Source organism: Plantactinospora sp. GCM10030261, assembly GCF_042666615.1.
GTDB lineage: Bacteria > Actinomycetota > Actinomycetes > Mycobacteriales > Micromonosporaceae > KBS50.
In genome coordinates, this window is sequence record NZ_JBHTDD010000009.1 from 1 (window position 1) to 111,641 (window position 111,641).

At 71.5% G+C, this 111,641-nt stretch carries 109 protein-coding genes and 2 pseudogenes; 66 read left to right on the forward strand and 45 right to left on the reverse strand.

All coding sequences use genetic code 11. From position 1 onward, the window contains the following. Nucleotides 1–138 precede the first annotated feature (138 nt). Nucleotides 139–1,113 (reverse strand): Gfo/Idh/MocA family protein, encoded by a 975-nt coding sequence (locus tag ACFQUZ_RS12960; protein ID WP_377441627.1) that lies wholly within the window; start codon nt 1,111–1,113, stop codon nt 139–141. A gap of 60 nt (nt 1,114–1,173) precedes the next feature. Between ACFQUZ_RS12960 and ACFQUZ_RS12965 the strand changes: the two genes are divergently transcribed. From ACFQUZ_RS12965 to pstB, 6 genes are all read left to right on the forward strand, one after another. Further along, the gene (locus ACFQUZ_RS12965) at nt 1,174–2,001 is read left to right on the forward strand and encodes an NUDIX hydrolase (protein ID WP_377441629.1); all 828 of its coding nucleotides are present in this window, start codon (nt 1,174–1,176) and stop codon (nt 1,999–2,001) included. Between the two features lie 264 nt (nt 2,002–2,265). Continuing rightward, nucleotides 2,266–2,787, forward strand: a complete 522-nt coding sequence (locus ACFQUZ_RS12970) for a hypothetical protein (RefSeq protein WP_377441631.1) — start codon at nt 2,266–2,268, stop codon at nt 2,785–2,787. Between the two features lie 197 nt (nt 2,788–2,984). Beyond that, nucleotides 2,985–4,076 (forward strand): phosphate ABC transporter substrate-binding protein PstS, encoded by a 1,092-nt coding sequence (gene pstS / locus ACFQUZ_RS12975; RefSeq protein ID WP_377441633.1) that lies wholly within the window; start codon nt 2,985–2,987, stop codon nt 4,074–4,076. A 112-nt stretch (nt 4,077–4,188) separates the two neighbouring features. Further along, nucleotides 4,189–5,169: a phosphate ABC transporter permease subunit PstC gene (gene pstC, locus ACFQUZ_RS12980; protein ID WP_377441636.1), complete on the forward strand. Its 981-nt coding sequence runs from the start codon at nt 4,189–4,191 to the stop codon at nt 5,167–5,169. Next, complete coding sequence (pstA, locus tag ACFQUZ_RS12985) at nt 5,166–6,236, forward strand: phosphate ABC transporter permease PstA (protein WP_377441638.1); 1,071 nt, start codon at nt 5,166–5,168, stop codon at nt 6,234–6,236. The genes pstC and pstA overlap by 4 nt, the downstream gene beginning before the upstream one ends. A gap of 18 nt (nt 6,237–6,254) precedes the next feature. Further along, nucleotides 6,255–7,034 (forward strand): phosphate ABC transporter ATP-binding protein PstB, encoded by a 780-nt coding sequence (gene pstB / locus ACFQUZ_RS12990; protein ID WP_377441640.1) that lies wholly within the window; start codon nt 6,255–6,257, stop codon nt 7,032–7,034. Between the two features lie 87 nt (nt 7,035–7,121). Here pstB and mshD read toward each other — a convergent pair whose 3' ends face one another. The 3 genes and pseudogenes from mshD to ACFQUZ_RS13005 form a co-directional block, all read right to left on the reverse strand. Next, entirely contained in the window at nt 7,122–8,081 is a 960-nt protein-coding gene (gene mshD, locus ACFQUZ_RS12995) for a mycothiol synthase (RefSeq protein ID WP_377441993.1), read from the reverse strand. 57 nt (nt 8,082–8,138) lie between these two features. Continuing rightward, entirely contained in the window at nt 8,139–9,011 is an 873-nt protein-coding gene (locus ACFQUZ_RS13000) for a polysaccharide deacetylase family protein (protein ID WP_377441642.1), read from the reverse strand. A 276-nt stretch (nt 9,012–9,287) separates the two neighbouring features. Then, nucleotides 9,288–9,977: pseudogene (locus tag ACFQUZ_RS13005) on the reverse strand (winged-helix domain-containing protein); the annotation flags it as partial. A 495-nt stretch (nt 9,978–10,472) separates the two neighbouring features. Here ACFQUZ_RS13005 and ACFQUZ_RS13010 point away from each other — a divergent pair. From ACFQUZ_RS13010 to ACFQUZ_RS13030, 5 genes are all read left to right on the forward strand, one after another. Continuing rightward, nucleotides 10,473–11,447 carry a hypothetical protein gene (locus ACFQUZ_RS13010; RefSeq protein ID WP_377441644.1) on the forward strand — a complete coding sequence of 325 codons (975 nt, stop codon included), beginning with the start codon at nt 10,473–10,475 and terminating at the stop codon, nt 11,445–11,447. Between the two features lie 67 nt (nt 11,448–11,514). Then, complete coding sequence (locus tag ACFQUZ_RS13015) at nt 11,515–12,300, forward strand: DUF2993 domain-containing protein (protein WP_377441646.1); 786 nt, start codon at nt 11,515–11,517, stop codon at nt 12,298–12,300. A gap of 97 nt (nt 12,301–12,397) precedes the next feature. Next, the gene (locus ACFQUZ_RS13020; RefSeq protein ID WP_322791022.1) at nt 12,398–12,475 is read left to right on the forward strand and encodes an Ms5788A family Cys-rich leader peptide; all 78 of its coding nucleotides are present in this window, start codon (nt 12,398–12,400) and stop codon (nt 12,473–12,475) included. Between the two features lie 202 nt (nt 12,476–12,677). After that, on the forward strand, nt 12,678–13,526 hold the full coding sequence (locus ACFQUZ_RS13025; protein WP_377441648.1) for a sulfurtransferase: 849 nt from the start codon (nt 12,678–12,680) through the stop codon (nt 13,524–13,526). Between the two features lie 3 nt (nt 13,527–13,529). Next, nucleotides 13,530–13,850 (forward strand): DUF1416 domain-containing protein, encoded by a 321-nt coding sequence (locus ACFQUZ_RS13030; RefSeq protein ID WP_377441649.1) that lies wholly within the window; start codon nt 13,530–13,532, stop codon nt 13,848–13,850. Nucleotides 13,851–13,907: 57 nt separating this feature from the next. On the opposite strand, the gene ACFQUZ_RS13035 is transcribed toward ACFQUZ_RS13030, so the two are convergent. Beyond that, nucleotides 13,908–18,311 carry a S8 family serine peptidase gene (locus ACFQUZ_RS13035; RefSeq protein WP_377441651.1) on the reverse strand — a complete coding sequence of 1,468 codons (4,404 nt, stop codon included), beginning with the start codon at nt 18,309–18,311 and terminating at the stop codon, nt 13,908–13,910. A gap of 297 nt (nt 18,312–18,608) precedes the next feature. On the opposite strand from ACFQUZ_RS13035, the gene ACFQUZ_RS13040 reads away from it, so the two are divergent. Next, nucleotides 18,609–19,247: a winged helix-turn-helix domain-containing protein gene (locus tag ACFQUZ_RS13040; RefSeq protein WP_377441653.1), complete on the forward strand. Its 639-nt coding sequence runs from the start codon at nt 18,609–18,611 to the stop codon at nt 19,245–19,247. Between the two features lie 41 nt (nt 19,248–19,288). Next, nucleotides 19,289–20,164, forward strand: a complete 876-nt coding sequence (locus tag ACFQUZ_RS13045; protein ID WP_377441655.1) for a hypothetical protein — start codon at nt 19,289–19,291, stop codon at nt 20,162–20,164. A gap of 48 nt (nt 20,165–20,212) precedes the next feature. Here the strand turns inward: ACFQUZ_RS13045 and ACFQUZ_RS13050 are convergent, their stop codons facing one another. Then, nucleotides 20,213–20,575: a DsrE family protein gene (locus ACFQUZ_RS13050; protein ID WP_377441657.1), complete on the reverse strand. Its 363-nt coding sequence runs from the start codon at nt 20,573–20,575 to the stop codon at nt 20,213–20,215. Nucleotides 20,576–20,598: 23 nt separating this feature from the next. On the opposite strand from ACFQUZ_RS13050, the gene mtfM reads away from it, so the two are divergent. Both mtfM and ACFQUZ_RS13060 read left to right on the forward strand, forming a co-directional pair. Then, nucleotides 20,599–20,700, forward strand: a complete 102-nt coding sequence (gene mtfM, locus ACFQUZ_RS13055) for a small membrane protein MtfM (protein ID WP_377441659.1) — start codon at nt 20,599–20,601, stop codon at nt 20,698–20,700. Continuing rightward, nucleotides 20,701–21,303 carry an FABP family protein gene (locus ACFQUZ_RS13060; protein WP_377441661.1) on the forward strand — a complete coding sequence of 201 codons (603 nt, stop codon included), beginning with the start codon at nt 20,701–20,703 and terminating at the stop codon, nt 21,301–21,303. Between the two features lie 89 nt (nt 21,304–21,392). Here the strand turns inward: ACFQUZ_RS13060 and ACFQUZ_RS13065 are convergent, their stop codons facing one another. After that, nucleotides 21,393–22,232, reverse strand: a complete 840-nt coding sequence (locus tag ACFQUZ_RS13065) for an aminotransferase class IV (protein ID WP_377441663.1) — start codon at nt 22,230–22,232, stop codon at nt 21,393–21,395. A gap of 32 nt (nt 22,233–22,264) precedes the next feature. On the opposite strand from ACFQUZ_RS13065, the gene ACFQUZ_RS13070 reads away from it, so the two are divergent. The 11 genes from ACFQUZ_RS13070 (at nt 22,265) to ACFQUZ_RS13120 (ending at nt 31,148) form a co-directional block, all read left to right on the forward strand. Beyond that, complete coding sequence (locus tag ACFQUZ_RS13070; protein ID WP_377441665.1) at nt 22,265–22,696, forward strand: Fur family transcriptional regulator; 432 nt, start codon at nt 22,265–22,267, stop codon at nt 22,694–22,696. Further along, nucleotides 22,693–23,805: a YgfZ/GcvT domain-containing protein gene (locus ACFQUZ_RS13075; RefSeq protein WP_377441667.1), complete on the forward strand. Its 1,113-nt coding sequence runs from the start codon at nt 22,693–22,695 to the stop codon at nt 23,803–23,805. The genes ACFQUZ_RS13070 and ACFQUZ_RS13075 overlap by 4 nt, the downstream gene beginning before the upstream one ends. 21 nt (nt 23,806–23,826) lie before the next feature. Next, a complete protein-coding gene (locus tag ACFQUZ_RS13080) occupies nt 23,827–24,666 on the forward strand; it encodes a 3-keto-5-aminohexanoate cleavage protein (protein WP_377441669.1) in 840 nt (279 codons plus the stop codon). A 31-nt stretch (nt 24,667–24,697) separates the two neighbouring features. Further along, a complete protein-coding gene (locus ACFQUZ_RS13085) occupies nt 24,698–25,657 on the forward strand; it encodes an asparaginase (RefSeq protein WP_377441671.1) in 960 nt (319 codons plus the stop codon). A 62-nt stretch (nt 25,658–25,719) separates the two neighbouring features. Beyond that, a complete protein-coding gene (locus tag ACFQUZ_RS13090) occupies nt 25,720–26,409 on the forward strand; it encodes a helix-turn-helix domain-containing protein (protein ID WP_377441673.1) in 690 nt (229 codons plus the stop codon). Then, nucleotides 26,406–27,029: a hypothetical protein gene (locus tag ACFQUZ_RS13095; RefSeq protein WP_377441675.1), complete on the forward strand. Its 624-nt coding sequence runs from the start codon at nt 26,406–26,408 to the stop codon at nt 27,027–27,029. The genes ACFQUZ_RS13090 and ACFQUZ_RS13095 overlap by 4 nt, the downstream gene beginning before the upstream one ends. A 75-nt stretch (nt 27,030–27,104) precedes the next feature. Next, a complete protein-coding gene (locus ACFQUZ_RS13100; RefSeq protein ID WP_377441677.1) occupies nt 27,105–27,419 on the forward strand; it encodes a DUF2516 family protein in 315 nt (104 codons plus the stop codon). Next, nucleotides 27,416–28,303, forward strand: coding sequence for an alpha/beta fold hydrolase (locus ACFQUZ_RS13105; protein WP_377441679.1), 888 nt, complete (start codon nt 27,416–27,418; stop codon nt 28,301–28,303). Before ACFQUZ_RS13100 ends, ACFQUZ_RS13105 begins: the two co-directional genes overlap by 4 nt. 11 nt (nt 28,304–28,314) lie before the next feature. Beyond that, nucleotides 28,315–29,052, forward strand: a complete 738-nt coding sequence (locus ACFQUZ_RS13110; RefSeq protein ID WP_377441680.1) for an alanyl-tRNA editing protein — start codon at nt 28,315–28,317, stop codon at nt 29,050–29,052. Nucleotides 29,053–29,137: 85 nt separating this feature from the next. After that, the gene (locus ACFQUZ_RS13115; protein ID WP_377441682.1) at nt 29,138–29,749 is read left to right on the forward strand and encodes a SigE family RNA polymerase sigma factor; all 612 of its coding nucleotides are present in this window, start codon (nt 29,138–29,140) and stop codon (nt 29,747–29,749) included. After that, nucleotides 29,739–31,148 carry a hypothetical protein gene (locus tag ACFQUZ_RS13120; protein WP_377441684.1) on the forward strand — a complete coding sequence of 470 codons (1,410 nt, stop codon included), beginning with the start codon at nt 29,739–29,741 and terminating at the stop codon, nt 31,146–31,148. The genes ACFQUZ_RS13115 and ACFQUZ_RS13120 overlap by 11 nt, the downstream gene beginning before the upstream one ends. Nucleotides 31,149–31,228: 80 nt before the next feature. On the opposite strand, the gene ACFQUZ_RS13125 is transcribed toward ACFQUZ_RS13120, so the two are convergent. Together ACFQUZ_RS13125 and ACFQUZ_RS13130 are read right to left on the reverse strand one after the other, a co-directional pair. Continuing rightward, nucleotides 31,229–32,053 (reverse strand): hypothetical protein, encoded by an 825-nt coding sequence (locus ACFQUZ_RS13125; RefSeq protein WP_377441686.1) that lies wholly within the window; start codon nt 32,051–32,053, stop codon nt 31,229–31,231. A gap of 89 nt (nt 32,054–32,142) precedes the next feature. After that, nucleotides 32,143–33,033 carry a GNAT family N-acetyltransferase gene (locus ACFQUZ_RS13130; protein WP_377441689.1) on the reverse strand — a complete coding sequence of 297 codons (891 nt, stop codon included), beginning with the start codon at nt 33,031–33,033 and terminating at the stop codon, nt 32,143–32,145. A 219-nt stretch (nt 33,034–33,252) separates the two neighbouring features. Between ACFQUZ_RS13130 and ACFQUZ_RS13135 the strand changes: the two genes are divergently transcribed. Next, on the forward strand, nt 33,253–34,182 hold the full coding sequence (locus ACFQUZ_RS13135; RefSeq protein WP_377441691.1) for an SDR family oxidoreductase: 930 nt from the start codon (nt 33,253–33,255) through the stop codon (nt 34,180–34,182). Between the two features lie 34 nt (nt 34,183–34,216). Here the strand turns inward: ACFQUZ_RS13135 and ACFQUZ_RS13140 are convergent, their stop codons facing one another. The 5 genes from ACFQUZ_RS13140 to ACFQUZ_RS13160 all read right to left on the reverse strand — a co-directional run bounded on the left by ACFQUZ_RS13140 (nt 34,217) and on the right by ACFQUZ_RS13160 (nt 39,003). Beyond that, the gene (locus ACFQUZ_RS13140; protein ID WP_377441693.1) at nt 34,217–35,185 is read right to left on the reverse strand and encodes a helix-turn-helix transcriptional regulator; all 969 of its coding nucleotides are present in this window, start codon (nt 35,183–35,185) and stop codon (nt 34,217–34,219) included. A gap of 3 nt (nt 35,186–35,188) precedes the next feature. Next, nucleotides 35,189–35,830, reverse strand: coding sequence for a response regulator (locus tag ACFQUZ_RS13145; protein WP_377441695.1), 642 nt, complete (start codon nt 35,828–35,830; stop codon nt 35,189–35,191). 182 nt (nt 35,831–36,012) lie between these two features. Then, entirely contained in the window at nt 36,013–37,182 is a 1,170-nt protein-coding gene (locus ACFQUZ_RS13150) for a sensor histidine kinase (protein ID WP_377441697.1), read from the reverse strand. 165 nt (nt 37,183–37,347) lie between these two features. Then, the gene (locus tag ACFQUZ_RS13155) at nt 37,348–38,067 is read right to left on the reverse strand and encodes an ABC transporter permease (protein WP_377441699.1); all 720 of its coding nucleotides are present in this window, start codon (nt 38,065–38,067) and stop codon (nt 37,348–37,350) included. Between the two features lie 27 nt (nt 38,068–38,094). Beyond that, nucleotides 38,095–39,003, reverse strand: a complete 909-nt coding sequence (locus tag ACFQUZ_RS13160) for an ABC transporter ATP-binding protein (RefSeq protein ID WP_377441700.1) — start codon at nt 39,001–39,003, stop codon at nt 38,095–38,097. A gap of 189 nt (nt 39,004–39,192) precedes the next feature. Between ACFQUZ_RS13160 and ACFQUZ_RS13165 the strand changes: the two genes are divergently transcribed. Both ACFQUZ_RS13165 and ACFQUZ_RS13170 read left to right on the forward strand, forming a co-directional pair. Next, nucleotides 39,193–40,077, forward strand: coding sequence for an EI24 domain-containing protein (locus tag ACFQUZ_RS13165; protein ID WP_377441702.1), 885 nt, complete (start codon nt 39,193–39,195; stop codon nt 40,075–40,077). Between the two features lies 1 nt (nt 40,078). Continuing rightward, entirely contained in the window at nt 40,079–40,597 is a 519-nt protein-coding gene (locus ACFQUZ_RS13170) for an O-acetyl-ADP-ribose deacetylase (protein WP_377441704.1), read from the forward strand. Nucleotides 40,598–40,612: 15 nt separating this feature from the next. Here ACFQUZ_RS13170 and ACFQUZ_RS13175 read toward each other — a convergent pair whose 3' ends face one another. Next, nucleotides 40,613–41,374 carry a maleylpyruvate isomerase family mycothiol-dependent enzyme gene (locus tag ACFQUZ_RS13175; protein WP_377441706.1) on the reverse strand — a complete coding sequence of 254 codons (762 nt, stop codon included), beginning with the start codon at nt 41,372–41,374 and terminating at the stop codon, nt 40,613–40,615. A gap of 29 nt (nt 41,375–41,403) precedes the next feature. Here ACFQUZ_RS13175 and ACFQUZ_RS13180 point away from each other — a divergent pair, with 29 nt between their 5' ends. Then, nucleotides 41,404–42,537: a UDP-N-acetylmuramate dehydrogenase gene (locus ACFQUZ_RS13180; RefSeq protein WP_377441708.1), complete on the forward strand. Its 1,134-nt coding sequence runs from the start codon at nt 41,404–41,406 to the stop codon at nt 42,535–42,537. 55 nt (nt 42,538–42,592) lie between these two features. Here ACFQUZ_RS13180 and ACFQUZ_RS13185 read toward each other — a convergent pair whose 3' ends face one another. Next, the gene (locus tag ACFQUZ_RS13185; protein ID WP_377441710.1) at nt 42,593–43,360 is read right to left on the reverse strand and encodes a class I SAM-dependent methyltransferase; all 768 of its coding nucleotides are present in this window, start codon (nt 43,358–43,360) and stop codon (nt 42,593–42,595) included. 127 nt (nt 43,361–43,487) lie between these two features. Beyond that, on the reverse strand, nt 43,488–44,252 hold the full coding sequence (locus ACFQUZ_RS13190; protein ID WP_377441712.1) for an SDR family oxidoreductase: 765 nt from the start codon (nt 44,250–44,252) through the stop codon (nt 43,488–43,490). Nucleotides 44,253–44,345: 93 nt separating this feature from the next. On the opposite strand from ACFQUZ_RS13190, the gene mshA reads away from it, so the two are divergent. After that, nucleotides 44,346–45,788 carry a D-inositol-3-phosphate glycosyltransferase gene (gene mshA / locus ACFQUZ_RS13195; RefSeq protein WP_377441714.1) on the forward strand — a complete coding sequence of 481 codons (1,443 nt, stop codon included), beginning with the start codon at nt 44,346–44,348 and terminating at the stop codon, nt 45,786–45,788. A 75-nt stretch (nt 45,789–45,863) separates the two neighbouring features. Then, nucleotides 45,864–46,457, forward strand: a complete 594-nt coding sequence (locus ACFQUZ_RS13200; RefSeq protein WP_377441716.1) for a YbjN domain-containing protein — start codon at nt 45,864–45,866, stop codon at nt 46,455–46,457. 294 nt (nt 46,458–46,751) lie between these two features. Here ACFQUZ_RS13200 and ACFQUZ_RS13205 read toward each other — a convergent pair whose 3' ends face one another. Further along, nucleotides 46,752–47,459 (reverse strand): hypothetical protein, encoded by a 708-nt coding sequence (locus tag ACFQUZ_RS13205; protein WP_377441718.1) that lies wholly within the window; start codon nt 47,457–47,459, stop codon nt 46,752–46,754. Between the two features lie 16 nt (nt 47,460–47,475). On the opposite strand from ACFQUZ_RS13205, the gene ACFQUZ_RS13210 reads away from it, so the two are divergent. Next, on the forward strand, nt 47,476–47,826 hold the full coding sequence (locus ACFQUZ_RS13210; protein WP_377441720.1) for a hypothetical protein: 351 nt from the start codon (nt 47,476–47,478) through the stop codon (nt 47,824–47,826). Nucleotides 47,827–48,272: 446 nt separating this feature from the next. Here the strand turns inward: ACFQUZ_RS13210 and ACFQUZ_RS13215 are convergent, their stop codons facing one another. Beyond that, on the reverse strand, nt 48,273–49,670 hold the full coding sequence (locus ACFQUZ_RS13215) for an MDR family MFS transporter (RefSeq protein ID WP_377441722.1): 1,398 nt from the start codon (nt 49,668–49,670) through the stop codon (nt 48,273–48,275). A 174-nt stretch (nt 49,671–49,844) separates the two neighbouring features. On the opposite strand from ACFQUZ_RS13215, the gene ACFQUZ_RS13220 reads away from it, so the two are divergent. After that, nucleotides 49,845–50,648, forward strand: a complete 804-nt coding sequence (locus ACFQUZ_RS13220; protein WP_377441724.1) for a phosphoglyceromutase — start codon at nt 49,845–49,847, stop codon at nt 50,646–50,648. Between the two features lie 82 nt (nt 50,649–50,730). Here the strand turns inward: ACFQUZ_RS13220 and phoU are convergent, their stop codons facing one another. Continuing rightward, the gene (gene phoU, locus ACFQUZ_RS13225) at nt 50,731–51,378 is read right to left on the reverse strand and encodes a phosphate signaling complex protein PhoU (protein WP_377441726.1); all 648 of its coding nucleotides are present in this window, start codon (nt 51,376–51,378) and stop codon (nt 50,731–50,733) included. 414 nt (nt 51,379–51,792) lie between these two features. Here phoU and ACFQUZ_RS13230 point away from each other — a divergent pair, with 414 nt between their 5' ends. Together ACFQUZ_RS13230 and ACFQUZ_RS13235 are read left to right on the forward strand one after the other, a co-directional pair. Then, nucleotides 51,793–52,971: a sensor histidine kinase gene (locus ACFQUZ_RS13230; protein ID WP_377441996.1), complete on the forward strand. Its 1,179-nt coding sequence runs from the start codon at nt 51,793–51,795 to the stop codon at nt 52,969–52,971. A gap of 25 nt (nt 52,972–52,996) precedes the next feature. After that, nucleotides 52,997–53,680, forward strand: a complete 684-nt coding sequence (locus ACFQUZ_RS13235; protein WP_377441730.1) for a response regulator — start codon at nt 52,997–52,999, stop codon at nt 53,678–53,680. Nucleotides 53,681–53,693: 13 nt separating this feature from the next. On the opposite strand, the gene ACFQUZ_RS13240 is transcribed toward ACFQUZ_RS13235, so the two are convergent. Further along, nucleotides 53,694–54,506: a hypothetical protein gene (locus ACFQUZ_RS13240; RefSeq protein ID WP_377441998.1), complete on the reverse strand. Its 813-nt coding sequence runs from the start codon at nt 54,504–54,506 to the stop codon at nt 53,694–53,696. 142 nt (nt 54,507–54,648) lie between these two features. Here ACFQUZ_RS13240 and ACFQUZ_RS13245 point away from each other — a divergent pair, with 142 nt between their 5' ends. Further along, entirely contained in the window at nt 54,649–55,593 is a 945-nt protein-coding gene (locus ACFQUZ_RS13245; RefSeq protein ID WP_377441734.1) for a Ppx/GppA phosphatase family protein, read from the forward strand. Between the two features lie 80 nt (nt 55,594–55,673). After that, nucleotides 55,674–56,480 (forward strand): sugar phosphate isomerase/epimerase family protein, encoded by an 807-nt coding sequence (locus ACFQUZ_RS13250; RefSeq protein WP_377441736.1) that lies wholly within the window; start codon nt 55,674–55,676, stop codon nt 56,478–56,480. A 244-nt stretch (nt 56,481–56,724) separates the two neighbouring features. Here the strand turns inward: ACFQUZ_RS13250 and ACFQUZ_RS13255 are convergent, their stop codons facing one another. Continuing rightward, on the reverse strand, nt 56,725–57,282 hold the full coding sequence (locus ACFQUZ_RS13255) for a CGNR zinc finger domain-containing protein (protein ID WP_377441739.1): 558 nt from the start codon (nt 57,280–57,282) through the stop codon (nt 56,725–56,727). A gap of 163 nt (nt 57,283–57,445) precedes the next feature. On the opposite strand from ACFQUZ_RS13255, the gene ACFQUZ_RS13260 reads away from it, so the two are divergent. Further along, entirely contained in the window at nt 57,446–58,366 is a 921-nt protein-coding gene (locus ACFQUZ_RS13260) for a proline dehydrogenase family protein (protein WP_377441741.1), read from the forward strand. Nucleotides 58,367–58,511: 145 nt separating this feature from the next. On the opposite strand, the gene ACFQUZ_RS13265 is transcribed toward ACFQUZ_RS13260, so the two are convergent. Continuing rightward, on the reverse strand, nt 58,512–58,907 hold the full coding sequence (locus ACFQUZ_RS13265) for a VOC family protein (protein ID WP_377441743.1): 396 nt from the start codon (nt 58,905–58,907) through the stop codon (nt 58,512–58,514). 122 nt (nt 58,908–59,029) lie between these two features. Between ACFQUZ_RS13265 and ACFQUZ_RS13270 the strand changes: the two genes are divergently transcribed. The 8 genes from ACFQUZ_RS13270 (at nt 59,030) to ACFQUZ_RS13305 (ending at nt 66,841) form a co-directional block, all read left to right on the forward strand. Continuing rightward, nucleotides 59,030–60,442, forward strand: a complete 1,413-nt coding sequence (locus ACFQUZ_RS13270) for a hypothetical protein (protein WP_377441745.1) — start codon at nt 59,030–59,032, stop codon at nt 60,440–60,442. 33 nt (nt 60,443–60,475) lie between these two features. Further along, nucleotides 60,476–61,846 (forward strand): efflux RND transporter periplasmic adaptor subunit, encoded by a 1,371-nt coding sequence (locus tag ACFQUZ_RS13275; protein WP_377442000.1) that lies wholly within the window; start codon nt 60,476–60,478, stop codon nt 61,844–61,846. Continuing rightward, nucleotides 61,839–62,618, forward strand: a complete 780-nt coding sequence (locus tag ACFQUZ_RS13280; protein WP_377441747.1) for an ABC transporter ATP-binding protein — start codon at nt 61,839–61,841, stop codon at nt 62,616–62,618. The genes ACFQUZ_RS13275 and ACFQUZ_RS13280 overlap by 8 nt, the downstream gene beginning before the upstream one ends. Continuing rightward, nucleotides 62,615–63,799 carry an ABC transporter permease gene (locus tag ACFQUZ_RS13285; RefSeq protein ID WP_377441750.1) on the forward strand — a complete coding sequence of 395 codons (1,185 nt, stop codon included), beginning with the start codon at nt 62,615–62,617 and terminating at the stop codon, nt 63,797–63,799. Before ACFQUZ_RS13280 ends, ACFQUZ_RS13285 begins: the two co-directional genes overlap by 4 nt. A 273-nt stretch (nt 63,800–64,072) precedes the next feature. Further along, nucleotides 64,073–64,282, forward strand: a complete 210-nt coding sequence (locus ACFQUZ_RS13290; RefSeq protein WP_377441752.1) for a helix-turn-helix domain-containing protein — start codon at nt 64,073–64,075, stop codon at nt 64,280–64,282. A 224-nt stretch (nt 64,283–64,506) separates the two neighbouring features. Beyond that, entirely contained in the window at nt 64,507–64,608 is a 102-nt protein-coding gene (locus ACFQUZ_RS13295; RefSeq protein ID WP_007465623.1) for a 30S ribosomal protein bS22, read from the forward strand. Between the two features lie 116 nt (nt 64,609–64,724). Beyond that, nucleotides 64,725–65,804, forward strand: a complete 1,080-nt coding sequence (locus ACFQUZ_RS13300) for an NAD-dependent epimerase/dehydratase family protein (RefSeq protein WP_377442002.1) — start codon at nt 64,725–64,727, stop codon at nt 65,802–65,804. Between the two features lie 113 nt (nt 65,805–65,917). Continuing rightward, nucleotides 65,918–66,841 (forward strand): lysophospholipid acyltransferase family protein, encoded by a 924-nt coding sequence (locus ACFQUZ_RS13305; protein ID WP_377441754.1) that lies wholly within the window; start codon nt 65,918–65,920, stop codon nt 66,839–66,841. 46 nt (nt 66,842–66,887) lie between these two features. On the opposite strand, the gene ACFQUZ_RS13310 is transcribed toward ACFQUZ_RS13305, so the two are convergent. From ACFQUZ_RS13310 to ACFQUZ_RS13320, 3 genes and pseudogenes are all read right to left on the reverse strand, one after another. After that, the gene (locus ACFQUZ_RS13310; RefSeq protein ID WP_377442004.1) at nt 66,888–67,820 is read right to left on the reverse strand and encodes an HAD family hydrolase; all 933 of its coding nucleotides are present in this window, start codon (nt 67,818–67,820) and stop codon (nt 66,888–66,890) included. A 295-nt stretch (nt 67,821–68,115) separates the two neighbouring features. Then, nucleotides 68,116–68,997, reverse strand: a pseudogene (locus tag ACFQUZ_RS13315) (DUF5667 domain-containing protein); the annotation flags it as partial. Nucleotides 68,998–69,290: 293 nt separating this feature from the next. Next, a complete protein-coding gene (locus ACFQUZ_RS13320) occupies nt 69,291–70,235 on the reverse strand; it encodes an ECF subfamily RNA polymerase sigma factor, BldN family (RefSeq protein WP_377441756.1) in 945 nt (314 codons plus the stop codon). Between the two features lie 602 nt (nt 70,236–70,837). On the opposite strand from ACFQUZ_RS13320, the gene ACFQUZ_RS13325 reads away from it, so the two are divergent. The 3 genes from ACFQUZ_RS13325 to ACFQUZ_RS13335 are packed head-to-tail and all read left to right on the forward strand — an operon-like array spanning nt 70,838 to nt 73,404. Continuing rightward, nucleotides 70,838–72,484 carry an AMP-binding protein gene (locus ACFQUZ_RS13325; RefSeq protein ID WP_377441758.1) on the forward strand — a complete coding sequence of 549 codons (1,647 nt, stop codon included), beginning with the start codon at nt 70,838–70,840 and terminating at the stop codon, nt 72,482–72,484. Continuing rightward, complete coding sequence (locus ACFQUZ_RS13330) at nt 72,474–72,734, forward strand: glutaredoxin family protein (protein ID WP_377441760.1); 261 nt, start codon at nt 72,474–72,476, stop codon at nt 72,732–72,734. Before ACFQUZ_RS13325 ends, ACFQUZ_RS13330 begins: the two co-directional genes overlap by 11 nt. A 19-nt stretch (nt 72,735–72,753) precedes the next feature. After that, entirely contained in the window at nt 72,754–73,404 is a 651-nt protein-coding gene (locus ACFQUZ_RS13335) for an HAD family hydrolase (RefSeq protein ID WP_377441762.1), read from the forward strand. Nucleotides 73,405–73,413: 9 nt separating this feature from the next. On the opposite strand, the gene ACFQUZ_RS13340 is transcribed toward ACFQUZ_RS13335, so the two are convergent. Next, nucleotides 73,414–74,079, reverse strand: a complete 666-nt coding sequence (locus ACFQUZ_RS13340) for a LuxR C-terminal-related transcriptional regulator (RefSeq protein WP_377442006.1) — start codon at nt 74,077–74,079, stop codon at nt 73,414–73,416. Between the two features lie 130 nt (nt 74,080–74,209). Next, entirely contained in the window at nt 74,210–75,529 is a 1,320-nt protein-coding gene (locus tag ACFQUZ_RS13345) for a sensor histidine kinase (protein ID WP_377441764.1), read from the reverse strand. Between the two features lie 422 nt (nt 75,530–75,951). Between ACFQUZ_RS13345 and ACFQUZ_RS13350 the strand changes: the two genes are divergently transcribed. From ACFQUZ_RS13350 to ACFQUZ_RS13375, 6 genes are all read left to right on the forward strand, one after another. After that, a complete protein-coding gene (locus ACFQUZ_RS13350; RefSeq protein WP_377441766.1) occupies nt 75,952–76,725 on the forward strand; it encodes a redox-sensing transcriptional repressor Rex in 774 nt (257 codons plus the stop codon). After that, the gene (locus ACFQUZ_RS13355; protein WP_377441768.1) at nt 76,722–78,062 is read left to right on the forward strand and encodes a glutamyl-tRNA reductase; all 1,341 of its coding nucleotides are present in this window, start codon (nt 76,722–76,724) and stop codon (nt 78,060–78,062) included. The genes ACFQUZ_RS13350 and ACFQUZ_RS13355 overlap by 4 nt, the downstream gene beginning before the upstream one ends. Next, nucleotides 78,059–79,051, forward strand: coding sequence for a hydroxymethylbilane synthase (hemC, locus tag ACFQUZ_RS13360; protein ID WP_377441770.1), 993 nt, complete (start codon nt 78,059–78,061; stop codon nt 79,049–79,051). Before ACFQUZ_RS13355 ends, hemC begins: the two co-directional genes overlap by 4 nt. Then, complete coding sequence (locus ACFQUZ_RS13365) at nt 79,048–80,628, forward strand: uroporphyrinogen-III synthase (protein ID WP_377441772.1); 1,581 nt, start codon at nt 79,048–79,050, stop codon at nt 80,626–80,628. The genes hemC and ACFQUZ_RS13365 overlap by 4 nt, the downstream gene beginning before the upstream one ends. Before the next feature lie 18 nt (nt 80,629–80,646). Beyond that, a complete protein-coding gene (hemB, locus tag ACFQUZ_RS13370) occupies nt 80,647–81,630 on the forward strand; it encodes a porphobilinogen synthase (protein WP_377441774.1) in 984 nt (327 codons plus the stop codon). Between the two features lie 457 nt (nt 81,631–82,087). Continuing rightward, entirely contained in the window at nt 82,088–82,666 is a 579-nt protein-coding gene (locus ACFQUZ_RS13375; RefSeq protein ID WP_377441776.1) for a helix-turn-helix domain-containing protein, read from the forward strand. Between the two features lie 8 nt (nt 82,667–82,674). On the opposite strand, the gene ACFQUZ_RS13380 is transcribed toward ACFQUZ_RS13375, so the two are convergent. Both ACFQUZ_RS13380 and ACFQUZ_RS13385 read right to left on the reverse strand, forming a co-directional pair. Beyond that, a complete protein-coding gene (locus tag ACFQUZ_RS13380) occupies nt 82,675–83,703 on the reverse strand; it encodes a GNAT family N-acetyltransferase (RefSeq protein ID WP_377441778.1) in 1,029 nt (342 codons plus the stop codon). A 72-nt stretch (nt 83,704–83,775) separates the two neighbouring features. Further along, complete coding sequence (locus ACFQUZ_RS13385) at nt 83,776–84,987, reverse strand: lytic murein transglycosylase (protein WP_377441780.1); 1,212 nt, start codon at nt 84,985–84,987, stop codon at nt 83,776–83,778. Between the two features lie 38 nt (nt 84,988–85,025). On the opposite strand from ACFQUZ_RS13385, the gene ACFQUZ_RS13390 reads away from it, so the two are divergent. Continuing rightward, entirely contained in the window at nt 85,026–85,250 is a 225-nt protein-coding gene (locus ACFQUZ_RS13390; protein ID WP_377441782.1) for a zinc ribbon domain-containing protein, read from the forward strand. 191 nt (nt 85,251–85,441) lie between these two features. Next, on the forward strand, nt 85,442–88,324 hold the full coding sequence (locus tag ACFQUZ_RS13395) for an adenylate/guanylate cyclase domain-containing protein (RefSeq protein ID WP_377441784.1): 2,883 nt from the start codon (nt 85,442–85,444) through the stop codon (nt 88,322–88,324). Between the two features lie 67 nt (nt 88,325–88,391). On the opposite strand, the gene ACFQUZ_RS13400 is transcribed toward ACFQUZ_RS13395, so the two are convergent. Continuing rightward, complete coding sequence (locus ACFQUZ_RS13400; protein ID WP_377441786.1) at nt 88,392–89,168, reverse strand: DUF6597 domain-containing transcriptional factor; 777 nt, start codon at nt 89,166–89,168, stop codon at nt 88,392–88,394. 78 nt (nt 89,169–89,246) lie between these two features. Here ACFQUZ_RS13400 and ACFQUZ_RS13405 point away from each other — a divergent pair, with 78 nt between their 5' ends. Then, nucleotides 89,247–89,846 (forward strand): TIGR03086 family metal-binding protein, encoded by a 600-nt coding sequence (locus ACFQUZ_RS13405; protein ID WP_377441788.1) that lies wholly within the window; start codon nt 89,247–89,249, stop codon nt 89,844–89,846. Here ACFQUZ_RS13405 and ACFQUZ_RS13410 read toward each other — a convergent pair. Next, nucleotides 89,805–90,803: an ATP-dependent DNA ligase gene (locus ACFQUZ_RS13410; RefSeq protein ID WP_377441790.1), complete on the reverse strand. Its 999-nt coding sequence runs from the start codon at nt 90,801–90,803 to the stop codon at nt 89,805–89,807. The genes ACFQUZ_RS13405 and ACFQUZ_RS13410 overlap by 42 nt on opposite strands. Before the next feature lie 168 nt (nt 90,804–90,971). Between ACFQUZ_RS13410 and ACFQUZ_RS13415 the strand changes: the two genes are divergently transcribed. Beyond that, nucleotides 90,972–91,598 carry an NADPH-dependent F420 reductase gene (locus tag ACFQUZ_RS13415; protein WP_377441792.1) on the forward strand — a complete coding sequence of 209 codons (627 nt, stop codon included), beginning with the start codon at nt 90,972–90,974 and terminating at the stop codon, nt 91,596–91,598. Between the two features lie 30 nt (nt 91,599–91,628). Here ACFQUZ_RS13415 and ACFQUZ_RS13420 read toward each other — a convergent pair whose 3' ends face one another. After that, a complete protein-coding gene (locus tag ACFQUZ_RS13420; RefSeq protein ID WP_377441793.1) occupies nt 91,629–92,372 on the reverse strand; it encodes a carbon-nitrogen hydrolase family protein in 744 nt (247 codons plus the stop codon). A 151-nt stretch (nt 92,373–92,523) separates the two neighbouring features. Here ACFQUZ_RS13420 and ACFQUZ_RS13425 point away from each other — a divergent pair, with 151 nt between their 5' ends. Further along, nucleotides 92,524–93,717: a hypothetical protein gene (locus ACFQUZ_RS13425; RefSeq protein ID WP_377441795.1), complete on the forward strand. Its 1,194-nt coding sequence runs from the start codon at nt 92,524–92,526 to the stop codon at nt 93,715–93,717. Between the two features lie 138 nt (nt 93,718–93,855). Here ACFQUZ_RS13425 and crcB read toward each other — a convergent pair whose 3' ends face one another. The 8 genes from crcB to ACFQUZ_RS13465 form a co-directional block, all read right to left on the reverse strand. Continuing rightward, entirely contained in the window at nt 93,856–94,218 is a 363-nt protein-coding gene (crcB, locus tag ACFQUZ_RS13430) for a fluoride efflux transporter CrcB (protein WP_377441797.1), read from the reverse strand. Further along, nucleotides 94,215–94,682, reverse strand: a complete 468-nt coding sequence (locus ACFQUZ_RS13435) for a fluoride efflux transporter FluC (protein ID WP_377442008.1) — start codon at nt 94,680–94,682, stop codon at nt 94,215–94,217. The genes crcB and ACFQUZ_RS13435 overlap by 4 nt, the downstream gene beginning before the upstream one ends. Before the next feature lie 57 nt (nt 94,683–94,739). After that, on the reverse strand, nt 94,740–96,146 hold the full coding sequence (locus ACFQUZ_RS13440) for a GH1 family beta-glucosidase (protein ID WP_377441799.1): 1,407 nt from the start codon (nt 96,144–96,146) through the stop codon (nt 94,740–94,742). Continuing rightward, nucleotides 96,143–98,380: an alpha-xylosidase gene (yicI, locus tag ACFQUZ_RS13445; RefSeq protein WP_377441801.1), complete on the reverse strand. Its 2,238-nt coding sequence runs from the start codon at nt 98,378–98,380 to the stop codon at nt 96,143–96,145. Before yicI ends, ACFQUZ_RS13440 begins: the two co-directional genes overlap by 4 nt. Next, nucleotides 98,377–99,291 (reverse strand): carbohydrate ABC transporter permease, encoded by a 915-nt coding sequence (locus ACFQUZ_RS13450; protein WP_377441803.1) that lies wholly within the window; start codon nt 99,289–99,291, stop codon nt 98,377–98,379. The genes yicI and ACFQUZ_RS13450 overlap by 4 nt, the downstream gene beginning before the upstream one ends. Continuing rightward, nucleotides 99,291–100,253, reverse strand: a complete 963-nt coding sequence (locus tag ACFQUZ_RS13455) for a carbohydrate ABC transporter permease (protein ID WP_377441805.1) — start codon at nt 100,251–100,253, stop codon at nt 99,291–99,293. Before ACFQUZ_RS13455 ends, ACFQUZ_RS13450 begins: the two co-directional genes overlap by 1 nt. A gap of 135 nt (nt 100,254–100,388) precedes the next feature. Next, the gene (locus tag ACFQUZ_RS13460; protein WP_377441807.1) at nt 100,389–101,690 is read right to left on the reverse strand and encodes an extracellular solute-binding protein; all 1,302 of its coding nucleotides are present in this window, start codon (nt 101,688–101,690) and stop codon (nt 100,389–100,391) included. Nucleotides 101,691–101,721: 31 nt separating this feature from the next. Continuing rightward, on the reverse strand, nt 101,722–102,846 hold the full coding sequence (locus tag ACFQUZ_RS13465; protein ID WP_377441809.1) for a LacI family DNA-binding transcriptional regulator: 1,125 nt from the start codon (nt 102,844–102,846) through the stop codon (nt 101,722–101,724). 310 nt (nt 102,847–103,156) lie between these two features. Between ACFQUZ_RS13465 and corA the strand changes: the two genes are divergently transcribed. Further along, nucleotides 103,157–104,221, forward strand: a complete 1,065-nt coding sequence (gene corA, locus ACFQUZ_RS13470; protein ID WP_377441811.1) for a magnesium/cobalt transporter CorA — start codon at nt 103,157–103,159, stop codon at nt 104,219–104,221. Nucleotides 104,222–104,232: 11 nt separating this feature from the next. On the opposite strand, the gene ACFQUZ_RS13475 is transcribed toward corA, so the two are convergent. Continuing rightward, on the reverse strand, nt 104,233–104,532 hold the full coding sequence (locus tag ACFQUZ_RS13475; protein ID WP_377441813.1) for a metal-sensitive transcriptional regulator: 300 nt from the start codon (nt 104,530–104,532) through the stop codon (nt 104,233–104,235). 123 nt (nt 104,533–104,655) lie between these two features. On the opposite strand from ACFQUZ_RS13475, the gene ACFQUZ_RS13480 reads away from it, so the two are divergent. The 4 genes from ACFQUZ_RS13480 (at nt 104,656) to ACFQUZ_RS13495 (ending at nt 109,420) form a co-directional block, all read left to right on the forward strand. Continuing rightward, nucleotides 104,656–104,892 (forward strand): heavy-metal-associated domain-containing protein, encoded by a 237-nt coding sequence (locus ACFQUZ_RS13480; protein ID WP_377441815.1) that lies wholly within the window; start codon nt 104,656–104,658, stop codon nt 104,890–104,892. A 41-nt stretch (nt 104,893–104,933) separates the two neighbouring features. Further along, entirely contained in the window at nt 104,934–105,938 is a 1,005-nt protein-coding gene (locus tag ACFQUZ_RS13485; protein ID WP_377441816.1) for a hypothetical protein, read from the forward strand. Between the two features lie 14 nt (nt 105,939–105,952). Continuing rightward, on the forward strand, nt 105,953–108,229 hold the full coding sequence (locus ACFQUZ_RS13490) for a heavy metal translocating P-type ATPase (protein ID WP_377441818.1): 2,277 nt from the start codon (nt 105,953–105,955) through the stop codon (nt 108,227–108,229). A gap of 201 nt (nt 108,230–108,430) precedes the next feature. Continuing rightward, nucleotides 108,431–109,420, forward strand: coding sequence for a polyprenyl synthetase family protein (locus ACFQUZ_RS13495; protein ID WP_377441819.1), 990 nt, complete (start codon nt 108,431–108,433; stop codon nt 109,418–109,420). 3 nt (nt 109,421–109,423) lie between these two features. On the opposite strand, the gene ACFQUZ_RS13500 is transcribed toward ACFQUZ_RS13495, so the two are convergent. From ACFQUZ_RS13500 to ACFQUZ_RS13510, 3 genes are all read right to left on the reverse strand, one after another. After that, the gene (locus ACFQUZ_RS13500; RefSeq protein ID WP_377441821.1) at nt 109,424–110,197 is read right to left on the reverse strand and encodes a hypothetical protein; all 774 of its coding nucleotides are present in this window, start codon (nt 110,195–110,197) and stop codon (nt 109,424–109,426) included. Nucleotides 110,198–110,217: 20 nt separating this feature from the next. Continuing rightward, on the reverse strand, nt 110,218–110,856 hold the full coding sequence (locus tag ACFQUZ_RS13505) for an RNA polymerase sigma factor (protein WP_377441823.1): 639 nt from the start codon (nt 110,854–110,856) through the stop codon (nt 110,218–110,220). Nucleotides 110,857–111,203: 347 nt separating this feature from the next. Continuing rightward, complete coding sequence (locus tag ACFQUZ_RS13510; RefSeq protein ID WP_377441825.1) at nt 111,204–111,614, reverse strand: hypothetical protein; 411 nt, start codon at nt 111,612–111,614, stop codon at nt 111,204–111,206. Between the last annotated feature and the right edge of the window lie 27 nt (nt 111,615–111,641).

Here is a 111,641-nt window from a genome sequence, read left to right on the forward strand (position 1 = left end):
CCCCACCCCCACCCGGCCACCCCCACCCCCCACCCGGGTTGATCAAGAGGTTCGCGTCACCGAAGGCGCTCCCAGATGACGCAAACCTCTTGATCAACCCGGGTGGGGGTGGGGCCTGGTGGGGTGGGGCGGGGTGGGTTAGGGGTAGGTGACGCCGATGCGGGCGCGGATCTCGTCCAGCAGACCCATCAGCTCGAGTGTGGTGGCGTGCGGCACCAGGGGACTCTCCGGCAGACCGGCCGCGAGGCAGCGCTGCACCTCGGCGGCCTCGAACTGGAAGCCGGTGCCCGGGAACTCGACCGGTATCCGTTCCGGCTCCGCCGCCGCCTCGGCGCGATGCAGAGTCAGGTGGCGGGGAACGAAGAACGGCGCGGGCAACTCGATCCGGCCGTGCGTGCCGGTCACGGCTGCGGTCTGCCCGGTCGGGCCTACCAGCCCGCACGACATGGTGGCGACGGCCCCCGAGTCGTACCCGAAGAGCAGCCCGGTGTTCTCGTCGACGCCCTCCGGGGAGAGGCTCGCCCACGATTGCACCGTCGCCGGCGCGCCGAGCAGCAGGTGCGCCAGGTGGATCGGGTAGACCCCGAGATCGAGTAGGGCGCCACCGCCGAGTGCCCGATCGCGCAGCCGGTGCTCCGGCGGGAACGGGCCGGCCAGCCCGAAGTCGGCCCGCACCGACGTGATCCGGCCGATCGCCCCGTCGGCGATCATCTCGACCATCCGCCTGATCAGCGGATGGCAGCGCATCCACATCCCCTCCATGAGGAAGAGTCCCCGGGCGCGTGCCGTGTCGATCAGTTCGGCGGCGGTGGTCCGGTCGAGGGTGATCGGCTTCTCCACCAGCACCGCCCGGCCCGCCGTGAGGCACGTCATCGCGGCGTCGTGGTGCGCGACGTGCGGCGTGGCGACGTACACGACATCCAGGTCGTCGTCCGCGGCGAGTTCGCGCCAGGACCCGTACGCCCGGGGGATGCCGTGTCGGTCGGCGAACCGCGACGCGGCGTCGCGAGACCGCGATCCCACCGCGACCAGGTCGGCGTCCGGCACCAGCCGGAGGTCTTTCGCGAAGGCGGCGGCGATGCCGCCGGTGGCCAGGATGCCCCACCGAGTCATTCGGCGATCATGCCATCATCCTGCGGAGATTGGTCATCTCGCGGACTCTAAGCTCACGGGATGACGATCGACTTCCCGGTGCCCGAGTCGCTGGCCGAGCACGCTCGCCGGTTCGCCGCCGCCGGTGAACCACCCGCCACGCCGCGGGTGGCGGCCACCGTCCTGCTGTTGCGGCCCGCGCCCGGCACCGGATTCGAGGTGTACGTCATCCGCCGGCTCGCCGCGATGGCCTTCGGCGGCATGTACGCGTTCCCCGGCGGTGGGGTCGACCCGTCCGATTCGCAGGTGCACCTGGACTGGGCCGGACCGGATCCCGCGCGGTGGGGGGAGCGGTTGCGACTGAGCGCCGAGGCAGCCCAGGCGGTGGTCTGTGCGGCGGCCCGGGAGGTGTTCGAGGAGGCGGGCGTGTTGCTGGCCGGCCCCGGTGCCGGTGAGGTGGTCGGCGACGTCAGCGGCGCCGACTGGGAGGTGGCCCGGGTGGCGCTGGCCGGACACCGGGCGGGCTTCGCCGACCTGCTGCGGGAACGGCGGCTGACGTTCCGGTCCGACCTGCTGCTGCCGTGGAGCCGGTGGATCACGCCGGAGTTCGAGCCGCGCCGCTTCGACACGTACTTCTTCCTGGCGTTGCTTCCGGCGGGGCAGCGGACTCGGGACGTCTCCGGCGAGGCCGACCACACCATGTGGATCAGACCTGCGGACGCGGTGGCCCGGGTCGAGGCCGGTGAGCTGGCGATGCTGCCGCCGACCCTGGTGACGTTGACCCAGATCGCCCAGAGCACCGACATCGACTCGTTGGCCGCGGCCGCCGAGCAGCGGGACCCGGCGGTGCCGGTGACGCCCCGGCTGGAGATGGCTGCCAACACCCCCGCCCGCTTCGTCCTGGACTAACCCCACCCCCCTGCCCCGGCCCGCTGCCCCGGCCCCGGGCCCCCGGGCCCCCTTCTCTCGCCGATCTAGGGCAGATGGTCGTGATTGGAGATCGACTGACGACCATCTGCCCTAGATCGACGAGGAAAGGGGGTGGGGGTCAGGGCGGGGGAATGTTTGATCATGCGTTACCGAGCCGTGATACTTTGTCGCGCACATCGCGCGTAGCCGATTTCGCACCGCTGCGTTTTCTACAAAAGATCAGGCTGCCCTCGGACGGGGATCATGAGTCGACGGCATATCGGGCAGGGGACGGCGACCGCCGAGGAATTCGTGCACCTCGCCGTGCCCGCCGAGTACGTCGACCACATCGCCCGCCTTATCGAGGATCTCGATCGGCGTCCCCGCCCGATTCCGCGACCCGCGCCGAGGTCCCAGACCGCCCGTGCGCGGCATGGCCGGGAGTGGCCGGTGGCTGAGCTGCGTCGGTTCGCGAACGGTCGCTCCAGGACCCATCGGACCGTGACGGCGATCCTCGACCTGCTCTCCGAACGGCCTGGCCATCGGCTGCCGGTGGGAGACATCGCGGCCGAGCTGGGCAGTTCGGTCGACAAGGTGATCGGTGCGATGGGCGGGCTCACCCGCATCGTGAAGTCCCATCACGATTACGCCACATATGGTCTGCCGCTGCAACGGACCAGCGGAACGAGGCCGGATCGGTCGGCCGCCGTCTACTACAGCGTCACCCCCGAGCAGGCTCGCCGCTGGCTCCGCGTACGGCGGAACGGCGGAAACCGCATCGGGTGACCTTGTTCACGGATAGTGCGCTTTCGCCGGACCTGATGCTCATTCACTGGTGTCGGAACCTGCTGTTCACCTTTCGTTCACCATGCTCGGTCCGGCCGTTTATGAAGGGCTCGTAGCGTCCCCCTCGATCGCGATGGTGACTTCGCCATCGCCACCATCGGGCGGCGTTGCGCCCAGACCAGAGAGGCATCATCACCGTGAATCGCAAGTCCCTTCGGTTGGCCGCCCTGCCGGTCGCGGCCATGCTCTTCCTCGGCGTCGCCGCCTGCGGTGGCGATGACGACTCGGGCGCGGACTCCGGTGCGGCCGAGGTCAGCGGCAACCTCGCCGGTTCCGGGTCCTCGGCGCAGGGTGCGGCCATGCAGGCCTGGGTCGCGGGCTTCTCGGAGAAGTACCCGGACGCCACGGTCAACTACGACCCGACCGGCTCGGGTGCGGGCCGCAAGGCGTTCACCTCCGGCGGCGTGCAGTTCGCCGGTTCGGACGCCTACCTGAAGCCGGAGGAGGTGGAGGCCGCCAAGTCGACGTGCGGCGGCGACTTCATCGAGGTGCCCGGCTACATCTCGCCGATCGCGGTCGCCTACAACCTGGAGGGCGTGGAGGGGCTCAAGCTCTCCGCGTCGGTGATCGCGAAGATCTTCGACGGCAAGATCACCACATGGAACGACCCGGCGATCACTCAGCTCAACGCGGGCGTCAACCTGCCGGCTACGAAGATCACCACGGTGCACCGGTCGGACGAGTCGGGCACCACCGAGAACTTCACCGACTACCTGGCCCAAGCCGCCAAGCAGGACTGGCCGCACGAGGCTGACGGTAACTGGCCGGTGCAGGGTGGTGAGGCCGCGCAGGGCACCCAGGGCGTCGCCGCCGCGCTGCGGGGTGGCCAGGGCACCATCGGCTACCTCGATGCGTCGCAGGCCGGTGACCTCGGAGTGGCCAGCGTCCAGGTCGGCGAGGAGTTCGTCGAGTACTCGCCGGAGGCCGCGGCGAAGGTCGTGGACGCCGCCACGCGGGTCGAGGGTCGCGGGGACTATAGCTACGCCATCGACCTGCCGCGGGACACCACGGAGGCGGGCGTCTACCCGATCGTCCTGGTCTCCTACCAGCTCGCCTGCGTGCAGTACGACAGCAAGCAGAACGCCGACCTGGTGAAGGCGTTCCTCACCTACCTCGTCAGCGAGGAGGGCCAGAAGAAGGCCGCCGAGAACGCCGGTTCGGCCCCGATCACCGCGAAGCAGCGGGAGAACGCCACCAAGGCCATCGAGGCGATCAAGTCAGCCGCCTGACAACCGTAAACAAAGTGCGAATGGGTCCGGCTGGTCGATCGACGACCGGCCGGACCCGCCGCCGTCCGACAGAACCGATCTACAGCCACCCTGACGCTGAGGAGACGCACCAGTGACAACGCCCGCCACCGCGCAGAGCGGGGCGCCGACGGGCGGCGACCAGACACCGGGCTCGATGGGATCCAGCCGGCGGCTCGGCGACCGGATCTTCTCCGGCACCGCGACCGCCTCCGGCATCCTCATCCTGGTCACCCTCGCCGCCGTCGCCGCGTTCCTGCTCGTCGAGGGCTTTCCGGCCCTGGTCGCTCCCGCCGAGGACATTCCGGGTGAGCAGGGGTTCTTCTCCTACGTCGCCCCGCTGCTGTTCGGCACCGTGCTGGCGGCCACGATCGCCCTGGTCGTGGCGACCCCACTGTCGGTCGGCATCGCGTTGTTCATCTCGCACTACGCGCCGCGCCGGCTGGCACAGTTTCTCGGCTACCTGGTGGACCTGCTCGCCGCCGTGCCCAGCGTCGTCTACGGCCTGTGGGGCATCTTCTTCCTGGCGCCCCAGATGGTCCCGGTCTACCAGTGGCTGGAGAACAACCTCGGATTCATTCCGCTGTTCGCCGGACCGACCTCGGCCACCGGCCGGACGATGCTCACCGCCGGCCTGGTCCTGGCCGTGATGATCCTTCCGATCATGACCGCGGTGAACCGGGAGGTGTTCCTCCAGACGCCGCGGCTCCAGGAGGAAGCGTCGCTCGCCCTGGGCGCCACCCGGTGGGAGATGATCAAGATGACCGTGCTGCCGTTCGGCAAGTCGGGTGTCATAAGCGGCAGCATGCTGGGGCTCGGCCGGGCGCTCGGCGAGACGCTGGCGGTCGCCATGGTGCTCTCCCCGGCCGACGTCATTACCGGGAACCTCATCGGATCGGTAAACAGCAACACGATCGCCGCCAACATCGCCCTGGACTTCCCGGAGTCCAGCGGCATCGCGGTGAACGCCCTCATCGCCTCGGGCCTTGTCCTCTTCGCCCTGACCTTCGCGGTCAACTACGCGGCCCGCGCCATCGTCGCCCGCCGTCGTGACTTCTCGGGAGCGAACGCATGACCTCGACGACCAGCCCGCCCATCCAGCGTCAGGCTGGCTTCGCCACCGGCCATCGCACCCTGCCGGCCTGGGCCCCGTGGGCGATAGTCGTCGCCTGTCTGGCGCTCGGCCTGCTCGCCGGGACTGTGCTCGGCACCAGCATCTCGCTCGCCGTGGTGCTCGGCGTGGCGCTCACCGCGATCGTGCTGCCGCTAATCTCCCGGCAGGTCGAGGGTGGGCGCCGGGCAAAGGACCGGTTCGTGACGCTCGTCGTCACGGCGGCCTTCGCGCTCGCGCTGCTGCCGCTGCTCTCCCTGCTGGTCACCGCCATCCAGAACGGCGTCACCCGGCTGGACTGGGAGTTCCTCAGCTCGGACATGCGCGGCGTCCTCAAGGCCGGTGGCGGCGCCTACCACGCCATCATCGGCACCCTGCTCATCACCGGTGCCGCCGCCCTGATCTCCGTGCCGATCGGCATCATGACCGCTGTCTACCTGGTCGAGTACGGGCGCGGCAGGGTGGCGCGGGCGGTCACCCTGATGGTCGACGTGATGACCGGTATCCCATCGATCGTCGCCGGCCTGTTCGCGTTCGCCCTCTTCGCCATCTTCTTCGGTCCGAGCGTCCGGTTCGGCATCGGTGGCGCCGTGGCGCTGTCGGTGCTCATGGTGCCGGTCGTCGTGCGGTCGGTGGAGGAGATGCTCAAGCTCGTGCCGAACGAGCTGCGCGAGGCGTCGTACGCGCTCGGCGTGCCCAAGTGGCGGACCGTGGTCAAGGTCGTCCTGCGCACCGCGGCGGCCGGCATCGCCACCGGCGTCACCATCGCGGTGGCCCGGGTGATCGGCGAGACCGCGCCACTGCTGATCATCGTCGGAAGCACGAACTCGCTGAACACCGACCTGACCGACGGCCGGATGGCGTCGCTGCCGGTGTTCACCTACTACTCGTACACCATCCCGGGTGTGCCGCCGGAGTTCGGCGTGGACCGGGCCTGGGCGGCGGCTCTCACCCTGTTCATCCTCGTGATGGGACTGAATTTGATCGCCCGCCTGGTCTCCCGCTACTTCTCCCTGTCGAACAGCCGCTGACCGAGGAAAGGAACACTCGTGGCCAAGCGCATTGAAGTCGCCGACCTCGACATCTACTACGGCTCGTTCAAGGCGGTCGAGGGAGTCAACATGGCGATCGAGCCGTACTCCATCACCGCCCTGATCGGGCCGTCCGGCTGTGGAAAGTCGACATTCCTCCGGACGCTCAACCGGATGCACGAGGTGCTGCCGGGGGCGCGGGTCTCCGGCAAGGTGGCGATGGACGGGCAGAACCTGTACGACCCCGACATCGACCCGGTCACCGTGCGCCGGCACGTCGGCATGGTCTTCCAGCGCCCGAACCCGTTCCCGACGATGTCCATCTATGACAATGTGGCGGCGGGGGTGAAGCTCAACAACCGGCGGATGCGCAAGGCGTCGCTCGACGAGTTGGTGGAGACCTCGTTGCGCGGCGCGAACCTCTGGGAAGAGGTGAAGGACCGGCTGGGCCGCCCCGGGTCGAGCCTGTCAGGTGGCCAGCAGCAGCGGCTCTGCATCGCCCGCGCCATCGCCATCAAGCCGGACGTGCTGTTGATGGACGAGCCCTGCTCGGCCCTGGACCCGATCTCCACACTGGCGATCGAGGACCTGATCAACGAGCTGAAGGAAAAGTTCACGATCGTGATCGTGACGCACAACATGCAGCAGGCGGCCAGGGTCAGCGACCGTACCGGGTTCTTCAACATCGAGGGCACCGGCAAGCCCGGAAAGCTGATCGAGATGGATGCCACGCAGCGGATCTTCAGCAACCCGTCGGTGAAGGCGACGGAGGACTACATCACCGGCCGGTTCGGCTGACGCCACGCCCCCAGATGCGGAGGACCGCGGCAGGCGTCGGGCTGACGTCACCCCGTTGCGGAGGCCCGGGGCAGGCTGGGCCGGCGCTCAACCGGTGACCGGTCGCCGCCAGGTCACGTGGGCGCTCCACGAGCCGAACCCGAGCCGCTGGTAGAGCCGCATCGCCGGGGCGTTCGACTCGTCGACGTAGAGCATCACCCGGGGCAGGCCCCGGTCCCGTAGATGGGTGAGGCCGGCGAGGGTCAACGCCTTGCCCAGGCCGAGGCCGTGGGTGTCCGGGTCGACACCCAGCACGTACACCTCACCCATCGACCGGCCGTGGTCGGTGGCCGGGGGATGGACCTTGGTCCAGTGGAAGCCGAGCAGTCGACCGTCGTCGGCGGTGGCCAACAGGAACCCGGACGGGTCGAACCACGGCTCGGCCATCCGGGCGTGTAGATCGGCAATCGTCCACCGGCCCTGTTCCGGATGGCTGGCGAAGGCGCGGGCGTTCAGTGCGAGCCAGGCGGCGTCGTCGGCGCCCGGCGCGAACGGTCGCAGCGTGACCCCGGTGGGCAACTCCGGTCCGACGAGGTCGCCGGTGAGCGGACGGCGGAGCTGCCAGAGCACCCGGTCCCGGCGGAAGCCCAGGTCGAGCGCGATCGCCGCGGCCGACGGGTGGTCGCCGTGGGCCCAGACGCCCAGCGTGGTCCCGGTCGCCGGGCTGGCGCCCCCGGCCGCGGCAAGCACGGCTTCCACGAGGCTGCGGCCGAGACCCCGCCGCCGGTTCTGCGGGTGTACGACGAGTTCGGCGCTGAATCCGCGAGGACCGGGCGAGATGTCGAGGTGGGCGTAGCCGACCGGTGGCCCACCTGGTTCGCGGGCGATCAGGTGCGTGGTGGCCTCCGAACGGGGCTGCCGGAGCGAGAGCAGTACGTGCTCGGAGACGGGGGCGGCACCGTCCGCCCGGCCCGCCGACTCGGTCAAGGTGAGGACCGCCCGCACCTCGTCAGGCGTGAGCTGGTCGGCACGCGAGATGTGCACGTCACCGGACGAGGCTGCGTTGATCACACCTCCACCGTAGCCGGCACGTCCCGGTCGCCGGATGCCGCTCGGCCCGGCCGGTCAGCGTGGGGTGACCGGGCTCATGGCGGCTCGGGCGGCCGCGTAGACCGAGGGGGAGTAACGGGTGGGCAGCGCGCCGAGCTGGTACCGACCGAGCAGTTCGGGAAGCATCTCCGCCAGCGCGTCGGCCGTGCCCTGCCGGTCACCGCCCCCGTCGTGCAGCAGCACGATGGACCCGGGCGTGACGTTGAGCAGCACCCGTCCGTACACGACACTCGCCCCCGGTAGGGTCCAATCCCGCGGGTCCACGTCCCAGTGCACCGACGTCATGCCCATGGTCCGCGCGACCGCCACCACGGCCGGCGTCCAGTTGCCGCCGGGCTGGCGGAACAGCCGCACGGGTACGCCCGGCGCCGCCGCCCGGATCGCCGTGTCGGTGCGCAGCAGGTCGGCCTGGATGACCGCCGGATTCCGGTGGCCCAGCAGGACGTCATGGTTCCAGGAGTGGTTGCACAGCGTGTGGCCCTCGGCCGCCACGGCGCGCACCAACTCGGGGTGCGCCGCGGCGTTCTCACCGACCATGCAGAACGTGGCCTTGACCCGGTGCGCGCGCAGGATCGCCAGGATCTGCGGGGTGTACGCGGGGTCCGGGCCGTCGTCGAAGGTCAGTGCCACCTGGCTGGTGCCGGTGGTCAACCGGGCGCCGAACGGGCCGTCCACGTCGGCCGGCAACGGGGGAAGGCCCTCCTCCCGCCGGTCCGGGTTCGTGGACTGGCTGGCCGACGGTGAAGCGCGGGTCGGCTCGACCCCCGGGTCGTCCGGGAGGGCCGTCTCGGTCCCCACGACGCGGCCGATGGCGTAGACGCCGGAGAGGACTCCGGTGGCGAGGACGACCACCAGAACCAGGAGCCGTGCCGCCGGAGTGAACCTCATCGCGGGCCTCCATGTCGCCGTGCATGCGCCGGCGTACATGACGGGAGTAACCCTCATTGCCGGTCTCATCCGACAAGAAGCCTAGGTGCGAGCTATCCCGAGAAAATCCCGTTTTCGGATAACCTGCTCGAACAGGCTACGGTCGGGCGACCGGTGGAATCAGGCGTGGGCCGGCCGATCGGCGCGGCCATTGCGACTGGCGTCCCGCGAACCGGCGGGACGCCCGCCGTCGGCGGGACCGGCCGGCTCCAGGGGATTGATCTCCCCGTGCACCGGAGACTCGGGCAGTGACCGGGCGGGGGGCACGACGAACTTGTAACCCACCTGGCGCACGGTGCCGATCATCGACTCGTACTCCGAGCCCAGCTTGGCGCGTAGGCGCCGGACGTGCACGTCGACGGTGCGGGTGCCGCCGAAGTAGTCGTAGCCCCAGACCTCCCGGAGCAACTGGTCCCGGGTGAAGACCCGGCCCGGGTGCTGAGCCAGGAAGCGCAGGAGCTCGAACTCCTTGTACGTGAGATCCAGCGGCCGTCCCTTGAGCTTCGCCGCGTAGGTGTCCGGATCGATGCTCAGCTCTCCAGCCCGGACCAGTCCGGAGGCCGCGGCGGTGGCGGCGCTCAGCCGTCCGGTGGCCAGCCGCAGCCGGGCCTCGACCTCGGCCGGGCCGGCCCCGGTGAGAATCACGTCGTCGACGCCCCAGTCCGCGTTCACCGCGATCAGCCCGGCCTCGGTCACCACGGCGACCAGGGGCACGCCGAGGCCGGTGGCGTGCAACACCCGGCAGGTGGCGCGGGCGTCGCCGAGGTCGGTGCGGGCATCGACGAGAACCGCGTCCGGGCTGGGGCCGGCGACCAGGTTGCGGACGTCCCGGGGCGCGGTGCGAACCGAGTGCGGCAGCAGGTCGAGCGCGGGCAGGACCGCAGAGGGGCCGCCGGGAAGGGCGGAAACGAGAAGCAGTATCTGCACGGTGCACACCTCCGTCCATGCGGCGGACCGCCGCACGGTGGTCCCGGCTGCGCTGACGGGCAGTGAGGACGAGCCTAGCGGATGGTGCGCCCGACACCGCCGATACGTAGACCGATATACCCCTTCTGTGGGCACATGGCACCACAGATTTTTCCTCCCCGAAACGGTGGCCGGCGTGTTGCCTCCCGGGTCTGGCACGATCGGGGCGTGTTCCCCTCGACGCCTCCCGAGACTGGCCGGAACCGCCGGCCGGACGGTTCGCCCGGACCGCCCGGCCCGCCCCCCGGTCGGGACCCGCGCGGCTACCCAGGTGGTCCGGGTGGCTACGGCGACCAGCCCCGGCATCTGCCGGGGCAACCGGGTCGGGAGGCCCGGCCAGCAGGCCCAGGTCCGGCTGCCCGGCCAGGCCCAGGCCCAGGTCCGGCTGCCCGGCCAGGCCCCGGGCCCGGCGGGGACGCCCAGTCCGTTCCGCCCGGATCGGCCCCGAGGGGCCCGATGACCCCGCCCGGCCCAGCGCCCCGGAGCGGCCCGCCGGCCCCGTCGATTCCCGATCGGGACGGCCCGCCCACCGCCGGTCGGGAGAAGGCGAGCCCTTCGCCGGTTGGCACCGACGCGGATCCGCCGGACGAGGAGGCGACAACCGCCGTCGTTCCCGTCAACAGATCGCTGTCGCTCTCCGTCGCCGGTTTCGCCGCCCTGCTCGGGGTGGGCCTGGTGCTCGGTGCCCACACCGCCGGTCCGGGGCACCGGCTCCCGTTCACCGCGGTCGTCCTCGGAGTCCAGCTGCTCTACGTGCTGGCCTGGACGATGGCCATGCGCCCGCCCGCCCTGAAACTGGTAGCCGGCGTCAGCCTCGCGGTCGCCGCGGTCGCCGATGTCGCCGCGGTGCGGCCCACCCTCGCTGTGCTCGCCCCACTCGGGTACGTCGCGGCCGGCGGCTTCGTGGTGGCGGTGCTCGGACAGTTGATCCGGCGTACCGACCGGAACCGGGTGACCGAGTCCCTCGGTGCCACCCTGCTCATCGTGGTGGGAGTGGTGGCTTTCGGGACGTTGATCGTGCTGAGCCGGAAACCGGGCGGCACCCAGGCCATCTTCGTCTGCCTGACCGCGGCCGGCGTGGCGCTCGCCGTCGCGCGCCTCACGGACGCCGTGCTACCCAGGCCGCGACTCGCGCCCCAGGTGCCGCGCGGCGCTGTCGGAGTCGTGTTCGGGGCGATGTGCGGCACGCTGGCCAGCGCCGTGATGGGCAGCTACCTCGTCGCCTTCAACCCGACCGGCGCCGCCCTCGTCGGTCTGGTCGCGGCCGGTACGGCGGTCCTCGCCGATCTCGCCGTCGGCTACGCCGAGGCCGGCCGGCAGATGGCCGGGGAGGCGCCGACCATGTGGATAGCCCGGCACATGCAGGGACCGCTGGGCGGCTTCGCGCTGGCTGCCCCGGCGGCCTACGCGATCACCGTTTTCTGGCTCTGATTCAATCTTCCGCTATCCGGGTACAACGGTGCCCGGACCGAGCGCGGTAGCACGGACAGGAGGCGGCGTGGCCGACAGTTACGGGTACCAGGAGCGGCCTCGCCGCCGTGGTCGGAAGTTCCTGATCGGCCTGATCGTCCTGCTCGTCGTCCTGGGCGGGGCACTCGTCGTGGCCGACCGGTTGGCGGCCGGTTTCGCCGAGCGCGCCATCGCCGACCAGGTGCGCCAGGAGGTGGCGAAGCAGGATGCGAGCGCCTCGGTGCAGGACGTCTCGGTTGGCGGGTTCCCGTTCCTCACCCAGGTGTTGAACGGCCGGTACGAGTCCATCTCCATCGACCTGGCGAACGTCAGCGGCGCGGTGAACGGCACGGATTACGCCCTGCCGAGCGTCGACATCGACGCCCGTAACGTCAACGCCCCGCTGGACACCTTGCGGTCCGGCACCGGCGACGTGGTGGCCGAGTCGGTGACCGGCACCGGCACCCTCTCGTACGAGACGGTCACCAAGCTGATCAATCGGCCCGGGTTGCAACTCGCCGAGCAGGACGGCCAGCTCGCGGTCACCGCGCCGGTCAACCTGCTGGGCCAGGACTTCACCGTCCGCGGCACGGCTGACCTCTCGGTCGACAAGGGGCAGGTGGCGGTCCGGTTCAAGGACCTGAGCGCCGACGAACTGCCGGCCATCCCGCTCGCCCAGGCGGCGTTGAACACCTACGCCAACCAGATCTCGATCAACATCCCGTTGCCGAAGCTGCCGTTCCAGCTCACCGTGCGGGAGGTCCGGGCGCAGGCCGACGGGCTGGTGGTCACCGCCGACGCGGCGAACGTCCCGCTGCGCTCCACGGCCGGCTGAGCGACTGATCCTGAGATCCGCCGAGGCAGCCCGGGGCACTGTCCAGATCGTGGTCGTACGGTGACGCGGCCGGTCACCGCTGGTAGGCTCCCTGGCCATGGGGACGCTCCTCACCAAACGGCGCGCGGTCGACCTGTGCCGCGTGGCCACCTGCCTGTGTTGCCCCGTCATCTGACGGGGTCGCTCCCGGTCGCCTGAACGACGACCATCGGCACGCAGGTTTCGCGCATCCTCTTCCTGCTACTCGCCCGGCAGCGGCGCCGTCGCACGATCCCGTGATCCATCCACGTCTGGGTCCCGCGCGTGCCTGCCCCGCGACCGTAGCGATCTCCACGCGCTGGCTCACCACACACCTTCGAAGACCAAGGAGTGATCTGATGAGTCGCGACACCGCACTCGTCTCGGCTGACTGGGCCGAGAAGAACCTCGGCGCCCCGGGCGTCGTCTTCGTCGAGGTCGACGAGGACACCTCGGCCTACGACGGGGGGCACATCCCGGGCGCCGTCAAGCTCGACTGGCGCACCGACCTCCAGGACCCGGTGCGCCGGGACTTCGTCAACAAGACCCAGTTCGAGGCGCTGCTCTCCGAGCGGGGCGTCGGCAACGAGGACACCGTCGTCCTCTACGGCGGCAACAACAACTGGTTCGCCGCGTACGCGTACTGGTATTTCAAGCTGTACGGCCACCGCGACGTGAAGCTGCTCGACGGCGGTCGCAAGAAGTGGGAGCTGGAGGCCCGTCCGCTGGTCACCGATCCCGTCTCCCGGCCGGCGACGCGGTACGCGGCGCAGGAACCGGACAACTCGATCCGGGCGTTCCGGGACGAGGTGGTGACCGCCATCGGCACCAAGAACCTGGTCGACGTGCGGTCGCCGGACGAGTACGCCGGGCGCCTGCTCGCCCCCGCCCACCTGCCGCAGGAACAGGCACAGCGGGCCGGCCACGTGCCCACCGCGATCAGCGTGCCGTGGTCCAAGGCGGCCAACGAGGACGGCACCTTCAAGTCCGACGACGAGCTTCGCAGGATCTATGGCGACGCCGGACTGGACGAGGGCAAGGAGACCATCGCGTACTGCCGGATCGGCGAGCGTTCCTCGCACACCTGGTTCGTGCTCCAGGAACTGCTCGGCCACCGGAACGTGAAGAACTACGACGGATCCTGGACCGAGTACGGCTCGCTGGTCGGCGTGCCGGTGGCGCTCGGCGACGAGCCAGGGGAGGCCTGAGTCATGACCGCACCCACCGCCGCCGGATGCGCGGCACCCGACCAGGCCGCGCCGCTGCCGGCCAGCCTGGATCTGGAGAAGGAAACCGTCATCACCGGCGTGGTCCGGTCCGACTCCGGTGAGGCCGTGCCCGGCGCGTACGTCCGGTTGCTCGACTCGACCGGGGAGTTCACCGCCGAGGTGGTGACGTCACCGGTCGGCCAGTTCCGGTTCTTCGCCGCACCCGGGACGTGGACGCTGCGGGCGCTGTCCCGGCACGGCAACGGCGACACCCTGGTGACCGCGGGCCGCGGGATCAACGAGGTCGGCCTCACCGTCGCCTGACGAGCGGAACGGGCCCCTGGCAACGGTCAGCGTTGCCAGGGGCCCTTCCGTGTTACCTCATCGGCCGCTCGCCCGGGTGTCGCAGGACGTCACCGGATCGAGGACGTAATCCAGCGTGGTGACGAACCCCGCCGAGATGGTCGTCCGGGCCACCTCGGGGATCCAGCCGTCCTTCGCCGCGATCACGTCGTACCGGCCGCGCGGCAACCAGTACGCGTACCGGCCCTGGCCGTCCGTGGTGAGCGTGTAACCGGTGCCCGGACTGGCCAGCGAGTTGAGCCGGATCGTCGCGTTGCGGACCGGCACCCGATCACCGTCGCAGGGCTGGCCGAGCACCGTGCCCTGCAGCTTGCCCCAGCTCGCGGGCGGCTGCACGTGCATGGTGACCGAGACGCCCGACACCTGGTACGGCGTGTTCGACCGGAAGCCCAGCTCGGCGGTGTACGTGCCGGGCTGCTCCACCCCGGCGGCGGCCGTGGCGGTGAGCGTCACCGTCACGTTCCGGGACGCCCCGGGCGCGAGGGTGAACGTCGTCGGCGCGGCCGACAACCAGGACACGTCACCCTCACCCGCGCACTCGCCGAGGTCGTCGAGGCGCTCGGTTTCCGGCGAGCCGACGAACGAGGTCGGCGAGCCACCGATCTTGTACGCCCCGCAGGCGCCGGCTCCCCGGTACCTGGCGAACTGGGCGTTCGGCAGGTCCCGCCAGGCCCCCGCCGCCGGGTCGTACCCGACGGTGCGGTTCGTGACGGCAGTCGAGCCGCCGGTCACGCCGCCGGCGATCACCAGCAGGTCGCCCGTGGCGGCGTACTGGCCACCCCACAGGTCGATCGGCAGGTCCGGCAGCGGGCTCCAGGAGTCCGCTGCCGGGTCGTACCGGAAGGCGTCGGTGAACTCGGTGGTCCCGGCACCGCCGGCGCAGTAGACGCCGCCGGAGATGCCGCCGCAGGACATCCAGGAAACCGGATGCGGGTACGCCGCACCGGTGCTGAACGCCCCGGTGGCCGGATCGAAGATGACCGTGTCGTCGGTGTCGCTGCACTCACTGTCAGCACAGCCACCGACCAGGTACACCTTGTTGCCGGCGACGGCCGTACCGGCCGCCGATCGGGGGGCCGGGTTGGTGGTGCTCAGCGTGCTCCACGACCCGGCGGCAGGGTCGAACACGTCCACCGACGCGACCGGGTCACCGCTGGCACTCCAACCGCCGAGCACGTACACCTTGCCGTTGACCGCCGCCGCCGACGGCTTCGACCGGGCGGTGGGCAGGTCCGGCAGGGCCGTCCAGGAGTCACCGGCCGGGTCGTACACCCAGGCCTTCTTCTCCTGACCGGTGTCGGAACCGCCGCCGACGGAGTAGACCTTGCCGTCCAGGTTGGCGGCCGCGTTGTCGAAGACGCTGGCGGGCAGGTTCGCCACCCGGGTCCAGGCGTCGGCGACCGCGGTGGATGCCGGTGGCTGGCCGCCGTACTTCGCCCCGGTCCGGCTCTTGCTGATCCCCTTCACCGGCTGCTCGACCAGATCGGCACCCTTGCGGCGGAGCAGTTCGAAGCCGCCCGTCCGCTCCAGCACCTCGACCTCGGCCGCGGCGCTGCCGGTGTTGGTGACCCGCACGGTGGTGGTGCGCGTACTGCCGTACCGCTGGTGTGACTCGATTGTGGTCGGGCTGACCGTGAGCCGGCCGGCGCGGAGCGCGAAGTCGGCCCGTTTCACGCCGTCCGGGACGACCGCGACCGTCTTCGTGGCCGCCGCGTACGGTGACCTGCTGGCGGTGAACGGGTGTTCCCCGGTCTGGCTGGAGAACAACCAGTAGAAGCCGTCCGGGATGTTCGGGTCCTGCGGGGTGGCGGCCGAGACACCCTTGTCCGCCGGAGCCTCCACGCTGGACACGGTCACCCCGTTGAGTGGGGTCCCGGTGTTCTTGTCGGTGGTGAAGCCGACCACCAGGCCACCCGGCACCGGGTCACAGTTGCGGTTCACCACCTGGACGTTGTCCACCTCCCACCACCAGGCGAAGGTGCCCTGGAAGCGGAACCGGACCAGCGCGTCGGAGTCACCCGCCGCCGGAGTCAGCGGCACCTCCTCCACCCGCGGCCCGCGCCGGCTGGAGGTCTGATGCCAGACATTCACCCAGGTCTCGCCCCCGTCGACGGAGACGTCGATGTCCGCCGTGTCGGAGATGCCGACGGCCCGCCAGTCACTGTTGAAGCGCAGCAGCGGCGCCGAGGCGCCGGACAGGTCCAGCGGTGGGGTACGCAGGTCGGTGTCCTGCCGGTTGCCACTGCCCAGCGCGTCACTGTCGATGATGGCGAAGTTGCCCTCGCCGCCGGTGAGGTTGCCCCGCTCACCCGGGTCGTCGAACTGCCAGCCGCCGCTCGGGGTCCGGTTGACCACCGACCAGCCGGCCGGGGCGTCGGCGCCGTCGAAGGTCTCGGACAGCAACGGCTCGCCGAGGCTCGCCTGGTAACCGGGTGCGGTGCAGGCGGGGTCGACGGGCAGCACGATGTCGACCGTCCTGTTGGCCGCCTCGACCGTCACGTCGGTGGTCACCACCCGGTAGCCGGGGTACTGCGCGGTCGTGGTGAGCCGGTAGTCGGCACCGCCTGGGACCGTGAACGAATACCTGCCGGTGACGGGGTTGGTGAAGACCGGACCGCCGGGACGACCGGCGACCTCGATCTTCGCGTACAGCGGCCAGCCGTGCCCTGATCCGTCGGTGACGGTCCCGGAGACGGTGACCGACGGCGCGACCGCGAGCGCGAAGTTCTGTTCCACTGCGCCGCCCTCGGGCAGGGTGACGGTCGCGGTCTGCGCGACGTACCCGTAGGCACTGGCGGTCAGCGGGTACTCACCGGCCGGCAGGGTCAGCGCGTACCGGCCGTCGGGGCCGGTGGTGGCGCTGCGGTCGCCGGCCGTGACGGTGGCCCCGGCGAGCGGAGCGCCGTCGGCGGCCTTGGTGACGGTGCCGCTGATCCGGCCGACCGGTCCGCGCGGTGCGGCTTCGACGGCCTTGTACGCGTTGAGCCGGCCCTCACCGAATACGTTGTTGTCGTCGACGGTGCCGCCACAGGTGGTGGCGTCCATGTCGGTCGCCGTGTCGTCGAGCAGGGCCATGGTGGCGGCGAGGTCGCCGCGCAGGCTGGGTGCGGCCGACCACATCAGCGCCACCGTTCCGGAGACGTGTGGGGCCGCCATGGAGGTGCCGTTGAAGCGGGCGTAGCCGTCGCCCGGCACACTCGACCGGACATCGTCGCCGGGCGCCGCGATGTTCGGCTTCAGCCCACCATCCACCTGGGACGCGCCGCGACTGGAGAAGTCGGCGATCGAGTTGTCGATGCCGTACGCGCCGGCGGAGTAGGTCTCCGGGTAGTCGCCCGGCGATCCGGCGGTGCCGCAGCCCGGTCCGTCGTTGCCGTTGGAGAACATCGGGAACATGCCTGCCGCCCGCCAGGCGGCGACGGTCTGCTGGTACCAGGGGTCGTCCTGGCCGCCGCCCCACGAGTTGTTGACGACATCGGCGTGCAGGTCAGGGCGCGGGTTCTGGCCGTTGAGGTCGGTCGGCGCCAACACCCACTGGCCGGCCGCGAGCAGTGAGGCGTCCGAGCAGCTATTGGTCTCGCAACCCTTGGCCGCGATCCACTTGGCACCCGGCGCCACCCCGATCTGGTTTCCGGCGCCGTCGTCGCCGACCATCGTGCCCATCGTGTGCGTACCGTGGTCGTTGTTGTCGCACGGCGCGGGGTCGGGACAGATGCCGGCCGGGTCGAACCAGCTGTAGTTGTGGTCGAAGCCACCGCCGCCGGAGTTACCCCGGTACTTGCCGACCAGCGCCGGGTGGTCGTACTGCACGCCGCTGTCGATGTTGGCGACCACGATGCCCTCGCCGCGGACGCCGAACTCGGTCCAGACCCGGGGGGCCTCGACATTCGTGAGTCCCCATTCGACGGCCTGGGTGCCGGCCTTGGTGCCGGACGCGGTCGTCTTCGGCGTGATCAGCGGGTAGACACGGGCCGGATCGATCCGCTCCACCTCGGGGCGGCCGGCGATCGCGTCGACAACGCTCTTGTCACCCGTCACCCGGAGCGCGTTGGCGATCCAGAAGGCGGTGTACGGGACCTTGCGCCGGTCCAGCTCGGCCCGGAGTCCGTCCTGGCTGCGGTCGGCGGTGTCGGTGAGCCGCCGGTGCACCTCGGTGGCCCGCGCGCCGGAGTCGCGCAGCGTGGCCGTCCCGTTCAGGGTGGCCCGTTCGCGGAGATAGACGGTGAAGCTCGCCTTGCCCTTCGCGGCGAGTTCGGTCAGCAGATCCTTGCTGACCGTCGCCTTCGGCGAGGCCGGAGCGGCGCCGGCCGTTCCGGCGATGGCCGGCTGGGCGGTGACGCCGAGGACCACGGCGGCCAGGATCGCCATCGTGCGGCGCAGCGGTGAACCCCGGGACGGTCGTCCTGGTGGTCGCAGTGACATCGTTCCTCCCCACTGTTCCGGCGCCGTCGTCGGGATGGCCGGCGCCGATGCCGCAGTCCCGGTCTGTCCGGCACTGCCCCCGCGGTTCCGCACGGTTGGGTGGATCCGCGATGACTAGGGGTAATGCTCGGTAACCCAGTGCTGATGATCAATGGAGTCTGTCGATCAGTTCTCGGGCAGTCGTCGGTCAGCTGACCGACGCCCGCCTGAATCCGACATGCCGATTGCCGTTCATGACTGTTGACTCTGTCAATCTGACGCGTTTGGCTGGGCTGAGGTCGATGCCGGGAGGCCAATGTGTCCAATGGCCACGTTCCATTCTTCGTGTGCGTCTCCAGCGACGCCGGGGTCCGCCAGCACGTGGTGCGGCGACTCGACGATCTGGGTCCGGTGATGCTCTGCGCGGACCTGGCCGAGTTGCGGGCCATGCTGTTCGCGGTTCCGGACGGCACGCCCGCCGGGGATCTCCCCGCCGGACCCGCCGGCCCGCCTCCGGATACCGAACCCACCGGCTCGCCTCCGGCCACCCGATTCGCGGTGCACGGAGCGGTCGCGGAGTCGCCGTACACCGATCCGATGGACGCCGCCGGATTCCCGGACCGGGCCGTGGCCGGATTCCCGGACCGGGCCGTGGCCGGGCTGGTCTTCGGTGATCTCTCGGTCGATCCGGACGCGCACCTGGTGACCTGGCGGGGGATGCCGCTGACGGTGACCCGGCTGGAACGACAACTGCTCGCCAGACTGGTCAGCCCGCCGGTGCGGTTGTGGACCTACGAGCGGCTGTTCGCGTCGGTCTGGGGCGGCGCCTACCTCGGCGACACGGCCATCCTGCACTCCGCGGTCAAGCGGCTGCGCCGCAAGCTGCGCGGGCTGGACGGCGGGCCGCAGGTGCAGACGGTGCGCGGCGTGGGATACCGGCTCGCCTTCGACGGCTGACCAGATGCGGGTCCGGAACACCGGCATGCCACGATGACCGCGTGAGCACAGTCCCGCCGGTCGACCCGCACCGCGCCGCCGCTGCCCGGGGTGGGTCCGCCCGCCGCCGGTGGCTGCCGGTGGTGCTCCTGCTCTGGTTCGCGCTCCTGGCCGGCGTCGGGTATCTCTCCGCCCGGCAGGATCCGCCGAGCGTTCGCGAGCAGCGCAGCGTGGGGGAGGCCGAGCCACGTGTCGACCGGGCCGCCGGCGCACTCATCGCGGCCGCCGGGCCCGGTGTGCTGGCGGAACTGGGCGAAGCCCGCGTCGACCGGGGCTGCCGGCTGAGCGCCGTCTGGGACGGTGCCATCCTCACCCGTACCGTCACCGTCCGGACCGGGCCCGACGACGACGCAGCGAGAGTGCTGGACCTGATCGCGGACGGGCTCCCCGCCGAATACCGAGCGGGAACCCGGCCGGGCGGGAACGGTGACGGGCCCCGGTTGCGGGCCGACGCGGGCGAGTTCGTCTCGGTCACCGGCGCCGTCACCGCGCCGGGGCTGATCGAACTGACGATCGCCACCGGCTGCCGGCCGGCCGAGCCACCGGCCACCGGCGAGGAACTCACCATCGGAGCGCCGGTGGACGGCGAACCGGCCCGGATCCTCACGGCGCTCGGGCTGCCCGCGCCGGAACCGGACCGGCAGAGCCGGACGGTGGCGCCCTGCCCGGGAACCGGTGCCACGTACACCGCCCGAGCTACCGCGCCGGGAACCCCGACGGCCGGCCTCGCCGCGGCGCTGGGTCCGCTCGCCACCGGTGGGTCCGTCGTGGTCGACACCCCTGAGCTGTACGGCTACCGCTCGGATCGGTACGGCGTGACGGCCAGGGTCGTCGACGGGGAGACCCGGGTCACCGTCACCAGCGGCTGCCCCGCCTGACGGCACGCCGGTCAGCATCGGCGCGCCGTCGGTATCGGTACGCGCCGGTCAGTAGACCAGCGCCTGCGCGTCGTCGGCGAGCGCCTCCTCGACGAAGGTGGCCGCCCCGGCGATGCGTACCCCGGGCAGCACGTCCGCGTCGGTGATGCCGCGTCGCGCCGCGCACTGGGTGCACGCGGTGACCCGGCCGCTGGTGAGCAGCACGTGCAGCAGTTCCGCCAGCGGAGCCGAGTGCGGCAGTTCGAACTCCTGGGCCCGGCCCGGCAGCGCGAACCAGGTCGACTCGCCGGTGAGCCAGAGCGACACCTCCACCCCGGCGGCGACGGCAGAGGCGGCGACGGTGAATGCCTGGGCGCAGCGCTCCGGCGCGTCGCTGCCCGCGGTGACCTTGACGACCAGGGTGCGTGCCATCCGGCCAGCATAGGATGGGCGGGATGGTCACCGAGATCGGGTTCGTGAGCCTGCTGGTCGCGGGTTTCGGCGCGCTCGCCGGTGGCCTGGTCTACCTGGCAGTGAAGATCTCGAGAGGCCGTTAAGTGACGAGCAGTCCGTCGGAGGAGAACCCCCTGCAACCACCGTGGCTCAACGCGCCACCGGTGGAGCCGTACCCGTTCGAGGAGACGTACGACCTGCGTCGTGGCCCGGATCTGCATCCGGCACTGCTCGGTCTGTTGCCGTACGTCGGCCGGTGGCGTGGGCGGGGCCGGGGTGGCTACCCCACCATCGAGGACTTCGACTACGCCCAGGAGATCGAGATCACCCATGACGGGCGGCCGTTCCTGCACTACCGGTCGCGTGCCTGGATGCTCGACGAGCAGAGCAAGCCGGTCCGCCCGTTGGGTCGGGAGGAGGGCTGGTGGCGACCGGTGCTGGACGGTGACCGGGCCACCGACGACCTGGAGGCGTTGCTTACCACTCCCACCGGCGTGATGGAGCTTTACCTGGGCAGGGTCACCGGCACCCGGGTGGAGATGGCCACCGACGCGGTGCTGCGTACCGCCACCGCCAAGGAGGTCACCGCCGGGCACCGGCTCTTTGGCATCGTCGAGGGAGCCCTGCTGTACGCCCAGGAGATGGCCGCCGTCGGTCAGCCCCTCTCCCCGCACCTGTCCGCCCGCCTCCTCCGCGTAGGCGGCTGACCCCCATTCAGGGCCGTTGATCAAGAGGTTTGCGTCACCGAGAGCGCTCGCCGGTGACGCAAACCTCTTGATCAACTATCGAAGGGGGGTCAGAAGCCTAGGAGGTGGCGGATGGCTTGGGTGTGGGGGGAAGGGGGGAGGGGGATGCCGTCCAGGCGGCGGACCTCGGTCAGGCCGCGGACGGATGAGGTCAGCCACACTCCGCCGGTCGAGCCGCGCAGGTCGCCCGGCGTGGTCATCCGCTCGGCGGCCGACCAGCCGAGGTCCCCGGCGTGCGCCAGCAGCCAGGCGGCGGTGACGCCCGGCAGCACACCGGTCGGCCGGGCCGGCACCGTGCACAGCGTCTCCCCGTCCAGCCAGACGACGTTGGCCGTCGGCGCCTCCAGGGCGTACCCGTCGGTGGAGATCCAGAGCACGTCGTCGACGCCGTGCGCGGCGGCCCAGCGGCGACTGGCCGCGGTTACCCCGTACGACAGGGTCTTGAGTCCGGACAGCAGCCAGGGCAGCGCGGGGCGCGCCGTGGCGGTGACGCCGAGCGACAGGGTGGCGACCGTCACTCCGGTCTCCCGCGCCCGGACCGAGCCGGGCGCCACCTCGGCCAGCCGGGCGATCACCGTGGATGCGCCGCCGTCGGGGCCGCGGGTGCAGGTCAACCGCAGGGCGCCGGGCAACTCGGCCGGCCAGCGTGCGCACACCGTGTCCAGCAGGCCGATCAACTCGCCGGCGTCCGGCACCGGCAGTTCCAGCGCCGTCGCGGCCAGCGCCAGCCGGGCCAGATGTTCGGTGGCCAGCCAGGGCCGGCCCCCGCGCACGTGCATGGTCTCGTAGACGCCGTCGCCGAGCAGCAGCCCCGGGTCGTCGGCGCGGACCACGGGCGCGTCGGCGGGGACCACACCCCGCCCCAGTACCGCCACCACCACCCCGGACATGGGAGCGATCGTATCCGCCGAACTATGCTCCAATGGTGTCGGAAACGGACCTCGCCGAGCTGCTGCGATCCCGAGGGCTGCGGCTGACCGCCCAGCGGCAGCTGATCCTGGAGGCGGTCCACGAGTTGGGGCACGCCACCCCGGAGCAGGTGCACTCGGCCGTGCGTGAGGTGGCCGCCGGGATCAACATCACTACCATCTATCGCACCCTGGAGCTGCTGGAGCGGCTCGATCTGGTGACCCACACCCACCTCTCGCACGGGGCGCCGACCTACCACCCGGCCGGCGCCGACCAGCATGTCCACCTGGTCTGCCGCAACTGCGGGACGGTCGACGAGATGGATCCCGAACTGCTGCGCCCGGTGACCGACCGGCTGGCGGCGGAGCGGGGGTTCCGGGTCGACATCGGGCACGTGGCCCTGTTCGGGGTCTGCGGCAGGCGGGAATGCGGGGAGCAGTCATGATCGATGTAGCCGGTGCGGTCGCGGTCGACGCGATCGACGAGCAGACCAGGGACCGGCCCGAGCCGGCCCACGCCGCGGCCGGGGTACGCCCGGTGGCGGCCCACTACGGCGACCCGATGCGCGAGCAACGACAGGCGGCTACCGACGTCGGCCTGGTGGACCGCTCGCACCGGGGTGTGGTCGCCCTGACCGGCGAGGAACGGATCGGCTGGCTGCACACGGTCACCTCGCAGCATGTGGCCGCGCTGGCCGCCGGCCAGGGCACCGAACTGCTGGTGCTGTCCCCGCACGGGCACGTCGAGCAGCATGCCCAGGTCGCCGAGGAGGGCGGCACCACCTGGCTGGACACCGAACCCGGGGACACCGGCGGCCTGCTCGACTACCTGACGAAGATGCGGTTCTTCAGCCGGGTGGACCTCGCCGACGCGACCGCCGACTGGGCCCTGCTCTCGCTGGTCGGCCCGCGCGCTGTCGAAGCCGCCGGCACGCTTGGCGTGACCGCGCTGGCCGAGCCCGAGGTCGCCGCCGTACCGGGTGCGAAGTTCGCCGCCGGGTCCGTGCCCTCCGGACCGACCGCGCGGTACGACGTACGCCCGCTGCCCGATGGTGGCTGGGTCCGGCGCGGCCGGCTCGGGGTGGACCTGCTGGTGCCCCGGGCGGCCCTGGGATCGGTCACCAGGTCATTCGCGGCGGCCGGGGTGCCCGCCGTCGGGTTGTGGGCGTACGAGGCGCTGCGGGTGGCCGCCCGGCTGCCCCGGGTGGGCTTCGAGACCGACCACCGCACCATTCCGGCCGAGGTGGATCTGATCGCTCCCGCGGTGCACCTGGACAAGGGCTGCTATCGGGGGCAGGAGACGGTGGCCCGGGTGCACAACCTGGGCAAACCGCCCCGCCGGCTGGTGCTGTTGCACCTGGACGGCATGGTCAGCGACCAGATGCCGGCGGCGGGAACGCCGGTGACCAGGGACGAGCGGCAGGTCGGCTTCGTCGGCACGGCGGTCCGGCACTACGAACTGGGCCCGATCGCGCTGGCGGTCGTGAAGCGGAACGTCCCGGACGACGCGAAGCTGCTGGTCGCCGGCTCGGCGGCCGCCATCGACCCCGAGTAGGAAGGGCCCTAGGATCCGCCCATGACGACAGGGACGTTGATCACCGTGGCGCCCACCGGTGCCGAGTCGGCCAAGGCCGACGTGCCGGCCCTCCCGGTGACGCTTGACGAACTCGTGGCCACCGCCAAGGAGTGCGAGGCACTGGGCGCATCCGTGATCCATGTCCACATCCGTGACGATGACGCTCGTCCCACGCTCGACCTCGGTCGGTTGCGGGACACTGTGGCGGCGTTGCGGGACAGCACCGACCTGGTGGTGCAGTTGTCCAGCGGCGGCGCGGTCACCGATCCAGAGGCCCACCGGCTGGCGGTGCTGGAGGCCGCCCCCGACATGGCTTCGTGCACCATGGGCACCGTCAACTTCGGCGACGACGTGTTCCTCAACCGGTGGGAGTTCATCGTCGACCTGCACACCCGGATGCGGGATCGGGGGATCGTGCCGGAGTACGAAATATTCGACCTGGGGCATCTCACGGCGCTCGTCCGGCTGCTCGACAAGCACGGGCTGCCGGCCGGTGGGCACGTGCACGTGGATTTCGTGATGGGAGTGCCCGGCGGCATGCCGGGCACCACCGAAGCGCTTGTGGCGTGCCGGCAGGCGCTGCGGGAACTGCCGGCGGGGACCACCTTTTCGGCGACCGGCATCGGTCGCACGACGATCCCGGTCATGCTCGCCTCGCTGTCCGCCGGTGGGCACCTGCGGGTCGGCATGGAGGACACCGTCACGTACGCGAAGGGACGTCCGGTCGAGTCGAACATGCAACTCGTCGCCCGGGCAGTGGCCTTCGCCCAACTTGCCCAGCGACCGCCGCTGACCCCGGCCGAGGTCCGTGAGCTGCTCGGAGTGCCGCCCCATCGCTGATCGTTTGTCGGTCGCTGGGTAGGTTGCCCAGGTGTCGAAGACGTACGAGGGTGGCGTCCCGCTCGCCGAGGTGGTCCGGTCCGGCTTCGTGGAGGGCCTGCACCGCGGCTCCGTGGTGGTGCTCGACGCGTCGGGGGCGGTCCGCGCGGCGGCGGGCGATGTCGCCTCGCCGGTCTTCCCACGGTCGTGCGGCAAGCCGCTGCAGGCGGTCGGGATGCTCCGCGCCGGCCTCCGGCTCGCCGACCCCGCGGATCTGGCCCTGGTGGCGGCCAGCCACGACGGCGAGGATTTCCACGAGACCCGGGTGCGCGCGCTGCTGGCCACGGCAGGGGTGACCGAGTCGGCGCTGCGCTGCCCGCCCGACCTGCCGTTGGGCGAGGCGGCCAGGACGGCGCTGCTGCGTGCTGGAGGCGGCCCCACCCGGTTGCGGATGAACTGCTCCGGTAAGCACGCGGGGATGCTGCTCACCTGCCTGGCGGCGGGTTGGCCGGTGGACGGCTACTGGCGGCCGGAGCACCCGTTGCAGGAGCGACTGCGAGCGACCGTGACCGAGTTGACCGGGGAGAGCGTCGCGGCGGTCGGGGTGGACGGGTGCGGCGCGCCGGTGCTGGCGGTTTCGCTGACGGGCCTGGCCGGCGCGTTCCTCCGGCTGGTGGCCGCTGCGCCGGGGTCGCCGGAGCGGGCGGTGGCCGACGCGATGCGGGACCACCCCGAGCAGGTGGGCGGGACGGATGCCCGGGACACCAGGCTGATGGCCGGCGTACCCGGGTTGCTGGCCAAGTTCGGCGCCGAGGCGGTGCAGGCGGTGGCGATCCCCGGGGTGGGTGCGGTGGCCATCAAGGTCGATGACGGGGCGCCGCGGGCGCTGATGCCCGTCCTCGCTTCGGCGCTGGGTCGGCTGGGTGTCACCGCGCCGGTACTGGGGGAGCTGGCCGATCAGCCGGTGTACGGCGGTGGGGAGCCGGTCGGGGCAGTCCGGGCCATCTGGTGACGTTGCTAACTCCAGCAAGCGTTTCGCTTGCTGGAGTTAGCGGAGGTGGCTACGGTTGGCGCATGGCCACACCCAAGGACCTGCCCCGGGACATCGGGGGGTTCATCCGGGACCTGCGGCGAAATGCCCAGATATCCCTACGCCAGCTCGCCGAGCAGACCGGCGTCAGCAATCCCTACCTCAGCCAGATCGAGCGGGGGCTGCGGAAGCCGAGTGCCGAGGTGCTGCAGCAGATCGCCAGCGCCCTGCGCGTGTCGACACCCGCGATGTACCTGCGGGCGGGACTGCTCGACGAGAAGGAGGGGCAGGGCGTGCTCGCGGCCATTGCGAGCGACCCGCACCTCACGATGGCGCAGAAGCAGTCCCTCAGCCAGATCTACGAGACGTTCCGCCGGGAAAACGGCCGGCTCGCGGAGGCCGAGGCGACCGCCACCACGACGGAGACGCCGCCGGCATCCGAATCCCTACCGGAGGAATCCCTGCGGGCCGGATCGGATCGGGACGAGGCGACGGCTGGCCGGTCGCCGGTCGACGCGACAGCCACGCTGCCCGCTGACCCGGTGCTGAAGGCGGTGGCGGTGACCGAGGCGGGTGCCGCGCCCGCGCCGAAGGCCGACACCCGGGACGCACCGAACACTGTGGCCAACGAGGACCAGCCCACCGCGGGGGTCGAGAAGGACCAGCCCACCGCGGCGGTCGAGAAGGACAGGACCGCTGCGGCGGTCGACGAAGAGGAGTCGAAGAACCGATGAACAAGCCCAGGACCAGCCGGATCCCCGCCCCGCTCTACGCCGCCGCGGGCGCCGGCGAACTCGCGTACGAGTCGCTGCGCAAGCTGCCCGAGGTCGTCACCGGCCTGGGTGACCGCGCCGCGACGACGAGCGTCGAGCTGCGTGAGAAGGCCGCCGCGTCGCTGCGGGAGGCCAACCGCACGGCCGAGACCCTTCGCGAGCGCACGGTGCGTGAGTTCGACGCGGACGTGGACCGGCTGCGGGAGGCGGCGCTGCGGAACGCCGCCGTCGTGCTCACCAACGCCCAGACCGTCCAGCAGCGGGCCTTTTCCGCGTACGGCGCTCTGGTCAACCGGGGCGAGCGGCTCATCGGCACGGGCGTCGTGCAGGCGGCCGAAACGGTGAACGCCGACATGGCGGCGACCGAGGTCGCCGAGGTGGCGGCCAGCCCGGCCACGGTGGCCGAGACCGTCGAGTCCACCCCGGCCGTCAGGAAGCCGCGCCAGCCGCGGACCCGCAAGACCGTCGCGGCCGAGTCGCCGGCGAGCAGGACGCCGGCGAAGACCGCCACCAGGCAGGCCGGCACGAAGCAGGCCGCCGCGAAGCAGTCCACGACCAAGCGGACCGCGCCGAAGGCCTGAGTCCGGAGCAGAACGTAACGGCCCCGGCCGTGCCGAGTGGCACGGACCCGGGGCCGTCGACATAAGCTTGCCGGCATGGCCTCTGCCGCGCCGCTCTTCTACCAAGACGTCGTCTTCGTCATCAACCTGGTGCTGCTTGTCTTCGCGCTCGTCATCGAGAGCGTCGCCTTCGTCCACTGCCTGACCCAGCGCTCCGACGCGTTCCCGGCGATCGGCACCCTGCCCAAGGCCGGCTGGCTGGTCATCCTGGCGCTGTGCCTGGTGCTGCTGCTGTTCGGCTTCGGCCCGGTGAGCATCTTCGGGCTGATCGGCATCGCCGCCGCCCTGATCTACCTGCTCGACGTCCGGGTGGGTCTGCGTGACATCACCGACGGCAAGGGATTCTGGTGAGGGACTTCCGCTGGCCTCCGCCGCCCGACGGCGGACCGCGGACCTACGGCCCCGGCCCGAGCGCGCCGCGCACCGGCCGGCCGACCATTCCCGAACCGGCCACCGAACTGGTCACCACCCCCCACGGTGTACGGCTGGAGCGGCTGGTCACCGGCGCCGGTGACCCCACCACGGTGTTCGCGCACGGGCTGGGCGGTGGCATCAGCACCACCCGACCGCTGGGCAGCGCCGTATCCGGCACCCGCGCCTTCTTCCACTTCCGCGGGCACGGGCGCTCGGACGCGCCTTCCGGCCCGTGGAGCTACGCCGACCTCGCCCGGGACCTGCGGGCGATGGCCGACCTCGGGCAGGCCGACCGTGCCGTCGGGGTGAGCCTCGGTGCCGGGGCATTGTGCCGATTGCTGGTGGAGAGCCCGGAGCGGTTCGACCGGGTGGTGTTCTTCCTGCCCGCGGTGCTGGACAAGCCCCGCCCGGCGTTGGCCCGGGAACGGCTCAGCGACCTGCTCGACGCGGTGGAGGGCGGAGACGCCGCGGCCGTCGCGGACACGGTGTCGTACGAGATCCCGGCCGCCCTGCGCAATACCCCGGCCGGCTGGGCGTACCTGCGCCAGCGGGTCGACCAGCTGAGCCGCGACGGCCTCGCGCCGGCCCTGGCCAGCCTGCCCGACCAGGTCGCCGTGCGGACCGCCGCGGCGTTGCGCGAGGTGACCGCCCACGCGCTGGTGCTCGGCTGCGTGGGCGACCCGTTGCATCCCGCGGAGGTGGCGGAGCAGCTCGCGGCCGCGCTGCCCCGGGCCACCCTGCACCTGTACGACCGGCCGGGGGTGCTCTGGACGCACCGCGCCGACGTGCGGGAGCGCATCTCGGGCTTCCTCAACGCGTAGAGTCCGGAGCCATGGGCGTTTCCCGGCATGGCCACACCCACCGCCTCGACCTGGCCGACCCCACCCTGCGGGAGTGGCGGTGCGTGGTCGTGTCGAGCGATCCGGAGGAGGGCATCGTGCTCGACCGCTCGGCCTTCTATCCGGGTGGCGGGGGCCAGCCACCGGACCACGGGGTGCTGCTCTGGCAGGGGGTGCAGACCCGCATCGTCGGCACCCGCAAGGGCGACGAGCTGTACCTGATCCCCGCCGAGGGCGATCCGCTGCCGCCCGCCGGCATCGCGGTCATGGGGGCGGTCGAGGACACCCGCCGGACCATGCTGATGCGCACCCACTCCGGCCTGCACGTGCTGTGCGGGGTGGTGTTCCGCGACTTCGGCGCCCTGGTCACCGGCGGGAACATGGAGCCGGGCGAGGCCCGGATGGACTTCAACCTGCCCGAGGTGCCACCCGACTTCAAGACCCGGATCGAGGAACTGGTAAACACCGAGGTGTCCGCCGACCGGTCGGTGGCGGTGCGGGTGTTGCCCCGGGCCGAGGCGTTGGCGTTGCCGGACATCATCCGGACCCAGTCCAATCTCATTCCGCCGGACGAGCAGGAGGTCCGGATCGTCGATATCGTCGGGCTGGACGTCCAGGCCGACGGCGGCACCCACGTCGCGTCCACCGCACAGATCGGCAAGGTGCGGGTGGTGAAGGTGGAGAGTAAGGGTCGGGCCAACCGCCGGGTCCGGATCCGCCTGGGCGACTGACTTCGGGCGCGGAGTCAACCTTTCCAGGCTGTCGCGGGTCGTCTTCTCATCAACAGAGAGACCCATGGCGGGCTGGAGGGTGTACGTGACGGATGACGGTTTCCGCGAGTTCGTCGAGATCCGGTACGCGGATCTACTGCGGACGGCGTACCTGCTCACCGGGTCGCGGCACGCGGCCGAGGATCTGGTGCAGAACGCGCTGATGCGGGCGATGCGTCACTGGCGGCGGGTGGACGAACCGATGGCGTACGTCCGCCGGATCATGGTGAACGAGCGGGTCAGCCTGTGGCACCGGGTCGGTTCCCGGGAGTTCCTGGCCGGGGTCACCGGTGCCTGGCGGCTGCACACCGACCGTGGTCGGAGCCGGGACGTGGCGAACGACGTCGCGGTCCGCGACGAGGTGCTCACCGCGTTGCAGAGCCTGCCGCCGCGAATGCGGGCGGTGTTGGTGCTGCGCTACTGGGACGACCTCAGCGAGGCGCAGATCGCGGAGATGCTCGGCTGTTCGGCCGGCACGGTGAAGAGCCAGGCATCCCGGGGACTGGCCCGGCTGCGCGCGGTGCTGCCGGCACCGGGTGAGCCATCGCCGGCGGGGGAGCGCCGGACACCGAATGAGGAACCTTCCCCGACCGGGCAGGTGCGCCCGATCCCGTCAGCCGCCATGACGAACTGGAGTGGAGCGAACAATGGCCGATGACATCAGGCGGGAGTTCACCCGGCTCGCCGAGCCGGTGGTGCCGCGCCCCGAGCCGTACCACCGGCTGCTGGGCCGGGTCCGGCGGCGCCGGCAGCGGCGGATGGTGGTGGCCGGAGCGGCGGGTGCTGCGGCGGTCGCCGTGGCGCTGCCGGTGCTGGCGCCGGTCGGCCTGCCGGGCGTGACAGGGGCGGCCTCGTCGCCGCCACCGGCGGTGGGGACCTACCAGCCGCCCAGCGAGATCGACAGCGAGTTGGTACGGAGGCTGCTGGAGTCTCCCACCCGGGGCAACCTGGCGGGCGATCGGGAGCTGATCGCCGAGATCGAGCGGGGCTACCGGGCCGCCCAGGCGGAGTTGCTGGTGGCTCCGTCCCTGGACCAGGTCAAGGTGCTGCTCGCCCACGACACGCCGACCGCCCGTTCGGTGGTGGTGGCGTTCCGCGACGACACCCACGCGGTGATCCGGGAGACGTGGGGGGAGGCCGCGGCCCCCGTGGCGGACCTGGTAAAGCAGACCGGTACACCGAACGAGGCGGCTCCTCTGCCGCCGTACATCCTCGGCAGCCGGCACTCCCCGGCGAATGACGGGATGGCCGCCGATCTCGCGGTCGGGCTCGCGCCGGCCGACTGCCTCGTCGAGACCTCCAACGACGGCCGGATCGGGGCAGACGGAACGGTGGCCCGGACCTGGCAGCGGACTGGTCCCGAGGGGTTCGTCGTCCGTGGCCCCGGGCAGACCGCCGAACGCTGGCGGATCACCTGCGACGGAGAGGTCCGTTACGCCGGGCCGGGAGCCGGCGGCGAGGTTCGCCGTTATCCGGAGCCAGCGAGGCCACCGGTTTCCACGGTCGGAGCCCGGGGAACGGTCGATCAGGCCGTGGCCGGCTCCGCCGTCCGTCGGCTCGACTGGCTGCTCGGCAAAAATGGTCTCGTCGGGGAGCCGTCGCGGGTGCTCTGGGGCGGTCGGTTGCCCGACTGGGTGACAGGCGTCTCGCCGGAGGCCGTCCTCGTCGAATCCTGCTCGACCGACGGGGGATGCGCCGGGCTGCTGGACACCAAAACGGACCGGCCGGGGCCCGACGATCGCTCCGGCCCGATCCCGCACTCGACGACCATCGGTCGGCCGGACCTGCTGGTGCTCCGGCTGCCGGGGGAGACGGGCGGCGTGCTGATCGCCGGACCCGAGCGGGCCGTCCGCGCCGAGTTGCTCGACGGGAAGGGTCGCACGGTCACCAGTGGCCTGCTCGACGCCGGAGTCGGCGCTATCCGCGTCGCGAAGCCGGGTGAGGTGGCCCGGGTGAAGCTCCTGGACGGGCAGGGCCGCACGGTGACGGTGGCGGACTCGAAGGCACCGCGCCTCGACGAGTACCGCGGGCTGGGCGAGCCGTCCGTCTGGAACTGACGGCCCGGCGCGGCTGTGGATCGTGGATTGTTGGTGCCCCCAGAGGGGCCTCAGCAATCCACGATCGCCGGCCATCGCGGCTACCGGTGCCGGACCCAGACGTTGGGTTCGTGATAAACGCCGGTGTCGGCGAGCCGGTCCACCCGCAACGTGCTCAGCCCGTCCGGGATCACGAAGTCACCCGAGCCCGGCAGCGGCAGGCCGGTCCAGCTCTCCCACTCGGTGACCGTGCCGGTCATCGTCTGGCTGCGCGGCGCCGTCCCGATGATCGAACCCCCGAGGCGTACGTGGGTGCGCAGCCACGGGTCGAAGGGTTCGCCGTCGGGCCGGCGCCAGGTCGCGTACGACTCGATGGGGATGAGCGGATACCGCACCTTGGCGGTGGGACGCACCGGGGCGATGACGCGCCGGAGACCGCGCGCCACGGCGAGGTCGCGCATGGCCGCGACCAGCCGGCCGGCCCAGCCGCGGCCCTGCTCGTCGGTGCGGACCATGCCACCCATCACCACGAGCGTGTCCGGGCGGACCCTCGACTCGTGCCCGAGCACGGCCCGGGCCAGCGAGTCGGTGTAGCCGGCGGGCAGGTCCTCGACCGTCCCGTGCCAGCGCAGCGGCACCCCCCAGCCGGCCGCGACGATCCGTTCGCCGCCGGTCTGGGCGCTGCCGCTCCGGGAGCCACCGGCCCGGGAGCCACCGGCCCGGGAGCCACCGGCCCGGGTGCCGCCGTCGGTCCGCGTGCCGTCGTCGACCAGCAGGAAGTCGAGGTCGGCGAAGTACGCGCCGCGCCGATCGAGGTACTCCTTCGCCGCCTGATCATGGAAGATGAACTCCGGCCAACTGCCGGCGAAGAGTTCCCCGAAGGCGGGTTCCGACCGGGACGACAGCGGCACCAGGCGGTGCGCCATGACGGCTCCCTTCCGTACGCGATGGGTGCTGCCTAGGTTCGGCGGCGCTGGCGGGCCCCGGCGCCGGGTGGCCGGCGCCGGCATGTTGATCACAACAGGTCGATGCGTTCCATCTCGATCGGGTAGCCCGCCCGGGCGAACGCCGCCGCCATCGGCAGGTTCGGCTGATCGGTCGCCGCGACGATCCGGTCCGCGCCCTCGGCCACCAGCCGGTGGGTGCACTCGACCAGCAGGTCGTACGCGTAGCCGTTGCCACGGTGCTCGGGCAGCACGCCGACGAAGCCGACGATCGGATCGTAGGGATTGCGGGCCGGCACGGTGATCCCGACAAGGTCGCCGTCCGGCGCGTACCCGAGCAGCCACCACTCCCGCGGGCTGGGCAGCCCGCGGAGAAGGTCCAGTTCCTGCTGGGCAGCCGTGACGGGATCGGTTTCGGCCCGCGCCTGCCGGGTGTGCGCGTCGAGGCTGCCGTCGCCGATCCGGCGCAGCACGTCGAGGATCACCTGGTCGTCCGGCTCCGGCCGGAACTCCAGCCGGCCCGGCCGATCCGGCAGCCCGCAGTCCGGCGTCCACCGGTACCGGAACCGTTCGACAAGCACCGACATCCCGGCGGCGACCGCCGCGTCGATCCGGCGCTGACCCTCGCCGCGCAACGCGGGGTCGTCCCGCCACCCCGATGGCAGGCGCAGTTCGTACTCGGTGTGGAACGGGGCGGCGCGCAGCAGTTCGGTGCCGGCGGCCGGATCGGTGAAGTCGAACCAGTCGAGGGCGATCGGCTTGTTGTCGTCCGGCCTGCCCCACCAGGCGGCGCGGGCGACCACGGCGCCGTCGCGCAGCGCGATCCAGGTCCACTCGGGACGGTACTCGTCGACGCTGTAGCGCTCGCCGAAGGCGGCCCGACCCACGAGGTCGGGGTCGGCAAGCGCGTGGAAGAGGTGTTCCTCACCCGCGGTGAGCGGGCGGATGACCAGGTCGGTCATGGGTTTCCTTCCGGGAGGTGGTCGTGCTCCCGGATCAGGTCCGCGGCGCCCCGCTGGCGGGGTGGGAGCACGTGAGGTCGATCGTGATCACGATGCCCACCTCCCTCCGGCTCGTCGGGGCGCCCGGGAACCGTACCAGGTCGTCCGCGCCCGCGTCGCCGGCATTTCGGCGCGGAAACCGGACGCCGGCTGTCACCTTTCGCTGGCACGGTTTCCGGCATGACGCAGACAACCGACGAGAAGCCGCTGGCTGGGCGGGTGGCCCTGGTCGCCGGCGCGACCCGGGGGGCCGGCCGGGGGATCGCCGTACAACTCGGTGCCGCCGGCGCCACCGTGTACGCCACCGGCCGCAGCACCCGTGCCCAGCGGTCCGAATACGACCGGCCGGAAACCATCGAGGAGACCGCCGACCTGGTCACCGCGGCGGGCGGGACCGGAATCGCCGTCCAGGTCGACCACCTCGTCCCCGAGCAGGTACGCGACCTGGTGGCGCGGATCGACGCCGAGCAGGGTCGGCTCGACGTGCTGGTCAACGACATCTGGGGAGCCGACCCGCTGGTCACCTGGAACAAACCGGTGTGGGAGCAGCCGCTGGAGGCCGGCCTGCGAACGTTGCGGCTGGCCGTCGACACGCACATCATCACCAGCCACTTCGCGCTGCCGCTGATGATCCGCCAGCCGGGTGGGCTGGTTGTCGAGATGGGCGACGGCACCACCGACTACAACGCCACGAACTACCGGCTCTCGGTCTTCTACGACCTGGCGAAGGCATCGGTGAACCGGCTGGCGTTCAGCTGGGCCCACGAACTACGCGAGCACGGCGGCACTGCGGTCGCCCTCACCCCCGGCTGGCTGCGCTCGGAGATGATGCTCGACATCTACGGCGTGACCGAGGACAACTGGCGGGACGCCCTGGCCAAGGAGCCGCACTTCGCCATCTCCGAGTCACCTGCCTTCGTCGGCCGGGCCGTCGCGGCGCTCGCCGCCGACCCGGACCGGGCCCGCTGGTCCGGCCGGTCGGTTTCCAGCGGCGAGCTGGCCAAGGTGTACGGCTTCACCGATCTCGACGGCAGCCGACCCGACGCCTGGCGGTACGTCGTCGAGGTGCAGGACGCCGGGCGACCCGCGGATGTGACCGGCTACCGCTGACGGGAGGGGACGGGCCTGTCCCGTGGCCCGTCCCTCATCCGTAGAGAGCGGCGAGGCGGGTGGCGGCCTCGGCGAGCCAACCCCGCAACTCGGCCGGCTCCAGCACCTCAACCTCGGGCCCCAACTGGAGCAATTGGCCGTACGCCACCTCGGCCGACTCGACGGCCAACTGGGTCACCACCCGGCCCCGGTCGTCGGGAGCGCTCGCGGCGGCGACCGCCTCCGCGTACACGAACGGGGCATGGACCACGTGTCGAAGCTGCCGGAGGCCGGCCTCGGTCAGCCGGATGGTGACCCGTGCGGCCAGCATGTCGCGGAGAAACTCCTCGGCCGCGTTCCGCCAGTATCCGACGAGGTCGAAGTCGTCGTCCCGGGTGAACGTCGCACCGGTCGGCCGGACGCCGGTCACCCGGTCCACCCGATAGGTACGGTGCGTGTCGTCGATCCGGCCGACGACGTACCAGACTCCGCTCTTGAGCACGAGGCCGTACGGCTCCACCCGGCGGGTCACCTCCCGGCCACGCCGGCGGTAGTCGATCTCGACGGTCGCGTCCCGCCACACCGCGCCGGCCAGCTCGGCCAGCCACACCGGCGGACCCGCCGACCGGAACCAGCCCGGCACGTCGAGGTGGAACCGTTGGCCGGTCCGGGCCGGCGCGTCCCGTAGCGCGGGCGGCAAGGCTGCCAGCACCTTGAGTTCGGCGGCCGCCACCGCGTCGGCGAGCCCCATGTCCCCGGCCGGCCCCGGCAGGCCGGTGAGGAACAGCGCCTCCGCCTCCGACCGGCTCAGCCCGGTCAGCCGGGTCCGGTAGCCCCCGAGCAGGCGGTATCCGCCGGCCCGCCCCCGGTCGGCGTACACCGGAATGCCGGCGGCGGACAACGCCAGCACATCCCGGTAGACGGTGCGCTCCGACACCTCCAACTCCCGGGCCAGTTCGGCCGCGGTCATCGTCTCCCGGTTCTGCAACAACAGGACCAGGGAGATCAACCGAGACGCCCGCAAGGGCTACCGGCCGGGGGTGAGCAGGCCGCGTTCGAAGGCGACGGCCACGGCCGCCGCCCGGTCGCTCACCCCGAGTTTCGCGTACGCGTGCAGCAGGTGCGTCTTCACGGTGGCCTCGCTGATGAACAGGTCCCGGGCCGCCTCCCGGTTGCTCCGCCCCCGGGCGACCAGCCCGAGCACCTCCAGTTCGCGCTGGCTCAGCGGCTCCCGCTCGGGAGCCCGCAGTTGGCCCATGAGCTTGCCGGCCACCGACGGCGAGAGGGTGGCCTGGCCGGCAGCCGCGGAGCGGACCGCCCGCATCAGTTCGTTGCGCGACGTGTCCTTGAGCAGGTATCCGGTGGCCCCGGCCTGAACCGCCGGCAGCACGTCGCTGTCCGTGTCGTACGTCGTCAGCACCAGCACCCGGGCTTCCGAACCGCGGTCCGCCAGCGTCCTGATCGCGCTCACGCCGTCCATGCCGGGCATCCGCAGATCCATCAGGACGACATCGGGGCGTACCGACTCCACCACGGTGACCGCCTCGGTGCCGCTGCCGGCCTCGCCGACCACCGCGAAATCGGGGTCACCGGTGAACATGCCGCGTAGGCCGTCGCGCACCACCGGGTGGTCGTCGACGATCACCAGCCGGATCGGCTTCCCGGTCACGCGATCACACCATTCGTTCGCGACTGCGGGGCTCGCAAAACCGGCTCACTCCTCGCGCTCACGGGGTCACACCATTCGTTCGCGACTGCGGGGCTCGCAAAACCGGCTCACTCCTCGCGCTCACGGGGTCACACCATTCGTTCGCGACTGCGGGGCTCGCAAAACCGGCTCACTCCTCGCGCTCACGCGGCCATGCCTCCCGTCAACTGCCGGGCGTGCGCCAAGGGGCGTACCCCGTCCGGGTCCAGCGCGGGCACCGAAGCGGAGATCGCGGTGCCCGCGTCCGGCTCGGACTCGATCGTCAACTGGCCGTCCACGCCGGCGATGCGCTGCCGCATCACGGTCAACCCGTACCCACCGTCCGAGCCCGGCGGTGGGTACGGGACGACGGCCGGGATGAAGCCCCTGCCGTCGTCCCGGACATCCAGGGTGACCTGGTCCTCCATGTACGACAGGGTCAGCCCGACCCGACCCGCCTCGGCGTGCTTGGCGACGTTGGCCAGCGCCTCCTGGGCGGTCCGCAGCAGCGTCACCTCGATCTCGGGGTGCAACCGGCGTCCCGTACCGGTGGTGGTGAGCGAAGCCCGCACACCGTTGACGGCCGACCAACGGTCCACCACGTCGGCGAGCACGTCCGGCAACCGTCCCTCGGCCAACGGCTCCGGCCGCACCGCACGCACCGACCGGCGGGCCTCGGTCAGGCTTTCCCGGGCCAGCCCGATCGCCGTGTCGACATGCCGTTGCCATTGGCCGCGCCGGTCCCGGGCCTGCTCGGCGGCCTCCAACTGAGTAATCACCCCGGCGAGCCCCTGGGCGATGGTGTCGTGGATCTCCCGCGCCATCCGCTGCCGTTCGTCCAACACGCCACTCTCCCGGGCCTGGGTGAGCAACTGGGCGTGCAGGCCCTCGTTCTCCCGCATGGTGGCGGCCAGCTTCCGGTTGGCCTCGCCCAGCTCCTCGACCAGCCGCTGCTGGCGGGCACTCTGCTGCTCGGCGAGGGTGCTGAACCAGGTGACCGCTCCGGCGATGCCCAGGTTGAAGGCGAGCACCACACCGAACAGCGGAGCGTTCTCCACGATCACCGGCACGCCGCCGACCTGCGAGGTCGCGCTGACTGCCGCGGTGCCGGCGACACCGAGCAGCCGCCAGCGGCCCACCAGGACCAGGAACGCGTGCGGGTAGCCGATCCAGGCGAAGAAGCCGAAGAACGGGTTGTGCAGGACCAGCGCGCCGGCCAGCACCAGCAGGCCGGCGTAGTAGAGCCCCATCAACCCGCGCCGGTTCACCCACTCGGGGTGCAGGGTGAGAAACCAGGCGACCCAGGCCGCCGTCCCGGCGACCAGGGTGAACATGCCGATCAGGTCCGTCGAGAAACTCGTCTGAACGGCCAGCGCGAGCAGCGTGGCGACCGCCAGGGCGGGATAGGGCAGCCATCGGTAGAGGGCACCCTCGCGGCTCTCCCAGCCGCTCAGTCGATCACAACCGTCGGCGACGCGGCTCTTGTGTGCGTCCAGGACTCACTCCCAACGGAACAGGCGCGCCGCCGCGACCCCGGCGACGACCGCGACAAGGGCCATTATGCCCAGCTGAAGCGGCTCCGGCGAGGTCCCGCTCCAGGCGTCCAGCAGGGCCTGGACGCCCGGCGGGGTGTAGTCACCGATCCGGACCAGGAACTCGGGCAGCAGGAACCGGGGCAGGTACACCCCGCCAAAGAACATGATCACCAGGAATATCGGCGTACCGATGGCGCTGGCGGCCTTGGTGGTTCGCGCCCGCGCCGCCACCAGCAGTCCGAGCGCGAGCAGGGCGGCGGTGCCGATGACGAAGGCGATCAGGAAGCCGATCGGGTCCTGGGGCAGCGGCACGTCGAAGGCCAGCCGACTGACCGTGATCAGCAGGGCGGAGCTGGCCAGGATGCTGGTCAGGACGATCAGGAGTTGGGCGACCAGCAGCGCTCCCGGGCTCGCCGGGGTGGTGCGCATCCGGCGCAGCATCCCCCGCTCCCGGTACGTCGCCAGCAGGCTCGGCAGCACGGTCAGGCCGGCCATCACGAGCGTGAGCACCAGCAGGGACGGCGCGAAGTAGGAGACGAATGTGTGGTTGTCGAAGGTCGGGTCCGGCTTCCGCAGCGCCGGGATCAACCCGAGCACGACCATGATCATGGTGGGCAGGCAGAGGGTGAGGATGACCGCCGTGGGGTCCCGGAGATAGAGCTTGGTCTCGGTCTTGAGGATCATGCGGAAAGCGTGCATCGGTGCTCCTGCTCAGTTGTCCAACGTACGGCCGGTGAGGCCGACGAACGCGTCATCGAGGTTTCCCTGCTCCACCCGCAGGTCGGCGGCGATGATCTGCTCCCGGGCGAGCACCGAGGTGACCGCGTGGAGCACGTTCCCGGTGCCGGTGACCACCAGTTGCGCACCGCTGCGGTGCACCGAGACGACCTCCGGCAAACCGGTGAGGAGCGCCTCGTCCACCGGCGCGGACGGCCGGAACCGGATCCGCTGCTCGGGTGCCACCCGGGAGACCAGCCCGCGCGGGCTGTCGATCGCCACCACCCGTCCGGAGTCGATCACGGCGAGCCGGTCGCAGAGCCGCTCGGCCTCCTCCATGAAGTGGGTGACCAGCACGATCGTCACGCCGCCGTCCCGGATCTCCTCGATCAGGCTCCAGGTGTCCCGGCGCGCCTGCGGGTCCAGCCCGGTCGTCAGCTCGTCCAGGATCGCCACCTCGGGGCTACCGACCAGGGCCAGCGCTATCGACAGCCGCTGCTTCTGGCCGCCGGACAGCTTCTTGTACGCGGTGTTCCGCTTGCCGGCCAGACCGAGCTGATCCATCAGCCGCCGCCAGTCGGCGGGCTTGCGATAGAACGACGCGTACAGCTCCAGCGCCTCGGCGACCCGGAGCTGGTCCGGAAGCTGGCTCTCCTGCAACTGGACGCCGAGCCGTTGGCGCAACTCGGCTGGCTCGCGTTGGGGGTCCAACCCGAGCACCGACACGGTGCCGGCATCCGGAACCCGGAGCCCGGCGACACACTCCACGGTGGTTGTCTTCCCGGCGCCGTTGGGCCCGAGTACGCCGAAGATCTCTCCCGGCTCGACGGTGAACGAGACGTCGTCCACGGCTATCTGGTCGCCGTACCGCTTGTGCAGGCCGGTGACCTCGATGACGGGCATTCGCCCTCCTCCGTACGCTGGTGATCGCTGCCGTTCCAGCATCTCGGCGTGACGCTCCGACCGAATCGAACGCCCGGCGACGCCGCCGGCCGGCCCTGGTGGACGCCGGATCCACCAGCCGGTTGATGCGCGAGTGCGGGCCCGTGGGGTTCGCGTCCGGCAGCGGAACGCCCCCGTGCCACCGGGGTGATGCCGTGCCGCCCGGTCCGCTCGGCAGTAGGCTGCCCGGTCGTGGATGCCCGCACAGTCGCCGCGCCGGTCACCGGCGCCGCCGGCCAGTTCTTCTCCGGAGTGGGCCTGCTGCTGCGCGGGTTCGCCACCTACGCGCGCAGCCCCGGGCTGGTGCTGCTCGGCATCGTGCCGGCGCTCATCTCGGGCGCGCTGTTCGTCGGCGCGTACGTGACGCTTGCCTATTTCGTCACCGACCTCGCGGAATGGATCACGCCGTTCGCCGATGACTGGTCCGGTGGGGTCCGGAACGCCGCGCGGATCGTGGCCGGGCTCGCCCTGCTGGGGCTTGGTGGCCTGCTGAGCGTGGTGGCCTTCACGGCGGTCACCCTGGTGATCGGCGACCCCTTCTACGAGAAGATCTCGGAACGGGTGGAGGAACGGCTCGGTGGAACGCCGGGTGAGGTCGACATCCCGTGGTGGCGGTCGCTGCGGCGCAGCGCCGTCGATTCGGCCCGGTTGATCGGCCTGTCGGTGTTGTTCGGCATCCCGCTGTTCGCGGCGGGGTTCGTGCCCGTGGTCGGGCAGACCGTCGTGCCGGTGCTCGGCGCGGCGGTGGGCGGCTGGCTGCTGGCGACCGAACTGGTCGGCGCCCCGTTCTACCGGCGCGGCCTGCGTCTCGCGGACCGTCGTCGAGCGCTCCGGGCGATCCGGCCCACCGCGCTGGGATTCGGCGTCGGGGTCTTCGTGGCCTTCCTGATTCCGCTCGGCGCGGTGCTGTTCACGCCGGCGGCGGTGGCCGGTGCCACGCTGCTGGCCCGCCGGTCGCTCGGCCAGTCCATCGACCATCCCGGCCAGCCTGCCGACGGGCCCGGCGGGTCAATCGAGCGGAAGCGGGGTGCCTGAGATGGAGATCCGGCTCGTCGAGGGGGACATCACGGCTCACCGGGTGGACGCCATCGTGAACGCGGCCAACTCGTCGTTGCTCGGCGGTGGCGGCGTCGACGGCGCCATCCACCGGCGTGGCGGACCGGCCATCCTGGCCGAGTGCCGGGCGTTGCGGGCCAGCCGCTACGGCCGAGGGCTGCCGACCGGGCAGGCGGTGGCGACGACCGCCGGCGAGCTGCCGGCCCGCTGGGTGATCCACACCGTCGGTCCCGTCTGGTCGGCGTCGGAGGACCGGTCGGCACTGCTGCGCGACTGCTACGCCAACAGCCTGCGGGTCGCCGACGAGTTGGGAGCGGGGACGGTGGCGTACCCGTTGATCTCAGCCGGTATCTACGGCTGGCCGGTGGACGACGCCGTGCGGCAGGCGTTGGCGGTGCTGCGGATGGCGGAGCCGGCGCGGGTGGTCGAGGCCCGGTTGGTGCTGTTCAGCGTCGACATCCACCAGGTCGCCGAGCGGGTTCTGGCCGAGTCGAGCTAGCTGTCCGGCCACGCGTCAGCCGGTGCGCAGGCCGCCCAGCAGCGACGCGTCACCGGTCACGTCGAGGACGTCGAAGTCGACCCGGCCGTAGAGCGCGAGCAGCAGGTCGCTGGCGGAGCCGACGGCATGCACCCGGGCGTGGTGGTCGTCGTCGTCCAGGATCGTGTCAGTGTCCAGCAGGGCCACGCCACTGCCGCGCATCCGGAGGAACCACTCCTGGCCGGCGTCGACGGCCACCAACTGGGCGACTCCCTGCCACGGCCCGGCCGCGTGGCGGCGACCGGCGGGCAGCCAGGAATCCAACACCTCGCTCACCCCGTCGGCGGCTAGCTTGGCCTCGATCGGTTCCGCCGCGGCGATGGCCATCTGGGCGTCCCACCGGTGCACTGCGGTTTCGTGGGCCATCCGCCGCTGCCAGAAGGCCACCTTTTTCGGCTGCGGGGCCCAGTTCCAGGCCGGCGCCTCCGGGTCCAGGCCGTCGAGCAGGGCGAGTAGCCGGTCGTACTCCTGCTTGCACAGCGGCAGGGCCTCGCCACCGGGCAGTTCCACGTCCCGGCTGAATCGTGGCGTCGGGGCCTCGGTGCGGCCGGCTCCGACGAAGGAACCGACCCAGTGGTAGATCCGGGCGAGGTGCAGCACGAGATCGTTGACGTTCCAGTCGGGACAGGACAGCACGGGTGTGTCCGGAGGGGCCTCTGCGACGGCGGCGTGGAACGCCGGTCCCTCGGCGCGCAGGGCCGCGATCCAGAAATCCTTGGTGCCGTGCAGTCTGCTCATCGCGTTCCTCCCGGACGACCTGGCTACCAATGGGTGGCGAGGCTGTCCTCCAGCCTAGGGTGAAGGGCGTGCGAGACGTTAGTGCCCAACCGACCCCCGCCGCAGACGCCGACACGCGGGAGTCGCTCGCGAAGTACACGACGCTGCGACTCGGAGGCCCGCCCCGACGGCTGGTTACGGCGACATCTACCGATGAAATAGTACAAAGCGTACGCCAAGCCGAGCTGCGCGACGAGCCGATCCTCGTGCTCGCCGGCGGCAGCAACATGGTGATCGGGGACGGTGGCTTTCCGGGCACCGTGGTGCTCGTACGCTCTCGCGGCACCCGGACGATCGCCGAGACGTCCGACACGGTCACCCTCCGGGCCGAGGCGGGCGAGCCGTGGGACGACTTCGTCGCCCGTACGGTCTCCGACGGCCTGTCTGGTTGTGAGTGCCTCTCCGGAATCCCCGGCTCGTGTGGCGCCACCCCGATCCAGAACGTCGGGGCGTACGGCCAGGAGGTCGCCGAGACCATCCACCTGGTCGAGGCGTACGACCGGGTGGCCGGCGAGGTGGTGCGGATGTCCGCCGCCGAGTGCGGCTTCGCGTACCGGTCCAGCGTGTTCCGGCACAGCGACCGCTGGGTGCTGCTCGCCGTCGATTTCACGCTGACCCGCTCGCCCCTGTCGGCCCCGATCCGGTACGCGGAGCTGGCTCGGACCCTCGGCGTGTCGGTCGGTGACCGGGTACCGCTGGCCGACGCCCGAGCCGCGGTGCTCGCGCTCCGGGCCGGTAAGGGCATGGTGCTGGACCCGGCCGATCCCGACACCCGGTCGGTCGGTTCGTTCTTCATGAACCCGGTGCTCGACGCCGGAGCGTACGAGCGGCTGCGTCAGCGGACGGCGGCCGCCGGCCTGGGCGAACCCACCTCGTGGCCGGGCGCCAGCGGAGTGGTCAAGGTGAGCGCGGCCTGGCTGATCGAGCGGGCCGGCTTCGGCAAGGGATATCCCGGCCCGGACGGGGTGGCCATCTCGTCCAAGCACACCCTGGCCCTGACCAACCGCGACGCGGTGGCCACCGCGTCGCTGCTCGCCCTGGCCCGGGAGATCCGGTCGGGCGTGCGGGACCGGTTCGGCGTCACCCTGAACCCCGAACCGATCATGGTCAACTGCGAGTTGTAGCCGGGAGAGGCGGCGACAGGGCGGGCGTGGCCGGGCCAGCCGGCCTCCGCCGGTGCTATGGCGCGACGGCGGCCCAGGCCACGGTCAGCTCCCCGTGCCGCCAGCGGCCGGGCCGGTCCAGCACCGGCCACCCGGCCTCCCGGACCGCGCCCACCGCGCGTACCCAGCGCTGCCGGGGACCGAAGGTGGCGTACGGGGCGGCGGCCCGCCAACCGTCGTCGAGCGCCCGGAGCAGGGCATGGATGCGGGTGCCGGGCACGTTGTGGTGGATCAGCGCCTTGGGTAGCCGTTCGGCCAGGGTGCCGGGCGTGTCCAGGGTGGCGAGCCGGGCGGCCAGCGTGAGCGACTGGGGGCCGATGCCGTCCAGCAGCACCCAGCAGCCGATCCGGCCCAACTCGTCACAGGTGCCCTCGATCAGCAGCCCGCCCGGCGCGAGGTTGTCGGTCATCGTTCGCCACGCGTCGACCACCGCGGACTCGTCGTACTGCCGGAGGACGTTGAGCGCCCGGACCACCACCGGACGCAGACCGGCCAGTTCGAAGCCACCGCGGGCGAAGCGCAGGCCGGGCGGGTCCGCGGCCGGCTCGGCCGCGGCCACCCGGGCCGGATCGATCTCCAGACCGACCACCTGGACGTCCGGCCGCACCGCCGCCGCCAGCCGGGCGCGCAGCTCCATCGTCGTCACGGGGGTGGCCCCGTAGCCGAGGTCGATCACGAGCGGCACGGCCGCGGCCCGGAGCGGTTCGGCGCAGCGGTACGCGATCCAGTTGTCCACCCGCCGCAGCCGGTTCGGGTTCGTGGTGCCCCGGGTCGGCGTACCCAATGGCCGGTCGGGGGTGCCCGACGTGCGGCGCGGCGGTCTGCGGGCGCTGATGGCAAACCCTTTCTCACATACACATTCGTCAGTCGACCGTCCTTTCCCGTTCCCGGCCGCGCCGAATGGCCGTTCCTCAGCCGATGCGGTGCACCTTGTGCTGGGCGGCCTGGGCCAGCGGCCGTACGACCAGCCGGTCGACGTTGACGTGGTGCGGCCGGGTGGCGCACCACGCGATGCAGTCCGCGACGTCCTCGGCGACCAGGGGGTTCGGCACCCCCCGGTAGGCGGCTCCCGCCTTCTCGGCGTCACCCCCGAAGCGGACGAGCCCGAACTCCTCGGTCTTCACCAGGCCCGGGTCGATCTCCACCACCCGGACCGGTCGGCCGCACAGCTCAAGGCGGAGCGTCTCGGCAAGCGCGGTCTGTCCGTGCTTGGCGGCCACGTAACCGCCGCCACCCTCGTACGCGATGAGGCCGGCGGTCGAACTCAGCACGATCACCGTGCCGGTCCCGGAGGCCTCCAGCTCGGGCAGCAGGGCCTGGGTGACGCGCAACGTGCCGAGCACGTTTACCTCGTACATCCAGCGCCAGTCTGCCACCGAGCCGCGCTCGACCGGGTCCATGCCGCGGGCGCCGCCGGCGTTGTTGACCAGCAGGGTCACCGGATCGGACAGGTCGCGTACGGTGGCCGCGAGATTCGCCACGGACTCGTCAGAGGTGATGTCGCAGGGTACGGCGGTGGCGGTGCCGCCCGCGGCGGTGATCTCCTTGACGAGGTCGGTGAGGCGATCGGCGCGGCGCGCCGCGGCGATGACGTGGAAGCCCTCGGAGGCCAGCCGTCGGGCGGTGGCCGCCCCGATTCCGCTGGAGGCTCCGGTGATGATCGCGACGGGAGTCATCGGCCTATTCTTCACCAGCGGGCGAGCCGGTCCAGATGAGTTCGGTCACCCCGGCGAGCTGCCGGTGCGCATGGACCGGCGGCGATCGGGAAGATGACGGGACGCGGGACGGTTGACCATGGGTGCGCGGTCGGCGCGGGTCGGGAACGACCGCGACGCGAAGGAGCGGATGTGACACACACGCACGCCGGGACGATCTGCCGGTCCGGTCGACCGTGGCCCCCTCCACGCCGCATCGCGACCCTGTCGGTTCACACGTCGCCCCTGGACCAGCCCGGTACCGGCGACGCGGGTGGGATGAACGTTTACATCGTCGAGGTGGCCAAGCGGCTCGCGGAGGCTGGCGTGGCGGTGGACATCTTCACCCGGGCCACCGCGAGCGATCTGCCGCCGCAGGTCGAACTGGCCCCCGGAGTGGAGGTCCGGCACGTGGTCGCGGGCCCGTTCGAAGGTCTCTCCAAAGAGGAGCTGCCGGCCCAGTTGTGTGCCTTCACGACCGGCGTCCTGCGTACCGAGGCAGCTCGCCCGCCGGGCTATTACGACCTCATCCACTCGCACTACTGGCTGTCCGGGCACGTGGGTTGGCTGGCCAAGGAGCGCTGGGGGGTCCCGCTGGCGCACACGGCGCACACGCTCGCCAAGGTCAAGAACGCCCGGCTCGCCCGCGGCGACCGGCCGGAACCGAACGCCAGGGTGATCGGCGAGGAGCAACTGGTGGCCGAGGCCGATCGGCTGGTGGCCAACACCCGGTTCGAGGCCGAGGACCTGATCGACCGGTACGCGGCGAACCCGCGACTGGTGAAGGTGGTGGAACCCGGCGTGGACCTGGATCGGTTCCGGCCGCCGGCCGCTGGTGCCGAGGCCGAGGCGAGGGCCGCCGCTCGCCGCCGGCTCGGCCTGCCCCCGGGCGGGTACATCGTCGCGTTCGTCGGCCGGATCCAGCCGCTCAAAGCCCCCGACGTCCTGGTCCGCGCGGCGGCCGCGCTGCGCGACCGCGATCCTCGACTGGCCGACCAACTGACCGTGGTGATCTCTGGCGGCCCCAGCGGCAGCGGCCTGGACCGGCCGACGTCGCTCATCGAGCTGGCGGTGTCGCTCGGGGTCGCCGACCTGGTCCGCTTCCTCCCCCCACGGGTGGGGGACGAGCTGCCGGCCCTCTACCGGGCCGCCGATCTGGTGGCGGTCCCGTCGCACAACGAATCGTTCGGGCTGGTGGCGCTGGAGGCGCAGGCGTGCGGTACGCCGGTGGTCGCCGCCGCGGTCGGCGGTCTCGTCACCGCGGTCCGGGACGGGGTCAGCGGGCGTCTCGTCGACGGACACGACCCGGAGGACTGGGCGCGCGTGTTGGCCGACCTGCTGCCGGCGACGGCGCACCGGCAGCGGCTGGGTCGGGGCGCCGCGGTGCACGCCAGCAACTTCTCCTGGTCGCGGACGGCGACCGGGTTGCTCGCCGTCTACCGGGAGGCGGTGGCCGAGCACCGGGCACGGATGAGGCGTCGCCTCGCGGGTGAGGCCGCCGCGCTGGGTTCCTGCTGACGGCGGGGCCCGCGTACCGGCTGACCCGCCGGTCCCGTCCGCGTGCCGGGCCTGTCCGCGTGGCATGGTGACCGGATGACCACCACCGACGATTCCGTACGCGGCGCGATCGCCGGCCGCATCGAGCGGGTGTGCGCCGAGCGTGAACTTCCCTGCGAGCCCACCGGCGAACTCTCGTACGCGGTGACGCTGCCTGGTACGCACAAGCTGAAGACGATCTGCAACCTGATCGTCGGCGAGCACGCGCTGCGGGTGGAGGCGTTCGTGATGCGCCAGCCCGACGAGCGTCGCGAGGAGTTGTGGGCCTGGCTGCTGCAGCGCAACGCCCGGATGTACGGGGTGGCGTTCTCCATCGACGCCGTCGGCGACATCTACCTGACCGGGCGGGTCGGTCTGGCCGGGGTGACCGACGAGGAACTGGACCGGCTGCTCGGCTCGGTGCTCACGTACGCCGACGAGTCGTTCGACACGATGTTGGAGATCGGGTTCGGCACCGCCATCCGCCGGGAGTGGGAATGGCGTGTCAAGCGAGGTGAGTCGCTGGCCAATCTGCGGGCGTTTGCCCACCTCTTCGAGCCGTCGAGCGCCGGCGGTGCCGCCTCCGGACCCTCGGGCGGGGACGGCCCGTCGACATCGGATCGCCCCGCAACGGGTTCAGACCGGTCCTGACGGGTAACCGCGGCCGGGCGCCGCGCGGGAGGGACGCGTCGGCAGCCGAGGGAGACCTGTCGAGGAAGCGGGAGTTCTCATGGCTCAGCGGAGCAGATCGGCCGGCGGTGGCAGCGCCGCGGCCAAGAAGCGAACGAGCGGGTCGGCTGGCACCAGTCGGGCGGATATCGCCCGGCTGAGCGCCGACAACATCCGTGCCCGGCTACGGAGGCGGGGCGTGACCGGCATATCCGCGATGCGCAAGGATGACCTGGTCGACACGCTGGTGAAGAGCATGCGGTCGGGTCGTGCTGGTCAGGCGGGGGGCCGGACGGCGCCAGCCAGCCGTGGGATGGCCAGGGCCAAGCCGGGGGCGAGGCGGCCGGGCACCAGCACAAAGCGGACGACCGCTGCCAAGCGGACCTCGGCGGCGAAGCGCACGTCGGCGGCGAAGCGGACGCCGGCCACGAAGCGGACGACCGCCACGAAGCGCACGTTGGCCACCAAGCGCGCGAGCGCGGGGCGGCGCACGACCACCGCGACGCGCACATCCGCCGCGAAACGCGCTCCGGCCACGAAGCGGACCGCAGCCAAGAAGACGACGACCCCGACGAAGAGGACGGCGGCGAAGAAGTCCACGGCGGCCAGGAAGTCCGCGGCGCGGAAGTCGACGGCGGCGAAGAGGTCCACGGCGGCCAGGAAGTCCACGGCCGCGAAGAAGACGACGGCCCCGACGAAGAGGACGGCGGCGAAGAAGTCCACGGCCGCCAGGAAGTCCACGGCGCGGAAGTCGACGGCGGCGAAGAAGTCCACGGCGCGGAAGTCCACGGCGCGGAAGTCGACGACGGGGACCAGGAGGACCGCGGCTCCGGCCAAGCGGACCACGGCGGCGAAGTCCACCGCGACGAAGCGGGCCACCTCCGCCACGAAGCGGACCGGCGCGGCGAAGGCCGGCGCCACCGCGAAGCCCTCGACGACGGCGAAGCCGCCGGTCGGCGCGGCCACGATCGGGGAGGCGGGCATCCGGGAGGGTGACGCGATGTCCCGGTCGATCAACTATGCCCAGCGGATCGCATCGCCGAGCGACGAGCCGGATCGCGCGGGCCGGAGCCTGGTCACCACCAGCCACGAGGTGATCCAGAACTGGGCCCGGGAGCGGCAGGCCACGCCGGCCACCATCGAGGGGACCGAGCATGACGGCCGTGCCGGGGTGCTCACGTTCGACCTGCCCGGTTACCGGGAGGGCGGCCGGATCAAGCCGATCAGCTGGGACGAGTGGTTCTCGACCTTCGACGGGCGCCAGCTCAACTTCATTTACCAGGAGGAACGCTCTGGTGGCGGGCAGAGCAACTTCTTCCGTACGGAATCGCCACTCCGCGAAGACGGATGATCGAGGTTGTGCCGGAGGGAATGCTGACCGGCATCGACCGGTTGTGAACCGCATGGCGCTGGCAGTGCCGGTCGCGAAAGTGGGTGTGACCCGCGAGACATGGCCGGCGGGTTGTGGGGTAATCCCCTGACCTCTAGCGTTATTGAGGGCGCCAAGCTCGAAACGGTTCGGGGGAGCCGTAGTTCGATCAGAACCGAGCAGGGTGCCGTGAAGGTGACACCTCGCCGTTGGGGGACGGCACGGGTCACCTGATGGCCGGCGGTGCGAGCGGGCGACGCTTACGGGGGTGAGAGTCGCCCGCCGCCGCCGGGCCCTATTCTCCGGGTGTTCGTCACACGAGATGCGGGATGTCGCGGGCCAGCGGACTCCTCAACCCCGCGACATCCCGCATCCCGCATCCCGCATTTCGTGTCGATCGCGGGTTCACCGACGTCTCGATCATGTGCTCACCGGGACGTTCCGGTGGCGGATGACCCGCTGCGTACCAGAGACTCGTTCTCCGGAACGGAGCCGACCGACGGCTCCGCGGCGACCGCCGTCGGCGCCGTCGCCGCCGCCTCGGCCGCCTCCGGAGCCGGTGGGTCGACGACCACCACCGGCTGGGCCGGGGGCTGCGCCAGGCGTAGCGCCGCCGCCTGCCGTTCCCGGGCCGGACCGGAGAGCACCTGGGCGACGGCCACCAACAGTCCGACGGCGGCGCAACCCAGCCAGAGCGCGGAGTTGCCCAACTGTTCCCGGACCAGGCCGCCGAGCACCGGCGCACTGGCCCCGGCGAGTTGCCAGGACAACGAGAACACCCCCTGGTAGCGACCCCGGTACGCCGCGGGGGAGAGTTCCGCGATCAACGTCGAGTTGGACGGCGAATTGAGCATCTCGCCGAGCGTCCAGATCAACACGGTCACCGCGTAGAACCACGCGGCGTCGGCGAACGCGGTAAGTCCGAAGCCGACGCCCACGATTACCGCGGCCAGGGCCAGCACGTTCGATCTGCCGCGCCCTTTGATCAGCCGCGGCACGAAGAGCTGGCCGGCGACGATCAGGAAGCCGTTGAGCGCGATGATCCAGCCGTAGGTCGCGGGCGACAGACCATCGTCGGCCATCGTGATCGGCAGCATCGAGATGTGCTGTAGGAAGACCCACGCCACCAGCAGGTTCAACCCCACGAAGCCCAGGAAGACCCGGTCGGACAGGACGGTACGCAGGCCGCCCGGGACGCCCCGAGCGGAGCCGCCGACCTTCGTCCGGCCGGTCCCACCCGGACGGGTCTCGCCCACCTTCACAAAGATGATCAAAGCCGTGACGAGGGTGGTGGCCGCGTCCACCGCGAACAGCAGCAGGTAGCTCAGCTCGGCGGCGAGGCCGGCGAGGATCGCGGCACAGGCGAAGCCCAGGTTCAGCGCCCAGTAGTTCAGCGAGAACGCCCGGAGCCGGTCCCGCTCCGGCACCACATCGATCATCATGGCGCCGAACGCCGGCCGGACACCCTCGGCGAACAGGCCGAGCAGCAGCGCCCCCGCCGCCACCGTCCACAGTTCCTCGGCGAACCCGAGGGCCAGCATCATGGCGGCGGCACCGAGTTGACCGGCGAACAGGGTGGGGCGCCGGCCCCAGCGGTCGGTAAGTGTGCCGCCGAGCATGGTGCCCGCCGCGCCGCCCAACCCCCACAGGCCGATGACCATACCGGCCTGGATCGGGGAGAAGTTCCGGACGCTTGTCAGATAGATGGCGAGAAAGATCAGGACGAATCCGCCCAGGCGGTTGATCAATGTGCCGGTCCAGAGGTACCAGAACCGTGACGGGAGGCCGCCGGCCGCGTCCGTCAACCAGCCACGCATCGTCCGCATACTCCCCCGGCTTCCCCCGCGTAATGCCCGTGTTGCTCTATGGGCCTTACTGAACCTAGTCCCGGTCGGCGTCCCGGGTCATCCGCTTTCCGACGTGGTGGTGGTCACCCCGGTGATGCCGCCGACCAGCCGGTCCGTCAGGACAGGACGGCACCGGTCCGGCAGGATGACCCCATGACTGCGAGTGCGAGGAGTGCGTCGGACGACGTGTCCGTGGCGAGTGAGGGAGCCACCATCGGCACCCTGATCCTGTTGCGGCACGGCCAGAGCGACTGGAACGCCAAGAACCTGTTCACCGGCTGGGTGGACGTCGACCTGACCGCCAACGGCGAGGCCGAGGCCCGCCGCGGCGGGGAGTTGATGCGGGAGCACAGCTTGCTGCCCGACGTCGTGCACACCAGCCTGCTGCGGCGGGCCATCCGCACCGCCGAACTTTCCCTTGACGCCGCCGAACGGCACTGGATCGCCGTGCGCCGCTCCTGGCGACTCAACGAGCGGCACTACGGAGCGTTGCAGGGTAAGGACAAGAAGCGGACCCTGGAGGAGTACGGCGAGGACCAGTTCATGCTCTGGCGGCGGTCGTACGACACCCCGCCGCCGCCGATCGACGACAACGACGAGTGGTCCCAGGCAGGTGACCCGCGATACGCGCTGCTGCCACCGGAACTGATGCCGCGTACCGAATGCCTCAAGGACGTCGTGGAGCGGATGCTGCCCTACTGGTACGACTCGATCGTGCCGGACATCCTGGCCGGCCGTACCGTGCTGGTGGCCGCGCACGGCAACTCACTGCGGGCGCTGGTCAAGCATCTCGACCAGGTCTCCGACGAGGCGATCGCGAAGCTCAACATCCCGACCGGCATCCCGCTGCGCTACGACCTCGATCCCGGGCTGCGGCCACTGACCACCGGTGGCACCTACCTCGACCCCCAAGCTGCCAAGGAGGCCGCCGCGGCGGTCGCCAACCAGGGCCGCTGACTGTGCGAGGAGGCCCCTTCCCGCCACTTTCGCGAGGGGAGGGGCCTCTGCCAACGCCGGTGTCGGGCCGGCCGGGAGACGGTCATCCGGTCGCGGCTTCTCCGGTTATCAGGTAGATGACGTGCTCGCCGGCGTTCACCGAATGGTCGGCGAACCGTTCGTAGAAGCGCCCCAGGAGGGTCGCGTCGATCGCTGTCTCGACCCCGTACGGCCAGTCGTCGCGCAACAGCACCGCGAAGAGGCTCCGGTGCAGGTCGTCCATGGCGTCGTCGTCCCGCTCCAGTTCGGCGGCCAGATCCACGTCCGGCTTGGCGAGCACCGTAGCGATCTTGCCGGCCATCCGATCGGCGACCTCAGCCATGTCGGTGAAGACGCCGCGCAGCTCGGCCGGCACGGCCGGGGAGGGGTGGCGGCGTAGGGCGGTCTTGGCGACGTGATCGGCGAGATCGCCCATCCGCTCCAGGTCGGCCGCGACATGCAAGGCGGTGATCATCGCGCGGAGGTCCGAGGCCACCGGCGCCTGCCGGGCGAGCAGGTCGCAGACCCGTTCCTCCACCTGCCGGTACGTCTGGTCGAGTTCGGCGTCTCCGGCGATGACGTTCTCGGCCGCCGCCCGGTCGGCCGTCAACAGGGCCTTCGTGGCCTCCCGCATCGCGGCGCGCGCGTCTTCGGCAAGGTCCACCAGGAGCTGGCTGACGGTCTGTAGATCGGCCCGGAACTCGTCGCGCATGGTCACGTCCTGTCTGCTGCGTGCGCCGGCCCGGCCACCGGGCCGTTCAATGGCACGTCCCACGCTAGGTCGCAACAAGGACCCGTAACTGAACGGGAATGAACGGGAGCGGGCCGGAAGGTAAACATTCCCGGATCCATGCCGGATCTGTCCCATATTGTGTGGTCGGTGCGTCGGCGATGACCCTACGATCGCCACGTGGAGTGGGAGGTCGTAGCCGGGATCGCCGGCGGGCTGGTCGCCGGGCTGCTGGCCGCGCCGCCGCTTGCCGGCGCATGGCGTCGTTGGTGTGCCGACCGATCCGCTCAGGCCGCCGGGTCCCGGGCAACCGGGGTCGGTCGCCCGGAACCGGCCGGGGACGGGCGCGGCGACGGACCGTCGACGGCGTACCGGACGGCCGACGGCGCCTCTGGGGTGCTTGCGGACCCCCGGACCTCGACCAGACCGGCCGGTGAACTGTCGGAACCGCCTGGACTGCCGGGACTGTGCCAGCGTGCGGTGGACTCGCTCCGGGTCGGCGTGGTGGTGCTGGATCCCGAGGGCGTCCCGCTGTTGATCAACCCCGCCGCCCGGGCCATGGGGCTGCTGCGGACCGGCCCCGAACCCGGCACCATGGCTCCTCATCCGCTCGTCCGGACCCTCGCCGGGCAGGTCCGTCGCACCGGGGTGCGTCGCGAGGTGGAACTTGACCTGCCCCGCAATGGCGGCGCCGCCGACCCGCTGGGAGTGCACCTGCGGGCCATGGGCATCGGCAGCGACTGCGTGGCCGTCGAGGCGGCGGATGTGACCGAATCCCACCGGGTGGCCCGGGTCCGGCGGGACTTCGTGGCGAATGTCAGCCACGAGCTGAAGACTCCGATCGGGGCCCTGCAGTTGCTGGCCGAGGCGCTGCTGGACGCCACCGCGACGGCAGAGCCGGTTGACCAACCAGCGCCGCCGGACCGGGGTACCGAGGACATCGCGGCCGCGCGGCGCTTCGCGGAGCGGATCCAGAGCGAGTCCACCCGGCTCGGCCGACTGGTAAACGAACTGCTGGAACTGACCCGGCTGCAGGGCGCCGAACCACTCCCCGAGCCAACGCCGGTCGCCGTCGACTGGGTGCTCGCGGAGGTGGTGGACCGGACCAGGACGACAGCCGCCGCCCGCCGGATCGAGATCGCCGTCGAGGGCCGGCAGAACCTCACCGTGTACGGCAGCGACAGCCAGGTCGCGACCGCCGTGACGAATCTCGTGGAGAACGCGATCGCGTACTCGGCGGAGGACACCCGGGTGACGGTGGCCACCGAGGCCGACGACGACCATGTCACCATCGCGGTGACCGATCAGGGCATCGGCATCGCCCCGGACGACGTCAACCGGGTCTTCGAACGGTTCTATCGCGCGGACCAGGCCCGCTCCCGGGCGACCGGCGGCACCGGCCTGGGACTGGCGATCGTGAAACACATCGCGACCAACCACGGCGGTCGGGTCGAGGTGTCGAGCACCCTCGGTGGGGGATCCACCTTCACCCTGCGGTTACCCGCCCAGCCACCCGACGCGTTCCTGCCGCCACCCACCGCCCCGATCGAGACCGGTCCGGCCGCGTTCCGCTAGGCCGGACAGAGAAAGGAACACCGCAGTGGCCCGCGTGCTCGTCGTCGAGGACGAGGAGTCGTTCTCCGACGCCCTGTCCTACATGCTCCGCAAGGAGGGATTCGAGGTGTCGCTCGCCGCGACCGGCACCGACGCCCTCACCGAGTTCGACCGGACCGGCGCGGACATCGTGCTGCTGGACCTGATGCTGCCCGAGATGTCCGGCACCGAGGTGTGCCGGCAGCTCCGCCAGCGGTCCCGGGTCCCCATCATCATGGTCACCGCCCGGGACAGCGAGATCGACAAGGTGGTCGGGCTGGAGATCGGGGCCGACGACTACGTCACCAAGCCGTACTCGCCCCGCGAACTGGTGGCGCGGATCCGGGCCGTGCTGCGTCGGCAGTCGACCGAGACGGTCGAGGATCCGGCCGCCACCCTCAGCGCCGGTCCGGTCCGGATGGACATCGAGCGACACACGGTGACGGTGGCCGGATCCGCCGTGCAGCTGCCGCTCAAGGAGTTCGAACTGCTCGAACTGCTGCTCCGCAACGCCGGTCGGGTGCTGACCCGCGGCCAGCTGATCGACCGGGTGTGGGGTGCGGACTACGTGGGTGACACCAAGACGCTCGACGTGCACGTCAAGCGGCTGCGGTCCAAGGTTGAGCCGGAGCCCTCCGCGCCGCGGCACATCGTCACGGTGCGCGGCCTGGGCTACAAGTTCGAGCCGTAGGCGCCGGCCGCCATCACCCGGGGCGGTCGCCGGTTGATCCGGTCAGCCGACCGGCCGGGTGCGCGGCGATGAGGCCACGCCGGGCACGGGCTGCGCACAGCTCGGCCAGCCGGGCGTACGCCGTCTCGCCGATCAGCGCGGTCAGCTCCGGACCGTACGACAGGTACATCGGCTCGCCGCCGACGTGCGCGTCCGGCGACGAGGTGCACCACCAGTGCAGGTCATGCCCGCCGGCGCCCCAACCCCGGCGGTCGAACTCGGCGAGGGTGGAGACCAGCACCTTCGTCCCATCCGGGCGCTTGCTCCACTCCTGGTCCCGACGGACCGGCAACTGCCAGCAGACGTCCGGCTTGTACTCCAGCGGATGAACGCCGTCGCGAAGCGCCTGCGCGTGCAGCGCGCACCCGCCGCCCCCCGGGAAGTCCGGATCGTTGAGGAAGACGCACGGACCCTCCTCGCCCTGGGTCGCCGTCCGTCGGGCCGGGTTCGACCCGTCCACCGAATCCATCTCGGTGTAGTTGCGGAAGCCGCGCCGGTGGTGCTGCCAGGTCTGCGGGGTGAGTCGCCGGGCGGCGGAGCGTACCCGCTTCTCGTCATCGTCGTCGGTGAAGAAAGCACCGTGTGAGCAGCAGCCGTCGGCGGCGCGACCCTCGATGATCCCGTGACAGCCCTTGCCGAAGATGCACGTCCACCGGGACAGCAGCCAGGTCAGATCGGCCCGGATCAGATGCTCGTCGTCCGCCGGGTCGAGGAACTCCACCCACTCTCGGGGGAAGTCCAGCTCGACCTCCCGGCTGCGCGGGTCCGTCGAGTCGTCGACAAGGATGCGGAGTTTGGTGCGGGCTGCCACCCGGTCAGCGTACGCCGGTTGCCGGAAACCGCCGGTCAACCCGCTCGGGTCCGCAGGTCGGTCCAGGCTCGGCGCGGCCCGGTAGTGGAAGCCGGAGCCAGCCCTTAGGGTCGTGGCCATGCGACTCGGCGTGCTCGACGTGGGCTCCAACACCGTTCATCTGCTGGTGGTGGACGCCCACCGGGGCGCCCATCCGTGGCCGGCCCATTCGGAGAAGTCGATGCTGCGGCTGGCCGAGCAGATCGGTCACGACGGCGCGCTCACCTCCGCCGGCGAGGACGCGCTGGTCACCGCCGTGGCCAACGCCCAGGCGTCGGCTACCGCGCTCGGCACGGACGACCTGCTCGCGTTCGCGACCTCGGCGGTACGCGACGCGACAAACGCGCCCCAGGTGCTCGCGCGGGTACGCCGGGACACCGGAGTGGACCTCCAGGTGTTGCCCGGTGCCGATGAGGCCCGGCTCACGTTCCTCGCCGTCCGCCGCTGGTTCGGCTGGTCCGCCGGGCGGCTCCTGGTGCTGGACATCGGCGGCGGGTCGCTGGAGGTCGCCGCCGGGATCGACGAGCTTCCCGACGTCGCCCTCTCGGTGCCACTGGGCGCCGGCCGGCTGACCCGAGACCGGCTGAAGATCGATCCGGCGGACACCGAACCGCCGACCGCCGCCGTCCTGGACGACCTCGGCGGGTACGTCGACGAGACGCTCGACCCCGTCGTGACGAAGATGACCCGGATCGGCTGGGAACGGCCGGTCGCCACCTCCAAGACGTTCCGGACGCTCGCCCGGCTGGCAGGGGCACCCCCGGTGGGAGCCGGGCTGTGGGTGCCCCGGTCGCTCACCCGGACCGGTCTGCGTCAGGTCATCGGTTTCATCCGGCACATCTCACCGAGCAAGCTGGCCGAGGTGGACGGGGTCAGTGCCGGCCGGGCACACCAGCTTCTCGCCGGGGCGATAGTGGCGGAGGCCACCATGCGCCGACTGGACGTCGAATCGGTGGACATCTGCCCATGGGCGCTGCGCGAGGGCGTCATCCTGCGCCGACTGGACCAGATCGACGCTCGCTGACCTCGCCGCCGAGCCGACCGCCGTCCCGCCCTGGCTGGCGCGCCGGGTGACCTGAGCGGTGCCGGGCTACCCTGAAGGACGTGACTTCCCGAGTCCCGGTCCTGTTGTCCAGCTCGTCGGTGTTCCCGGAGCCCACCGCGGCGGCCTTCGAAATGGCGGCCCGCCTCGGCTATGACGGCGTCGAGGTGATGGTCTGGACCGACGCGGTGAGCCAGGACGCGGGCGCGTTGCGCGGCCTGTCCGAGCACTACGGCGTGCCGGTGTTGTCCGTGCACGCGCCCTGTCTGCTGGTGACGCAGCGGGTGTGGAGTTCCGACCCGTGGGAGCGGCTCCGCCGGGCGGCGGTGCTGGCCGAGACGCTGGAGGCGCCCACCGTGGTGGTCCACCCACCGTTCACCTGGCAGCGTGACTATGCCCGGGGCTTCGCTGATGGGGTCGGTCGACTGGCCGGCGAGCACACCGGCCTGCGGTTCGCGGTCGAGAACATGTATCCGGTTCGGATGGCGGGCCGCCAGTTCGTCCCGTACGTCCCGGGCTGGGACCCGACGGAGGCCGGCTACGACGCGTACACGCTGGATCTGTCGCACTGCGCGGCCGCCCACAGCGACGCCCTGACGATGGCCGACCAGATGGGGGCCAACCTCACCCACGTGCACCTGGGCGACGGCACCGGGGAGGGCCGGGACGAGCACCTGGTGCCCGGCCGGGGTGGCCAACCGTGCGCGGAGCTTCTGTCGTCGTTGGCTGGCCGCGGCTTCACCGGGGCGGTGGCGGTCGAAGTGGCCACGCGCGGCGCCCGGAGCCGGGCGGATCGGGAGGCGGATCTGCGGGCGTCGCTGGAGTTCGCCCGCCAGCACCTCAGTACGCCGAGCCCGGTGGCGCACTGAACCCCTCCACCGTGCCGGAGGTCCCCGGCGCCAGCGCCACCGTGACGTCCCCGCCCATGGGCCGAGTCGCCTGGACTCCGCCTCGCACTCGACCGGAGGATGTACACGGGTCCCTGGCCGGCGCGGGGCTGGTTGCGGAACGTGATAACGGTCGGTGGCTCCCTGTTGTATACCGTGTGTGATGTCTCGTGGGGTGACGGTGGTGGTCGCGGTGGCCGAACCCGCGAACGTCCATGGACACCGGCTAGCCGACCGGGGTCAGCGGTGCCGGTTGCTCGCCCACGGCGGCACGTTTGCGGGCCCGGTGCGCGGCCACGTGCGAACGGGTGGCACACCGCTCCGAGCAGAACCGCCGGCAGCAGTTCGACGACGTGTCCAGGTAGACGTTGCCGCACCGCTCGTCGGCGCAGACGCCGAATCGGGAACTGCCGTATTCGCACAGCCAGACCGAAAGGCCCCAAACGGCACCGGCGAGGTATTCGGAGCTGACCGAGGCGCCCCTGCTGGTGACGTGCATGTGCCAGTCGCTGGAGTCGTGACCGGAGATGCGCGGCTGCACCGGGAACGCCTCCAGCAGCGCGTTCAGCTCGGCGACGGCCTCGGCGTCCCGTCCGGAGGTGCCGTACTCGAACACGTCGCGGAGCCGTTTCTGGGCACGCCGGAAGGTCGCCAGATCCCGTTCGGCCACCTCGTCGCGCATCCAGACACAGTCTTCGCCGAACATGGCCCGGAGGCCGTCGAGGTCGTCCAGGCGGGCATTGACAAGGTCAACCCCGGTCCGGGCGTACGCGTCGAAGTTCACCCGACAAAGGTAAACGACAACCGGGCGTCTCGGCTCTTTCGACGGGGTGGGGTTCTTGGCGGGGATCGGCGGACCGGACACCCCGGCCCGGGTTGTCCTGGGTCGCGGCAGGCCCGTCACCGCTGGCCGGACCGCGGCCGGGGGCGCGAGTTACGCTCAGCCCATGCTCCGATCGGTCATCCTCGCCGCCTCCCGGTCATCCGGGGTTGAGCGGCTCGTCGCGACGGCTCCCGTCACCCGGGACCTCGTGCGCCGGTTCGTCGCCGGCACCACCTCGGACGACGCGCTGCGCGCCACCCGCGAACTCGTCGACGCCGGGCTCACCGTAACCCTCGACCACCTGGGCGAGGACACCGTCAAGGCGGAGCAGGCGACCGCCGTACGCGAGGCGTACCTGCGCCTGCTCGCCGGCCTCGGTGCCGCCGGTCTCACCGCGTCCGCCGAGGTCAGCGTCAAGCTGTCGGCGGTCGGGCAGGCCATCGACGAGCAGTTGGCGTACGAGAACGCCCGACTCATCTGTGCCAAGGCGGCGGAGGTCGGCACCACGGTCACCCTGGACATGGAGGACCACACCACCACCGACTCGACCCTCGACATCCTGGCCAAGCTGCGCAACGACTACCCGGACACCGGTGCCGTGCTGCAGGCGTACCTGCGTCGCACCGAGTCGGACTGCCGGGAGCTCTCCGGCCCTGGCTCCCGGGTTCGACTGTGCAAGGGCGCATACAAGGAGCCCGAGTCGGTGGCGTACCAGTCGACGGTTGACGTGGACAAGTCGTACGTCCGCTGCATGAACGTGCTGATGGCCGGCAGCGGCTATCCGATGCTGGCCACCCACGACCCCCGACTGATCGCGATCGGGCAGGACCGGGCCCGGTGGTACGACCGGACGCCCGACCAGTTCGAGTTCCAGATGCTGTACGGCATCCGGCCGGACGAGCAGACCCGGCTGGCCGGCGAGGGGCACACCGTGCGGGTCTATGTTCCGTACGGCGACCAGTGGTACGGCTACCTGATGCGTCGGCTCGCGGAGCGCCCCGCCAACCTGGCCTTTTTCGCCCGCGCGATGGCCTCCCGGAAGTAGGACAGACCACGCAGGCGCCGGCCCTCGGGCACGGGTTCAAGCCAGCGCCTTCGGTCCCCGGGTGTGCGGCAGCCCGGCCACCAGCCGGGCCAGCTCGCCGTGCAATGGCACATTGCTCGCCGAACGCCTCCCGCACCCGGGATCGTCAGGTGTTGGCCCAGGCTCGGGTGCTCAACACAAGCCGGTAGCCGTCCGGGTCGGCAATTGTGACACCCCAGCGGTCCCAGTACGGTCCGCCGGAGACCCGGGTGCCGCCGCACTGCTCCAACCGCCGCACGAGCGCATCGTCGACCGGGCTGTCGAGATAGAGCACGAACAGGTCTTCCTTGGTCGGGCTGGGCGTGACGGCGAGGTGCGGGCCACCGACCAGTTCCAGGTGCCATTGCGCGTCCCGCCAGCCGACCATGGTCAGGTCGTGTTCGCCGGGTTCGGTGCCGGCACCGCGCCAGAGTACGTCGAGGCCGAGCCCGTCCACCCAGAACAGTTCGGCGGCGGCCAGATCGCGGGTGGGTCGGGCCAGTCGCAGGTGTGGAGTTGTCATCACCAGGGCAAGCTAAAAGCTGACGTTTGCCTGAGGTCAACCCGTCGCTACATCCCGTACCTAAAGTTGACCTTGGAGGTCCGCCGTGGACGGACCCGGTTGGTGAGCCGTACTCTCCGGCGGTGACCGAAGGGCCGAAGCAGTCGCCGCAATCGACCGCGCCGACCGCGCCCACTGCCGGTCCGCCGTATCCGCCCCATCCGGCGCCTCCCGGCGTACCCACAGATCCGCCGTCACCTCCGGCGGCGCGCGCCAGCCTTCGACGGCGCTGGCTCATCCTCGGCCTGGCCGCCCTGCTGCTGTTGTGCGCTACCCCGATCGGTCTCACCGTGGCCTTCGCCGACCGGCTGACCGGCCGGGCGGCAGGCACCAGCGATGATCAGCCGGCCCCGAGCCCGCGACCGGGTGATCCACCCGCGGCCACCGCCGCCTGGCTGCGCGATCGGCTGCCCGAACTGCTGGACCGGCAGTCGGCGGCGCTGCTTCGCGGCGATCAGGCCGGCTTCCTGTCGATCGCCGACCCCGAGGGTCCGGCGGCCGGAACGCTGAAGCGGCAGTACGGGGCGCTGCGGGCGCTCGGCGTGGCGGTCTGGCGGGCCGAGGTGGGCGAGGATCCGACGCCGGTGCCAGACAGTCCGCGGCAGTGGCGGCTGCTCGTGACGTACCAGCATTGTTTCGCCGTGCCGAACTGTGCGCCGAGCCCGGTCCCGATGCTCACGCGCTGGTTGGACAACAGTCCGGAACCTCGGCTGGTAGCCGTCGAGCCTGTGGTGGCCGGTGCGAAAGGGCCGCGTCCATGGCAGGTCAGTGACCTGATCGCGGTCAGCGGCGAGCGCACCCTCGTGGCCACCACGCCCGCCCTGCGTGGGCGCCTGCCCGACCTCCTCGCCCGCGCGGAGCGGGCGGCGCTCGTAGCCGACCGGTATGCGGTCGACGGAACCCCGCCGGACCGGTATCGGATCTTCTACGCGGGCAAGGACGAATGGGATCGTTGGTATGGCGGCCAGCTACCCACGTGGACTGCCGGTTACGCGTTGGCGATCGGCGGCGGGTACCACGAGGTGGTGCTCAACGCGGCCGAACTCGCCGATCAACGATCCGATGTGGATGCGCTACTGCGGCACGAGATGTCGCATGCCGCGTCGTTACCGGATCGGGATCGGGTGGGCACGGAGAGTTGGTGGCTCATCGAGGGCGTCGCCGAGCACGCCGCGGCGAACGGTCGCGCGCCGAGCCGGTATCCCGGCCTGCCGGACGTCCGCCGGCTGGTCGGGCCCGACTGGGACGGTCGGCTCGGTGACCTGGAGCCGACCGACGACGCCGCCGACTGGCAGGTGTCGGGCAGCTACGGGATCGGTTACCTGGCCGTCCGGCACCTGGTGGACCGGTTCGGTGAGCGGTCCGTGCTGGACTTCTTCGCGGCGGTGGTGCATCGCGGGCGGAGCCTCGACGACGCGGCCCGACAGGTGTTCGGTGGGGCTTGGGCGCCCATCGAGGCGGACTGTGTCGCGTACCTGCGTGGCATGGCAGGCTGAGGAGGACCTTGCCGGACGCGCGTGCCTCGTAGCATGGGCGGTGTGCGTCGTCGACCCCGACTGCTGGTCCTGCTCACCGCCGTCGCCGTCCTTACCGGATCGACCGCGGCCGCGTGTGGTGACGAGGCCGAGCCGATCCCCTTGGGCGACGCGACCCGCACGGACGTGGCCGAGGTGGTTGACGCGCCGGCCCGGGTGACGGCACGGTCCGCTGCCACGCTCACCGCACCGGCCGAGGGCACGCTCGCGGCGCTGCGGGTCCGCCCCGGTGACACGGTGCGAGTCGGTCAGGTGGTGGCCGTCGTCGACTCGCCAGCCACCCGGGACCGGCTCAGGCAGGCCGAGCGGGCGCTGTCGGCGGCCAGGGCCACCCGGCCATCCGCCGGCCGTGGCGGCAGCGACCTGCGGCGGATCCAGCGCGACACCGACCGCGCGGCCGCGAAAGCGTTCGGCACGGCTCGACAGACCGCCGACCAGATCGCCGACCCTCGGGTGCGCGCGGCGCTGCTCGCCCAGGTCCAGGCGGCGGAGACGCAGTACCGGGTCGCCACCGAGGCCGCCGGTGCGTCGCTGCGCTCGGTGGAACGCGGGATCGCCGGGCTCAACTCCGCCGTCGGCTCGCTGTCGGCCGCCCAGCGGCTACAGGCACAGCAGGCGTACGACCTGGCGAAGGCCGCCGTCGACGCGCTCACGCTGCGGGCGCCGATCGCCGGTGTCGTGCAGTACGGCGGTGGCGCCACCGAGGGCTCGGGAACCGACCTGTCGGGGCTGCTCGGCGCGGCGGGGAGCGGACCCGGCGGCGCCGGTGCGCTGCCCGGCCTGCCCGGGCCCGTTTCGGGGCCACTCCCCGGGGTGGATGCGGCGGTGCCTGTGGGTGGTGTGGTCTCCGTCGGCACGCCGGTGCTCACCATCGTGGATGTCAGCGAACTGGGACTGGTAGCCGAGATCGACGAGACCGACGTGTTGCTGGTCAAGCCCGGCGTGCCGGCCACCGCCGAGTTCGACGCGGTCACCGGCGCCAGTTATCCGGCCCGGGTCAGCTCGGTCGACGTGCTGCCGACCAACTCGGCCGGCGGCGGTGTGGCGTACCGGGCCCGTCTCACGCTGTCCGCGGGCACGGCGGAGGGTGGCGCCGCCCCGACTCCGCGGCCGGGGATGAACGCCGTCGTGCATCTGCGGGTCCGGGAGGCCGGCCAGGCGGTCGCCGTGCCGGCCGCGGCCGTCTTCGCGGCCGACGGGGGCAGTGCCGTCTGGGCGGTACGGGACGGCCGGGCCGAACGGGTCGCGGTGACGGTCGGCGTGCAGGGCACCGACCTGGTGCAGATCGTCGATGGGCTGGCACCGGGACAGCGGATCGTGGTCGGGGGTACCGACCGGGTGCGCTCGGGGCAACAACTTGGGTGAGCCGGTTTTGCGAGCGGCGGTCGAGGCGGTCGATGTCAGCCGGACCTATCGGCTGGACGGCGTGTCGGTGCCGGCCCTGCGCGGGGTGTCGCTGACCATCCCGCCGGGTGACTATCTGGCTGTCGTCGGGCCGTCGGGCTCTGGCAAGTCCACCCTCATGCACCTGCTTGGTGGGCTGGACCAACCGACCGGTGGTCGGTTGGTCATCGGCGGCCGGGACGTTGCTGGCCTTGGCCCGGCTGACCTCGCCGCGCTGCGCAACACCACAATCGGCTTCGTCTTCCAGGCGTTCCACCTGCTGCCGCGCACGTCGGCCGTGGACAACGTCGCGCTGCCCCTGGTCTACCGGGGGATGGCGGCCCGGCAGCGGCGGGCCCGCGCGGCCGCCATGCTGGGCCGGGTGGGTCTGGGTCACCGGCTGGACCACCGACCGAACCAGCTTTCCGGCGGTGAGCAGCAGCGGGTGGCGATCGCCAGGGCCCTGGTCACGGATCCCACCGTGCTGCTGGCCGATGAGCCGACGGGAAACCTGGACAGCGCGACCGGAGAGTCGGTGCTCGCCCTGCTGGAGGAGTTGAACGCCAGCTCAGGCGTCGCGGTGGTGCTGGTCACCCACGATCGTGAGGTGGCGGCCCGGGCCCGCCGGCAGATCACCATGCGGGACGGTGTGATCATCGACCAGCGCGGCCCCAAGAGCGGGGCGGCCGAAACCGGGGCGGGTGGCTCGGGGAGCCGGGCGGATGAGGCCGCCGTGGGGGACGGTGGACGATGAGGATGGCCGAGGCGTGGCGGGTGGCGGTGAGCGCCCTACGCGCCAACCGGCTGCGCAGCGGGCTCACCATGCTGGGCGTGATCATCGGCGTGGCGGCGGTGGTGGTGCTGGTCGCGATCGGGACCGGTGCCAAGCGCGAGGTGGAACGGCAGGTCGAAGGGCTGGGCTCCAACCTGCTCGTGGTGGTGCCCGGCCGGATCGACTTCGGCTCGGCACCGGCCGTGTCCCGACTGTCACTCGCCGACGTCGACGCGGTGTCCCGGGTGGTGGGCGACCCGGGCCGGGTAGCCGTCACGGTCACCTCCGGTGAGACCGTCCGGGCCGGCAACGCGTCGACCTTCACGACCGTCCAGGGCGTGCTGGAGACCACGCCCCGGGTGTTCGTCCGCTCGGTTGGCCGGGGCAGTTACCTGACGGGCACGGATGTGGACACCGCGCGGCGGGTGGTGGTGCTCGGGTCGTCGGTGTCGCAGACGCTGTTCGGCGAGCGGGATCCGATCGGGCGGCAGGTCACCATCGCCGGGGTGCGTTTCCGGGTGATCGGCGTTTTCGCTCCGCTCGGCCAGAGCCTGGGGGTGGATCGGGACAAAGAGGTGCACATTCCGGTGACGGCCGCGCACCGGCTCTACGGCACTCAACGGGTGGACGGCATCGCGGTCAAGGCGCCGGACCGGGAGGAGATCTCGGAGTTGGGCGACCGGATCGTCGCCGAGTTGTCCCGCAGACACCCGGAGACCGAGTTCAGCGCGGTGACTCAGCAGCAGATTCTCGGCGTACTCGGCGACATCCTCGGCCTGCTCACCGGCGTACTCGCGGCGATCGCGGGCATCTCGCTGCTGGTGGGCGGGGTGGGGGTCTCCAACATCATGCTGGTTTCGGTGCGGGAGCGGACCCGGGAGATCGGGCTGCGTAAGGCCGTCGGCGCCCGACCGCGGGACATCGGTGTGCAGTTCCTGCTGGAGGCCGTGTTGCTCACCTCGCTCGGCGGCGGCATCGGTTTGGGTCTCGGGGTCGGCGCCGCGTTGCTTGTGGACGTGGTTTCACCCGTTCCCGCCGCGATCACCTGGTGGTCGTTGGCGCTCGCTTTCGGGGTTTCGGCCGCGGTCGGCATCGTGTTCGGGGTGGTCCCGGCACAGCGGGCCGGGCGGCTCGATCCGGTGGTCGCGCTGCGGTCCGAGTGATGGGGGAGCCCGTTCGGTTCGCCGCGGCGTACCGAACGGCGTGGTGGGTCGGGAACGGTCTGAGCGGCCGCATGGCCTGTCACCTCGCTGGACGCTCCGGCTGGTGTCACTCCGGAGGCGGTGTCCGGGCAGCCAATCGATGATCAACAGCCCGAAGGGATCGCGCCGGTCACAACCGTCCCGCTACCGTACTGGTAACACGCGCGTCGCCCGCCGTGACGACATGGCCGGGTCCGGCGGCGCGCCGGGGAATGGGATGGGTTGGTGAGCCAGATGGGATCACCACAGTCTGACGGTCGGCTGTCGGAGGTCAGGTTCCTGACCGTCGCCGAGGTGGCGGCGCTCATGCGGGTTTCCAAGATGACGGTCTATCGGCTTGTGCACTCGGGCGAGCTGACCGCGGTGCGGGTCGGGCGGTCGTTCCGGGTTCCGGAGCACGTCGTGCACGAATATCTGCGCGGCGCGTTCCAGGAGACGGCCTAGCCGGCGAGCGGTGCGTTCGCGGGTCGAAGGGTCCCGGGTGGCGGTCGCCCGGGGCCGCGTTGGCCCTGTGCCCCGACGCCGGTTACCCTGGACCGCGACCGTGATCCCGTTTCGGTGCGCTGCCGCGCCCACCAGTCGGGTCAGGTCCCAGGTCCAACTCGGTTGCCGGTCCACCCGACGGTGGCGCCGACCCGATCCGCACATTGCATTGGAAGGGCTGTCGTATGGGCTCGGTGGTCAAGAAGCGCCGCAAGCGCATGGCCAAGAAGAAGCACCGCAAGCTGCTGCGCAAGACCCGCGTCCAGCGTCGCCGTCTCGGCAAGTGACCCGCTGGCCGGGCACCGATCCGGCCAGCGCAGCGCGCGCCGATCACCGTCGACTCTCGGAGGCTTGACGTAATGAGGTCGCGGCAGTGCGGGGCGGACCCGCGCCGGCCGGTGGGATGGGCGCCATGACCCTCGGGCACACCCCTGGTGGCCCGGGGGTCGTTGTGGTGACCGGGGTGAGTCGTTACCTCGGCGCCCACGTGGCAGCCCGCCTGGTGGCCGACCCCGCCGTCGAGCGGGTCGTCGGGCTCGACCCGCACGACCCCGCGGCCGAGTTGGCTCCCCTGCTGGACGGCGTGGAACGGATCCGGGCCGACGCGGGTGCCGTCGGTGGCGTGATCGCCGACCTCGGCGCCGACACCGTGGTGCACCTCGCCCTGGCCACCGCCCCGGAGAAGCAACAGGGTGGCCGGGCGGCGATGAAGGAACAGAACGTCATCGGCACCATGCACCTGCTGGCGGCCTGCCAGCGTGCGCCGCGGCTTCGCAAAATCGTGGTTCGCTCGTCGAGCGCCGCCTACGGCGCCTCGTTCCGGGACCCGGCCGTGTTCACCGAGGACACCGAGCCGCGCGAGGTCCCGCGCGGAGGTTTCGCCCGGGACATCCTCGACATCGAGGGGTACGTTCGCGGCTTCCGTCGACGCCGTCCCGAAGTCACCGCGACAGTGCTGCGCTTCGCGCCGTTCATCGGCTCGGCGGCGGACACCACCCTCACCCGCTACTTCGCCCAACCGGTCGTCCCCACGGTGCTCGGTCGCGACCCTCGGCTGCAGTTCCTGCACATCGACGACGCCCTCGAGGTGCTGCACCGGTCGGTCGTCGAGGACCACCAGGGCACGTACAACGTCGCCGGCCCCGGAGTGCTCACCCTCTCCCAGGCCATCCGGCGGGCGGGCCGGATCGCCGTACCGGTGCTGGAGCCCGGCCTGTCCGGGGCGGCCGGCATCGCCAGGACCCTCGGGTTCGGCCGGTACGGGCTCGACCAGGTCGATCTCATCGTGCACGGCCGGGTGGTGGACACCACCAGGCTCACCACCGAGTACGGTTTCACGCCGCGATCCACGGCGGCGGCCTTCGACGACTTCGTCCGGGCCCAGCATGACGGGATGCTCACCGGTGCCCGGCTGCGGGCCGCGGAACAGGCGGTGCTGAGCGGTATCCGGCAGGTCCGGGACGCGAGCCGGGAGCGGGCATGACGGACAACGGCCGGTCGTCCCGGCGACGAGCGACCCCCCGTGGCGAGCGACGAACCGACGGTCCGGCGACCCGGTCCGAATCTCGGTTGGTGCCGCCCGCACCCGCGGACCCGATGAACGCCGAGCGAGTCAACGGTCACCGTCCCGAGCGGTCGGAGCCGCCGCCCGTCGGCCCGGCCGTGGCCGACGCCCCGCGGGACGTCTGGGACCGGCGGGTCGCGAGCGCGCTGGCCTTCATCCGGCGCCGGCTCTCCGGCCAGTACGAGGTGGATGAGTTCGGGTTCGACCCGGAACTGACCGACCAGGTGTTCCACCCGCTGCTCCGGATGCTCTACCGGGACTGGTTCCGGACCGAGATCTTCGGGGTGGAGAACCTGCCGGCGGAGGGCGCCGGCCTGGTCGTGGGCAATCATTCGGGCACGGTCGCGTTGGACGCGCTGGTGCTGTCGGCGGTGGTGCACGACGAGCATCCGGCCCGGCGGCATCTCCGGCTGCTCGGTGCCGATCTGGTGTTTCGCATGCCAGTCGTCTCCGAACTTGCCCGCAAGTCCGGCGGCACGGTGGCCTGCAACGTGGACGCCGAGCGGCTGCTCGGCCGCGGCGAGTTGGTCGGAGTCTTCCCGGAAGGCTTCAAGGGCATCGGCAAGCGCTATGCCGAGCGGTACAAGTTGCAGCGCTTCGGCCGCGGCGGATTCGTCTCCGCGGCACTGCGCACCGGTACGCCGATCGTGCCGGTGGCGATCGTCGGTGCCGAGGAGACGTACCCGATGCTCGCCGACGTGAAGCCGCTGGCCCGGCTGCTGAAACTGCCATACTTCCCGGTCACGCCGACGTTTCCGTGGCTCGGACCGATCGGCATGGTGCCGCTGCCCAGCAAGTGGATGATCCAGTTCTGCCCCCCGATCCCCACGGAGGGCCTGTCCGACCAGGCGGACGACCCACTTGTCGTATTCAACCTGGCCGACCAGGTTCGGGAGACCATCCAGCAGGCGGTGCTGGAGTTGCTGCGCCGCCGCCCGGACCCGTTCGCACCCTGATCTCCCGGTGGATGGAAGGGTCCCTCACAAGGGCCCTTTATTCACATCAGCGGGTCGACCAGCGACGGTGCAGGGCGAAGCCTGCGGTCGCCGCGCCGGCCAGCACGCCAGCCGCCACGGTCGACGGGACGGCGATCCGGGCCGCCCTGCGCCCGGTGCGGAAGTCCTGGATGTCCCATCCGTTCGAGCGTGCCGCCCGCAGCAGACCTGGGTCCGGGTTGACCGCTACGGCGCTTCCGACCAGCGAGAGCATCGGCAGGTCGTTGGCGGAGTCGCTGTACGCCGTGCAGCGCGCCAGGTCGAGCCCGGCGGCGGTGGCCAGCTGGGCGACGGCGTCCGCCTTGGCGACACCGTGCATCAGCTCGCCGACCAGCCGTCCCGTGTAGCGGCCGCCCCGGATCTCTGCCACCGTGCCGATCGCCCCGGTGAGGCCGAGCCGGGTGGCGATCACCCGGCCGATCTCGACCGGCGCGGCGCTGACCAGCCATACTCGCTGGCCGGCGGCCAGGTGTGACTGGGCCAACGCGCGGGTGCCGGCCCAGATCCGGGGGGCCATCAGCTCGTCGAAGATCTCCTGGGTGAGCTGCTCGATCTCGTCGACTGGCCAGCCCTCCACGAAGGTGAGGGCCGCCTCCCGAGCGTTCGACATGTGTGGGGAGTGCTCGGTGGCGAGCAGCCGGAACCGGAGCTGTTGCCAGGCGAACCGCGCCAGATCGCCGGTGGTGAGGTAACGGCGGGTGGCCAGCCCTCGGGCGAACCAGTAGATGGACGCGCCCCGCAGCATGGTGTTGTCCACGTCGAAAAACGCCGCAGCCGACCGGTCGGGTGGGCCGACCGGGACGGTTTCCGGCTCCGCGGGCGCCCAACCGGTGGTGTGACCGTGGCTGTCGGTGCTTACGGTCACCTTCCGATCGCGCTCCACGCCCGGCTCCCCTCGCCCGTGTCCTGATCCCTCAGCGAGAGTATCCGGCCGGCTCAGAAAGCGTCCGGAATGTGACGACAGAAACCTGTTTGGTGACCCTGTCGGCTCCTCGGATTCCCAGGTGCGGGCACGCGGCAGAGCGTGGCGCCCGCACCGAGCTGGGAGCGGAGTGCCCCCGTCAGCGGGTGTGTGGGGCCGCCGGTTGCGGCGTTGCCCCGCGTTCCCCGGTGGATGGTGCGGCGTCCCGGGCGACGCCGGAGGCGGCAGGATCGGGTAGTTTCGGCTGGGCGTGGTCGGGCAGCTCGATACCGGCCGGTGGTGCGGGAGTTGGGCTGTGCGTGGTGGCCGGCTTCCGTTCGGCCGTGCAGCCGCGCGGCAAGGGCCCGAGCGTGTCCGTCCGCAGGGACGGCTCGGCGCCACAGGCCAGGCCGGCGGAAAGCGCGTCGACCCGGCGCTGGACCTCGTCGAGCAGGCCGAGTGAGGCCTCCGTGCGTGCCGGATCGAGTGACGGAGTGCTGGTCAGGATGCCGTCGAGCTGGCGGCGCTGCTCGGTGGCGAAGACGCCGAGGGCGTCAAGTGTCGGGCGGTCCCGTCGCTGCATGGCGGAGATCGTCAGCAGACGAACCCCCTGCCGGGTGTCGGCGTCCATGTCGTCGAGCACCGCGGCGTAACCGATGGCGTCGGCGCGGACCGCCTCGGCCTCGGCCAGCCGGGTGCGGGCAAACTCGAGGAACAGGCGCCCGCGGCTCGGCTCCGAGCCGGTGAGCGCCAGTTGGGCCCGCTCGGTGGAGCGCTTCATCCCGTAGAGCGGATCACCAGGGTTGGCGTTGCCGCTGGCGGCGGAGATGCCGGATACGGCCACCGTCCCGGCCGCGATGCCGATGAGCAGGGCGGCGCGGGCACGCGCGGAGCGGGGACTTACCCTCACCACGCCCATCCGCCGGGCGGCGCGGTTCGGTGTGGCGTCCCCCGCCGGTCCGGTGGCGGTCGCGCCGATGCCCTCGCGTTCCGCTGTCTCCAACAGCTTGGCTCGAAGGTCGGCGCGGAAGGCGGAGGGTGTCTCCACCGTGGGATGAGCGGTGCGGAGCTGCACGGTGACCTCGACCAGTCCGGCGAGTTCGAGATCGATCCGGGATCGGGCGCGGTGACGACGGCTGCCGTTGGCTTCGTTGAGGAGCTGCGCAAAGCGCTCGGCGCGCCGGCGGTCAGTAATCGGGTCAGCCACCGCCGGCACCTCCCTTCGCTGATCACGGCCACGAGGTCGGCATGATTGCCGGCCGTGCGACGGAGGCTGTGGCGGTCGCTGCCATCGACGGTCGCCGACGGGCGAACCGTGGTTCGCCCGGTGCGAGCGGAGTGTCGGCAACCGCCCCGTCGCACCCGGACAAACGGTCGGCGAAGCGAACCGGTTACGGGCGAGTCAACATGTGCGCAACGAGGGTGATGAACGCCACGTGGCTCCCGGTCGTACTCGGGAGCCACGTGGCGGTGGCGGGGTGATCGTTTGGGATGCCGACGGACGGACCGTCAGGGTTTGAAGCCGTCGGGTAGCAGGCGGGCCAGCGCGCGGACGGCCCGGTACTGCAGGGCCTTGATCGCGCCTTCGTTCTTGCCCATCGCCCGGGCGGTCTCGGCGACGGAGAATCCCTGCAGGAAGCGCAGCACGATGCATTCCTGCTGCTCCGGGTTGAGCTGTTTGACCGCGGTCAGGAGCGCGACGTTCGTGATGTGCTCGACCACCGCGGCTTCCGGGCTGCCCTCCGGTCCGCGGTCCTCGCGGTCCGCGTCGAGCACGTCTCCGGTGGTTACCTCCAGCCGGTAGCGGCCTGACTTGAAATGGTCCGCGACCAGGTTGCGGGCGATGGTGACCAGCCAGGCACCGAGGTCCCGGCCCTGCCAGGTGAAGCTTCCGATCCGCTTGAGCGCCCGCAGGAAGGTGTCCGAGGTGAGATCCTCGGCCAACTGACGGTTGCCCACCCGGAAGTAGACGAACCGGAAGACGGTGTCGACGTACCGGTCATAGAGCAGACCGAACGCCTCGGTTTCACCCGCCTGGGCGCGTTCGACCAGGGTCCAGACCTCGGTGGCCGGATCGGAGGGATCCGGTCGGTCCGGATAGCCGGTCGATTGCCGGGGCACCTCGGCGGGCGGAGCCTCCGTGATGATCGGCAGAATCGCCGTCTCGGCGTTCGAGGTCTCCGTCACGGGCCGGTTCGGTCCTGGTTGGACCGGCATGGCCGGTCGGGTGGGGGCGGAGACCCGGCCGTTGCCCGCCGGCTTGTTGCTGGCCGGGCCGTGCCGAGAGGAGGTGTCGTTCTGGGGTGTTCGATTGCGGGCTCGACGAACCGGGCCGCCGTGCAGCGCGGCGCTGAGCATGTCGTTGACCGACGTGCGTAGCTGCGTGAGCCCGTCGTTGCGGGACGTGCGCTGGTCACGCCCGGTCGGCCCGTCGGAGTAGACGTGTGCAGTCACTGGCCCTCCCCAACCCGGTCGCGCCCGAACAGGGCCGACCCGTGGGTCCCGATGGTGGCGGTGATGCGGCAAGGTGTGAGGCCGTCGAAGCCCAGGCCAAGGTCGGGGTGCGCGTCGCGGCGGCGACGCGCACCCATGAGGTGCTGGTCCGATGCGCTTACGGGCACGGCGGCCTCCTCGGGCTGAGGGGTGTCGACTCACAGCAAAAGGGGCGAGTCGACCTGAGTGATGATAAGGGCCGACGTCACCCGTGCGTGGTGAGTCCGTTACACAGAGCCAGAGTATTTCCCGAAACGGCACGGCGGCGACGCACTAACTGTCCGTTGTCGGATGCCAGACAGTGGTCAGGCTGGAAGGTTTGTCCGCCATTGGACAGCCAAAAGCGCCGACGGATCGTGACGGATCCTCGGCGCACGCACAACACAAATGCCAGTTCCGGGTCCGCGGTCGCGCTGCTACGGCCCGGCGATCGAGTCCCATAGACGGTACGCCGTCGGCGCGGGGTGAGTCGAGAGCAGCCGGCGCGCCGCGTGCAAATTGCGATCGACCGTGAAACTTCCTTGCGTCGCGATGCGGGGCGGGCTGTGCCAGACTCAGCGATCGTGCAGGAAGCAGCCGATTCCGCCGCCCGGCGGGGGGTCACCCTGGCCGACCGGGTGCGGCACGCAGCCACCGACCGTCCGGACGATCCCGCACTGATCTGGCACGACCGGACACTGACCTGGTCCCAACTGGACGATGCCGTGGATCGGGTCGCGGCCGTACTGCGGGCGGCCACGCCGGCGGCGACTCCGGCCACCCGGGTCGCCATCGCGCTGCCCAACACGCCGGACTTCGCCGTCGCCTTCTTCGCGACACTGCGCGCCGGTCTGGTGGCTGTCCCGATCAACCCGGGCTGCACCGCGCCGGAGCTACGACACGTGCTTGTCGATTCGGGGGCCACCACCCTGATCTGCACCGAGGCGGTGCGGGAACACGTCGACGAGATACGTACCGGGGCACCCGCGCTCACCGCCGTACACGTCGGGTTGCCGCCTGTGGCGGACCGCCCGGCGGTTCCGGAACCAGCCGCGGCGGACCCGACCGGGAGACGTCCGGCGGACCGCGCGGACCTGGCCGTGCTGCTGTACACGGCCGGGACCGAAGGCCGTCCCAAGGGTGCGATGTTGACGCACCGCGCGCTGCTGGCCAACCACGAGCAACTCGCCGGGATCACGCCTGCGGTGCTCGGCCCGGACGACGTCGTGCTGCTGGCGCTCCCGTTGTTCCACGCGTACGGGCTGGGTGCCGGTCTCGGCGCGGTCGCCTATCACGGCGCGTGTGCCGTGTTGATCGACCGGTTCGACCCCGGCGAGACCCTTTCGGCCATCGCGCGGCATCAGGTAACCACCGTGGTCGGCGTGCCGTCGATGTTCCTCGCCTGGTCGTTGCTGCCCGAACTCGGCGAGGCGATGGCCTCCGTGCGGCTCACGGCCTGTGGCGCCGCACCGCTGGACACCGCCACCTCGGCCCGGTTCACCGAGGTCACCCGGCATCCGGTCTTCGTCGGGTACGGGTTGACCGAGGCCGCGCCGGTGCTCACCTCGACCCTGGTCAGCCCCGTCGCGAAGGAGTCCTCGATCGGTCGGCCCATTCCCGGCGTGGAGCTGCGGCTGGTGTCCGCCGACGGTGACGTGGTGTGGGCCAGCGGCGCGGCGGCCGACGAGCCGGACGACGACGGGTGGGAGTTGGACCCGGAGTCGTCCGGGACCGACCCCGGACAGATCGTGGTCCGCGGTGAGAACCTGTTCTCCGGGTACTGGCCGGCCGGCCGGGACGGCCCGGACGCCGACGGCTGGTGGGCTACCGGGGACATCGCGTACGCGGATGCCGACGGCGACCTCTTCCTGGTCGACCGGCTCGGTGAGCTGATCCTGGTCAACGGCTTCAACGTCTATCCGCGGGAGGTGGAACTGGTGCTCGGCGGACACGCCGCGGTGGCCGAGTCGGCCGTGGTGGCCGCGCCCCACCCGTACACCGGGCAGACCGTCAAGGCCTACGTGGTGCGAGCGACCGGCGCGGACGTCACCGCGGAGGACCTGATCCGGTACTGCGAACGGCAGCTCGCCCGGTTCAAGTGCCCGACCGTCGTGGAGTTCGTGGCTGACCTGCCGCACTCGGCGATCGGTAAGGTCCGGAAGACGCTGTTGCGATCGGTCCCGGCGCCACGCGCGGCGGGCCGACCCACGGAGGTGCCGGATGTCCGCTGAGCCGCGGTTGACCCTCATCACCCGGGCCGGGTGTCACCTGTGCGAGGTCGCCCGGGCGGCGCTCACCCGGGTGGCGGAGGCCACCGGCCACCGGTGGACCGAACTCGACGTGGCCGAGGACCTGGAATTGGAACGGGACTACGGCGACCGGCTGCCGGTCATCCTGCTCGACGGGCGGGAGCACGGCTACTGGCGGGTGGAGGAGGACCGGCTTCTGCGCGACCTCCGGGCCGGCGGGCCGGCCGCCTGACGTGACGTATCGTGCTGCCATGGCACCCGCGCGCACCCACCTGGTGTGGGACTGGAACGGCACCCTGCTCAACGACTTCCACCTGGTGGTGGAGTCGACGAACTCCGCGTTCGCGAGCGTGGGCGGTCGGGCGGTCTCCGCCGACCAACACCGTCGGCTGTTCCGGCGTCCGGTGGCGGACTACTACGCGGAGGTGCTCGGTCGGGCGGTCGACGCCGAGGAGTTCGGCCGGCTCGACAAGCTTTTCCACGACGCGTACCGGGCGGGGCTGACGAACTGCGAGCTGGCCGCGGACGCCACCACGGCGATCAGGTCCTGGCCCGGGTCGCAGTCGCTGCTCTCCATGTGGTTTCACGACGAGTTGCTGCCAGCCGTGCGGACATACGGGTTGCACGGCATGTTCCGCCGGGTGGACGGGTTGCGCTCGGCGGTTGGTGGTGACCGCAAGGCCGCGCATCTGGCACGTCATCTGGCGGAGCTTGGCGTCGGCGGGGACGCCGTCGTGCTGATCGGGGATTCCATCGACGATGCCGACGCGGCCGAGTCGGTGGGCGCCCGGTGCGTGCTCTACACCGGCGGCTTCACCGACGCCGAGCGGCTGCGATACGACGGCCGACCGGTCGCCGACTCGCTGACCGAGGCTGTCGAGATGGCCCGCACGATGCGTTGACCGGGCCGGTCAGCCGCGCAGATAGGCGAGGACGGCGAGCACCCGCCGGTGCTGTTCCTCGTCCGGCGGCAACTGGAGCTTCGTGAATATGTTGCGGACATGCTTCTCCACCGCACCGTCGCTGACAACCAGCGTCCGGGCGATCGCGGTGTTCGACCGGCCCTCGGCCATCAACCCCAGCACCTCTCGCTCGCGCGGGGTCAACTCGCGCAGGGGGTCGTCCCGGCGCCGCCGCACCAGCAGTTGGCCGACGACCTCCGGATCCAGCACCGTGCCGCCGCTGGCTACCCGGTCCAGCGCGTCCAGGAACTCGTCGATCGCCGCGACCCGGTCCTTCAGCAGGTAACCGACCCCGCCGCCGGCGACTCCGCCGGTCGGCCGCACGGTGGCCAGCAGATCATCGGCGTACGACACCTCGACGTACTGGGACAGCACCAGGATCGGGGTACGGGGGACTAGGCGCCGCGCCTCCACGGCCGCCCGAAGTCCTTCGTCGGTGTGCGACGGCGGCATCCGGACGTCCACGATCGACACATCCGGACGGTGTTCGACCACCGCCGCCACCAGAGCCGGCCCGTCCCCGACCGCCGCCACCACCTGGTGCCCCTGCTCCGTCAGCAGCCGGACCAGCCCTTCCCGGAGCAGGATGGCGTCATCGGCGATCACTATGCGCATGGACACGGTGTCTAGCATGCCCGGTCCCGGTGGTGACCCGGTAGCGGCGGTCCGGTAGCGGCGGCCGGTCGACGGCCGTCGGCCGGTGGAGAAGCCGGTGGCGTCGGTCGCCCCGGCGGGACGGCCTCGGTCAGACGGCCCGGGCGGGCAGGTCGGCCCGTACGGTGGTCGGCCCGCCCGCGGGGCTGTGCACGTCGAACCGCCCCCCGGCCGCGGTGACCCGATCGGCGATCCCAGCCAGGCCGTGTCCCTTGGACAGGTGGGCACCGCCCTCGCCGTTGTCGGTGACCTCGATCACGAGCCGGTCACCGATCCGGCTCACGGTCAACCCGCACTCGGTGGCCCGGCTGTGCTTCGCGACGTTTGTCAGTGATTCGGCCACCACGAAATAGGCGGTGCTCTCCACGTTCGGGTCGAGGCGGCCGCCTGGTCTGCCAAGGGTCTCGTCCACGGTCAGGTCGATCGGGATGACGCCTCGCCCGGCGAGCGCGGCCAGCGCGCTGGGCAGACCCCGGTCGACCAGGATGGGGGGCGCGATGCCTCGGGACAGGGCGCGCAGCTCGGCCAGCGTGTCGCGGGTTTGCGTGACGGCCTCGTCGAGGGTGGCGCGGGCGGCGTCCGGGTCGACGGCGAGCTGCTGCCGGGCCCGGCTCAGGTCCATGGCCAGCCGGACCAGCCGCTGCTGGGGGCCGTCGTGGATGTCTCGTTCCAACCGGCGCAGGGCGGTCGCCTCGGCGGAGGCGGCGGCCCGCTTCTGCTCCTCCAGCACGCTGATCTGGTCCCGGATCTCCGCCATCCCGGTGAGCAGCGCGCGGCCGAAGCTGGCCCGCAGCAGGGCACATCCCCGGACCACCAGCGGCAGGGTGATCAGGAAGAACAGTCCGAGGGCGGTGTTCAGGCCGATCCGGGACGCGGTCGAGTCGCCGAGTCCGAGCAGTTCCCCGAGCGTGACCTCGTTCGGGTCCGAGGAGTACGGAATCGCCCAGTCGTATGCCCAGTAGAGCGACCCGACGAGGGCCGCGACCCACCAGGCCAGGGCGACAACGCCCGTGGCGATCGCCACCACGAAACCGAAGATCCCGTAAGCCAGGTCGAGCCAGGACTGGACGTCGGCGATCGGGGTGATGATCCGTCGCCAGGCACCCGCTCCCGACGCGGCCTCCCGATATCGGGGGCGGATTCGGGGCCGACGGAGTACCGGCGCCATCCGGCGGCGTTCGAGATCGGCGAGGCCGCGGGCGACGTACAGGGTGCCAGCGATGATCGGCAGCCCGATGACGGTGACCGCCAGCCCGGTGCCCAGGGCGAACCCGGCCACCAGGATGACGAAGCCGGCCGCGGCGAGCGGCAGCCCGACGAACAGGTACGCGGAGTCGACCGCGAGTTGGTGGGCCGGTGTGCGGGCCGGCGCCCGGGGGACCCGCGGGATGCTGACGGAGGCGGTGGTCATGTCGTTGACGTTAGACATCGCGGCGATGGCCCCCCATCCCGTCGGCCAGCCTCTTTACGGTAGGGCTGTCCCCACCGAAATCCCACCGAACGAGTGCACCGGATGTCCGCCGCGGGAGGTGGGGATCGGCCGGGGAGGGCGGGGTGACCCCGGTCGCACTCCGGCAATTGGCGAGAGAAGTCGGAATTGGGCAATAATCGCCGAGCGGCCCGGTGTGGCGGAGAAGCTGATCTTCGGAGTGGAGTGCTTTGGTAGGCGCGGTGCGCGAGCTTTCAAGATCGCGATTTGTGCGCACCTTCACAAGCGCCTACTCTGTAATTCCGACGAGCCCCGCTAGCACAGCCGGCCGTAGCGGCTTCCGGCGGGCGCCCCGCAGCGGCCCGCCTCTCCGGCTGGTCGAGGACCGCATCGCACGGAGTCACATGAGTCAGCAGCGTCCCACAGGCGTGTCCGGCCGGGCCGGGGCAGTTCCCGTGCTTCCGGACCTCCCTGAGGCGACCGTCGCACGGCTGCCCGAATATCTTCGTGCGCTGCATCACCTCGCCGAGACGGGTCACGACACCGTGTCCAGCGAGGGGCTCGCCCGGGCGGCCGGGGTCAACTCGGCCAAGCTCCGGAAGGATCTTTCGCATCTGGGCTCGTACGGCACCCGTGGTGTGGGTTACGACATCGACCGCCTCGTCGAGCAGATCGAGTTCGTGCTCGGGCTCACGCAGCGCCGGGCGGTGGCCCTGGTCGGTATCGGTAATCTTGGTCACGCCCTGGCCGGCTACGCCGGGTTCGGCAGCCGTGGGTTCCGGATCGCCGCCCTGTTCGACGCCGACACCGCCCGCGTCGGGGAGCAGATCAACGGACTGGTTGTCCGGCACATCGACGACCTTCCGCGGTATGCGGCCGAGGAGCGGATCGCCATCGGCGTGATCGCAACCCCGGCCGCGGCGGCGCAGCGCGTCGCGGATCTGCTCGTGGCCGCTGGGGTGACAAGCATCCTGAACTTCGCCCCGTGCGTGCTCGTGGTGCCCGACGGGGTCGACGTTCGCAAGGTCGATCTCGCCATCGAGCTGCAGATTCTGTCCTTCCACGAGCACCGGAAGGCGTCGTTGACCGGCCTCCCCGGCACGACCGCCGGCACCGGTCTCACGGCGCTGCCCGGCGGGCTCGCGGGCACCGGCACCCAGGAGGCGGTCGGCACGTGAACCTGCTTGTCGTCGGCGCGTCCTACCGCACCACTCCGGTCGCCACGCTGGAGCGACTCGCGGTGGCGCCCACAGATCACCGTCGGCTCGTCGCCCGGCTGCTGGCCCAGCCGTACGTCGGTGAGGCCGTGATCGTCTCCACCTGCAACCGCGTCGAGGTGTACGCCGCCGTCTCCGCCTTCCACGGCGGGCTCGGTGACATCTGCGGGGTGCTGGCCACGCACGCCGGCTACCCTCCGGCCGACCTCGCCAACCACCTCTACGTGCACTACGACGGCGCGGCGGTCGACCACGTCTTCCGGGTCGCGGCCGGACTGGACTCGATGGTCGTCGGTGAGGCGCAGATCCTCGGCCAACTGCGGGACGCGTACCACGCGGCGACCGAAACCGAGGCACCCGGCCGGCTGCTGCACGAACTCATGCAGCAGGCGCTGCGGGTCGGCAAGCGGGCCCACGCCGAGACCGACATCGACCGGGCCGGACAGAGTGTGGTGACCGCGGCGCTGGATCTCGCCGCCACCCACCTCGGCGGACTCGCCGGCCGACCGGCCCTGGTCGTCGGCGCGGGCGCGATGGGCGCTCTGGCGGTCGCCACGCTGTCCCGGGGCGGCGTCGGCCCGCTGTCGGTGACCAACCGCAGTGCCGAGCGGGCGGTCCGGCTCGCCGAGACGTACGGCGCCAGCCCGGCCCCGATCGACGACCTGTCCGCGACCCTGTCCGAGGTGGACGTGGTGGTGGCCGCCACGGCGTCCACCACTCCCGTGCTCACCCGTGAGTTGGTCGCCGGCGTGCTGGCCGAGCGTGCCCACCGGCGGTCGGGTCCGCTCGTCCTGCTCGACCTGGCGGTGCCCCGGGACGTCGAGGCGGACGTCGCCGAGTTGCCCGGTGTGTTCGTCATCGACATCGACCGGCTCGCCGAGGACCTGCCGGAGGGGCCGGCCGCCGCCGACACGGCGGCGGTGAACCGGATCGTGGCGACCGAGGTCGAGGCCTTCCTCACCTGGCTGCGGGGTGCCGACGTGGCGCCCACCGTGGCCGCCCTGCGCGGTCGCGCCGACGAGGTGGTGACCGCCGAACTGCGCCGGCTGGCCAACCGTCGTCCCGAGTTGACCGATGAGCAGCGCGGCGAGGTGGCCCGTACCGTGCACCGGGTGGTGCAGCGGCTGCTGCACTCACCGACCGTCCGGGTGCGCCAGCTCGCCGCGGAGCCTGGCGGTGATCAGTACGCCGCACTGCTGCGCGAGCTGTTCGACCTGGACGTACCGCAGACGGCCACGGCCCAGGCGGTGCCCGACATCGCGGCCGGGACGACGTTCTTCGAGGGAGGTGCCCGATGACCCCGCTCCGCCTCGGCACCCGGGGCAGCGCGCTGGCCATGGCGCAGTCCGGGCACGTCGCCGACGCGCTGAGGGCCGCCGCCGGACGGCAGGTCGAGCTGGTCGAGGTGGTCACCACCGGCGACCGTTCCGCCCTCCCGGTGCATCGGCTCGGCGTCGGCGTGTTCGTCTCGGCGTTGCGTGACGCGCTGCTGGCCCGGGAGATCGACTTCGCGGTCCACTCGTACAAGGATCTGCCCACCGCCGGGCATCCCGGGCTCTGCGTGGCGGCGGTGCCGCAGCGCGAGGACCCCCGGGACGCCCTGGTGACCAGGGACGGCCGGGTGCTGGCCGAACTGCCCCCGGGCGCCACCGTGGGAACCGGTGCGCTTCGCCGGATCGCACAGGTGAACGCGCTGGGGCTGCAGTTGACGGCGGTGCCGATCCGGGGCAACGTGGATACCCGGCTGCGCCGGGTACGCGGCCCGGAGGCCGACCTCGACGCGGTGGTGCTGGCCCGGGCCGGTCTGGCCCGGCTGGGCCGGACCGCGGAGATCACCGAGACCCTCGATCCGATGCTCATGTTGCCGGCGCCCGCCCAGGGTGCGTTGGCGGTGGAGTGTCGGATCGATGACCAGGAGTTGGTCGAGCTGCTTGGGACGCTCGACCACGCGCCGACCCGCTCCGCGGTGACCGCGGAGCGGGCGTTCCTGGCAACCCTGGAGGCCGGGTGCAGTGCCCCGGTCGCCGCCTATGCCGTCATCGCCGAAGGCGAGCCAGCCGGCTCAACCGCCGAAGGCGAGGACGGAGATGAGATCTACCTGCGCGGTGCGGTGCTCAGCCCGGATGGCTCCCGAGACATCCGGCTGTCCCGTACCGGTACGCCCGCCGACGCCGCGGAGATCGGAAAGGCACTCGCCGCCGAACTCCTCGACCTCGGCGCCGACACGATCCTCGGCCCGGTCGACCGACCCGGCGCGGGGACCCAGCAGTTTGGGAGCACAGAATGACCCGCACCCGTAAGCCCGCAGGCTACGTCGCGTTCGTCGGGGCCGGTCCCGGCGACCCGGGCCTGCTGACCCGCCGGGCGCACGACGCCCTGGTCGAGGCCGATCAGGTGATCTTCGACCGGGGTGTGCCAGAGTCGCTGCTCGACTCGCTCCGGGCCGAGGCCAAGGCGGACGCGCAGTTCACTCCCGCGGAGGGAGCGCCCGGCGATGTCGCCAAGGTGCTGCTGTCGGCGGCCCGGTCCGGCCAGGCGGCCGTGCATCTGGTGGCGGGTGACCCGTTCGGGCACGAGGCCGTGGTCAAGGAGGTGCAGGCGATCGCCCGCACCGCGGTGCCCTTCGAGGTGGTGCCGGGCATCGGGCAGGCCGAGGGTGTGGCCAGCTACGCCGGCGTCCCGCTGCCGGGGGTCCGGACCGCGGCCGACATCGACGACGTCACCACTCTCGACTTCGACGCCCTGACGGCGGCTGTGGGCCGGGGCTCGCTGGCCCTGGCGGTGGACGCCGGCGAACTCGCCGCCGTCCGGGACGGCCTGCTGGCCGCCGGGATGGACGGCGGCACGCCGGTCGCGGTGACCGGGGACGGCACCGGTGAGACGCAGTACACCACCACGTCGACCGTGGACAGCTTCGTCGCCGCGGCGCTCGGGTTCACCGGCCGGGTGGTGCTCACCCTCGGTGCCGCCGTGCCGCAGCGGGACAAGCTGAGCTGGTGGGAGAACCGCCCGTTGTACGGGTGGAAGGTGCTGGTGCCGCGGACCAAGGAGCAGGCCGGGGTGATGAGCGCCCGGCTGCGTGGATACGGCGCCATCCCGTGCGAGGTGCCCACCATCGCGGTCGAGCCGCCGCGGACCCCGGCCCAGATGGAACGGGCGATCAAGGGCCTGGTGGACGGCCGGTACGCCTGGGTGATCTTCACCTCGGTCAACGCGGTTCGTGCGGTCTGGGAGAAGTTCGCCGAGCATGGGCTGGACGCCAGGCACTTCGGTGGCGTCAAGATCGCCTGCATCGGGGATGCCACCGCCGACGCGGTGCGGGCCTTCGGCATCCAGCCGGAGCTGGTGCCCAGCGGCGAGCAGTCGTCCGAGGGGCTGCTGGCCGAGTTCTCTCCGCATGACGAGGTGCTCGACCCGGTGGGCCGGGTGCTGCTGCCCAGGGCCGACATCGCCACCGAGACGCTTGCCGCCGGGCTCACCGAGCGCGGTTGGGAGGTCGACGACGTGACCGCGTACCGGACGGTGCGGGCGGCGCCGCCGCCGGCCGAGATCCGCGACGCGATCAAGTCGGGTGGCTTCGACGCCGTGCTGTTCACCTCCTCCTCGACGGTTCGCAACCTGGTCGGCATCGCGGGGAAGCCGCACGCCCGCACCGTGGTTGCGGTTATCGGGCCCAAGACGGCGGAGACGGCCACCGAGTTCGGTCTGCGGGTGGACGTGGAGCCGGCCAAGGCCTCGGTGCCCGACCTGGTCGAGGCGCTCGCCTCGTACGCGGTGGAACTGCGGGAGAAGCTCGCGGCGATGCCGGCGAAGCAGCGCCGCGGCTCGAAGGTGCAGGGTCCCACCGCGCTCCGGTTCCGGTAGTCACGAAAGGTTCCCCTCATGCCGTACCCCGAGATCCGGCCCCGTCGCCTGCGGCGCACTCCCGCGCTGCGCAACCTGGTCGCGGAAACCCGGGTGGCGCCAGCCGAACTGGTGCTGCCGATGTTCGTCAAGGAGGGGCTCACCGAGCCCCGGCCGCTCGCGTCGATGCCGGGTGTGGTGCAGCACTCCCGGGAGTCGCTGCGCAAGGCGGCCGCGGAGGCGGTCCAGGCCGGGATCGGCGGCATCATGCTGTTCGGGGTGCCGGCGACCAAGGACGAGACCGGCTCGGGCGGCACTGACCCCAACGGCATCCTTAACGTGGCCATCCGGGACGTGATCGCCGAGGTGGGCGACTCGACCGTGGTGATGAGCGACCTGTGCCTCGACGAGTTCACCTCGCACGGACACTGTGGCGTGCTCGCCGCCGACGGCTCGGTGGACAACGACGCCACGCTGGACGCGTACGCCGAGATGGCGGTCGCCCAGGCAGCCGCCGGGGCGCACATGCTCGGTGCCTCCGGGATGATGGACGGCCAGGTGGGAGTGACCCGCCGGGCCCTGGACGCCGCCGGCTACACCGACGTCTCGATCTTCGCGTACGCGGTGAAGTACGCCTCTGGCTTCTACGGTCCGTTCCGGGAGGCGGTCGAGTCGACGTTGCAGGGCGACCGGCGCACGTACCAGCAGGACCCGGCCAACCTCCGCGAGGCGCTCCGCGAGGTGGAACTGGACCTCGTCGAGGGCGCGGACCTGGTGATGGTCAAGCCCGCGCTGCCGTACCTGGACGTGATCTCCGCCGTGCGCGCGGCGGTGGACGTGCCGGTCGCGGCCTACCAGATCTCCGGTGAGTACTCGATGGTCGAGGCGGCGGCGGCCCAGGGTTGGGTGGACCGGGACCAGGTCATCCTGGAGACGCTCACGTCGATCCGGCGGGCCGGCGCACAGATCATCCTGACCTACTGGGCGGTGGAGGCGGCCCACCTGTTGCGTCAGCGCTACTGACGCAGCCCGCATGGCGTCCGGCGTCCCGCCGGTGGTACGCGTACGCCTGGTACGGGACCTGCCGTCCCGTGGGGCCGGTCCCGCCCGCCGTTCGCGGGCGTGGTCGGATCCGCTCCCGCAGGTGTCGAACCAGGCCTGTGCCGAAAGCCCTTTGCGCTGCTGTAGCCCACGCAACACCCAACGTCCGATAATCGGACAACCGGTGTTGCGTCCGCTACAGCAGCGCAAAGGCTGTGCGAGGAGATGTCGGCGGCGTGGACCGCGCCCTCGCGACGCGGTCGGGACACCGCCGCCCTCGCGACGCGGTCGGGACACCGCCGCGACCGCGTCCGTGCCGGTCGCCGCCGGCCGGCCGGCGAGGGTGGTCGGGCTGCCCGTCGACGCTCCGTCCACGGGTTGTCCACAGGCGGCGAACGAGGCATTGCCGGGCAGGGCGCGGGATGGCAGCGTCCGAGGTATGCCTTCCGCGCTCGATCCACCACCTCCCGAGCCCATGATCGGGCGCTATCCAGCCCCCGGACTGGTCCGTCGTGCCCGGCGCATCGCGGGCATGGGCCAGCGGGAGATGGCGCGGTTCGCCAAGGTCGCACCGTCCACGATCGCGCGGGTCGAGACCGGTGCGATGACCCCCAGCCTGGACGTCCTGCAACGCATCCTCGGCGCGGCCGGACTGCATCTTGCCGTCGTGGACGAGGACGGCCATGTCATCGCGCCCATGCGCGACTGGGACGAGGAGACTCGAGATGGAGCGGGCCGACGGTATCCGTCCCACCTCGACACGATCCTTGACCCGCGACCCGGCGAGTGGTGGGGGGACATCTACGGGCTACAGCGTCCGCCGGAGACCTTCTGCCGGCCTTCACCTGTCCTGCGGGAGGCGCAGCGCCGCCGCAGCGTCTGGGAGGTCCGGGTCAAGCAGAACCGAGGCGTTCCACCGCCGGCGGATATGCGTTCCTACTACCCGTGGGGGAACCTGCCGGACGAGGTTGAAGATCAGTTCGAGGTCGACCACGTTGACGAGTGGGACGAGGACTGATTGGGTCGTCAGCCGGCCTTGTCCAGCCGATGCACCAGCTCGGCCACGTCCGCTCCGTACTCGCACCACTTCCGGTCCGGTTGGAAGCCCAACTCGGCGTTGACCCGACGCATCGCCTCGTTGGCATCGGCGTTCCAGGTCTGCACCTCGGCCAGCTTCGGCTCGGCTGAGCGCAGCTCCAGCAACATCCGGGCCTTGATGGTCCGATCCAGGCCGCGTCCGCGGTGCGCGCGCCGGACGATCGTGTCGTACTGATCGGCCCGCGCCGGGTGCTGGGCAGGCACCACCACCTCGGTCAACGCGGCCACCTCGCCGCTGTCGACATGCCGGGCCAGCACGATGTACGGCTTCATGCCGCGTCGGTGCAGGCAGTCCACACTGTCCCGGAGCCGCTGCGGATCGTACGAGCTGGGGCGCAGATCAAGGTCGCCGTCGCCGCTGTCGGCGTCGCGTGCCTCGGACTTGGCCCGGGCGTACGCGTCGATGACATGCTCGGGTGGACCGTCGGGGCAGAACTCGATCTGGTATCCGGGACTGATCTCGTCGGCCATGTCGGCAACCGCCGCCCAGTCGACCTGGGCCAGCCGCAGCACGCTGCGGGTCTCGACGTACTCCCTGGTGAAGCCGAGGGACCGGTAGAAGCCGACCGCCGGCGTCCCGCCGACCACCTCGACACCGATCGCGCTGAACCCCTCCTGGTAGGCCCGGTGCGCCGTGGTGGCGAGCAACCGGCGGCCCAGACCGGTGCGCCGCGCGTCCGGGTGGACCAGCAGGTCGAGAACCCCGATGTCGCCGAGAAGAAGCACGTTGACGTGGCCGACGATCCGACCTGGTGTGCCGTCGGCCGCGGGCTCCTCCTGGGCGATCCAGGAGATCCGCCGCTCACCCGGCATGACCTCGGAGAGGTACTCCCGTAAAGCGCCGTCCTGCCACGGTGGATCATCGGGGAGATCGGCCGAGAGGACCGCGTTGAGCGTTTCCAGTAGCGACTCGACCTCGGCGGCTGACGCGGTTCGTGGGTCCCACTCGCGCACCATCACCCGTACAGCTTGCCGTCATCGTCCCCCGGTGGGAAGTGTCCGGTCCGTCAATGTGCGGGGGCCATTACGCTACGTGCGACTCTGCGACCCGTACCGGTTGGCGGTCTCGTAGACGGCCTGCGCGTACGGTTGCACATCGTTGTACGACAGCACGGCCCGCCACCAGTCCTCCGGAATGCTGAGGTTGCGGCCGTTGGCGCACAGGTAGTTGGCCGCCGCGAGGGCGGCGTCGTCGATGTCCTGCGGGTCCTTGCGCCCGTCGTTGTCCGCGTCGACCCCGCTGGTACGCCAGGTGGACGGGATGAACTGCATCGGACCGACGGCCCGGTCGAACTGACGATCACCGTCGAGTTCACCGAGGTCCGTGTCGGCGATCCGCTGCCGGTCACCCTTACCGTCCAGCGGCAGGCCGATGATCGGCGGCTGCACCGTGCCGTCGGGCTGCAACAACGACTGGTTGACCGCCCCGTGGTCGGATTCCACCTTGCCGATGGCGGCCAGCGTCGGCCAGGTCAGGCTGCATCCCGGCGTGGTCCGTCCGACGACCAGCTCCGCGTATCCGTACGCCTGCATCGCCACCGGCGGGACACCGGTGCGGGCATTGGTCTGCCGGGCCCAGTCGGCGAGCGCGTCGGCCGGTCGGCCGCCAGCACCGGCGCCGGGTGGTGGCGTGGTGCCGGTCGGCGCCGCGCCGACGCTGGCGGTGGGTATCGGCCCCGCCGTCGCCGGGGCTGACAGGGCGGGTGCGGACGGCGGAGCCGACTGGTTCGGCGAGGCGACCGCCGCCGGCCGGGGAGATCGGGCGGTGGCCGGCACGATGAGGACTCCGGCCGCTCCGGTGGCGGCGACCAGGGCGAGCAGCAGCAGGGCGGGTACGCCGACGCGACCGCTTGGCCGGCCGGCCCAGTCCCGTACGGCCCGGACCGAGGTCACGGCGAGTTGGCGCGGTGGCGGGACGCGCCGGGCCGCCCGGGCGAACCGGACCCGGCGTCGTCGGCCACGTCGAGGAGTGGTCTCGGTGGCCGGCATCCCGGCCTCGGCGGCGGGCGTCTGCGCCTCCGCCGCGTTGGCCGGCGTCTCGGCGTCGGCAGCCGGCGTCGCCGCCTCGCTGGCCGGCGGCTGTGCCTCGGCAGTTGGCGGTGCCGGCTCGGCCGCGACCTCGTCCGACTCCGCCGTGGGCTCCTCGGGCTCTGCCGGGGGCCGCTGTTCGGGGATCGCTGGCCGTAACCGTCGGGTACCCGGAGTGTTTTCGCCATCGACCACGTGTCGAGTATTCCCCATTCTCCCGCGACCGTCAGGTGCGGCCGTACGCTTGCCGCATGCCCCGTTACGAGTTCCGGTGTCGTGCCTGTGGCGACACCTTCGAAGTCACCCGTCCCATGTCGTCGGCGTCGTCCCCGGCCGCCTGCCCGCAGGGTCACGATGACACGGTGAAGCTCTTGTCCACGGTGGCCGTGACGGGCCGGGTGGGTCCGGCCGGCGGCTCCGCCCCGATGACCTCGTCGAGTGGTGGCGGCTGCTGCGGTGGTGCGTGTGGTTGCTGAACGCCGGGGGCCCGTGTTCTCCTAAGGTGTCGTTTCTCTCCTGATCGGTTGCGGTTGGCCCGGTCCGCCGTGATCTTCCGATGATCACCGGTTGGCACCTTGGTACGCCGATCGCCATCCGTTCCTACGATGCGCCGGGTAGTCGACGTGCGGCAGCATGTATCCGACTTCCAGGGGGCGGAGGTTGGCGTATGTCGGCACGGAATCACCTGCCCAGCGGCCTGGTGACCTTCCTCTTCACCGACATCGAGGGATCGACCCGGCTGGCCCAGATGCTCGGTCCCGGCTACCGGCCGGTGCTCAGCGAGCATCGCCGGCTGCTGCGCGCCACGCTGGCGGCCAGTGGCGGGATCGAGTTGTTCACCGAGGGCGACTCGTTCTTCGTCGCGTTCTCCGACGCGGCGGCCGCGCTCGAAGCCTGCCTGGCGGCCCAGCGCTCGCTCGCCAATCACGAATGGCCCACCCCGGAGTCGGTGCCGCGGGTCCGCATGGGGCTGCACACCGGGCACGCCGAACCGATGGCCGGCGAGTACGCCAGCACCGAGGTGCACCGGGCCGCCCGGATCGCTGCCGCGGCGCACGGTGGCCAGGTGCTCTGTTCGGGGGCGACCGCCCGGCACGCCGTACCGTTACCGCCCGGCGTATCGCTGCTCGACCTGGGTCTGCACCGGCTGCGCGGGTTCGACGACCGGGAGCGGTTGTTCCAGCTCGTCGCGCCGGGGTTGGAGCGGCAGTTCCCACGACCGCGGACCGCCGACGACATCCCGCACAACCTGCCCACCCAGGTGACGACGTTCGTCGGCCGGGGCACCGAGCGGGCCGAGCTGCACCGGTTGGTGGACGTGCACCGCCTGGTCACGGTGGTCGGCGCCGGCGGGTCGGGCAAGACCCGGTTGGCCGTCGAGGTGGCGGCCGGCCTGGTGGAGTCGCATCCCGACGGAGTCTGGTTCGTCGACGTCGCCACCGTCACCGACCCGGGTCTGGTGGCGTTCGCGGTGGCGGCGGTGCTCGGTCTCCGCCCGGAGCCAGGCCGGCCGATGGCCGAGACGCTTGTCGAGTGGGCGGCGTCCCGGCGGATGTTGTTCATCCTGGACACCTGCGACGCCCAACCGGCGGCGACCGCGGAGGTGATCGCCCGGCTGCTGACCGGGGGCGGTGGGGTCCGGGTGCTGGCGACCAGCCGGGAGTCGCTCGGGCTGCCGGGCGAGGTGGTGTGGCGGATCCCGCCGCTGTCCGGGGAGCCGGCGCCGGGCGGTGGACCGAGCGACGCGCTCGCGCTGTTGCTGGAACGCACGGCGGCCGCCCGGGGTGGACGGCCCGCCGGCACGGCCGAGACCGCCGACCTGGAGCGGGTGGCCACCCGGTTGGACGGTCTGCCGCTGGCCATCGAGTTGGCCGCCGCCCGGCTCCGGGTGCTGTCCGGTGGGCAACTGGCCGAGCGGCTCGACGACGTGCTCGGCGCTCTCGACGCGGGCCGGGAGGATGCCGTACGCCTTCCGGTGAATGGCCGGAAATGGGTGGCGAACCAGCACGACACGGTGGATCTGGCCGCCGCGGCGCTCGGGGCGGCGCCGCAGCCGGGGGTACGGGCCGCGCAACGGACAGCCGTCCAGCGGCACGTCACCATGCAGGCGACGGTCACCTGGTCGTATCGCACGCTCGGGCCGCGGGCGGCGCGACTGCTGCGCTGGCTCGCCGTGTTCAGCGGGCCGGTGGACCTGGCCACCGTGGAGTGGCTGCTGGACGACGAGGATCCGCTCGACCCGTTGTCGGTTCTGGTGGACAAGTCGATGCTGCAGGCCGAACCGCACGCCTCCGGAAGCACGTACCGGATGCTCGACCCCATCCGGGCATACGCCGCCCGCCGGCTCGCCGACGCGGGCGAGGAACAGGGCGCGCGGGACCGGCACGTGGCCTGGTCGCTGCACGCGCTGCGGCGGGCCACACTCGGACCGGAGGGTGAACCTGTCACCCTGTCGCTGTACGTGCTGGACCCGCTCGCCGACGAGTTGCGCGCGGCGTTGCGCTGGACGGCGACCGGTGGCAGCGCGCGTAGTGGCCTGCAACTGGCCGGTGGGCTGGACCAGTGGTGGCGGGAGCGCGGGCTGGCCCGCGAGGGGCGGCTGTGGCTGTTCCGCCTGTACGGCCGGATCGCCGAGACGGGGGAGCGGATCCCGGAGGCGGAACTGGCCGCCGCGTACCACATGCATTCGCTGCACGCCGGCGCGGACGGTGAGTTGGCCGAGGAGCTGCGGTTCTCGCAGCGGGCCGAGGCCGCCGCCCGGCGGGCGGGCGACGCCGGTCTGCTGGCCCGGGTGCTCGCCGGCCGGGCCGCTCCGCTCATCGACATGGCGCAGTTCAGCGAGGCGGAACGGGTCTGCCGCGAGGTGATCGGCTGGGCGGACGACAACGGCGTCGCCGGTGACGCGTTGTTCGCCGTCTTTCGGCTGGCCGAGCTGCTCTGGCGGCGTGGCGCGTTGGACGAGGCGGCGGAACTGCTCGCGGCGTCCCGGACGGTGGAGTCGACCCGACCCGCGGAGCGGGGCCGACGCTCGGTCGACATGGCCCTGGGGATGGTGGCGTTGGCTCGTGGTGACCTGCCGACCGCGCATCACCACCTATCGGTGGCGTTGCGTTCGCGGATGAGCCACGGCTTCCGCGGGCACGCCTGCGACACGCTGGCCGCGGTGGCGGTGCGCTGCGCCTGGGGCGGGGAGCCGGTCCTGGCCGCGCGGCTGTTCGGTGCGGTGCAGGCCACCCGTTCCGCGATGCGGGCGGCGCCGGGGATCTACAGCGCCTACTGGGACGCCGAGCAGGCCGCGGTCCGGGACGTGCTGGACGGCGGGACCTTCGAAAGCGCGTACGCCGAGGGCGCGCGGCTGGGCCTCGACGAGGCGGCCGCGGTCGCCCTGGCGGTGGCCCCGCCGACCACCGGCGCGGTGGCCCCGCCGACCACCGGCGCGGTGGCCGCGTCGAGCGGCGGTGGCGGCTCGGGCAGGTACGCCGGGAGTGACGCGCCACGGCAACGAGCCGCCCCAGCCGAGACGCCGGCCGATCCGTCCCCGTCGCTGTAGCGGAGCCTTGGCGCGTGGTCGTGCGGGGCTGTGTCGTGTCGACCCAGCGCACCCGGTTATCGGCCCGCTATTGTGCCCGGACGTAGCGGGCAGGAGGTACGCCCACCACGCGGGCGAATCCTCGGGTGAGGTGGGACTGGTCGCTGTAGCCGAGTTCGGTGGCGAGCGCGGCGAGGTCGAGGCGGCATCCGGCGGCGGCTCGGGCGGCGGCTTCGTGGAGGCGGTGGCGGCGGATCACCCATTTCGGGCCGACGCCGACGTAGTCGGCGAACAGGCGCTGCAATTGACGCACCGAAAGGTCGAAGTCGCGGGCCAGATCGTCAACCCGGGTGATGCCGGGCTCGACCGCGATGCGGGCGACGATGGTCGCGGCCAACTGTGTGGCCGGGTCGGGCTGCCGGGGTGCACGTGTGGTGAGGAACTCATCCATGACCGTCACGGCGGCCTTGTCATCGACCGCGAGTACCGCATCGGCGAGGTCGTGTCCCGCTTCGCCGAAGACATCCTCGACCGCGACGAACCGGTCGGTGATGGAGGAGACCGGTGCGCCGAGGAATGGCTGGAATCCACCCGGATGGAAGCGCACCCCGAACACCCGTCCGGCGTCCCGCAGCGTCTCGGTGAACCGTCCACGGGGTACGCCGGCGATCCGGCACCGGCCGGGCTTGAACGTCATGTTGACCACCGGGTACGGCAACACGTGCTGCTCGTAGGGTTCCTGTCCGCGCAGGTCCCAGGTGACGGTCCAGTAGTGGGCGACGAACGCGCGCAGCGTCGGCGCAGCATCGGACGCGCTGAACAGGAACTTGTCCCGGCCCGCACCGGGGTTGAGAATCGCCGGCACGGGTGCAGGCTAGCAAGATCGGCCAGCCGCGTCGTGTTTGTTCAAGACCGGTCCGGCAACCTCTTCTAGCCTGCGTTCATGCTTCTGGACAAGTCGATCAGTATGGCGGCGACCGTGGTACGTGGAGTCGGGCCCGGCCAGTTCCAGGCCCCCACCCCCTGCGTCGAATGGAACGTACGCGCCCTGACCAACCATCTCCTGCAAGTCGCGAGCGCGCTGCATCTAGCCGGCCGTCGGCGACCAGTGCCCGAGGAATTGTGGAGTCACGATCTCATGACCGTGGAGTGGGCCGACCGATTTGACGAGGAGAGCCGCGCCGCCGTGGTGGCCTGGGCTCACCCGGGCTCGTCGAACGGCATGGTCCAGATGGGTGCGGCCGAGATGCCGGCTCCGATGATCGCCACCATGCTCGCCAGCGACCTTGCCATCCACGGTTGGGATCTGGCCCGCGCGACCGGCCAGGACTACCACTGGGACGGTGACGTCGCCGAGGTGACGCACCGATTCGTCACCGAGATGGCCGAGCAGGGCCGGCAGATGGGCATTTACGCTACGCCGGTCCCGGTCGCCGACACCGCATCCGTCTTCGACCGGGCCTTGGCACTCAGCGGTCGCGATCCGAGTTGGGAGGCAGCATCAGCCGGGGAGGCCGTCCTCGCTTCGGCTCGGAAGATGTGAGGGTCGCATCTCGGAGCGGACCCGCAGGTGCCGTACCAGGTGCCGCCAGCGGCGCCACTCGTACGCGGTGTCGACCGAGATCTCCGCGACGACGGTCGGCTCCACCCGCTCGTACGGGAGCGGCTCTGGTCGGGGAAGCTGGCCGGACCAGGCGGCCGGCAGCGGGTGTGGCCACGGGTGCCGGCTGGTCGGGCGCAGCAGCGGGGCGATCTCCCGGCGCTGGCCGGGTGTCAACGGTCCACTCCGTCCGGCGTACCGCAGCCGACCCGTCTCGTCGTACCGGCCGTAAAGCAGCGTATCCAGCGCCCCGGTGTAACCGCCGACGACGGCCTCGGTGGTGGTCCGGTAGCGGTACTTCCCCCAGGCCCGGCGACCCGGCTGGTAGCGGCCGGCCGCCGCCTTGACCATCAGGCCCTCCACCCCGGCCGGGGACCAGTCGGCCAACCAACCGAGCGCCTCGTCCCGGTCGGTGGTCTGCGGGCAGAGCGTGAGCGGTGGTGGCAGGCCGGCCAGCAGCCGGCCCAGCAGCAGGCGCCGCTCCGCCAACGGTCGGTCCAGCAGCGGCCCGTCGGTGGGCACCTCCAGCAGGTCGAAGGTGACCAGGTGGGCGGGGTACCTGCGGGCCAGGTCGGTCACCCGCCGCCCGGCCGACAGCCGCTGCTGGAGGCGGGCGAAGCTGGTCCGCTCGCCGTCCCAGACGACCAGTTCACCGTCCAGCACCACGCCGGGCGGCAGCGTGTCGGCGACCACCCCGGCCAGGTCCGGGAAGTAACCGTGCAGTGGCCGGCCCGCCCGGGACTGGACATAGACCCCGCCGGGCTGCCGGAAGACGATGGCCCGAAACCCGTCGAACTTGGGCTCCAGCAGGCAGCCGCCCGGGCAGGAACCACCGTCTGGCACGACCGGCAGGGACCGGGCCAGCGTCGGTTCGATCGGTGGCCGCAGCGTCGGCCTCATGCGCATTGCCCCCGGCTCGATCGTCGGCTGCCGACCGATGGTCGCGCAGCCGAACCGGCAACCGCCGATCGGTCGGACGGACATTCGCCGGTGGCGCGTTTGGGGCCAGCTGAGACGGGGATGCGGGCACAAACCAGCGGGAGAACAGGGTGCGGAAGGGGGAGGCTCGTGCGGATCGGCATCATCGGGTGCGGCCGGATCGGCGGCACGCTGGCCCGACACTTCTCCGCCGCCGACCACGAGGTGGCGGTGTCGAACTCCCGGGATCCGGAGTCACTCGCCCCGGTGGCCCAGGCCCTTCCCCGCGTGCGGCCGGTGACCCCACCGGAGGCGGCCCGGTTCGGGCAGGTCGTGGTGGTGAGTATTCCGTTCGGGCGGTACCGGGATCTGCCGGCCGACGAGCTGACCGGCACAACGGTCGTCGACACCACGAACTACGTCCCGGAGCGGGATGGTCCCGTACCCGAACTGGACGGGCTGACCTCCAGCGAGGTGATCCAACGACATCTGCCGGCCGCGCACGTGGTCAAGGCGTTCAACACGATGCGCTGGGACCACCTGCGCGACTTCGGGCACGAGGCGGGCGCCCTGGAGCGGTACGGGATCCCGGTCTCGGGGGACGACGACGGTGCCAAGTGGACGGCGCTCGACCTGGTCGAGCAGATCGGCTTCCAGCCGGTCGACGTCGGGGGGCTCGCCGACGGCGGGCGCTGGCAGCAGCCCGGCGGACCGGCCTATCTGGCCGACCTGACCGCCGGCCAGTTGCGCGCCCGGGCGGGTGTACCGGTCCGCTGAGCGGCATCCGCGTCGATGTGTCCCGGGCGGTCAGTCCCGCTGGAGCGTCGCACTGACGACGGCGCCCGGTGCCGGTCCGGCTTCGGCCACGACCGCCCCGTCCGGGCGCCAGATCGCGGATCCGCCAGGCGACCGCGGGTAGCGACCGCCGGCCCGCCCGGCGAAGCTGGCAATCACCACCCACACGCCGTGCGCCGCCGCGATCCGCCTGGCCCGCTCCGCCGGGACGCCCGCGTCCGCCGGGTGTTCCAGCACGCCTGCGACGTACGCGTCGATGCCGAGCGCCGCCGTCGCCGCCGCGTGCGCCGGCACCCCGGTGTCCCGGCAGATCGCCAGGCCCAGCCGCCAGCCGTCCACCTCGACAAGCGCGGGCGTCGTTCCGGGTGTGAACCGGGCCGGCTCCTCGCCACCGAGGTGCATCTTGCGGTACGCGACGGCCACCCCGGTCCCGCTGACCGCCATCACTCCGATGTAGACAGCGCTGGGGCCGGGCGGGTCGGACCGGCCGGTGGGATCGGATCCGCCGGCCACCGGCGCGCCGACCAGGGCCACGGTGCCGCTCTCGGCACATGCCCGCACGATCGGATCCAGCCGGGCGTCGTCTACGGGCACCGGGTCGACGTCGAACTCGTACCCGGTCAGTGACATCTCGGGAAAGACGACCACGCGCGTTCCGGCCGCGCGGACCGCGGCGGCGTGCGCGGCGGCATTTGTCGCCACGTCGTACGGCCGGCAGGCGGGTTGGGCGGCGGCGATCGTCAGTGGGGTGCGCACACCGGACGGTAGCGCCCCGGTGTTGCGTACCCGTTTCGGGTGGCCGCGCGGACGGCCCGCTCTCGGGGTCGGCCCGCCCGGTCCCTTAGCGCGGCCTTAAACCCCGGGCCGGTGGTCGCCGGCCGGGCCGGCCGAGCCCTAACATCGGCGGGTGCGTTCCCACTCCCTCCCCGTGTCGCTCGTGCTCTCCCTGCTGGTCGGCGTTGGTCTTGCCGGTTGCGGCTCGTCGGCGCCCGATCCGGGCGGCCCGGCGGCGGCGTCCCCGACCGCGACGACGGCCGACCAGACCTCGCCGCCCTCGGCCGAGGCGTCCGCGGCGGTCGGGTTCGGGGCGGCGAAGCCGAGCGCGTCGGCCGCGCGGCCGGTCGCCTTCCGCACCGGTAACCCGAGCGGTCGCGCCACGGTGCCGGCCGAGGCGCGGGCGGTGGACACCAGCCGGCCCACCCGCAAGATCGGCAAGGGTACGCCGGCGAGTTGCACCTCTCAGGCCGTGGTGGCTGCGGTGGCGGCGGGCGGGATCATCACCTTCGACTGCGGACCGGATCCGGTGACCATCACGATGACCGCGACCGCGAAGGTGCGCAACGCCAACGGTCCGCAGGTCGTGCTGGACGGCGGCGGCAAGGTCACCCTCAGCGGCGGTGGCAAGCGCCGCATTCTCTACATGAACACGTGTGACGGCGCACAGGGCTGGACCACGTCGCACTGCCAGAACCAGGATCATCCGCGGCTCACCGTGCAGAACCTGAGGTTCACGGGCGGGAACTCGACCGGGCAGACGGCGGAGGGCGGTGGCGGTGGCGCGATCTTCGTCCGGGGCGGCCGGTTCAAGGTGGTCAACTCGCGGTTCGAGGGCAACCGCTGCGACGGCACCGGACCTGACCTGGGTGGTGCCGCGCTGCGGGTGCTTAGCCAGCACGACAACCAGCCGGTGTACGTGGTGAACAGCACCTTCACCGGCGGGAAGTGCTCCAACGGCGGCGCGACCAGCAGCATCGGGGTGTCCTGGGTGTTTCTCAACAGCGTGCTGTCGGGCAACTCGGCGCTCGGCCGGGGGGCCAACCCGGCGCGGGGCGGTACGCCGGGTGGCGGCAGCGGTGGAGCGATCTACTGCGACGGCAACGAGTTCACCGTGCGGATCGCCGGCACGATCATCGAGGACAACCATGCCAACGAGGGCGGCGGAGCGGTCTTCTTCGTGAGCAACAACCGCACCGGCACGATGAAGATCGAGAGTTCGACGCTGCGCCGCAACCCGAGCGACGGGTTCGCCACCCGAGGCTTCCCGGGCATCTTCTTCCTCGGCGCCCGCAACCCGTCGGTCACCGCCTCCACCCTCCGCTGACCGGCTCCACCTGCGCCGACCAGCCCGCGCCGTAAGGCGACGATCTTGGACTTTGGGTTGCCGTTACGGGCTTTATGTACCTTTTTTGAGGACCAAAAGCGCAAGATCGCGGATGTCTGGGGATGGCGGGACGGCGGATTAGGGGGTCAGCGCGTGCGCGACCGCCAGGCCGCCGTACGCGGCGGCCAGCCCGGCCACCACGCTGAGCGACACGTTGGCCAGGGCCAGCCAGCGGTCGCCGGCACGGGCCAGCCCGAGCGTCTCGTAGCTGAACGTCGAGTAGGTGGTGAGGGCGCCGCAGAAGCCGGTGCCCACCAGCGCGATGACCGCCGGATCGGCGGGAAGGCCGGCGACCAGGCCGAGCAGGGCCGAGCCGATCACGTTCACCGCGAGGGTGCCCCATGGGAAGACCGAGGCATGCCGCGTCTGGACCGCCCGGTCGACGAGGTAGCGAAGCGGCGCGCCGACCGCCGCGCCGAGGGCCACCAGCAGCAGGTTCATCTCCGGAGCTCCGGCACCAGTCGTTCCGCGAGCGCGGTGCCCGCCGTCACGGCGAGCAGAGCCGCGAACACCGTTCCGGCGAGGTAGCCGAGGGCCACCGGGACGGCGCCGACGGCGACCGCCTCGTGCACCTCCAGCGCGTACGCCGAGAAGGTGGTGAACCCGCCGAGGACGCCCACCCCGGCGAACGGGCGGAGCAGCCGCCGGTCCGGCCAGCGCCGGCTGACGAGCACCATGAGGATCCCGATGAGCAGACATCCGGTGACGTTGATGGTGAAGGTGGCCCACGGGAATCCGCCGGCGCGGGTGGGAGCCGCCTGCTGGAGTAGCGTCCGGCCGAGGGCGCCGAGGACGCCGCCGGCCGAGATCGCGGCGAGGACCGACCACCGGCCGGCGGCCAGCTCGCGCCGGTCGGCAGGCTCGTGCAGGTCGACGTCAGGGTCGACCCGCGGCGCCTGGTCGATTCGGGGAGGCGAGGCGTCGTCCGCGGCCCCGTCGTCGGCGTTAATCGGCGGCCCGTCCTATCCGGAAAGCGATGATGACGGGCCCTTGGTTACCAGGTGGCGGTACCAGTGCGCGCTGTCCTTCCAGGTGCGCGCCTGGGTGGCGTAGTCGACGTGGATGATGCCGAAGCGGCGGTCGTAGCCGTACGCCCACTCGAAGTTGTCCAGCAGCGACCAGACGAAGTAGCCGCGCACGTCCGCCCCCGCGGCCACGGCGTCCAGCGTCGCCGCGACGTGCCGGCGCAGGTAGTCGACCCGGGCCTCGTCGTGGATGGCGCCATCGTCGGCCACCAGGTCCGGGAACGCCGCGCCGTTCTCGGTGATCATCAGCGGCAGGCCGGGGTGTTCCCGGTGCAGCCGGAGCAGCAGCTCGGTGAGGCCGGATGGGTCGATGTTCCAGCCCATGGCGGTGTGCGGACCGGGCTGGGGCAGGAATTCGACGGTGTCCGCGCCGATCCACGGGCTGTGTTCGGATCGACCGTGCCCGTCGGCTGTCGACCGGGTCGAGCGGCCGTCCCAGGCCCGCACCAGCGTGGTCGAGTAGTAGTTGACTCCCAGGACGTCCAGCGGCACGGCCACGGTCCGCTCGTCGCCGTCCCGGACGAACGACCAGTCGGTGACCGCGGCGGTGTCGGCGAGCAGGTCGGCCGGGTAGGCGGCGTCGAGCATCGGACCGAGGAACGCCCGGTTGGCCAGCGCGTCGATGCGGCGCACCGCGTCGGCGTCGGCCGCCGACTCCGACACGGGCCGGATGACGTGCAGGTTCAAGGTGGCCGACAGGTCCGCCGCCGGCGCCAGCTCCCGGACCATCCGGCCGGCCAGGCCGTGCGCCAGGTTCAGATGGTGTACGGCGGCCAGCGCCCCGGCCGACTCGGTGCGCCCGGGGGCGTGCACGCCCGACCCGTAGCCCAGGTAAGCCGAGCACCACGGCTCGTTCAGGGTGGTCCAGGTGTGCACCCGGTCGCCGAGCGCGCCGACGATGTGGGCCGCGTACTCCTGGAAGCGCAGCGCCGTGTCGCGTGCCGGCCAGCCACCGGCGTCCTCCAGCTCCTGCGGCAGGTCCCAGTGGTACATGGTGGCGACCGGCGCGATGCCGAGTTCCAGCAGGCGGTCCACCAGCCGGGAGTAGAAGTCGATGCCCTTGGGGTTGACCGGACCGGCGCCGCCCGGTTGCACCCGGGGCCAGGAGATGGAGAACCGGTACGCCCCCAGCCCCAACTCGGCCAGGTGGGTGAGGTCCTCGGCCCACCGGTGGTAGTGGTCGGCGGCCACGTCGCCGGTGTCGCCGTTGCGTGTACGGCCGGTGGTGTGGCTGTAGGTGTCCCAGATCGACGGCCCCCGGCCGTCCTCGTCGGCCGCGCCCTCGATCTGGTACGCCGCCGTGGCGGCACCCCACCGGAAGCCGGCGGGCAGCTCCCGCGTCATCGGTTCCCTCCCGTCCCGACCACGGTGCAGGTGTACGTGGACGCGCTGCCGGACACCAGGTCGGCGGTGGCCGTCCCGTCCGCGTACCGTACCTCGAACCCGGCCCCGGGCCGGCCGTCCGGGGCGGGAACGCGTACCAGGGTCCGCTGCCCCGGGACCGGCGCGAACATCCGCAGATCGACCCCGTCGGCCCACTCGTAGTCCGGGCGGTCGGTGACCGACCCGAACGGGATGACCGCTCCGGGCCGGGCCAGCACCGGCAGGCTGTCGAAGCCGTGTTTCTGCTGGACCCAGGCCGGTCCGGTGAGCTGCTCGCCGGTGATCAGGTGGGTCCAGGTGCCGGCCGGCACCCAGAACGTGACCTGGCCGTCGGCGCTCAACACCGGGGCGACGAGGATGTCGGGTCCGAGCATGTACTGCCGGTCGAGGAAGGCCGCGGTCGGGTCGTCGGGGAACTCCAGAATCATCGGCCGCATCACCGGGATCCCCTCCCGGTGCGCCTGCTCGGCCGTGGCGGCCAGGTAGGGCATCAGTCGCAGCTTGAGCCGGGTGAACTGGCGTAGCACGTCGACCGCCTCGTCGTCGTACGCCCACGGCACCCGGTACGACCCCGAGCCGTGCAGCCGGGAGTGCGAGGAGAGCAGCCCGAACGCGATCCACCGCTTGAACACCGCCGGGTCGGGGGTGCCTTCGAACCCGCCGATGTCGTGGCTCCAGTAGCCGAATCCGGAGGCGGCGAGGGACAGCCCGCCGCGCAGCGACTCGGCCATCGCGACGAAGGTGGCCTCGCAGTCGCCACCCCAGTGCACCGGGAACTGTTGCCCACCGGCGGTGGCCGAGCGGGCGAAGAGCACCGCCTCGCCCACCCCGCGTTCGGCCTCCAGCAGTTCGAAGACGGTCCGGTTGTAGACGTACGAGTAGTAGTTGTGCATCCGCTGCGGGTCCGCCCCGTCGTGCCACACCACCTCGGTCGGGATCCGCTCGCCGAAGTCGGTCTTGAAGCAGTCGACCCCCATGTCGAGCAGCGCCTTGAGCTTTCCGGCGTACCAGCGGGCGGCGTCCGGGTTTGTGAAGTCGACAAGGGCCATCCCGGCCTGCCAGTGGTCCCACTGCCAGACCGAACCGTCCGGGTTGCGGACCAGGTAGCCCGCCCGGCGACCTTCCTCGAACAGGTAGGAGCGCTGGGCGATGTACGGGTTGATCCAGACGCACACCTTGAGCCCGCGGTCGTGCAGCCGGCGCAGCATGCTCTCCGGGTCGGGGAAGGTGGCCGGGTCCCACAGGAAGTCGACCCAGTGGAACTGCCGCATCCAGAAGCAGTCGAAGTGGAAGACCGACAGCGGCAGGTCCCGTTCGGCCATCCCGTCGATGAACTCGGTCACCGTCTTCTCGTCGTACGAGGTGGTGAACGACGTGGACAGCCACAGCCCGTACGACCAGGCCGGTAACCGGGCCGGCCGGCCGGTGAGGTCGGTGTACCGGCGCAGCACGTCCTTGGGGGTCGGTCCGTCGATGAGGTGGTAGGTGAGTGACTGTCCCTCGACGCTGAACTGGGTCTGCGAGACGACCTCCGAGCCGACCTCGAACGACACGTGTTCGGGATGGTCGACGAAGACGCCGTAGCCGGCGCTGCTCAGATAGAACGGGATGTTCTTGTATGCCTGCTCGCTTGCCGTGCCGCCGTCGGCGTTCCAGATGTCGACGGTCTGGCCGTTCTTGACGAACGCGCCGAACCGCTCCCCCAGCCCGTAGATCGTCTCGCCGACCCCCAACGCCAGCCGCTCGTGGACGTACGTGCGGCCGTCGGCGTCGGAGACGATGCCGATGCTGCGCGCGGTGGATGAGGTGACCAGCCGGTCGCCGCGGAGGAAGTCGACCCACCATCCATCGACGAGCATGACCCGGGCGGTCAGTTCGCCGGTCGTCAACGTGGCGCTGATTCCGGTGATGTCCACGGCTACCGGGTGGTCGTCGCGGGTCGCCAACGCGAACCGGGGCTGCCTGGACAGCCCGCCGGAGTGGTGCCCGATTGTCACTCCCACCACGCCGGGCGCGGGGGAGAAGAACCGGACCGTCACCACCGGCCGGTTCAACGTGTCTCCGCGGCCGGTGACCTGGCCGGTCGGGGCGAACACGGTGAAGCCGCGTTCGTCGGGTTCCACCGACTCGACGGTGCCGGGGCGCAGCACGGTGACCCCGGGGCGCAGTTGCCAGTATCCGTCGGTGAACTTCACTTGTCGGCTCCTGCCGTGATGCCGCGACTCAGCGTCCGCTGGAAGATGAAGAAGAACAGGATGGCCGGCACGAGGCTGATCAGCGTGCCGGCGTTTGTGGTCGGGGCGTCCATCAACCGGTCACCCTGCAACGACGCGAGCGCCACCGGAATGGTCTGGGTCTCGTTGTCGATGAGCATCACCAGCGGGATGAGGAACTCGTTCCAGGTCCAGATGAAGAAGAAGACGAGCAGCACCGCGCAGGTGGGCCGGACGTTGGGCAGGATGATCCGCCACAGGATCGTCCACTTGCCCGCGCCGTCCAGCGCTCCGGCTTCCAGCAGGCTACGCGGGAAGGTGCCGAGTACGGAGGCGAGCAGGTACGTGCCGAACGCGCTCTGGATCACCGTGAAGATGATGATCACGACGAGCCGGGTGTTGTAGAGCCCGACCTCCTTGGCGAGGTGGTAGAGCGGATACACAAGCGATTCCTGCGGCAGCATGTTGGCCAGCAGGAACAGGCCGACGATCCAGAGCCGGCCGCGGACCCGGCCCACCCCCAGCGCGTACGCGTTGAGCAGCGAGACGGCGACGGCGAGCACCGCGACCGAACCGGAGATGAGCGCCGAGTTCCACACCTTCTGGGGGAAGTCGACAGCCGTCCAGTACGTCCGCAGGCCCTGCGTGTAGAACTCGTCGGGCCAGCTCAGCGGCCCCTCTGAGCTGTACTGCCCGGGTGATTTGAACGCGTTGAGCAGCATGAGGGCGAACGGCACCAGCATGAGCAGCGCGCCGGCGGTGACCACGGCGAGAACGGCCCACCGACCGACGCCCCGGTGGTGCCGGTCGCGCCGGCGCCGGTCGACCGGCCGGCCGGTGCCGGCCGGGGTGGCCGGGGATCGGGCGGCCGGCGTGCCGAGGGTGACGGCCATCAGGCGTTCCCTTCCCGTCGCTCGGTGCGGTACTGGGCGCGGATGAACAGCACCGCCACCACCACGATGATCAGCGTCAGCACGACGGAGATCGCCGACCCGTAGCCGACCTGGAGTTTCTTGAAGAACGTGTAGTAGGCGAAGTACGCCGGCACGTTTGTGGCGTTCTCCGGCCCGCCGCGGGTCAGCGCGTAGATCGGCCCGAACACCTTCATTGCCGCGATGGTGCAGGTGAGGGCGACGACGAAGGTCTCCGGCCGGATCTGCGGCAGGGTGATCGCCCGGAACCGGTGCCACCAGCCGGCGCCGTCCAGCTCGGCCGCCTCGTACAACTCGGGGTCGACCCGCTGCAGCGCGGCCATGAAGACGACAAGCGGGTAGCCGATCTGCACCCAGATCATCACCGCCATGACCGTCGGCAGGGCGGTGTCCGGGTCACCGAGCCAGTCGTGCCGCAGCGCCCCGAGCCCGACCGTGTCGAGCAGCCCGTTCAGGGTGCCGTCGGGGCGCAGGATCCAGCCCCAGAGGATGCCCGCCACCACCACCGGCAGTACCTGGGGCAGGTAGAAGGCGGCTCGCAGGGCGGCGACGGTGCGGGGCCGGAACCGTCGGCCGATGACGTCGAACAGGACCGCCGCGAGGACCAGTCCGGTCAGGGTGGGCGCCACGACCATCGCCACGATCATCGCGAGCGTGTTGCGGAACGAGGTCCAGAACACCGCGTCGTCAAGCAACCGCTGGTAGTTGTCCAGCCCCACGAAGGTCGGGTCGCCGACGCCGGACCACCGGGTCAGCGAGAGGTAGCCGGTGTAGACCAGCGGACCGGCGATGACCAGCGCGAAGAGCACCGCGCCGGGCAGCAGGAAGAGCCAGTACGCGGCGTCGCCACGGCCCCGCCGGCGGCACTGGGCGGCACTGGGCGGCGTCGGGCTCCGGCCGGTGAGGGTGTCGGGTGCAGCCATCAGAATCCCTCCGGTGTGCGGGCGGGCGCGGGCGTCCGCCGGTCCGACGGCGGCCGAGCTGGCGGCGGCGGGCCGGCGGCGGCGAGCTGGCGGCGGGAGGGGACGTGCCCGCCCCCGCGTCCCCCGCTTGGTCGCTCAGCCCTGCTTGATCTCGGCGACGCCGTCGGCGTACGGCTTGGCGATGTCGGCGAGCACCTGGTCCGGGGACTTGGACTGGTTGATAAGCGACTGGAAGCCACCGACCAGCACGTCGTAGTAGCCCGGGACCGGCCAGTCCGGATAGAAGGCGAGGCCGTCCTGCCCGCTTACCGTGTTGAAGTTCTCGATCAGCTTCTGGTCCTTCGGGTCGGTGATCTTCGACGGGTCGGCCTTGACCGGGACGCCGCCGTTGTTGCCGATCAGTTCCTGGATCTCCGGGCGCATCGTGATGTCGATGAAGTCGTACGCCAGGTTCTTGGCCTTGCTGCTCTCCGGCACCACCCAGAGGTTGCCGGACGAGCCGGCGTGCAGCTTGTTGCCGGGAAACAGGAAGCTGTCCCAGTCAAACCTGATCTCCGTCTTGAACCGGCCGTACCACCAGCTACCCGAGACGATCATCGGCGTCTTGCCGGCGATGAACGCGGTGCCCATGTCCTCCGCCTTGGCACTGGCGGCGTCCTTGGCGAGGTATCCCTTGCGGGCCCAGTCGGCGAACGTCTCGGCGCCGTAGCGCAGCGGGTCGGCCGCGAAGTCGACCGGGTTCTTGTAGAGCTGGTAGTTGTCGACGAAGGCCCGGTCGGCCTTCGACAGCGCCAGCTGGTAGAAGAGCTGACCGGCCGGATACTCGGCCCCCGCCGTGCCGATCGGGGTGACGCCCTTGCCGACGAAGGTGTCCATCGCGGCGGTCATCTCCGCGAGGGTGGTCGGCACCTGGACGCCGTGCTTGTCGAACAGATCCTTGTTGTAGAAGACCATCACGTACTCGCCGTAGTTCGGTACGCCGAACCACTTGCCGGAGCCCATCACGCCCTTGTCGTCGTACCGGGCGGTGGTCTGCAGGCTGGGGCTGAGCGCGTCGGCCCAACCGCGTTTCTCCGCCTCGGCGGTGAGATCGGCGAGCAATCCCTGCTTGGACAGCAGCCCGGAGGTGGCGTTGCCCTTGTTGTACTCCATCACGTCCGGACCCTCGGACGAGTTGATGATCATGGCGGCGTTCTGCTGGATCTGTTCGAACGCCTTGCGTTCGAACCGCACCTCGACCCCGGGGTGCTCGGCCTTGAAGATCTCGATGGCCCTGTCCCAGGCGACGCCCATCGCGCTTGTCGCACCCTCGTAGTGCCACAGCTTGAGAACCTTGGCGTCGCTGCCGCCGTCGTCGTCTCCGCCGCAGGCGGTCAGGGATGTCGTCGCGACGGCGGCCACGGCGACCGCCGCGACTATTGTGCGGATTCGGTGCATTACCATTCTCCTCGAGTATCGAGCCGGTACTTCACGCCCGTCGTCGCGTTGCAGCGCGACGGCGGGCATCTTCCTTCTTGCCGCCGGGGGGCCCGGCGCTCTTACTGTCGGGCGGACCGTCGCCGTCCCTCGGTCCGGCGGGTCGGCGGGCGGCCGCGCTGGAGCCCCGGGTCTCCAGCACGCAGGGCAGGAGTTGCTGGTGGAGCGCGTCGGTCTCGCCGGCGAGGTGGCGCAGCAACGCCTCGACCGCGATGCGGCCGAGCGCCGAGCCGGGTGACGCCATCGCGGTCAGTGCCGGGGTGGCCAGGTCGGCGACCTTTGGCGAGGTGACCATCGAGACGACGGAGACGTCGTCCGGCACGGACAGGCCGCGCAGGGTCAGCCCGCCGAGGATGCCGAAGACGGCGTTCTCGTTCATGGCGAGGATGGCGGTCAGGTCGGGGGCCTCGGCCAGGGCCCGGGTGAGGGCCGCGCGACCGCTCGCCGCGCTGTCCTCAGCGGTGATCATCAGCGGTTCCAGTCCGTGCCCCGCCATCGCCGCCTCGAACGCGTCCCGGCTGCGCAGCGCCGGACCGTACCCGCTGGCGATCGCCGCCGCCGAGTGATTGACGTAGACGATGCGGCGGTGGCCGAGGCCGACGAGGTGATCGACCGCGTCCCGGACGGTCTGGTCGAAGTCGATGTCCACGTACGACAGCCCCGTGTCGTCGCCGGTGCGGCCGATGAGCACCAGGGGAACGCCGGCCCTGCGCAGCACCGCGACCCGGGCGTCGGCGGTCTGTACCTCCATCAGCAGGGCACCGTCGAACATCCGTTGGGTGGCCAGCCTGCGAAGATCGTCGACGTCGTCGGCTCCCACGGGGGAGAGCACGAGGTGGTAGCCGGCCGCGCTGGCGGCGGCGGTGGCACCGGTGACGAAGGCGGTCTCGGTGGCCCCCAGGCCGCGCTCGTCCATCGGCATGAGCAGACCGAGGATGCGGCTGCGCCGGCTGGCCAGGCCGCGAGCCATCGCGTTGGGTTGGTAGCCGAGTTCGGCCATGGCGGCGTGCACCCGGTCCCGGGTGGGCTGGGAGATCGGGCGGGTGCCGGTCAGCACGTACGACACGGTGCTGACCGAGACTCCGGCGAGGCGGGCGACATCGTGCATGGTGGCCATCGCACACCTCCCGGGCATGAGCGAACGCACCGAGCGAAGCGAGGGCCGTGAGCCCATGCCCAGCCAGCCCGGCGTCGACGGAACGCGGCCGTCGAAACGCTTCGACTAAGCGTTTCGACGACCGTAGGACAGGAGTTACACCGGCGTCAATAGCGCGGGTCGGCCCGATGGCGTGCCGGGGACGAGGGTGCGGCCTGGTCGCCGGGACCTGGTGGCGTCGCTGGGGGCATTGCGGGCGCGCGAACGGGTACCCCGTGCCGGCTCGTCGCCGGGCACTGGCACGGTCCGGCCCGTCCCGGAAGGAAGCCGGATGTCCGAAACGCTGCCCGCCGAACCGAACCGTGGCTCCGGTCCGGGCAGCATGATCGACAGCGCGGTGTACATCGACGGCCGGCGTCGCGCGTCCCCGACCACCCTCGCCGACACCTATCGCCGCCTGCGCACGCAGGAGAACGCGATGGCCTGGATCGGGTTGTACCGGCCGGACGCCGCGCAACTGTCCTCGCTGGCCCGGGCGTTCCGGCTGCACGAGCTGGCGGTGGAGGACGCCATCTCCGCGCACCAGCGGCCGAAGCTCGAATGGTACGGCGAGACGCTGTTCGTCGTCCTTCGCGCCGCCCGCTACCTGGACACCCCGGAGGAACTCCGGTTCAGCGAGTTGCACGTGTTCCTGGGCCCCGGCTTCGTGATCACCGTCCGGCACGGCGAGGCACCGGACCTGGTCGCCGTCCGGCGCCGGATGGAGTGCGATCCGCGGCTGCTGGCCGCCGGCCCGGAGGCCGTGCTGTACGCCATCCTCGACCGCGTGGTGGACGGGTACGCCCCGGTGGTCGCCGGTCTGGAGAACGACATCGACGAGATCGAGACGCAGGTTTTCGGTGGCGAGCCGATGGTGAGCCGGCGGATCTACCAGCTGACCCGGGAAGTGATCGAGTTCCAGCGGTCCGTTCGCCCGCTCGGGCCGGTGCTGGGCGCGCTCGACGCCTGGCTCGCCCGGCACGATTCCGGCGAGGAGCTACGTCGCTACCTGCGTGATGTCGCGGACCACCTGACCCGGGTGGTGGAGCGGGTCGACGGGTTCCGGCAACTGCTGCAGAACATGTTGACCGTGAACGCCACAATGGTCGGGCAGCGGCAGAACGAGGAGATGAAGAGCCTCACCGAGGCGAGTTACGAGCAAAACGAGGAGATCAAGCGCGTGTCCGCGTGGGCCGCGATCCTGTTCGCCCCGACGCTTATCGCCTCGGTGTACGGGATGAACTTCACGCACATGCCCGAGTTGGCTTGGCGGTACGGGTACCTGTTCGCGCTCGGCCTGATGATCCTGGTCTGCACCGGGCTCTACGTGGCCTTCAAGCGCCGTGGGTGGTTGTAGCCGACGGCCGGTCAGCCGCGCTTCATGAGGCGGCCCACCGCTGCCATCATCTCGGTGGCCATCTCGTCGGCCCGTCCCTCCTCGGCGCCCTCCCGCATGCAGTGTCGCGCGTGACCGTCGAGCAGGCCCAGCGCGACCTTGTCGAGGGCGGCCTGGATGGCTGAGATCTGGGTGAGCACGTCGATGCAGTAACGGTCGTCGTCGACCATCTTCTCGATGCCGCGTACCTGGCCCTCGACGCGGCGCAGCCGGGCCAGCAGTTGGTCCTTGCTGGCGGTGTAGCCCCGGACCGGGCTCGGTGACGTGGTCATGGAAGAAGGATAGCGCGTACGGGGCGGGGGTATCGTACGCTATGGTCGCCTACCCCCACCGGGTATGGGTGACGAGCCGCACACCGGCTTCTCGACTTTACCCCCTGGGGGTATTGTTCGGGCATGGCAGAAGGAGGAACCGAGATGACCACCACCACCGCCACCTACCAGGTTCAGGGCATGACCTGCGAGCACTGCGTCAACGCGGTCCGCACGGAGATCGGCGCCCTGGCCGGTGTCCAGGACGTGCGGGTCGACCTGGCCGCCGGCACGGTCACCGTCGACAGTGACAGCCCATTGCCGGCCGAGCGGGTCCGGGAGGCCGTCGACGAGGCCGGATACGAACTCGTCGGCTCCTGACCGGAGACGCCGCAGTTACCACGACGACCAGGGAGTCGGCGATGAACACGGCAACCAGACTGGGCGGATTCGCCCTCGGCCTCGTGGCGGTCTTCGCGGTCACCTACGGCGCCGGCCAGATCGCCGGGCCAGGCGGTGCCACCACCCCCGCCGCCGAGGCAGGCCATGACGCCGCCGGCGGTCACGACTCCGCCGGAGCGCATGGCGGTGACGGGCCAGAGGGTTCGTCCGGCGGACACCCGCCGGGCGGATTGCAGGTGTCCGACCGCGGCTACTCCCTCGTGCCGGTGAACTCCCCCGCCGGGGAGTTCGCCTTCCGGATCAACGGGGTGGACGGGCGGCCGATCACCGCGTACGACGTCGAACACGACAAGCGGATGCACCTGATCGCCGCCCGCCGGGACCTCTCCGGATTCCGGCACGTGCACCCCGAACTGGACCCGGACGGCACCTGGCGGGTGCCGACCCCGCTGAGCGCGCCGGGCAGTTGGCGGCTCTTCGCCGACTTCAAACCCACCGGCGCCGAGGCGCTGACCCTGGGCGTCGACGTCGCCGTCGGTGGAGCGTTCACGCCGGTGCCGCTGCCCGCTCCGGCAAGCAGCACGACCGTCGACGGCTACACCGTCACCATCGGGGGGACCCTGCGTCCGGGCGCGACAAGTCCCCTGACCCTGACCGTGAGCAGGGACGGAGAGCCGGTGACCGACCTCCAGCCGTACCTCGGGGCGTACGGGCACCTGGTGATGCTCCGCCAGGGTGACCTCGCCTACCTGCACGTCCATCCGGAGGGCTCGCCCGGCGACGGGCGCACCGCACCGGGGCCTGAGGTGCGCTTCGCGGCCGAGGTGCCGTCGACCGGCACGTACCGGCTCTACCTCGACTTCCAGCACGCCGGCGTGGTCCGTACCGCGGAATTCACGATGGTCGCCGGCCAACCCGCCGTCGGACCGGAGTCCATGGCACCCACCGCCGGCCCGGGTCCGGCCGGGACGCCCGTCGCGCCCACCCCTGACGACCACGGCACGCCCGGTCACCCGCACACCTGATCCCGGAGGCCGCGATGCCCACCACCGACCGACCCTTGCAGACCGCAACCAACCAGATCGAGCTGGCCATCGGCGGCATGACCTGTGCGTCCTGCGCGGCGCGGATCGAGAAGAAGCTGAACCGGCTGGACGGGGTGACCGCGACGGTCAACTACGCCACCGAGAAGGCCACCGTGCACTACCCGGAAGCGGTAAGCCCCGATGAGTTGATCGCGACGGTCGAGAAGACCGGCTACACCGCCGCGGTGCCGCCACCGCCCCGGCCCTCGGGAGCCGGACCGGACGAGGGCGCCTCGGCCGCCGACAACGAGCTGCGCGCGTCGCGTACCCGGTTGTGGGTTTCCGCGGTGCTCACCGTTCCGGTGATCGTCCTGGCCATGGTGCCCGCCTGGCAGTTCACCTACTGGCAGTGGTTGTCGCTCACCCTGGCCGCGCCGGTGGTGGCGTACGGCGGACTGCCGTTCCACCGGGCCGCGTGGACCAACCTGCGGCACGGTGCCGCGACCATGGACACGCTGGTGTCGGTCGGCACCCTGGCCGCGTTCGGGTGGTCGGTATGGGCGCTGTTCCTCGGCACCGCCGGCGTCCCGGGGATGAGTCACCCGTTCAGCCTGTCGATCTCCCGGGCCGATGGTGCCGGCAACATCTACCTGGAGGCGGCCGCCGGGGTGACCGTGTTCCTGCTGGCCGGCCGCTACTTCGAGGCGCGGTCCAAGCGGACCGCCGGAGCCGCCCTGCGTGCGCTGCTGGAACTGGGCGCCAAGGATGTCGCGGTGCTGCGCGACGGCGCCGAGACCCGGATCCCGGTGGACCAACTCGCGGTGGGGGACCGGTTCGTGGTCCGGCCGGGCGAGAAGATCGCCACCGACGGCGCGGTCGAGGAGGGTTCCTCGGCCGTGGACGCCAGCATGCTCACCGGCGAATCGGTGCCGGTCGAGGTGGGACCGGGTGACGTGGTGGTCGGAGCGACGGTGAACGCCGGCGGGCGGCTCGTGGTGCGCGCCACCCGGGTCGGCGCCGACACCCAGCTCGCCCAGATGGCCAAGCTGGTCGAGCAGGCGCAGAGCGGCAAGGCCGCCGTGCAGCGGCTGGCCGACCGGATCTCCGGGGTGTTCGTGCCGATCGTGATCGCGCTGGCGGCCGGGACGCTCGGCTGGTGGCTCGGCACCGGTGCGGGACCGACCGCCGCGTTCACCGCCGCCGTCGCCGTCCTGATCATCGCCTGCCCGTGCGCCCTGGGCCTGGCCACTCCCACGGCGTTGCTGGTCGGCACCGGCAGGGGCGCCCAACTCGGCATCCTGATCAAAGGACCGGAGACGCTGGAGTCCACCCGGACGGTGGACACCGTCGTGCTCGACAAGACCGGCACCGTCACCACCGGCCGGATGAGCCTTGTCGACGTGGTCACCGCCGACGGCGTCGACGAGACCGAGGCGATACAGCTGGCCGGCGCGCTGGAGGACGCCTCCGAGCACCCGATCGCGCGGGCGGTGGCAGCCGGGGCCGTCGACCGGGTCGGCACCCTGCCACCGGTCACCGGATTCGCGAACGTCGAGGGGCTCGGGGTGACCGGCACGGTGACCGACCGGGCGGTGGTGGTAGGCCGGCGGCGGCTGCTGGAGCAGCGAGGGCTCGCCATCCCGGCCGATGTTGAACAGGCGGTCACGGAGGCCGAAGCCGCCGGTCGTACGGCGGTCCTCGTCGGGTGGGGCGGGCGGGCCCGCGCCGTGCTGGTGGTCGCCGACACGGTGAAGCCGACCAGCCGGGCGGCGATCGCCGGGCTGCGTGGCCTGGGGCTGACGCCGGTGCTGCTCACCGGGGACAACGCCGCGGTGGCTCGGGCGGTCGCCGCCGAGGTTGGCATCGACGCCGACCGGGTGGTGGCGGAGGTGCTGCCGGCCGACAAGGTCGACGTGGTGAAGCGGTTGCAGACCGAGGGTCGGACGGTGGCGATGGTCGGTGACGGCGTGAACGACGCCGCCGCGCTGGCCCAGGCCGACCTGGGCCTGGCCATGGGCACCGGCACGGACGTCGCCATCGAGGCGTCCGACCTGACCCTGGTCCGGGGCGACCTGACGGCCGCCGTCGACGCGATTGCGCTGTCCCGCCGGACGCTGCGGATTATCAAGGGCAACATCTTCTGGGCGTTCGCGTACAACGTGGCGGCGCTGCCGTTGGCGGCGGCCGGGTTGCTCAACCCGATGATCGCCGGCGCCGCCATGGCGTTCTCGTCGGTGTTCGTGGTCGCCAACAGCCTCCGACTACGCCGCTTCGACCCCACCGCTCGTTGATCTAGGGCAGGTGGTCGTGATTGGAGATCAAATCACGACCACCTGCCCTAGATCGCGGGGATAGTGGGTGATCCCCGGGTTGGGGGAGTTGGTTCCCGCCGGGCGGGGAGGCCGGCCGGGCCGGCGTGAACCACCGTCAAAGGCGGCCCGGCCCGAAGACTCGGCGACCGGGCGGCCGGCTCAGAAAGGGCGGTGGTCGCGATGTGGGCCTTCACCGACGAGGCACTGACGGACTGGTTGAGCGGAGCGTTGGCGGAGGTGGAGCTGACCGCGCGATCAGCCGTACACGCGCCGGACGATCCACTCCTCACCGCGATCGCCAATCACCTGACCGTGGCCGGTGGCAAGCGGCTGCGGCCGGTGCTGGCCCTGCTCGCCGCCCAGTTCGGTGATCGGGACTCGACGCAGGTGATTCGCGCCGCCGCCGCGGTGGAACTCGTGCACACGGCGTCGCTCTACCACGACGACGTGATCGACGAGGCGACTGTCCGGCGCGGGGTGGCCAGCGTGAACGCCCGCTGGAGCAACCGGGTCGCCATCCTGGCCGGGGACTACCTGATCGCCAAGGCGGCCGAACTCTGCGTACCGATGGGTTCGACCGCGCTCGACGACCAGTCGCGGATCCTGACCCGGTTGGTGACCGGGCAACTCCGCGAGATTCTCGGCCCCCGACCCCAGGACGATCCGGAGGTGTACTACCTGAACGTCATCGCCGACAAGACTGCCGCGTTGTTCGCGCTGGCCGTGCGGCTCGGCGCCCGGGCGGCCGGCGCCCCGGCCGAGCTGACCGACCCGCTCGGCGGTTACGGCGAGGCGCTGGGGATGGCCTTCCAACTCACCGACGACGTCCTGGACGTGACGGCGTCGGTCGAGCGGTCCGGCAAATCGGCGGGCGCCGACCTGCGGCAGGGCGTGGCCACGCTGCCGCTGCTGCGGGTCAGCCGGGGCGGCGGTCGCACCGCCGTCCGGTTGCGGCGGCTGCTGGCCGCCGAAACCCTCGGTGCTCCCGGCCGGCGGGCCGCGGCGCGGCTGCTGCGGCACTCCGGCGCCATCGCGGAGTCCGTCGCCGAGGTGGAACGGTACGTCGACAAGGCGCGTTCGGCGCTCACCGCGCTGCCCACCGGTCCCGGCCGGACCGCCCTGGACGACATGTGCGACCTGGTGCTCGCCCGGAGCCGCGCGCTGGCGTGACGGTTATCCGTCCTCGTCCTCGTCATCCTCGGCTTGGGAGTTCCCGTCCGACCCGGCGGGCTTCTCCTTCTTGGCCTTTGGCGACTTCGACTCCTTGGACGGCTTCGCGCCCGGCGGTTTCGCTCCGGGCGGGCTGGATTCCGGTGACCCGGAGGCGATGCTCAGGCAGAACTCTTCCACCTCGGCCGGCCCGCCGGCCGCGTCCGTGAGGGGCTGGAAGGCCGGCGTCCGCAGCGCCTTGTCGCGGTCCTTCTTGTCCTTGGCCAGGTACGCGCTGCACAGCCCCGGCACCGAAGGATTGATCGAACCGCTGGACTGCCCCGGGGTCGGCGTGCTTCCACCCGGGCTCGCGGATCCGCTCCCGCCGGTGGTGCCCTCCGGACTGACGGAGCCGCCCGGCGTACGGCTGCCCACGGGAGGTGCCGGCGCCGGTGCGGTGCTGTTCGGCGAATCCGACCGGTAGTCGATGATCTGGTTGCCGGCCGCCACCGCGATACCGGCGGTCACCGCGAGGGCGCCAGCGGTGGCCCACAGGGTGGCTCCGGCCAGGGTGCGCCGGCGCTTGCGCGACGCGGCGGCGGTGACTCGCTGGGCAGCGCGGGCGGCCCGGAACGCGGCCAGCGCGGAGCCCTCACCGGTGAGTTCGTCCGGCCGCCCGGGTGCGGCAGCGGCGGCGAGCAACCGGGCAACGCCGTCCGCGTCGACCGCACCGGCCGGGTTGTCCAGCATCCGGTCGGCCGATTCCGGGTCGGGGCGCCGTGGTCGGCGAAATCTCATCTCGTCCCTCTCGCGCCGGTTCACTGCGGCGCTGGTGGCTGGCTGGGTCGCAGCCCGCCGGGCGGCGTTCGGCCGGCCAGCGGCTCGGTCGGTCGCCCGGTGTCCCGGACCGGACGACCTTCCTCGTTCTGATCAAGCAGCTGGGCGAGTCGGCGTAGTCCCCGGTGAGCTGCGGTGCGGATGGCCCCGGCCCGCCGGCCGAGCACCTGACCGGCGCTCTCCGCGTCCAGCCCCAGCACCGTGCGGAGCAGCACCGCCTCCGCCTCCTTCCGGGGTAGTGCGGCGATCAGCGCCAGCGCGCTGTCCGTACCGATCTCCTCGGTGGCTCGTTCCGCGGTGTCATCTGCGCCCGGCAGTTCGACAAGTGTGTCGACCGGCACCGCCACCGCCGGACGGCGCCGACGGTGCCGGATGTGGTCCAGCGCCCGGTGCCGCGCGATCGTCGCCGCCCAGGCCCGGAAGCCGTCTCCGCCGTCGAAGGTGGCCAGGTCGCGGGTGATCTGTAGCCAGGTCTCCGAGGCCACGTCCTCCGCGTCCGCGCCGACCAGGACCGTCAGATACCGCAGCAGTCCTGGTTGCACGGTCCGGTAGACGAGCCGGAAAGCGTCCTCGTCCCCGTCCTGCGCCGCCCGGACCGCCGCCGCGAGGTCAGCGGTCACGGCCGTCGACACTTGTCGTCCGCCGGCGATCCAACCGATTGCCGCGGGCGATCACCCACTTCATGCCCACCTGTCGCATCTCGAGGTGCACCCGCCAACTCTCCGTCGCCTCCACCAGCCGATCGAGGCTAGGCGGTGGGTCGACCTAACGACAAGAGAAGTGGTCGCGGGCCCGGTTTGTCGCACCGATCTGCGTGGAACCTCCTCGATGTGCGGGCCGGTCATACCCGGAGACGACCGGAGCGTTTTCGGTGACCGGGCGAGGCGACCCTGAGAGCACCCGCCCGGTCGAGGACCGACCCCCTAGGCGGTCCCTGCTACTCCATGCGCCCCGGCGGCTCCGAATGTCACGCGGGTCGGTGGTGGGTGGCGTACTCCTGCGGCCGGAGCAGCATGGCGGCGGCCATCAGCGGCAACATCAGCAGGTGCCCGAGCAGGTGGACCACCGCGCCGTCCAGCAGTCCGATCCAGAGTGGCGGAAACAACGCGAGGAACGGGACGTACATCGCCGCCGACATCTGCCCGATGGCGATCCAGCTGTGCCGGCGGTAGATCATCCAGGTGGCCATTCCGATGCTCATCGTGGTGGCCATCACCAGGGCGGACAGGTCCGGGCGGTCGAACGTGGCGGTCCAGCCGAGCCGGTCGACCACGACCGACCAGGCCGGGACGAGCAGCAGCATCCCGACCGCCATCGCGATCACCATCTCGATGTAGTGCCGTACGAATGCGCGGACGCTCGTGGGTTTCTTCAGCATGCCGCCAGCGTCGGTCGGACCGGCTCC

Excerpts from the sequence above, each read along its gene's own strand:
- ACFQUZ_RS12960 (WP_377441627.1), bottom strand. The coding sequence starts at position 1,113 with ATGACTCGGTGGGGCATCCTGGCCACCGGCGGCATCGCCGCCGCCTTC.
- ACFQUZ_RS12965 (WP_377441629.1), top strand. The coding sequence starts at position 1,174 with ATGACGATCGACTTCCCGGTGCCCGAGTCGCTGGCCGAGCACGCTCGC.
- ACFQUZ_RS12970 (WP_377441631.1), top strand. The coding sequence starts at position 2,266 with ATGAGTCGACGGCATATCGGGCAGGGGACGGCGACCGCCGAGGAATTC.
- pstA (WP_377441638.1), top strand. The coding sequence starts at position 5,166 with ATGACCTCGACGACCAGCCCGCCCATCCAGCGTCAGGCTGGCTTCGCC.
- ACFQUZ_RS13000 (WP_377441642.1), bottom strand. The coding sequence starts at position 9,011 with ATGAGGTTCACTCCGGCGGCACGGCTCCTGGTTCTGGTGGTCGTCCTC.
- ACFQUZ_RS13010 (WP_377441644.1), top strand. The coding sequence starts at position 10,473 with ATGACCCCGCCCGGCCCAGCGCCCCGGAGCGGCCCGCCGGCCCCGTCG.
- ACFQUZ_RS13020 (WP_322791022.1), top strand. The coding sequence starts at position 12,398 with ATGGGGACGCTCCTCACCAAACGGCGCGCGGTCGACCTGTGCCGCGTG.
- ACFQUZ_RS13025 (WP_377441648.1), top strand. The coding sequence starts at position 12,678 with ATGAGTCGCGACACCGCACTCGTCTCGGCTGACTGGGCCGAGAAGAAC.
- ACFQUZ_RS13030 (WP_377441649.1), top strand. The coding sequence starts at position 13,530 with ATGACCGCACCCACCGCCGCCGGATGCGCGGCACCCGACCAGGCCGCG.
- ACFQUZ_RS13035 (WP_377441651.1), bottom strand. The coding sequence starts at position 18,311 with ATGTCACTGCGACCACCAGGACGACCGTCCCGGGGTTCACCGCTGCGC.
- ACFQUZ_RS13050 (WP_377441657.1), bottom strand. The coding sequence starts at position 20,575 with ATGGCACGCACCCTGGTCGTCAAGGTCACCGCGGGCAGCGACGCGCCG.
- mtfM (WP_377441659.1), top strand. The coding sequence starts at position 20,599 with ATGGTCACCGAGATCGGGTTCGTGAGCCTGCTGGTCGCGGGTTTCGGC.
- ACFQUZ_RS13065 (WP_377441663.1), bottom strand. The coding sequence starts at position 22,232 with ATGTCCGGGGTGGTGGTGGCGGTACTGGGGCGGGGTGTGGTCCCCGCC.
- ACFQUZ_RS13070 (WP_377441665.1), top strand. The coding sequence starts at position 22,265 with ATGGTGTCGGAAACGGACCTCGCCGAGCTGCTGCGATCCCGAGGGCTG.
- ACFQUZ_RS13075 (WP_377441667.1), top strand. The coding sequence starts at position 22,693 with ATGATCGATGTAGCCGGTGCGGTCGCGGTCGACGCGATCGACGAGCAG.
- ACFQUZ_RS13080 (WP_377441669.1), top strand. The coding sequence starts at position 23,827 with ATGACGACAGGGACGTTGATCACCGTGGCGCCCACCGGTGCCGAGTCG.
- ACFQUZ_RS13090 (WP_377441673.1), top strand. The coding sequence starts at position 25,720 with ATGGCCACACCCAAGGACCTGCCCCGGGACATCGGGGGGTTCATCCGG.
- ACFQUZ_RS13095 (WP_377441675.1), top strand. The coding sequence starts at position 26,406 with ATGAACAAGCCCAGGACCAGCCGGATCCCCGCCCCGCTCTACGCCGCC.
- ACFQUZ_RS13100 (WP_377441677.1), top strand. The coding sequence starts at position 27,105 with ATGGCCTCTGCCGCGCCGCTCTTCTACCAAGACGTCGTCTTCGTCATC.
- ACFQUZ_RS13110 (WP_377441680.1), top strand. The coding sequence starts at position 28,315 with ATGGGCGTTTCCCGGCATGGCCACACCCACCGCCTCGACCTGGCCGAC.
- ACFQUZ_RS13120 (WP_377441684.1), top strand. The coding sequence starts at position 29,739 with ATGGCCGATGACATCAGGCGGGAGTTCACCCGGCTCGCCGAGCCGGTG.
- ACFQUZ_RS13125 (WP_377441686.1), bottom strand. The coding sequence starts at position 32,053 with ATGGCGCACCGCCTGGTGCCGCTGTCGTCCCGGTCGGAACCCGCCTTC.
- ACFQUZ_RS13130 (WP_377441689.1), bottom strand. The coding sequence starts at position 33,033 with ATGACCGACCTGGTCATCCGCCCGCTCACCGCGGGTGAGGAACACCTC.
- ACFQUZ_RS13135 (WP_377441691.1), top strand. The coding sequence starts at position 33,253 with ATGACGCAGACAACCGACGAGAAGCCGCTGGCTGGGCGGGTGGCCCTG.
- ACFQUZ_RS13150 (WP_377441697.1), bottom strand. The coding sequence starts at position 37,182 with ATGTTCACCCTGGTCGCCGGGACGGCGGCCTGGGTCGCCTGGTTTCTC.
- ACFQUZ_RS13155 (WP_377441699.1), bottom strand. The coding sequence starts at position 38,067 with ATGATCCTCAAGACCGAGACCAAGCTCTATCTCCGGGACCCCACGGCG.
- ACFQUZ_RS13160 (WP_377441700.1), bottom strand. The coding sequence starts at position 39,003 with ATGCCCGTCATCGAGGTCACCGGCCTGCACAAGCGGTACGGCGACCAG.
- ACFQUZ_RS13165 (WP_377441702.1), top strand. The coding sequence starts at position 39,193 with ATGCCGTGCCGCCCGGTCCGCTCGGCAGTAGGCTGCCCGGTCGTGGAT.
- ACFQUZ_RS13170 (WP_377441704.1), top strand. The coding sequence starts at position 40,079 with ATGGAGATCCGGCTCGTCGAGGGGGACATCACGGCTCACCGGGTGGAC.
- ACFQUZ_RS13175 (WP_377441706.1), bottom strand. The coding sequence starts at position 41,374 with ATGAGCAGACTGCACGGCACCAAGGATTTCTGGATCGCGGCCCTGCGC.
- ACFQUZ_RS13180 (WP_377441708.1), top strand. The coding sequence starts at position 41,404 with ATGGGTGGCGAGGCTGTCCTCCAGCCTAGGGTGAAGGGCGTGCGAGAC.
- ACFQUZ_RS13190 (WP_377441712.1), bottom strand. The coding sequence starts at position 44,252 with ATGACTCCCGTCGCGATCATCACCGGAGCCTCCAGCGGAATCGGGGCG.
- mshA (WP_377441714.1), top strand. The coding sequence starts at position 44,346 with ATGACGGGACGCGGGACGGTTGACCATGGGTGCGCGGTCGGCGCGGGT.
- ACFQUZ_RS13200 (WP_377441716.1), top strand. The coding sequence starts at position 45,864 with ATGACCACCACCGACGATTCCGTACGCGGCGCGATCGCCGGCCGCATC.
- ACFQUZ_RS13205 (WP_377441718.1), bottom strand. The coding sequence starts at position 47,459 with ATGCCCGCCTCCCCGATCGTGGCCGCGCCGACCGGCGGCTTCGCCGTC.
- ACFQUZ_RS13210 (WP_377441720.1), top strand. The coding sequence starts at position 47,476 with ATGTCCCGGTCGATCAACTATGCCCAGCGGATCGCATCGCCGAGCGAC.
- ACFQUZ_RS13215 (WP_377441722.1), bottom strand. The coding sequence starts at position 49,670 with ATGCGGACGATGCGTGGCTGGTTGACGGACGCGGCCGGCGGCCTCCCG.
- ACFQUZ_RS13220 (WP_377441724.1), top strand. The coding sequence starts at position 49,845 with ATGACTGCGAGTGCGAGGAGTGCGTCGGACGACGTGTCCGTGGCGAGT.
- phoU (WP_377441726.1), bottom strand. The coding sequence starts at position 51,378 with ATGCGCGACGAGTTCCGGGCCGATCTACAGACCGTCAGCCAGCTCCTG.
- ACFQUZ_RS13245 (WP_377441734.1), top strand. The coding sequence starts at position 54,649 with ATGCGACTCGGCGTGCTCGACGTGGGCTCCAACACCGTTCATCTGCTG.
- ACFQUZ_RS13260 (WP_377441741.1), top strand. The coding sequence starts at position 57,446 with ATGCTCCGATCGGTCATCCTCGCCGCCTCCCGGTCATCCGGGGTTGAG.
- ACFQUZ_RS13265 (WP_377441743.1), bottom strand. The coding sequence starts at position 58,907 with ATGACAACTCCACACCTGCGACTGGCCCGACCCACCCGCGATCTGGCC.
- ACFQUZ_RS13275 (WP_377442000.1), top strand. The coding sequence starts at position 60,476 with ATGGGCGGTGTGCGTCGTCGACCCCGACTGCTGGTCCTGCTCACCGCC.
- ACFQUZ_RS13285 (WP_377441750.1), top strand. The coding sequence starts at position 62,615 with ATGAGGATGGCCGAGGCGTGGCGGGTGGCGGTGAGCGCCCTACGCGCC.
- ACFQUZ_RS13290 (WP_377441752.1), top strand. The coding sequence starts at position 64,073 with ATGGGATCACCACAGTCTGACGGTCGGCTGTCGGAGGTCAGGTTCCTG.
- ACFQUZ_RS13295 (WP_007465623.1), top strand. The coding sequence starts at position 64,507 with ATGGGCTCGGTGGTCAAGAAGCGCCGCAAGCGCATGGCCAAGAAGAAG.
- ACFQUZ_RS13300 (WP_377442002.1), top strand. The coding sequence starts at position 64,725 with ATGGGCGCCATGACCCTCGGGCACACCCCTGGTGGCCCGGGGGTCGTT.
- ACFQUZ_RS13305 (WP_377441754.1), top strand. The coding sequence starts at position 65,918 with ATGAACGCCGAGCGAGTCAACGGTCACCGTCCCGAGCGGTCGGAGCCG.
- ACFQUZ_RS13330 (WP_377441760.1), top strand. The coding sequence starts at position 72,474 with ATGTCCGCTGAGCCGCGGTTGACCCTCATCACCCGGGCCGGGTGTCAC.
- ACFQUZ_RS13335 (WP_377441762.1), top strand. The coding sequence starts at position 72,754 with ATGGCACCCGCGCGCACCCACCTGGTGTGGGACTGGAACGGCACCCTG.
- ACFQUZ_RS13340 (WP_377442006.1), bottom strand. The coding sequence starts at position 74,079 with ATGCGCATAGTGATCGCCGATGACGCCATCCTGCTCCGGGAAGGGCTG.
- ACFQUZ_RS13345 (WP_377441764.1), bottom strand. The coding sequence starts at position 75,529 with ATGACCACCGCCTCCGTCAGCATCCCGCGGGTCCCCCGGGCGCCGGCC.
- ACFQUZ_RS13350 (WP_377441766.1), top strand. The coding sequence starts at position 75,952 with ATGAGTCAGCAGCGTCCCACAGGCGTGTCCGGCCGGGCCGGGGCAGTT.
- hemC (WP_377441770.1), top strand. The coding sequence starts at position 78,059 with ATGACCCCGCTCCGCCTCGGCACCCGGGGCAGCGCGCTGGCCATGGCG.
- ACFQUZ_RS13365 (WP_377441772.1), top strand. The coding sequence starts at position 79,048 with ATGACCCGCACCCGTAAGCCCGCAGGCTACGTCGCGTTCGTCGGGGCC.
- hemB (WP_377441774.1), top strand. The coding sequence starts at position 80,647 with ATGCCGTACCCCGAGATCCGGCCCCGTCGCCTGCGGCGCACTCCCGCG.
- ACFQUZ_RS13375 (WP_377441776.1), top strand. The coding sequence starts at position 82,088 with ATGCCTTCCGCGCTCGATCCACCACCTCCCGAGCCCATGATCGGGCGC.
- ACFQUZ_RS13380 (WP_377441778.1), bottom strand. The coding sequence starts at position 83,703 with ATGGTGCGCGAGTGGGACCCACGAACCGCGTCAGCCGCCGAGGTCGAG.
- ACFQUZ_RS13385 (WP_377441780.1), bottom strand. The coding sequence starts at position 84,987 with ATGGGGAATACTCGACACGTGGTCGATGGCGAAAACACTCCGGGTACC.
- ACFQUZ_RS13390 (WP_377441782.1), top strand. The coding sequence starts at position 85,026 with ATGCCCCGTTACGAGTTCCGGTGTCGTGCCTGTGGCGACACCTTCGAA.
- ACFQUZ_RS13395 (WP_377441784.1), top strand. The coding sequence starts at position 85,442 with ATGTCGGCACGGAATCACCTGCCCAGCGGCCTGGTGACCTTCCTCTTC.
- ACFQUZ_RS13405 (WP_377441788.1), top strand. The coding sequence starts at position 89,247 with ATGCTTCTGGACAAGTCGATCAGTATGGCGGCGACCGTGGTACGTGGA.
- ACFQUZ_RS13410 (WP_377441790.1), bottom strand. The coding sequence starts at position 90,803 with ATGAGGCCGACGCTGCGGCCACCGATCGAACCGACGCTGGCCCGGTCC.
- crcB (WP_377441797.1), bottom strand. The coding sequence starts at position 94,218 with ATGAACCTGCTGCTGGTGGCCCTCGGCGCGGCGGTCGGCGCGCCGCTT.
- ACFQUZ_RS13440 (WP_377441799.1), bottom strand. The coding sequence starts at position 96,146 with ATGACGCGGGAGCTGCCCGCCGGCTTCCGGTGGGGTGCCGCCACGGCG.
- ACFQUZ_RS13450 (WP_377441803.1), bottom strand. The coding sequence starts at position 99,291 with ATGGCCGTCACCCTCGGCACGCCGGCCGCCCGATCCCCGGCCACCCCG.
- ACFQUZ_RS13455 (WP_377441805.1), bottom strand. The coding sequence starts at position 100,253 with ATGGCTGCACCCGACACCCTCACCGGCCGGAGCCCGACGCCGCCCAGT.
- ACFQUZ_RS13460 (WP_377441807.1), bottom strand. The coding sequence starts at position 101,690 with ATGCACCGAATCCGCACAATAGTCGCGGCGGTCGCCGTGGCCGCCGTC.
- ACFQUZ_RS13465 (WP_377441809.1), bottom strand. The coding sequence starts at position 102,846 with ATGGCCACCATGCACGATGTCGCCCGCCTCGCCGGAGTCTCGGTCAGC.
- corA (WP_377441811.1), top strand. The coding sequence starts at position 103,157 with ATGTCCGAAACGCTGCCCGCCGAACCGAACCGTGGCTCCGGTCCGGGC.
- ACFQUZ_RS13475 (WP_377441813.1), bottom strand. The coding sequence starts at position 104,532 with ATGACCACGTCACCGAGCCCGGTCCGGGGCTACACCGCCAGCAAGGAC.
- ACFQUZ_RS13480 (WP_377441815.1), top strand. The coding sequence starts at position 104,656 with ATGGCAGAAGGAGGAACCGAGATGACCACCACCACCGCCACCTACCAG.
- ACFQUZ_RS13485 (WP_377441816.1), top strand. The coding sequence starts at position 104,934 with ATGAACACGGCAACCAGACTGGGCGGATTCGCCCTCGGCCTCGTGGCG.
- ACFQUZ_RS13490 (WP_377441818.1), top strand. The coding sequence starts at position 105,953 with ATGCCCACCACCGACCGACCCTTGCAGACCGCAACCAACCAGATCGAG.
- ACFQUZ_RS13495 (WP_377441819.1), top strand. The coding sequence starts at position 108,431 with ATGTGGGCCTTCACCGACGAGGCACTGACGGACTGGTTGAGCGGAGCG.
- ACFQUZ_RS13500 (WP_377441821.1), bottom strand. The coding sequence starts at position 110,197 with ATGAGATTTCGCCGACCACGGCGCCCCGACCCGGAATCGGCCGACCGG.
- ACFQUZ_RS13510 (WP_377441825.1), bottom strand. The coding sequence starts at position 111,614 with ATGCTGAAGAAACCCACGAGCGTCCGCGCATTCGTACGGCACTACATC.